Raw genomic sequence first — 109,321 nt, forward strand, 5'->3', positions numbered from 1 at the left:
CACCACCTCATCTGGGCGAGCCGTACGGAGCTTGTCAGAGTACTGCAGTGTTGGTTCAACATGCAGGCCTCGCCACCCCCGCTCGTAGAAGGCAAGGCTGACCGAATGCAAAACGGGGTCCTGCGCGCCGACGTCGATGTAGTAGCCTTGTTGAACCTGCCCGAGGGCTCGCCACAGCATGACGTCCTCGAAGTTCTGGGAATGGGAGACAAAGGTCATTGCTGGCCGATTTCAATAGAGGGGTCGATCCACGCAAGTCCCGCAAAATGGGCTTTGTTGAGGTTGACGACGGTGAACACCAGGGCCAAGTCTTTCCATTCGTAGTTGTTCACCAGGTGGGTGTCGGAACTCGTCAGGGCGGTCTGTATGGAATAGGTTCCGGGTCCGAGGTTGGCAGGGAAACTGACTTCATACCTCAGCTGGGTGCCTGCCCGCACTTGGTTCAGTACCTGGTTTTTGAGGTACGTGTTGGTTCCGTACACCACATGACCCAGTCGGTCCTTGATGCCGTAGCCCATCACCAGCTGATCGAGATCGCGGGTGACGCTGACGTCGATCCGCAGCGTCACCTGTTGACCCACATCGACCACCTCGACGGCATTGCCTTCATCGTCCCGAAGAGAGACGTGTGTGGTCTTGGCTTCGCCTGTTCCGGAGATGGTCTGCTTTTTGCCATCGTCCTTGACCACGGTCTGAACCGTCTGGTTCTGGTTGCTGGCCAGCATCGCGTTGTAATAGTCCATCACCTCTTCGGGTGCGCCTTCCATGACCAGTTTTCCTGCGCTCAGCAGGATGGCCCGGTCGCAGATGGACTGGATGGCGCCCTTGTCGTGGCTGACGATCAGCAGCGTTGTGCCCAGCTCCCGGAACTCGCGGATGCGCGCGAAGCTCTTGTGCACGAAATACGCATCACCGACCGACAGCGCCTCATCCACGATCAGGATGTCCGGCCGGATGGCGGTGGCCACGCTGAACGCCAGGCGCATCTGCATGCCGCTGCTGTAGACCCGCACAGGCTCGTCGATGTACTCGCCGATTTCTGCGAAAGCTTCAATATCGGGCATCAGCCGGTGGATTTCTTCCACTGAGTAGCCCAGCAGCTGCCCGGACATCACAGCGTTCTGCCGTCCGGTGAAGTCTGGGTGAAAACCCATGCCCAACTCCAGCATCGCGGCAACGCGCCCAGTCATCTGTACCGACCCGGTGGTGGGGCGGGTGGTGCCGGTGATCATTTTGAGCAGGGTGCTTTTGCCTGCGCCGTTGATGCCGATGATGCCGACGGCTTCGCCGGGGTTTACCGTGAAGTTGATGTCCTGCAGCACCCACTTGAGGGTGTGCTGCCGGGGATAGAAAGGCAGCAGCCATTCGGCCAGTCGGGCGCGGCGCGACTTGTACTGCTTGTAGGCTTTGCCCAGGTTGTTGACGGTGATCGTGCCCATGATGATGAGTTCTGTGGGCTGTGTCTCAGAGTTCGTCCACCATTTCGCCGGACCGGCGGCGGAACAGGTACAGGCCGTAGGCGCACAGCGCCAGCGACAGCACCACCACCGGCCACAGGCTGTACCAGTTCGGCCAGCGGCCGTACACCAGCACCTCCTGATAGGCGGTGATCAGGCGGAACATGGGGTTCCAGCGCATGTAGGCCTGACCTTCCGCGGGCAGGATAGAGAGAGGGTAGACGACCGGTGTGAGCCAGAACCAGAAGGTCAGGAAGATGCCGAAGAACTGCCCGACGTCGCGGAAGAACACGTTGAGCATGCCCAGCGTGATGCCGAGACCGATGGCGAAGGCCACCTGCAACGCCAGCAACGGGACCATGGCCATGAAGACCAGGCCGGGAAAGTTGCCGCTGACGATCAGAAAGATCAGGAAGAGGCCGAAGACGATTGCGAAGTTCAGCAGTGCGTTGCTGACCACGATCGCTGGCAGGCACAGCCGCGGGAAGCTCAGCTTCTTCAGCAGATTGCCGTTGGCCACGAACATGTTGGTGGCGCTGTTGGTGATCTCTGCAAACAGGCCCCAGGTCAGCAGGCCCGAGCACAGATAGATGCTGAATGCGTACGCTCCCTCCACCTGGGGCAGGCGCGCTTTCATCACCTCGGAAAAGATGACCGTGTAGACCACGATCATGGACAGCGGATTCAAGATGTTCCAGGCTGCGCCGAGCACGGAGTTCCGGTACTTGGACTGGAATTCCCGCTTGACGCTGCCCAGGATGAAACCCCGGTATGCCCAGAGGGCGCGGAACACCTGTGTCATATCCTGCCGTACACGTCGGCCAGGCGAACAATGTCGTCTTCGCCCAGGTAGCTGCCGCACTGCACCTCGATCAGCACCAGTTCCCCTTCGCCGACGTTGGTCAGGCGGTGGCGCTCCTTCAGAGGGATGAACCTGTACTCGCCTGCGCAGGTGGCGAACTCGGCTTCTCCGATCTGGACCAGGGCATTGCCCTGCACGACGACCCAGTGTTCCGCCCGTTTGTGGTGGTACTGGAGACTCAGGCTCTGGCCGGGCCGGACCGTGATGCGCTTGACCTTGTAGCCGTCCTCTTCCTTGAGGGTGGCGTAGGTGCCCCACGGACGCTGCACTGCGGCAGGCAGCATGGTGGTCTGGTGCGCCGCGCTGTCAGGGTGCCGTTCTTTGAGCATCTCGACCACGCGCTTGACGTTCTGTGCCTGTTCCTTGCTGGCCACCAGCAGGGCGTCGGGCGTGTCCACCACCACCAGGTCCTTGACGCCGACGGTGGCGATCACCTTGTGCCCGTGGCTTTCCACATGCACATGGGTGCCGGTGGTGTCGACGGCCGCCCAATGGACGTCTTCGGCAATGCCCATGGTGTTTCCGGCCGCGTCCGCCGAGTGCGCCGAAGCCACCGAGGGCCATGCGCCCACATCGCTCCATCCAAAGCGGGCCGGTACGAGCATGACATTGCGCGCTTTTTCCATCACCGCATAGTCGATGCTGATGTCCGGCTGCAGGCCGAAGGTGTGAGCATCAAAACGGGTGACCTGTGCAGCGCCGACGGCACCCGTGGGAGGCAACGCCGTCGTGTGGCCGCTGTCCATCACCGATTGCGCCGTTGACAGCACGTCAGGGGCATGTTCCGCCAGTGCATCGAGCACACATTTGGCGGTGAAGCAGAACATGCCGCTGTTCCAGTAATAACGGCCGGTGGCCAGGTACTCCTGTGCGGTGGCCAGATCGGGTTTCTCGACAAATTGCAGCACCGGCTGGGCCTGCCTGCCGATCTTGGCGACCTCGATGTAGCCAAAACCCGTTTCAGGGCCTGTGGGCTGAATGCCGAACACCACCAGGTGCCCCTCGCTGGCGTGCCTGGCTGCTTCGAGGGCGTTCGCCACAAAGGACTCTGTGTCGGGAATCAGGTGGTCGGCCGGCAGCACCAGCATCACGGCGTCGTCGCCATGCAGCCTCTGGCAGGCCAGGGCCGCCAAGGCGATGGCCGGTGCCGTATTGCGCCCCTTCGGTTCGAGAAGGTAATGGGGGTTGGGCGGGTCCGACATCTCCGCCAGCAGACCCTGCGTCAGGAACAGGTGGTCCTGGTTGGTTACCACGATCAAGTGATCGGTGCCGCAGGCCTGGCCGCGGCCGATGGCCTGCTCCAGCAGGGTGCGGCCACCCAGCTTCATGAACGGCTTGGGATAGGCTTGGCGGGACGCAGGCCACAGGCGCGTGCCAGCGCCACCGGAAAGGACGACAGAAACGAGCTTCATCGGCAGCGGGCCATTCCGGTTGGATCAATCAAAGACTTCGGCGTTCTTGAGAAGCAGGGCGGCCTGGTCCTTGGCCGACAGATTGGGCGTTCCTTCGAATCCCCAGTCGATGCCCAGATCCGGGTCGTTCCAGAGGATGCTGCGCTCGTGCGCAGGGGCGTAGTAGTCGGTGGTCTTGTAGAGGAACTCTGCGGTGTCGCTGAGCACGACAAAGCCGTGGGCAAAACCCTCGGGCACCCACAGCTGGTGCTTGTTTTCGGCCGTCAGGTGGGCGCCGACCCATTGCCCGAACGTGGGCGAGGACCGGCGGATGTCGACGGCAACGTCGAACACCTCGCCCTGGACCACGCGCACCAGCTTGCCCTGCGGCTGCTGGACCTGGTAATGCAGCCCGCGCAGCACGCCCTTGGTGGACTTGGAGTGGTTGTCCTGCACGAAGCGCACGGGGCGTCCCACCGCTTCTTCAAAGCGGGCGTGATTGAAGCTCTCGAAGAAGAAGCCGCGGTCGTCGCCGAACACCTTGGGCTCGAACAGGATGACCTCTGGAATGGACTGGGGGGTCGCTTTCATGGTGTTAGCGCACGTCGTCTTTGATGATCTGCTGGAGGTACTGGCCATAACCGTTCTTGGCCAGTGGCTTGATCAGGCGTTGCACCTGCTCGACGTCGATCCACTTGCTGCGGTAGGCGATTTCCTCCGGGCAGGCCACCTTCAGGCCCTGGCGCTTCTCCAGGGTGGCAATGAACTGGCCTGCCTCCAGCAGGCTGTCGTGGGTGCCGGTGTCCAGCCATGCGTAGCCACGGCCCATCACCTCCACCTGCAGCGAGCCGGCTTCCAGGTACAGGCGGTTGAGGTCGGTGATCTCCAGCTCGCCGCGGGCCGAGGGCTTGAGGTTCTTGGCCAGCTCCACCACCTGGTTGTCGTAGAAGTACAGGCCGGTGACCGCGTAGTTGCTCTTGGGCTTGGCCGGTTTCTCTTCCAGGCTGAGCACCTTGCCCGAAGGGTCGAACTCGGCCACGCCGTAGCGCTCGGGGTCGTGCACGTGGTAGGCGAAGACGGTGGCGCCATCGGGTCGGCGCGTGGCGTTGCCCAGCAGGGCCGCGAAGTCGTGACCGTAGAAGATGTTGTCGCCCAGCACCAGCGAGGAGGGGGCGTTGCCGATGAACTGCTCACCGATGATGAAGGCCTGGGCCAGGCCGTCGGGGCTGGGCTGCACCGCGTACTGAAGGTTCAGGCCCCACTGGCTGCCATCGCCGAGCAGGTCGGTGAAGCGCGGCGTGTCCTGCGGGGTGGAGATGACCAGGATGTCTCGGATACCGGCGAGCATGAGGGTGCTCAGCGGGTAATAGATCATCGGCTTGTCGTACACGGGCATGAGCTGCTTGCTCACCGCCTGCGTCACGGGGTACAGGCGCGTGCCGGAGCCGCCGGCCAGGATGATGCCTTTTCTGTTCATGGCGTTCACAGGATCTGTTGCAGGATGTGGTTCAGCCCTTCTTGCCAAGGCGGCAGGCGCAGGCCGAAGGTCTCGGTGAAGCGGCGGGTGTCCAGCCGCGAGTTCAAGGGGCGGCGGGCGCGGGTGGGGTAGTCGGCGCTGGCGATGGGGTGGACGTCCGCTGGCGTCAGGCTCAGCGGTCGACCCGCCCGAAGGGCACGCTCGATCACGAAGCGGGCGTAGTCGCACCAGGAGGTCTCTCCGCCGGCGCTCATGTGGTACAGGCCGAACGGAAAGGTCACGTCGTGGCGCATGCGCATGACCATGTGCGCGGTCAGATCGGCGATCAGGGCGGCCGAGGTGGGGGCACCCACCTGGTCGTGAACCACGTTCAGCTCCTTGCGCTCGGCCGCCAGGCGCAGCATGGTTTTGGCGAAATTGTTTCCGTGGGCACCCACCACCCAGCTGGTGCGCAGGACCAGGTGCCTCGGATTGCCGCGCATCAGCGTCAGTTCGCCGTCGCGCTTGCTTCGCCCATAGGCCCCCAGCGGCGCGGTCGGGTCGGTTTCCACGTAAGGCGTGGCCTTCTCCCCATCGAAGACATAGTCGGTGGAGTAATGGATGACGGCCGCCCCCAAGCGGGCCGCTTCCTCACCCATGACCGCTGGCGCGACGGCATTGACCGCCATGGCCAGCCGTCCATCGGCTTCGTCTTCGGCGCGGTCGACGGCGGTGTATGCGGCGGGATTGACGATGAGGTCGGGGCGCGATGCCCTGATCAGGGCGCGCAGCGCTTGTTCGTCGGCCAGGTCGCAGTCGCCCGAATCCACTGCATGAACGGTGCCCAGTGGTGCCAGGGCTCTCTGCAACTCAAACCCGACCTGGCCGTTTCTGCCGGTCAGGAGGATCTTCATGCAAGCGCTCCGTACTGCTGGCCGATCCAGTTGCGGTAGTCGCCGCTCTGCACATGCGCCACCCAGTCGGGATGGTCGAGGTACCACTGCACCGTCTTGCGGATGCCGGTCTCAAAGGTCTCGGCGGGCTTCCAACCCAGTTCGCGGTGGATCTTGGTCGCGTCAATGGCGTAGCGGCGATCATGACCCGGGCGGTCTTTCACGTAGGTGATCTGCGTGGCGTAGGACTGGCCGTCGGCACGGGGGCGCAGGTCGTCCAGCAGTGCGCATACCGTCTTCACGATTTCGATGTTCGGCTTTTCGTTCCAGCCGCCCACGTTGTAGGTTTCGCCGGTGGTACCGGCTTCCAGCACGCGGCGGATGGCGCTGCAGTGGTCCTTGACGAACAGCCAGTCGCGCACCTGCATGCCGTCGCCATAGACTGGCAGCGGCTTGCCGGCCAGGGCATTGACGATCATCAGCGGGATCAGCTTCTCGGGGAAGTGATAGGGACCGTAGTTGTTCGAGCAGTTGGTGGTCAGCACCGGCAGGCCGTAGGTGTGGTGGTAGGCGCGCACCAGGTGGTCGCTGGCCGCCTTGGAGGCCGAGTAGGGGCTGTTGGGGGTGTAGGGCGTGGTTTCGGTGAACGGGGCATCGTTCGGTCCGAGCGTGCCGTAGACCTCGTCGGTCGACACGTGCAGGAACCGGAAGGCCGACTTGGCTTCGCCTTCAAGGGAGCCCCAGTACGCGCGCACGGACTCCAGCAGGTGGAAGGTGCCGACAACATTGGTCTGGATGAAGTCCTCGGGGCCGTGGATGGAGCGGTCGACGTGGCTCTCAGCGGCGAAGTTCACCACCGCACGGGGCCGGTGTTCGGCCAGCAGCCGGTCCACCAGGGCGCGGTCACCGATGTCGCCTTGAACAAAGATGTGTGCGGAGTTGCCCTGCAGGCTGGCCAGGTTCTCGGGGTTGCCGGCGTAGGTCAGCTTGTCCAGATTCACCACGGGTTCCTGGGACTGTGCGACCCAGTCGAGCACGAAGTTCGCGCCGATGAAGCCTGCGGCGCCGGTTACCAGAATCATCTTTTCTCCTGCTTGGTGTGTCGGGCGAATCCGTGAAGACCCATCACGCAACCCAGGGATGCGGTGGATCTTTGGCGGGTATGTCTTGCGGGGATGGCTACACCTGAGGCAGACGACCCAGGTGCTTGCCGAAGTAGCGCGCCATGCTCGCCGCGTGCCAGCGCATGTACCGGAAGTTGTGCCGGCTGGCGCGCTGGGCCTCATGCACCACCGTGACCCCCGGATCGCACATCACTTTCCACCCCGATTTCCACAGGCGGGCGCAGATGTCCACATCCTCGTAATAGAGGTGGAATTTAGCATCAAAGCCTCCCACATCCCGAAACGCCTCGGTGCGGAACAGCAGAAACATGCCCGCCGCCCATTCGACGGGGCGTGCCAAGGACTGGGGTGTCAGGTGGCAGCGCCCGTCGTCCACGCCTGCGAGTTTCAGCGCCAGGTTCCACGGAGTGGGAAAGCGCCGGGCGTTGTCCTCCGGTTGGCCGGTCGGGCCGAGCACGAGCGGCGCCACCAGTCCCACCGAAGGGTCCTGCATGGCGGCCAGCAGCCCCGGGAACGGGTTGGACAACAGGCGGATGTCCGGGTTGGCGACACAGTAGAACGGCTGTGTACAGCCCTCGAAGGCCTGGTTGTGGTTGCCGGCGAACCCCATCGGTGACGGGTTGCGCTGTGTCCGGGCGATCAGGCCGGGGGGCGGGAGCAGGGGGGCGTCCGGGATGTTCTCGGTCACCACCAGCTCATCCACCTCGGGTGTACCGGCCAGGTCCTGGAGGAACTGGTTGGCCAGCCGGGCCTGGCCGTGGCTGACCATGGACAGGCGGATGCTCACAGGCGCCTCAGCACGCGGTAGATCAGGCGCTGCACGGGTGGAAATGGCAACGACAGCTGGGACGCCAGCCACGTCGTCCATCGCTGGCGGGCGGTGAGCTCGCCGCCGAACCGGGCCAGGAATCCGCGCGCCTGGCGGGCGTTGAGGCGAAAGATCTCGCCATGCCGGTCATCGAACAAACGGTGCAGGATGGTCTTGAAGGCCACGGGCTTGTCCTGCGCCTTGGCACCGATGGCGTTGCTGGCGTGCTGGCGGTAGTCGATCAGGGGCTGGTCGAGGTAGCGGCGGCTGCCCAGCGCGCTGGCCACCAGCGACAGCCACCAGTCGTGCATGATGGCCTCGGGTGGGACCGGAAGGGCCTTTTCCAGCAGCGCCCGGTTCATCAGACTGGTGCAACCGGTCAGTGTATTGCTCAGGAGTTGGGCCGAAAGGCCGCTGAGGTCGGGCCGCAGGCCCTGGTAGCGGGCCATGGAAGGCGCGATTTCCCGGCCATCCTCTTCGATGACACGCAGGTCGCTGTGCACCAGCGCGGGGGCCCCAGGACGCGCCTGTTCAAGCGAACGGATGGCGGCCAGTCCGATGGCCAGCTTGTCGTCGTGCCAGACGTCGTCCTGATCGGAAAGTGCAATGTAGGCTGCCCGTCCCCATCCGGCCGGCGCCAGATCCAGGGCCTGCCGCATCAGGCAGGAGAAGTTCCCGCTGGCGCCCAGGTTGCCCAGGTCGTCCTTGAGCACGGTGATGCGATCCGGCCAGCGCAGTCGCAACTCGTGCAACAGAACCGGTGAGCCGTCGTTCGAGCCATCGTCGCGGCACAGAAGGTGGGTGTTCACGCCGCTCTGGTTCAGGATGGATTCGACCTGTTGCGTGAGAAAGCGCTGGCCGTTGTACACAGGCAGCAGCACCAGCACCCCGGGCAATGCGGCGGTGTCGGAAAGAGGGGAGGCAAGAGGCTGGCTCATGGAGAAGAAAAGGGTGTCCGGCAATAGGACCCGGTCAGAGCTGGTTGAGCGCCAGACCCAGCCAGAACGAGGCGCGGCCGGAACGGGTCTGCCGCCAGAGACCGCTGTGGCGTCCGGCCTGCATGCGTCCGATCAGGTCGGGGCGGCGGCGCATGTCCTGGAACTTGCGCAGCACCTCCAGCGCCTTGGGCTGCAACTCGTTGGCGATGTCGTTCATGGCCGCTTCCGTCTGGTCCCCCCAGGCCCGGTACTGCCCTTTGAACAGCATGCCCATGCGCAGCACCTTGTCCCAGGATCGGCCTTGCGATCCGATCAGGTTGTCGGCGTGCTGCCGGTAGAGCAGGCAGGGCTCCGGGTCGAAGTGCATCTGTCCGCCGCAGCCGGTGACGACCTGGTAGGCCGTCCAGTCGTGCAGGACCGAGTGTTCGGGTTTGACCCGGCGCATCAGCCGCAGCAGCGGCTGGTTGAACACCATGGTGTTGCCGCTGGCGACGTTCTGCAGCAGGGCGTTGCCAAACCCCAGGGGGCGTTGCGGCAGGCGGCTCACGCCGATGGGCTCCAGCCGCTCATTGACCAGGCGGGTGCGCCCCGCATACAGCGCCGGCTGGCCCGTGGTCGGCCGCAAGGCCCGCAGCGCATCGACCGCGCGCGCGAGCTTTTCAGGTAGCCAGACGTCGTCCTGGTCGCTGAATGCGATGAGGTCGTGGCTGGAGGTGATCTCGACGGCACGCAGGAGGTGGAAAAAGTTGGCGGTGGAGCGCCGTCCCGGCCCTTTGAGAAGCCGGACGCGGTGGTCGCCGTGTGTGCGAGCGAAGGCCTCGCACATCGCGAGGGTGTCGTCCGTAGATCCGTCGTCGCTGACGGTCAGCGTCCAGTTGGTGTGGGTCTGGCAAGCGATCGATTCCAGCTGCTCGCGGATGTACCGGGCGCCCTGGTAGGACGCCAGCAGCACATGCACACGGGGTTGGGCGCCGGACGGTTCGTTCATTCGGCGGTGCTGCGCGTTCCCAGCACCTCGTGCAGGATCGCCGTGAAGCGCTTTCCGAAGGTCTCCGTGGCGCACTGCTGCTTGAACACGGCGTGGCCGTTGGTCGCGATGCGGTGGCGCAGGGCTTCGTCGTTCTTCAGGCGCAGGATGGCATCGGCCAGTGCCTGCGGGTCGGCCGGATTCACCAGCAGCACGCTCTCGCCGTCCTTGAGCAGTTCCTGCACCGGCTCGTTGCGGCTGGTAATCAGGGGTTTGCCCACACCGATCGCTTCCACCACCTTGTTGGTCAGCACAAGCTTGGCGCGCTCGTTGTCGCCAAAGATGCCCAGGCACACATCGGCCCGGGCCATCAGGGCGGCCAGTTCGGCGTAAGGCACGGGGCCGAGGAAGTTCACATGTGGCAGGCCAAGTTCTCGGGCCAGCTGCATGTCTTCCTCGAAGGTGAGGCCCTTGCCGACAATCTGGAACTTCACACCATGGGGTTCCAGCAGCTTGGCCGCCTTGAGGATGTGGCGCACCCCGTGGAAGGGGATGTACTCGCCATGGAAGTGCACGAGGAACTCGCCATCGGCAGGCCGTGAGGGACCGGGCTTGATCACGCTGTCGTCCACCGCCAGGAAGAGGCGGCGGAACTTGCTGGTTTCGGTGTGGATGGTGCGGCCGAAATGGCCAATGACGTAGTGGCTGTCCAGGATCGACAGCTTGGTCATCTTGTAGGACAGCCAGTCGCTGAGGCCGTAGATGCGGGCCTTGAGGGTGCCGGGTGCCGCCTTTTCGCGGTCGAAGACCATCGTGTCGTAAGTCGTGATGTACATGTCGAACAGGATGGGCTTCCAGGTGAGCAGCCGCACCAGCGGTGCGAGCAGCTGACCGTAGAAGCCCACCACGACCGCATCACAGCGGGGCGCGTTCAGCAGTGTCTTCAGCAGCAGGCCGGGGTAGTGCTTGAACGACTTGTCCTTCGGCAGGCATTCGATGACCTCGAAGCCGTTCCGGCGCATGGCGTTGAGCACGATGCGGGTGCGCGAGTAGGTGGCCTCCCGTCCGGCGACATACAGGATTTTCATCAAAGGCAGGGTCAGAAGCGGAGGTTGGCCTTGAGCACCACACTTTGGGTCTTGCGCACATCCTGCAGCTGGGCGCCGTAGGTGGCACTGAACTGGAGGTGGCGGGCCACCTCCATGGTGGCCTGCAGACCCAGCTGGGTGCGCTCGACCTTCGACAGCGGGAAGATTTCACGCTGCACGACACCGGGCGAGCCCGACTCGCGCATCGACACCGTCACGGTGTCGCGGGACAGGCTGGAGGTGTGGTGCAGGCTGCCGCCGAACCGCAGCTTGCGCTGGCCGCTCAGACTGATGGGGTCCGTTTGCAGGTCCACGCCGATGCCCGAGAGCCACTCGTTGACCCGGTTGGAGCTGAACAGCACGTCGGTGGTGTAGAGGGTGGACGTCAGGGCCGGGTCCAGGCTGTGCGACTGGTTGGTCAGCGACACCCAGGGCGTCACGCTGAAGAAATCGCCACGCATCGGGTAGCGCATCTTGTTCTCGAACGACCAGGTGCTGCCGCTCTGGCGGTTCTCCAGCGTGCGGCGGACCAGACCGTCCTGTGCGTGGCTGGCGAAATTCAGGTCGAGGTGAGAGAACTGGCTGCTCATCACCCAGCCCGACACCGGCTTGTTCCAGTACAGCGACACCGCGTCGGAGGTGTACTGCTTGGAGTTGCGCATTTCGGTCGTGGACAGGTACTTGGCCTGGCCCTGCTGGAACACGGCGACGCCCATGCGGCTGCTCTGCGCGTTGTCGGCCGACCCGACGCGCATGTCGAAGGCCAGGCCGGTCGGCGCCGAGGCCTGCTGCGTATGGGCAAACGGCTGGAACACCCTGGTGTTGCGCGCGTTGAACTGGAAGGCATCGCCCTCCCGCAGGCCCAGGGGCAGCAGCCGGAAGCCGGGCTGCAGCGTCTTCTGCTCGGCCATGGACAGCACCAGCGTGCCGTTGTCGATGTCCTGGTTGATGCGCCCGGCCGAATCGGCGCCGGCGCTCACGCTGTTGGCCCAGTCCCAGCCGCGGGTCAGGTAATGCTGGTAAACGCGGGTGATGATGTCCTGGCCCCGGTTGCCGAAGTGGGTGGCGTCGTGATACAGCGTGTCGGTGGCCGAGCGGGAAGGGTTGGCCGTCGAGACGTTGTTGAAGCCGAACTTGCCCGGCTCGTTGAACACGCGCTGGAACACGGTGTACATGTCCACGGCGATCACGTTGGGGGTGGCGTTGGCCACTGACGCGATGTAGTTGTTCCAGCCGATCACCTGTTTGGACGCCAGAGACGATACGCCCGGTCCGCGGCCCCAGTCGTGCAGCTGGGTGACAAACAGCCTGCGGTTGTCGGCCGCCGCACCGGCCGCGATCAGGCGCGCCACACCATCCGAATAGCCCTTCTTGGCGTTCGTCAGGTTGTTGTCCGGCGAACCGTTGCGACCCATGTCGTTGTGGCCGAGGTAGACCACGGTCAGATCCCGGTCGGCGATGGCGCTGCCCCGGCTCTTCCAGTTGTCGATCTGTTTGTCGAAGGCACGGGCCTCGCCATAGCTGGCGCGGGCACCACCGATCGCATAGATGTCGGACTTGGTGACCGTTCCACGACCCTGCATCTGCGTGGCCCAGTTGATGGTGCCGATGGAGTTGGTGAAGTTCGGGTCGGAGTAGCTGTCACCGAACACCCGCATGGTGTTCACGTGCACCTCGCCGATCGAACTGCCGCCACTGCTGCTGTACGGGTTGGCCACCGAAGGGGTGGAGCCACCGGAACTGGCGCAGCCGGTGATCAGGGCCGTGACCGCCAGGGTCATGGTCGACAGGGCGTGGTGGGACTTCATGAAGGTTCTCCCCGAAAAGTGTCTGGTGGATCAGTCGCTGCCGAACAGGTCGCGCGTGTAGACCTTGTCCTGCACATCGGCCAGTACTGGCGTGAGGCGGTTGGTGATGATCACGTCCGATTCCTTCTTGAAGGTCTCGAGGTCGTTGACCACCGGCGAATGGAAGAACTCGTCTTCCTGAAGGGCTGGTTCGTAGATGATGACGCGGATGCCTTTGGCCTTGATCCGCTTCATGATGCCCTGGATGCTGGAGGAGCGGAAGTTGTCCGAGCCCGCCTTCATGATCAGCCGGAACACGCCGACCGTCTTGGGCTTCTGCTTCAGGATGCTCTCGGCGATGAAGTCCTTGCGCGTGGTGTTGGACTGGACAATCGCCTGGATCAGATTCTGGGGCACATGCTGGTAGTTGGCCAGCATCTGCCTGGTGTCCTTGGGCAGGCAGTAGCCGCCATAACCGAAGGACGGATTGTTGTAGTGGTTGCCGATGCGCGGGTCGAGGCCCACGCCTTCGATGATCTGGCGCGAGTCGAGGTTGTGCGCTGCGGCATAGGTGTCCAGTTCGTTGAAGTAGGCCACCCGCATGGCCAGGTAGGTGTTCGAGAACAGCTTGACCGCCTCGGCCTCGGTCGAGTCGACGAACAGCACCGGGATGTCCTGCTTGCGCGCGCCTTCCTTGAGCAGCCCGGCGAAGGTCTCGGCCCGCTGCGACCGCTCGCCCACGATGATGCGCGACGGGTACAGGTTGTCGTGCAATGCCTTGCCTTCGCGCAGGAACTCGGGCGAGAAGAGCAGGTTCTGGCATCCGGTCTGTTCGCGCACCTGGGCGGTGTAGCCCACGGGCACCGTGGACTTGATCACCATCACGGCCTGCGGATTGATCTGCATCACGTCGCGGATCACCGCCTCGACCGATCGCGTATTGAAATAGTTGGTCTCGGGGTCGTAGTCGGTGGGTGTCGCGATGATGACGAAGCTGGCGCCTTCGTAGGCCTCGTGCTTGTCCAGCGTGGCGCGCAGGTTCAGTGGCTGGTGGGCCAGGAATTCCTCGATGTCCGTGTCGACGATCGGACTCTTGCGCGCATTGATCAGCGCCACTTTCTCGGGAACGATGTCCAGGGCGACGACCTCGTGGTGCTGGGACAGCAGCACGGCGTTGGACAGACCGACGTAGCCGGTGCCAGCAACCGCAATCTTCATGGAGGGCCTTGTGTAAGAGCGAGTAAGAACCAAACCTAAAACCGCGGAATTTTGCCATAGGGCCCCTGAGACCCTTATGGTTTCCTTAGGCCAGCACTCCCAGCGCGAACGGCAGGCTGACCATGCCCAGCAGCGTGGACAGGGTCACCAGGCCGGCCACATAGGGCCCGTCGTAGCCCATGCGGGCCGCCAGCACGTAGCAGCTGGAGGCGGTCGGCACGGCAGAGAACATCAGCAGGATGGTGGTCTGCGCCGTGTCGAGGCGGAAGGCCATGGCCACCCCGAAGGCCAGCAGCGGCATGCCCAGGTGCTTCGCGCACAGCACCATGATGCCCAGCTGTTTGGCCTTGGCCAGGCTGCCCAGCTGCATGCCGGCGCCCGCGGCCATCAGGCCAAGGGCCAGCGAGGCTTGACCGATCCGGTTGACCGTCGGCTCCAGCCAGGGCGGGACCGAGAACCCGAGCAGGTTGGCAGCGAGCCCGCTGGCGGTGGCGATGATCAGCGGGTTGCGCACCAGCTCGCGGGCGAAGCCTTTGTTGGCATGGCGCGCCATGGGCCAGACCGCGCCCACGTTGAACAGCGGCACGCAGACCCCGATGAGCACAGCGATCATCAGCAGCCCCTGCGGACCGGCGATTTTGTCGGCCAGCGCCAGGGCGATGAAGGAGTTGAACCGGAAGCCCACCTGCGCGCTGGCGGCGTGAAGCCGGGTGTCCAGCCGGCGGCCCAGCCAGGGCCAGTGGGGCAGCGAATACGCCAAGGCGATGCCACAGATCCCCAGCGCCAGGCCGGCCGCCATCAGGCTGGAGGCGGCGCCCAGATCCAGCGGGCTCTTGACGATCGAGTGGAAAAGCAGGACCGGGAACAGGAAGAAATACACCAGGCTTTCCAGCGGTTCCCACACCTTGCGGTTCAGGGCGGTGAAGCGGCACACCAGATAGCCGCAAAGGATCAGCGAGAAATCGGGAAAGAGCAGTTGGGCGAAGTTCACCAGGCGAGCATAGCGTCCGGCATGCACCGCTTCCGGGGGTTTGTACTTATGTAGTCTCCCCATGGTCAAGCGGGAGCGGGCTGACTACAGTCCCTGGGGAGTTGGCAGGGGTAATATGCCCGCTGCTATTGTTTTGTGCACAACGAAGGAGATATCGCATGTTTGCTCGCCGTTCCCTGTTGGGGCTGGGTCTGGTGGCCGCGTCGCTGGGCGCGACCGGAGGGGCCTGGGCGCAGGCTTATCCGACCAAGGTCATCCGCCTGCAGGTGCCGTTCGCGCCCGGGGGCACGACCGACATCGTTGCGCGCGTCATGTCCGAGCCACTCGGCAAGTCGCTGGGCCAGAGCGTGGTGGTCGAGAACAAGGCCGGTGGTGGTGGGGTGATCGGTGCCACCGAGCTGGCGCGCGCGGCCGCGGACGGTTACATCATCGGCATGGCGACGGTGTCGACCACGGCGGCCAACCCGGCGATCAACCCCAAGATCCCGTACAACACGCTCACCGATTTCACGCCCATCATCAACATCGCTGCAACGCCCAACGTGATCGCAGTGCATCCCAGCTTCCCGGCCAAGGACTACAAGGGCTTCATCGCGGAACTCAAGAAGAGCCCCGGAAGGTACAGCTATGCCAGCTCCGGCACCGGCGGCATCGGCCACCTGCAGACCGAACTCTTCAAGAGTCTGGCCGGGGTGTTCATGACCCACATCCCGTACCGCGGCGCCGGCCCGGCGCTCAATGACACCGTGGGCGGCCAGGTGCCGATCATCTTCGACAACCTGCCGTCGGCCCTGCCGCACATCAAGGCCGGCCGCCTGGTGCCCATCGTGGTGGCCGCGCCGCAGCGCCTGCCGGTGCTGCCCGATGTGCCGACCTTCAAGGAAGTGGGGCTGGAGCCTGTGAACCGCATGGCCTATTACGGCCTCATTGGTCCCAAGGGCCTGCCCAAGGAAGTGGTGGACAAGCTGTACAACACCACCAAGACGGCACTGAACGATCCGGCGGTGCGCAAGCGCATCGAGGACACCGGTTCGCTGATCGTGGCCAACACGCCCGAGCAGTTCACGGCCCAGATCAAGGCCGAGTACGAGGTGTACAAGGAAGTCGTCACCAAGCAGAAGCTTTCGTTGGACTGATGGACGCCACGGCGCTCGCGCGCAGTGAGGAGAGCGCGGGCGCCTTTGTCGACGCACTCTGGCTGGAGGAAGGCCTCTCGCGCAACACGCTCGACGCCTACCGGCGCGACCTTGTGCTGTTCGGCCAGTGGCTGGCGGCCGAGGGCGCGCGCTCCCTGCCGCAGGCGGGCGAAGCCGACATCCACGCCTACTTCGCCAGCCGACACGCCGAGACCCGCGCCACCACGGCCAACCGGCGTCTCACGGTGTTCAAGCGCTACTTCCGCTGGGCGTTGCGCGAGCGCCTGATCGACGCCGATCCCACGCTGCGCCTGATGGCCGCCCGGCAGCCGCTGCGCGTGCCCAAGACCCTGTCCGAGGCCCAGGTTGAGGCTCTGCTGAATGCGCCGGACACCTCGACCCCGCTCGGCCTGCGCGACCGTACCATGCTGGAGCTGATGTACGCCAGCGGGCTTCGGGTGAGCGAGCTGGTGACGCTGCGCACCTTTCACGTGGGCCACCAGGACCATGTGCTGCGGGTCACGGGCAAGGGCAACAAAGAGCGGCTGGTGCCGTTCGGTCAGATCGCGGGCGAGTGGCTGCAACGCTATCTGAAGGAAGGGCGCCCCGAGATCCTGGGCGGTCAGGCCAGCGAAGACCTGTTCGTCACGGCGCGCGGCAGCAAGGCGGGCGAGGCCATGAGCCGGGTGATGTTCTGGAACCTGGTCAAGCGCTACGCGCTGGCCGCCGGCATCACCGCGCCGCTGTCGCCTCACACGCTGCGCCATGCCTTCGCCACCCACCTGCTCAACCATGGCGCCGACCTGCGCGCGGTGCAGATGCTGCTGGGCCATGCCGACATCTCCACCACCACGATCTACACCCACGTGGCGCGCGAGCGGCTCAAATCCGTCGTGGCGCAGCACCATCCGCGCGGCTGAAGGGATGGTCCTGGGGGTATAACCCGGGCATGGACGGTTTCTTCCAATCTCCGGTGGCGCAGGCTGCCGTGCTGGCCGCGGCCGGCGCGCTGGCGTTCTGGCTGAAAGACGTGCCCGGGCTGGTGGTGTCCTGGGGCCAACGCTTCTTCATCTCCATGCTGACCATCGACTCGCGCGACGAGTTCCTGTTCTCGGCGCTGGTCGAGTACATGGACGCGCATCCCTCGCTGCGCCAGGTCAACCAGTTCACGGCGCGAAGCGTGCGCCAGGGCACGGCCTACCAGAGCCTGGAAGAAGACCTGCGCGCCGGTCAGGCACCGCGGGCCTACCTCTCACCAGGCGAAGGCCTGCACATCCTCCGGATCGATGGCCGGCTGGTCTGGATCCGCCGCGAACTGCAGGTGACGCAGAGCGTGTTCGAACGCATCAGCCTGTCGCACTTCGGGCGCACCGGCGGCTGGCTGGAGGCTTTCCTGCAGCGCGCCATTGACGCGCGCGCCAGCCGAGAGAGTGACACGCTCTCGGTCTACATTCCCAACCCTTTCCACGGCGGCGACTGGATGCGGGCGCGGCTGGGCTCGCGCCGCCCGCTGTCGTCGGTGGTGCTCAAGGCCGGGCAGGCCGAGGCGCTGCTGGCCGACCTGCAATCGTTCTATGCCGCCCACGAGCGCTATGCGGAACTGGGCATTCCCTGGCGGCGCGGCTACCTGCTATATGGGCCGCCGGGCACCGGCAAGACATCGCTGGTCACCGCGCTGGCGTCCGAGCTGCACCTGAACGTCTGCACGCTCAGCCTGGCCTCGCCCATCGTGACCGACGAGAAGATCCACACCCTGCTGGCGGCCGTGCCGCAGCGCTCGCTGCTGCTGATCGAGGACGTGGATGCCTTCTTCCGCCAGCGCGACGCGGCGCACGCCCAGGTGCGGCTGTCCTTCTCCGGCTTCCTCAACGCGCTGGACGGTGTGGCCACGCAGGAAGGCAATGTGCTGTTCATGACCACCAACCACGCCGAGCGGCTGGACCAGGCGCTCATCCGCGCCGGCCGGATCGACGAGCGCGTCGAGCTGGGTGTTTGCGACGAGGAGCAGCTGCAGCGGCTCTACCTCAAGTTCGATCCCGACGAGGTCGCTGCGCTGGCCTTCGCCTCGGAGAACGCACCGCAAGGCCTGTCGCCGGCCCAGGTGCAGGGCATGCTGATGCGCCGCTTCGGCACGGTGGGCCGTCGGGCCTGACGAAGTTCACTGTGGCGGCCGCTGCACCAGCTCCACCAGCAGACCCTGCTCGGTCACCGTGATCTGTCCGGGCCGCAGGCCCAGCAGGTCGGCCATGGCGGCCTCCTTCTGCGGCAGCTGGTAGAGCACCACTTCGCGCAGCGACTGTTCGGCCAGCGCGGGGGCGTAGGTGTTGAGCAGGTCCACCGCCTCGGGCTGCAGGCCGGGGAAACGGAAACGGTAGACCTTGAGCTGGTGCGCGCGCAGCGAGCGGTCGCTGTGTTCGTAGCGCAGCGCGAAATCGACCGTGAAGCTGCCTTGCTGGGTGCGGGCCAGCGCGGCGCCGGCGGCGGTCACCGGCATCTCGGCGCGCAACCGGTTCTGCGCCGGCAGCAGGCCCAGGCGCGGCGCGCCCAGGTCCAGGTTCACCAGGCCGGCCACCGGGTAGCGCACCGGAAAACGCTTGGCCACCTCGGTCTGCAGCAGGTCCTGGGGCACGGTGATGCGCGGCAGGGCGGGGGCGGTCCCTGTTTCAGCGGGGGCGGTCTGCGCACGGGCGGCCAGTCCGGCGCCGAACAGCGGAAGGCACAGGAGCAAAAAGCGGCGCCGCACGGGTTCTCCCGGCCTCAGCGGTAGAACACCTCGACCCGGCCCTTGAGCTGGATCAGCACGGGCTGGCCCCGGCGGTCCACCGTCTTGGCCGATTGCACCTTCACCCAGCCCTCGCTGATGCAGTACTCGGCCACGTCGAAGCGCTCCTTGCCGTTGAAGCGGATGCCGATGTCGTGCTGGAACACGGCCGCCACATGGTGGGGGCTGCGCGGGTCGATGGACAGGTGGTCGGGAAGTTCGGGGCGGGCGGTGTCGGACATGGCGTCGGAGGGGCGGAAATCGGAAAGTGCCGATTGTCCCGCATCGTGCGCCGGCTCAATCTTCCAGCACCCGCACCTTCACGCTCTTGCCCTTGACCTTGGTGGTGGCCAGGCGGCTGGCCGCCTGTTGCGCGATGGCGCGGTCCACCGCCACGTAGGTGGACCATTCGTTGACGTTGATCTTGCCCACCTGCTCGCGGGTGTAACCCAGGTCAGCGGTGAGCGCGCCCAGCACGTCGCCGGGGCGGATCTTTTCCTTGCGCCCGCCCTGGATGTGCAGGGTGGCCATGGGCGGCTGCAGCGGTTCCTGGCTCGCGGGCGTCAACTCGTTCACGGCGTGCCATTCGGACTCGCGCTTTTGCAGCTGTTCGATGCGGCCGACGTAACCCATCTCGTCCATGCTGGCCAGGTTCAGCGCCAGGCCGCTTTCGCCCGCGCGGCCGGTGCGGCCGATGCGGTGCACGTGCACTTCGGGGTCGGGCGTCACGTCCACGTTGATGACGGCTCCCAGGCTGGCGATGTCCAGCCCGCGTGCGGCCACGTCGGTGGCCACCAGCACGCTGCAACTGCGGTTGGCAAAGCGCACCAGCACCTGGTCGCGCTCACGCTGCTCCAGTTCGCCGAACAGGGCCAGCGCGCTGAAGCCCTGGGCCTGCAACACGGCCACCAGGTCGCGGCACTGGGCCTTGGTGTTGCAGAAGGCGATGGCGCTGGCCGGGCGGAAGTGCAGCAGCAGCTGACCGACCACGTGCAGGCGCTCCTTGTCGCTCACCTCGTACCAGCGCTGTTCGATCTGCGCGGGGCTGTGCTGGGCCTGCACGGCAATCGTCTGCGGATCGCGCATGAACTGCTGGGCGAGCTTGGCAATGCCCTCGGGGTAGGTGGCCGAGAACAGCAGGGTCTGGCGTTCCTTCGGGCACTGCTTGGCGACCTTGACGATGTCGTCGAAGAAGCCCATGTCCAGCATGCGGTCGGCTTCGTCCAGCACCAGGGTGTTGAGCGCGTCCAGCTGCAGGCTGCCCCGCTCCAGGTGGTCCATGATGCGGCCGGGCGTACCGACCACGATGTGGGCGCCGTGCTCCAGCGTGGCCAGCTGGCCGCGCAGCGGCACGCCGCCGCAGAGCGTGACCACCTTGGTGTTGTCCTCGGCGCGCGCGAGACGCCGGATCTCGGTGGTGACCTGGTCGGCCAGCTCGCGCGTGGGGCAGAGCACCAGCGTCTGCACCGCGAACCTTCTGGGGTTGAGGTTGGCCAGCAGGGTCAGGGCGAAGGCCGCGGTCTTGCCGCTGCCGGTCTGGGCCTGGGCGATCAGGTCCTTGCCCAGCAGCGCGGGCGGCAGGCAGGCCGCCTGGATGGGCGTCATGCTCAGGTAACCGAGCTGCTGCAGGTTGGCCAGCGTGGCCGGCGACAGGGGGAGGCTGCCGAAATCGGCGGAGGGGGCGGAAGTCATGCCCGATTATCGGGCGGCCACCCCGGTCACTGGCGGGCTCAGCCCGCCAGCGTGAAGTGGAAGGCCGCTCCCAGGCCCGGTTCCGCGTAGGCCCAGATCCGCCCGCCGTGGCGCATGACGATGCGTTGCACGATGGTCAGGCCGATGCCGGTGCCTGCGTACTCGCTGGCGCGGTGCAGGCGCTGGAACGGGCCGAACAGGCGCTCGGCGGCTGCCATGTCGAAACCGCAGCCGTTGTCCCGCACGAAGTACACGGTTTCCCCGTGGGTCTCCCGGGCGCCGATGTCGATGCGGGTGATCTCGCGGCGCGCCGAAAACTTCCACGCGTTGCCGATCAGGTTGTCCAGCAGGCTGCGCACCAGGGTCGGGTCCGCCATGGTTTTCAGGTTGGGAGCCACGTTCAGCTCGATCCGGCGGGCCGGGTCGGACTGCGACAGCGCATGGACGATCTCGCGGGCCATCTGCCCCAGGTCCACCACCCGCCGCTGCATGGGCAGCTGATTCATGCGCGCCATGTTCAGCAGGGCGTCGATGAGCTCGCCCATGCGCCGGGCGGACGTCGTCAGGCCTTGCAGCAGGGCCAGTTCTTCGGCCCCGAGCCGCTCGGGCTGGGCCTGAAGCTCCTGGCTGATGCTGATCACCGCGCGCACTGGCGAGCGCAGGTCATGGGCCACCGAATAGCTGAAGGCCTCCAGCTCCTTGACGCTTTGCTGCAGCTGGGCGGTGCGCTCGACCACCAGTTCCTCCAGGCCGTCCTTGAGCATGCGCAGCCGCTGCTCGCTGAGCTTGCGCTCCGACACATCCTGCATCACGCCCGCGACGTGTTGTACGCTCGTGCCGGCGGCGTCGAGCTTGATCCAGCGCTCTCCGGCCCCGTTGCTCAGCAGGCGGAACTCCTGGCTGAACTGCTGCAACTCCTTCAGGCTGCGCTCCAGGTTCGCGGCCAGCACCTCGCGTTCGTTGTCGTGCACACGTGCGAGCAGTTCCGCCACCGTCAGGGGTTCGCCCTGGGGCGTGCCGATCAGTTCGGCCGATCGCGGCGTGGTGGTGATGACGGAGCGCCTGCCGTCCACTTCCAGGATGCCCAGGCTCGCGGCGTCCAGTGCCTGCTGCAGCAAGCGCCGGTGGTGTTCGAGGGCGCTGCCCAGGCGGTGGCGTTCCAGCGCCATCTGGATGCTGGCGTGCAGCTCGCGCTCGGAAAACGGCTTGAGCAGGTAGCCGTAGGGCTGGGTCTCGCGGGCGCGCTCCAGGGTGGAGTCTTCGGAGTAGGCGGTCAGGTAGATCACCGGCACCGTGTGTTCACGCTGCAGCCGGGACGCCACCTCGATGCCGTCCAGATCGCCCTGGATGTGGATGTCCATGAGCACCAGATCGGGGCTTGTGGCAGCCACCTGCTCCATGCATTCCTGCCCCGACACGGCAATCGACGGCACGTCGTAGCCCAGGTGGGTCAGCCGCTGCTGCAGGTTGAAGGCCACGATGCTTTCGTCTTCGACGACCAGGATGCGGGCTGCCGTGTTCATGATGGGTGCTCCATGGGGAAACGCAGGGTGAAGCACACCGGCGACTCACGCCGGATGTGCAACCCCCCGTTGAGCTGCCGCGCCAGCAGGCGCACCAGTTGCAGGCCCAGCGAACCGGTGCGCTGAAGGTCCTGGTCGGCGGGGATGTCCACACCGTCGTTGCCGATGGACAGCTCCACCTGTCCTTGTCCATCGTGCCGCAGGTCCACGCGGATCACACCCTGGCGCTGTGCCGGAAAGCCGTGCTTGAGCGCGTTGCTCACGAGTTCGTTGACGATGAGCCCGCAGGGAATCGCCTCGTTGATGGGCAGGCGGACCTGATGGGCATCGACTTCCATGGCGACACGACCTGCCTGCGTGCCGTACGAGTCCATCAGGCTGGGCAGCAGATCGCCCAGGAATTGCTGGAAGTCCACCCGCGCAAAATCGTGCGACTGGTACAGCGTCTGGTGGATCATCGACATCGAACGGATGCGGTTCTGGCTGTCACGCAACATCGCCAGAAGCTCCGGATCACGGAGTTTGAGCATCTGCAGATCCAGCAGGCTGTGGATCACCTGCAGGTTGTTCTTGACACGGTGGTGAACCTCTTCCAGCAGCAGTTCCTTCTCACGCAGCGCTTCCTGCATGCGCTGTTCGTGCTGTTTGCGCTCGCTGAGGTCCAGGATCACCGACAGAGTCATCGGTCCTTCGCCGGTTTCCACCGGATTGATCCCGATCTCCACCGGGAACTCGCTGCCGTCCTTGCGCAGACCGCTGAGGTCGCGCCCGGCGCCCATGGGCCGGGCGGTGGCGTTCTTCTGGAACCCCTGGCGGTAGCTCGGGTGGTGGTGGCGGAACCGCTCGGGTACCAGAACCTCCACGGGCTGTCCCAGCAATTCGGCAGTGGCGTATCCGAAGGTGGTATCGGCCAGGCGGTTGGTGCGTGTGATCAGACCTTGCTGGTTGACCACGACCATGGCGACCGGAATGCGGTCGAAAGCCTTTCCAAGGTAGTCGTCCAGTTGCATGCCGCGTGCACCTCCAGTCAGTTCCGGGAAGCCTCCCCCGCGGGGTCCAGGCCCGTGGACAGGATGCAAGGTGCCAGCATAAGCGCGAATCACCGGTCATGCGAGATGTTCCCTGCAGACCTTACGACCCGGGTCGTGCAAAGAGTCTCATCCGGGCCGCGCCGGTGTTCAGGCGCTGAGCAGATCGTCCAGTTCGGCCTGGCTGAAGCCGGCCGCCCTGCGGGCCTCGTCGTTGAAGGGCGGGCGCAGACGGGGCGCGGCGTGCAGGCGCGCCAGGTGGCGGTAGTGCGACACCGGCTCCAGCCCTTGCCGTTCGCACAGCCAGGCGTACCAGCGGTTGCCGATGGCCACATGGCCGACCTCGTCGCGCAGGATGATGTCCAGGATGTCCACGGCGCGCAGAGCGGCGGGCGTGCCGACCTTGCGCAGCCGGGCCTGGATCAGCGGCGTCGCGTCCAGGCCGCGTGCTTCCAGCGTGCGCGGCACCAGGGCCATGCGCGCGGTGATGTCGTGCTGCGTCTTCACGCACATCTCCCACAGACCGTTGTGGGCCGGGAAGTCGCCGTAGTCGTGGCCCAGGCTCTGCAGGTGTTCACGCAGCAGGCCGAAGTGGGTGGCCTCTTCGTCCGCCACCCGCAGCCAGTCGCGGTAGAAGCCGGCGGGCATGCCGGCAAAGCGCCATACCGCATCGAGCGCAAGATCGATGGCGTTGAATTCGATGTGGCAGACCGCGTGCAGCAGCGCCGCCAGGCCCTCGGAGGTGAACGGCGAGCGCTGCGGCACCGCCATGGGAGGCACCAGAACCGGCCGGGGCGGACGGCCGGGCAACACCCTGCCCTCGGACACGGGGATGGACGGGGCTGGCACCAGCGCCCGTTCGCGCGCGTCTTCGTCGCCCAACGCCACCAGCCGCTGCCACAGCGCATGCGCCGCCTGTACCTTGGCCTGCGGATCGGGCAGGCACAGGGCGTCGAGCGCGGCATCGCGCAGGCCGGGTTCGGAGCTGGGAGCGGTGGGCATCCCTACAATTCTAGGTTTGCCCCGCAGACCACTGGAGACTCCCCGCATGGCGATCTATGAACTCGACAGTAAGCGCCCGCAGGTGGCCGAATCGGCCTGGGTGGCCGAGAACGCGCAGGTGATCGGCGAGGTGCATCTCGCCCCCGGCAGCAGCGTGTGGTTCGGCGCCACGCTGCGGGGCGACACCGAGCCCATCGTGGTGGGCGAGGGCAGCAACATCCAGGACGGGTCGGTGCTGCACACCGACAAGAACCTGCCGCTGACCATCGGCCGCCACGTCACCGTGGGTCACCAGGTGATGCTGCACGGCTGCACCATCGGCGACGAATCGCTGATTGGCATCGGCGCCATCGTGCTCAACGGCGCGAAGATCGGTAAAAACTGCCTGGTCGGTGCCGGTGCCCTGGTCACCGAGGGCAAGGAGTTCCCCGACGGCTCCATGATCATCGGCAGCCCGGCCAAGGCCATGCGCCAGCTCACGCCCGAGCAGATCGACGGTCTTCGCCGCAGCGCCTTGCATTACATGGAGAACGCCGAGCGCTACCGCCAGGGCTTGAAAAAGGTCGGCTGATCCCGATCTGCGAGCGTTCTTTTTCTGAAAGCACAGAGTGTCCGAACTCCACAAATTCCTGTTTGAAGGCCTGCCGGTGCGCGGCATGCTGGTGCGCCTGACCGACAGCTGGCAGGAGATCCTGCGCCGCCGCCAGCAGGCCGGTGGCTACCCGGCCGCCGTGACCGAGCTGCTGGGCGAGATGGCCGCGGCGGCCACGCTGATGCAAGCCAACATCAAGTTCAATGGTGCGCTGATCCTGCAGGTCCAGGGCGACGGCCCGGTCAAGCTGGCGGTGGCCGAGGTGCAGCCCGATCTCGCGCTGCGCGCCACAGCCACCGTGACCGGCGAGGTCGCGGCCGACGCCCCGCTCTCGCACATGGTCAACGTCAACAACCAGGGACGCTGCGCCATCACGCTGGATCCCAAGGACCGCCTGCCCGGCCAGCAGCCCTACCAGGGCGTGGTGCCGCTGTTCGGAGACCGGCACGAAAAGCTGGAGAAGCTCAGCGAGGTCATCGAACACTACATGCTGCAGAGCGAGCAGCTCGACACCTGCCTGGTGCTGGCCGCCAGCGACCAGGTGGCCGCCGGTCTGCTGATCCAACGCCTGCCGCTGCAGGGCGAATCGAACCTGTCCGGTGCGGGCGCGGTGGCCCGCGACGAAGACCAGATCGGCCGCAACGAGGACTACAACCGGATCGCCATCCTGGCCGCGAGTCTGAAGCGCGAGGAACTGCTGACGCTGGACGCCGACACCATCCTGCACCGCCTGTTCTGGGAAGAGGATGTGCGCCGTTTCGAACCGCAGACCGGCGCCGACGGCCCACGCTTTGCCTGCACCTGCTCGCGCGAGCGGGTGGCGGGCATGCTCAAGTCGCTGGGGCGTGAGGAGGTCGAGTCCATCATCGCCGAGCAGGGTCAGGTGGAGGTGGGTTGCGATTTCTGTGGCGCGCAGTACCACTTCGATCCGGTCGATGCCGCCCAGGTGTTCCTGCAGGCGGCGGCCCAGCCGCCCGTCGCCGGCGGCACGCACTGAGTCACTTCAGGACATCGAGCACATCGTGGCAGGCTCCCATGGTGTGGTAGTCCACCTTGCCGGCCGGGCTCTTTTCGTCCGAGTACTTGCGGTTGTCGGCCGAAAGGATGCGCCACCAGGCGCCGTGCTCGTGGTCCACGAAATGACGCCATGAGTAGGCCCAGAGGTGCTCGTAGGCCGCCCAGTAGCGCGGCTCGCCCGTGACGGTGGCCAGCCGCGCGGCGGCGGCCAGCGACTCGGCCTGCACCCAGAAGTACTTGTCGCTGTCGCAGATGCTGCCGTCGGGCGCGAAGCCGTAGTACAGGCCGCCGTGCTCGCCGTCCCAGGCCTTGTGCATCGCGGTGTCGAAGAAGTGGCGGGCACGTTCGACCAGGGCTGCATCGGGCCGGCGTTCGTTCAGTTGCAGCAGCAGCTTGGTCCACTCCGTCAGGTGACCAGGCTGGAATCCCCAGGGCCGGAAGATGTTGGTCTTGTCGTCCTTGTTGTAGTCCCAGTCCACCGTCCAGTCGGCCTTGTAGTGCTCCCAGACCAGCCCGTCGGCCAGGGCCGCCTGGCGCACGGTGATGTGCTCGGCCAGCAGGGCGGCGCGGTCCAGGTAGCGAGGCTCCTGTGTGGCGTCGTGGGCGGCCAGCAGGGCTTCGCACAGGTGCATGTTGGCGTTCTGCCCGCGGTAGGGCCGCACCTGCCAGTCGGCCGTGGCCTCGTCGGCGTACAGGCCATGCTGCGGTTCCCAGAAGCGCCGCTCCAGCAGCTCGAAGGTCTGCGCGATGCCGGCGTGCGCGCCGGCCACGCCGGCCATGTGGGCGTGCGCATGGGCCAGCAGCACGAAAGCCAGACCGTAGGCGTGGTTGGTGGCGTCCAGCACGCGGGCCTGACCGTCCCGCCAGTCGATCAGCCAGGCGTAGCCGCCGGTGTCCGGGCGGCGGTGCACGGGCAGGAAGTCGAAGGCCTGCTGCAGCGCCTGCCGTGCGGCCGGGCCACCGAGCCCGCGCCGCACCGCCATGCCCAGCGTGACCACGTAGCGCGTGCTGCTCACCAGGTGCCTGGTATGCGCGTCGTAGACGCTGCCGTCGTCGCGCAGGAAGTGGAACAGCCCGCCGCTGGGATCGATCGCTCGCGGCAGGTAGAACGACAGCGTGTCTTCGATGTGGGCGCGCAGGAAGGCCGGCGAGCGGAAGTCGGGCAGGGGCGTGGCGGGAATCATGGGCGGGTGTCTCCGTGGGTGTTGGGTGCCAGCAGCTTGCTGAACAGCCGGTGCTCGCAATCCGGGTCGCTGCATTGGTCGCAGCTCCAGGCGCGCCGGCCGGTGGTCAGTGTCTGTTCGGTGGTGGTGAGGTCCTGCCCCAGGCGCCGCCCGATGGCGCGCAGGGCCTGCTCGGTGCGGGCCGTTCCGCGGCCGTGGATGGTCTGGAAGGCCAGCCCCGCGGTCTGCAGTTCGCGCCGGATCACGGTGTCCACCGCATCGCGCACGGCGGGGCTGTCGCGAAAAAAGCCGTCGGCGACCCAGGGCAGGTCCAGACCCATCAGCAGGGTGAGGTCCACACGGCACTGCCAGGCCAGGGCTTCGCTCCAGAGCGAACGGTCCTGGAAATAGAGCTCGCTGTAGGCCGCGATCACCAGGGGGGAGGTGTCTGCAATGACGACGCCCTCCGCGAGACGGGAAGCCGCTTCGTCGGTGAGGCGGGCCTGTTCGCGGGCCAGCGCGGCCTGCTCGTGCAGGTGAGGGGCACGGCGGTGTTGCTCGCACCAGTGGCGCAGATGTTCGGCCACCATCGCAGACGCCACCCCCCTTGCTGCAAGTTGCTCGCACAAGGCGCGAGCCAGGGAGGTCTTGCCGGTGGATTCGCCGCCGAGCAGCGTGACCACAAGTGCCACGGCGCGGCTCAGGGCTTCTTGTGGGCGATCTGCACGAAGATCTCGTTGGGCCGGACCATGCCCAGATCGTTGCGGGCCAGCTCCTCGACCATGCCCAGGCCTTCTTCAAGGTCGCGCACCTCGTTGGCGAGCCGCTCGTTGCGCTGTCGCGCTTCCTGGTTGACCGACTCCAGGGCGGCCAGTTCGGCCTTCATGCGCGAGACCTGGGGCACGCTGCCCCGGCCGAACCACAGCTGCGCGTGCAGCACGAGCAGCAGCGTGATCAGCAGGCCGGGGACGATGCGATGTGCCATGGAGCAGTATTGCTTGGTCTGGCGTCCGGAGGAGCCGCCGGTCCAGATTACTTCAGGTTGTAGAAGGCGGCGCGGCCAGGGTACACCGCCACGTCACCCAGGTCTTCCTCGATGCGCAGCAGCTGGTTGTACTTGGCCATGCGGTCCGAGCGCGAGAGCGAACCGGTCTTGATCTGGCCGGCGTTGGTGCCCACTGCAATGTCGGAGATCGTGCTGTCTTCGGTCTCGCCCGAGCGGTGCGAGATCACGGCGGTGTAGCCAGCGCGCTTGGCCATCTCGATGGCGGCGAAGGTCTCGGTCAGGGTGCCGATCTGGTTGATCTTGATCAGGATCGAGTTGGCGATGCCCTTGTCGATGCCTTCCTTGAGGATCTTGGTGTTGGTGACGTACAGGTCGTCGCCCACCAGCTGGACCTGCTTGCCCAGGCGCTCGGTCAGGTGCTTCCAGCCATCCCAGTCGCCTTCGGCCATGCCATCCTCGATGGACACGATGGGGTACTTGTCGCACCAGGTGGCCAGCATGTCGGTCCACTGCTCGGCGGTGAGGGCGATGCCACCTTCTCCTTCGAGCACGTACTTGCCGTCCTTGTAGAACTCGCTGGCGGCGCAGTCCAGGCCCAGGGCGATCTGGTCACCGGCGGTGTAGCCGGCCTTGTCGATGGCCTGCAGGATCAGCTGCAGCGCGGCTTCGTGGTTCTCGACCGAGGGGGCAAAGCCGCCTTCGTCGCCCACGGCGGTGCTGATGTGCTTGTCGTGCAGGATGGCCTTGAGGGCGTGGAACACCTCGGCGCCCCAGCGCAGGGCTTCGCGGAAGCTCGGTGCGCCCACGGGGATGATCATCAGCTCCTGCAGGTCGAGCGAGTTGTTGGCGTGCGCGCCGCCGTTGATGATGTTCATCATCGGCACCGGCATCTGCACCGCGCTCATGCCGCCGAAATAGCGGTAGAGCGGCAGGCCGGCCTCTTCGGCGGCGGCGCGGGCCACGGCCATGGACACGGCAAGCATGGCGTTGGCGCCCAGGCGGCCCTTGTTCTCGGTGCCGTCCAGGTCGATCAGGGTCTTGTCCAGGAAGGCCTGCTCGGAGGCGTCCAGGCCCAGCACGGCTTCGCTGATCTCGGTGTTGATGTTCTCGACCGCCTTGAGCACGCCCTTGCCCAGGTAGCGGCTCTTGTCGCCGTCGCGCAGCTCGATGGCTTCGCGCGAGCCGGTGGACGCGCCGGAGGGCACGGCCGCACGGCCCATCACGCCCGATTCCAGCAGCACGTCGCATTCGACGGTGGGGTTGCCGCGGCTGTCCAGGACTTCGCGGCCGACGATATCAACGATTGCACTCATGGTTTCTACCTTTGGAACAAGTCAAAAAAGAAATCGGGACGGGCGTTCAGACACCCTCAACGGCAAACATGCGGATCGAACCCGCGCCCTCGCGCAGCGAGCGCGCATGGGTGTAGGTTTGTGAGCGGTAGTAAGCCTGCGCGGTGGCGATGTCCTTGAACTTCAGCACCACGACCCGCTGCGGCTGCCAGTCGCCTTCCAGCGGCTCCACCCGGCCACCGCGCACCAGCACCTCGGCGCCGAACTCCTGCATGGCGCGCGTGCTCCACTCGCGGTAGACCTTCATCTGCTCTTCGTTGGTGACGGTCACGTCCGCAATGATGTACGCGCTCATTGGAAATCGTTCTCCAGCAACGGAGTTGTTTTGGTTACGGAATCGAGCGCGACCAGGGTTTCCAGCAGCGCCTTCATGCGGCCCAGCGGCACGGCGTTGGGACCGTCGGACCAGGCCTCGGCCGGCTTAGGGTGGGTTTCCATGAACAGGCCCGACACGCCCGCCGCCACACCCGCACGGGCCAGCACCGGCACCATCTCGCGGGCCCCGCCACTGACCGCGCCCAGCCCGCCGGGTTTCTGGACTGAGTGGGTCACGTCGAACACCACCGGCGCGCCGGACTTGCGCATCTCGGCCAGGCTGGTCATGTCGGCCACCAGGTTGTTGTAGCCGAAGCTCACGCCGCGTTCGCAGGCCAGGAATCGGTCTTCTGACAGGCCGGCTTCCTTCGCGGCGGCGCGGGCCTTGTCGATCACGTTCTTCATGTCCCAGGGCGCCAGGAACTGGCCCTTCTTGATGTTCACCGGCTTGCCCGACTGGGCCACGGCGCGGATGAAATCGGTCTGGCGGCACAGGAAGGCCGGGGTCTGCAGCACGTCGACCACGCTGGCCACTTCGGCCACCTGCGATTCGTCGTGCACGTCGGTCAGGATGGGCAGCTGCAACTGCCTGCGCACCTCGTCCAGGATCTTCAGGCCGGCGTCCAGGCCCACGCCGCGCTGGCTGGTGCCCGACGAGCGGTTGGCCTTGTCGAACGAGCCCTTGTAGATCAGCGGAATGCCGAGCGCCGTGCAGATCTCCTTGAGCTGGCCCGCGACGTCGAGCGACATCTGCAGGCCTTCGATGGAGCAGGTGCCGGCGATCAGGAAGAAGCGCTTGTCCAGTCCGACGTCGAATCCGCAGAGTTGCATGGCTGTGTTCCGATCAGGCCTTGGCGGCCTTCTGGTGCTCGACCGCCGCCTTGACGAAGGCGTTGAACAGCGGGTGGCCGGCCCAGGGGGTGGACTTGAACTCGGGGTGGAACTGCACGCCGATGAACCAGGGGTGCACGGCCTGCGGCAGTTCGACGATCTCGGTCAGCTGCTCGCGCTGGGTCAGCGCGGAGATCACCAGGCCGGCCTGGCGCAGCCGGTCAAGGTAGTTGACGTTGGCTTCGTAACGGTGGCGGTGGCGCTCGGTCACCACATCCCCATAGATGCTGTGCGCCAGCGTGCCCTTGGCCACGTCGGAGCTCTGTGCGCCCAGGCGCATGGTGCCGCCCAGGTCGGAGTTGGCGTCGCGCTTCTGGATGCTGCCGTCGGCGTCCTTCCATTCCTCGATCAGCGCGATCACCGGGTGCGGCGTCGCGGCATCGAACTCGGTGCTGTTGGCGTTCTCCAGGCCAGCCACGTGACGGGCGTACTCGATGGTGGCGACCTGCATGCCCAGGCAGATGCCCAGGTAGGGCACCTTGTGCTCGCGGGCGAAGCGGGCGGTGGCGATCTTGCCCTCCACGCCGCGCTGACCGAAGCCGCCGGGTACCAGGATGGCGTCGTACTGCGCCAGCTTGGCGTTCACGTCCGCGCCCTCCATGGTTTCGGAGTCGACATGGTCGATCTTCACGCGCACATGGTTGCGCATGCCCGCGTGGCGCAGGGCCTCGTTGACCGACTTGTAGCTGTCCGAGAGGTCGACGTACTTGCCGACCATGGCGATCTTCACCTCGCCTTGCGGGTGTTCGGTTTCGTAGACCAGGTCGTCCCAGCGCTTGAGGCTGGTGGGCGGTGTGTTCAGGCGCAGCTTGTCGCAGATCAGGCCGTCCAGGCCCTGCTCGTGCAGCATGCGCGGTACCTTGTAGATTGTGTCCACGTCCCACATGCTGATCACGCCCCACTCGGGCACGTTGGTGAACAGGGAGATCTTGGCGCGTTCGTCCTCGGGAATGCGGCGGTCGGCACGGCAGAGCAGGGCGTCGGCGGAGATGCCGATCTCGCGCAGCTTCTGCACCGTGTGCTGGGTCGGCTTGGTCTTGAGCTCGCCGGCCGCGGCGATCCACGGCAGGTAGGTCAGGTGCACGAAGGCCGAGTTGTTCGGGCCCATGCGCAGGCTCATCTGGCGCACGGCTTCGAGGAAGGGCAGGGACTCGATGTCACCCACCGTGCCGCCGATCTCGACGATGGCCACGTCGACCGCGTCGGGTGTGCCGATGCCGGCGCCGCGCTTGATAAATTCCTGGATTTCGTTGGTGACGTGCGGGATCACCTGCACCGTCTTGCCGAGGTAGTCGCCGCGGCGTTCCTTCTCCAGCACCGACTGGTAGATCTTGCCGGTGGTGAAGTTGTTGGTCTTCTTCATGCGCGTTTCGATGAAACGCTCATAGTGACCGAGGTCCAGGTCGGTTTCGGCGCCGTCGTCGGTGACGAACACTTCGCCGTGCTGGAAGGGCGACATGGTGCCCGGATCCACGTTGATGTACGGGTCGAGCTTGATGAGGGTGACTTTGAGGCCGCGCGATTCAAGGATCGCAGCCAGGGAAGCAGAAGCAATGCCCTTGCCGAGAGAGGACACCACACCGCCGGTGACGAACACGAATTTGGTCATGACTCGGGCGAGCCGGGCGCTCGCAGGAGGTGGAAATGCCGATTATAGGCGCCACCCCCTGTTCGCCCGGCTGTGCGGAGCGGTCGCGGCTCGGCCGGTCCGCGGGCTGTGATGGTCAGCGATTGCCGCGCACCCGCAGCAGGAAATTCCTCTCCAGCTTGCCGCCACCGCTGGCCTGCGCCGTCACGGTCACGAGGAAGTCCTCGTCCTGGCCGGAGCTGTTGTCGTAGCACTCGGGGAAGCCCTTGCAGGTCTGGGTGATGAGGCCGGTGGCGCTGTTGATGCGCAGGTTGGCCAGCAGGGCCGCGACCGCACTGCCCGAGGCGCTGACGCCATCGATCTTGAAGGTGTAGCTCAGGGTCTCGCCGGCCGGGGGCGTGGCCGAGGTGTCGATGGCCCAGCGGGACTGGGTGGCGGTGCTGCCCGCGTAGGCGGGATTGACCGGCCCGAAATCGGCTTCGTTGCCGGAGTAGAAGCTGCCGTCGGGCCGGATCTTGTCCAGCGGGTGGTAGCTGTCGCTGTCGGCAAACCAGACATTGGCCAGGGCCCCTCCCGTGGGCGCTTCGCCTTCCGGTCCGTCGGAACCTCCTCCACAGGCGGCCAGGGAGGCCAGGACAACGCTGGCGCTGAGAAGCATCGGGAGTCGGGTCATGTGCATGGCCAAAGGTGTGCTGGTGAGTGAAAAAACATCAGATGGCCGATTATGGATTCGCCCGGCCCGGGCTTGTTCGGGAACATTTCAAACTGCTACATTGCGGCCATGAGCGAACTCGCCGGCAAACACATTGTTCTGGGTCTTTCGGGCGGAATCGCCTGCTACAAGGCGGCCGAATTCTGCCGAGCCCTGATCAAGGCCGGCGCCACCGTCCAGGTGGTCATGACCGACGCGGCCACGCAGTTCATCACGCCGGTCACGATGCAGGCCCTGTCAGGCCGCACGGTATTCTCGTCGCAGTGGGACGACCGCCACGCGGCGGGTGTGGACAACAACATGCCCCACATCAACCTGAGCCGGGAAGCCGACGCGATCGTGGTGGCCCCCGCCAGCGCCGACTTCATGGCCAAGCTGCTGCACGGCCGTGCCGACGACCTGCTCAGCCTGATGTGCCTGGCGCGCCCGATCGATAAGGTGCCGCTCATCCTGGCGCCGGCCATGAACCGCGAGATGTGGGCCCACCCGGCCACGCAGCGCAACGTGGCCCAACTCAAGGCAGATGGCGCCACGGTGCTGGACGTGGGCGTGGGCGATCAGGCCTGTGGCGAGATTGGCGACGGGCGCATGCTCGAACCGGACGAACTGCTGTACGAGCTCGTCCGCTTCTTCACGCCCAAGCTGCTGGCCGGCCAGCAGGTGCTGGTCAGCGCCGGCCCGACCTTCGAGGCGATCGACCCGGTGCGTGGCCTGACCAACCTCTCCAGCGGCAAGATGGGCTTTGCCATCGCGAGGGCGGCGCACGAAGCGGGTGCGCACGTGACGCTGGTGGCCGGACCGGTGAGCCTGCCGACCCCCCGCGGCGTGGGGCGCATCAACGTCAAGTCCGCGCTGAACATGCAGAAGACGCTCAATGTGCTGAGCCAGAACGCCACCGTGTTCGTCTCGGCAGCGGCCGTGGCCGATTGGCGTCCGGTCGAGATGGCGGTGCAGAAGATCAAGAAAGACGGTTCCGGACAGGTGCCGACCCTGGGATTCGTCGAGAACCCCGACATCCTCGCCGGCATCGCCCAGACCACACGGGCACAGAGCCGGGCGCTGTACTGCGTGGGGTTTGCCGCCGAAAGCGAGGATCTGCTGGCCCATGCGCAGGCCAAGCGTGTTCGCAAGGGCGTGCCGCTGCTGGTGGGCAACATCGGCCCGGACACCTTCGGCCAGGACGACAACGCCCTGCTGCTGGTCGACGAGCAGGGCAGTGCCGAGCTGCCCCGGGCGTCCAAGCTGCAGCTGGCGCGCCAGCTGGTGGCAGAGATCGCACGGCGTCTGCCCAACCCCTCGCCACTGCCTTCGACCACCTGACTCTGTGGCACCGGTTGCCCGGTGCGGGCAAGCTCGTTATCATCGAATAAGCAATTGCTTATTCGATGATTTTTAGGAGACGCCCATGCCATTCCCCCTTCCGACACGACGGCCCTCGCGGCCAGGTGTTCCTTCCGACACTCTCAACGAGTCCCGGCGCCACTGGGTGCGGACCATTGCCGGCCTGGGCGCCGCCGGGGCGGGGCTGGCCCTGGTGCCCGAGGTCCGGCTGTTCGCCCAGCAGGTCCAGGAGTTCATCGAAGGCCTGCCGGTGCCCGACGTCAAACCCGAGCAACTGTCTCCCCACGTGTGGATGGTCTATGCAAAGGAAGGCTTTCCGACGCAGGAGAACCAGGGCCTGATGGCGAGTGTCGTCTTCGTGGTGACACGCAAGGGCGTGGTGGTACTGGACAGCGGTGCTTCGTTGCAGATCGGCCAGATGGCGATCCGCATGATCAGGACCGTCACCCCCAAGCCGGTGATCGCGGTCTTCAACAGCCACTACCACGGCGACCACTGGCTGGGCAACCACGCCTTCGCCGACGCCTATGGCAAGGACCTGCCCATCCATGCGCTGGCCTACACGCGCGAGCAGATCGCCGGTCAGGAAGGCAGCCTCTGGCGCAGCCTCATGGAGCGCTGGACCAATCAGGCGACGCTGGGCACCAAGGTGGTGGCGCCCAACCAGACCGTGGAGCACGGACAGGTGTTCGACTACGGCGACGTGCAGATCCGGTTGCACCACTACGGCCGGGCGCACACGCCGTCGGACCTGTGTTTCGAAGTCGTTCAGGACAAGCTGACCTACGTCGGCGACATCGCGATGGAGAACCGCATCGCCAACATCGACGACGGTTCCTACCCCGGCACCTTCAAGTACTACGACGCGCTCAAGAAGGCCGCGGGCGACCAGCTCTGGCTGCCGGGCCACGGCCGGGGCAGCAAGGGCCTGCTGGACACCTACGGCACCTTCATGAAGGGCATCTGGGAGCCCTGCGTGCAGGCGGTCAAGGAGGGCATTCCGCTGGACGGCGCCAAGGCGCTGGTGCTGAAGGACCCGCGGGTCGCCAGCCGTGCCAAGACCATGGCCGGCTTCGAGAGCAACATCGGCAAGTACACCAGCCTGGCGTATCTCGAAGCCGAGAAAGAAGCGTTCTAGAAAAATCGATCCGCCGCCGGGCCGCCCCAAGGCGGATCAACCCCCTCGGGGGGCAGCGACCCGCGCAGCGGCGGAGCGTGGGGGCGTCAGTTCTTCCACCAGGGGAGCAAGCGCTTCATGGCTGCGACTTCGCCCGGGTGGTCGGGCTGATAACCGGGCAGGGTCTGCAGCCGTTTCTGCCAGTCCGCGCCGCGCAGCAACCTCAGCAGGTTCTGCACCGGCGCTTGCTCCAGCGCCGATTTCAGGCACACCAGCAGGTAGCGCTCGTCGGTCAACGGCACAAAACCGAGTCCCTGGCTGCGCGCCGTGTACTCGGTGCCCAGACCCACGTCGGCGTCGCCGCTGGCCACAGCCTGGGCCACCGCCGCGTGGGAGCTTTCCTCCCGGTCGAAGCCTTTGAGGTCTGCGCTCGTCAGGCCGTCCTGCATCAACAGCTCCTCCAGCAACAGCCGGGTCCCGGTGCCGATGGCGCGGTTGACAAAGCGGGCGCTCTGTCGCGACACGTCCTTCAGGTCCCGCAGGCGCAGCGGGTTGCCGGGCGCCACCATCAACCCCTGCGAGCGGCGCGCAAAACCGACGATCTTGTGCGTGCCGGGCTTGAGCAGCGGGCGGTAGGTGCGGGCGCTGCGGCTGTCGGCGTCGGCAAACGGCTGGGTATGGAAGCCGGCCAGCAGACAGCGGCCTTCGTTGAGCGCGCGGATCGCGTCGACGCTGCCGGTGAAGCGGATGTCCAGGTGCACGCCGGGTTCGCTGCCCCCTTGCAAAGACGAAGCCAGCTCCTGCAATTCGGCCAGCGCGTGGTCGTGGCTGGCGTACAGCGTGAGCACCTCGCTCGGGCGCTGCGCGTCGTCGAAGGCCATGGCAAAGGCCCGCTCCAGCTCGGCGCGCAGGCTCTCCATTTGCGGTCCCAGCCGCGCCTGGGCCAGCCGCTCGGCCATCAGCAAGCGCTGGCCGAAGGGCGAGAGCAGGGCGGACTGACCGCGCTCCCAGACCAGCAGCTCGCGCCCGAGCTGCTGCTCCCACTCCTTGAGCTGGCCCCAGACATGGCGGTACGAGAGGCCCAGCTGCCGGGCTGCGGCGGAGATCGATCCCTGCTCGTGCACGGCGTGCAGCACGTCCATCATCGGGTTGCGCAGCAGCGCCGATCCTTGCCCACGCTCCGGGCGTTCGGCCATCAGCGAGTAGGACATCGCAATCCGTTTCATGGGCGTCGAGTGTGCCTCAGACCTCGCATATGCAAACGAGTGCCTATGTTGGATTGTTCATACCGAGTTGCCACGTACTCCCAAACCCGTAGCACGCGCTTATGCTGCGGCGCGACGTATGAACACCTTTTCCGACAGCGCGGTCACCGCGTTTGAACTCATTCTTTCCGGCGATGCCGGCCTCTGGGCCATCGTCGCCCGCTCGCTCGCCGTCAGCGCCACGGCCTGCCTGCTGGCCTGCGGCCTGGGCCTGCTGCTGGGCGCCTGGCTGGCGGTGGCGCGGTTTCCGGGCCGGCCGGTGGTGCTGACCTTGCTGAACACTTTCCTGGCCATCCCCTCGGTGGTGGTGGGGCTGGTGATCTACCTGCTGCTCTCGCGCTCCGGTCCGCTGGGTTTTCTCGGCTGGCTGTTCAGCTTCCAGGCCATGGTGCTGGCGCAGGCGATCCTGGTGCTGCCGCTGGTCACGGCGCTCACGCGCCAGGTGGTCGAGGACGCCGACCGCAGCCACGGCGAGCAGCTGTCCTCGCTGGGCGCGGGTCTGGGATTGCGCAGCCTGCTGATGGCCTGGGACGAGCGCTATGCGCTGCTGACGGTGCTGATCACCGCGTTCGGTCGCGCGGTGTCCGAGGTCGGCGCAGTCATGATCGTCGGCGGCAACATCGACGGTTTCACACGCGTCATGACCACCGCCATTGCGCTGGAGACCAGCAAGGGCGACCTGCCGCTGGCGCTCGGCCTGGGTATCGTGCTGCTGGCGGTGGTGCTGCTGCTCAATGCCCTGGTGGCGCTGCTGCGGCGCTGGCGCGAGCACCTGGACGGTGGCGACCTGCGGATGGCCACGACATGAGGGTCGATCTTCCCGCCAGCGGGGCCGTGCCCGACCGCGAGGCGGTTCAAGCCACAGTTCTGGACCTGCGCTCCGTGCACGTGAGCCTGGGCCCGGCCGCGCAGGTCGAGGCGCTGCGCGACATCACGCTGGCGATCCGGTCGGGCGAGCGTGTGGCCCTGGTCGGACCCAATGGCTGCGGCAAGAGCACGCTGCTGCGCGCGCTGCACGGCCTGCTGCCGATCGCGCAGGGCCGACGGGAGGTGCCGCAGGCCTCTCGCATCGCCATGCTGTTCCAGCGCCCGCACATGCTGCGCATGACGGTGCAGCGCAACCTGCAGCTGGGTCTGTGGCTCAGCGGTGTGGCCTGGGCGCAGACAAAAGCCCGTGCGCGGCAGGCGCTGGAGCGCGTGCAGCTGGCGGCGCTGTCGGAGCGCAACGGTCGTGCGCTCTCCGGCGGTCAGCAGCAGCGTGTGGCGCTGGCGCGGGCCTGGGCGCTGCAGCCCGATGTGTGGCTGCTGGACGAGCCCACAGCCAGCCTGGACCCGCACGCCAAGCGCGACGTTGAGGCGTTGATCGCCGATTTCTGCAACGAAACACCCGCGCCGGGTCGCCTGCCGCCCACGCTGGTGTTCGCCAGTCACAACCTCGGCCAGGTCAAGCGCCTGGCCAGCCGCGTGGTCTACCTCGAACAGGGTCGTGTGCGGGCCGACCTGCCGGTGCACGACTTTTTCAACCAGGACCTGCTGGAGCGGCTGTCTCCTCAGGCCAGCGCATTTGTCAAAGGAGAAACCACATGAAAAAGCAAATGAATCACCCCTGCCGCGCCCTCGTTCGCGCTGCCTCGTTCGTGGCGGCGATGCTGGTCGGCTCCGCCGCCTTCGCGCAGAGCAGCATCGTCGTCGCCTCCACCACGTCCACCGAGCAGTCGGGCCTGTTCGGCCACATCCTGCCGGCCTTCAGGCAGGCCAGCGGCGTCGACGTGAAGGTGGTGGCGCTGGGCACCGGTCAGGCCATTGACATGGCGCGCCGCGGTGACGCCGACGTGCTGTTCGTGCACGACAAGATCGCCGAAGAGAAGTTCGTGGCCGATGGCTTTTCGGCCAAACGCCTGGAGGTCATGTACAACGACTTCGTGCTGATCGGCCCCAAGGCCGACCCGGCCGGCACGAAGGGCAACGACATCGTGGCGGCGCTCAAGAAGATCGCCACCGCCAACGCCCCCTTCGTCTCGCGCGGCGACAAGAGCGGCACCCACGCGGCCGAACTGCGCTTCTGGAAGATGACGGACACCGATGCCAACAAGGGCAGCGGCTACAAGGAATGCGGCTGCGGCATGGGCCCGGCACTGAACATCGGCGCGAGCAGCGGCGCCTACGTGCTGGCCGACCGCGGCACCTGGCTCAACTTCAAGAACCGCGCCGACCTGGCGGTGCTGGTGGAGGGCGACAGGCGCCTGTTCAACCAGTACGGCGTGATGCTGGTGAGCGCCGCCAAGCACCCGCAGGTCAAGACGGCCGAGGGCCAGAAGTTCGTGGACTGGGTGACCGGTGCCGCCGGCCAGAAAGCGATTGCCGACTACAAGATCGGTGGCGAGCAGCTGTTCTTCCCGAACGCGAGCAAATAAGTCCCCCCCTGCGCCGCTTCGCGTCTTCCCCCCGGGGGGACGGCGCGAGTGGCCCGGCGAAGCCGGTTCCACCGCGCCCACTGGATCAGGCATCTCGCTCCGGAGCCGTGTTTGGCGCCCCTTTCTAGCGCACCATCGCCACGCCCTTGATCTGCGCGTAGACCGGCTGGCCTGGCGCCAGGCCCAGGCGCCGGGCCGACAGGCTGCTGATGCGCGAGAGCAGGGTGGCGCCATGGCCGTCTGCACCCAGGCGCAGGCGGACCACCACCTGGGCCGCGGCGTTCTCCGTCAGGCTGTCCACCACCGCCGGCAGCACGTTGAGCACGCTGGTCTGTGAGGGCATCACCTGCGACAGGCTCACGTCCCGCGCCTGGATGTGCAGCCGAGCGCGTGCGCCGTGGGCGGGCATGCCCCGGCGCGATTGCGGCAACAGCAGCTGCCCGCCGTCGATGTCGTAGACCGCGAGCTGGTCTGCCGGCGAGTAGCCGCTGCAACGACCCTGCAGTACGGAGACTGCAGTGTCGCCGAGCGCCAGCGGCAGGTCGCTGCGCGTGAGCATGTCGGCCAGCCGGCCGTCGGCCTGCACCTGGCCTTGTTCCAGCAGCACCACGTGGTCCGCCAGGCGGGCCACCTCGTCCAGCGAATGGGTCACGTAGACCACCGGCACGTCCAGCGCCTCATGCAGCTGCTCCAGCCAGGGCAGGATCTCGGCCTTGCGCGCCGCGTCCAGCGCGGCCAGCGGCTCGTCCATCAGCAGCAGTTGCGGGCTTGTGGCCAGCGCGCGCGCGATGGCCACGCGCTGGCGCTCGCCGCCCGAAAGCTCGTGCGGCCGGCGCTGCAGCAGGTGGCCGATGCCCAGCAGCTCCAGGCCATGGCGCCAGTCGTGCCGGCGCTGGGCGGCCGGCGTGCGGTCGAATCCGAAGCGCAGGTTGCCTTCGACCGTCAGGTGGTCGAACAGGCTGGCCTCCTGAAACACATAGCCCAGCGCGCGCCGGTGCGTGGGCAGGAACAGGCCGCGCGAGCTGTCCTGCCAGGCCTGGCCGTTCACCACCACCTGCCCGGTCGCCCGCCGTTCCAGCCCGGCGAGCACGCGCAGGCAACTGGTCTTGCCGCTCCCTGAGGGGCCGAACAGCGCGGTGACGCCGTGGCCCGGCAGGGCCAGCTGCACGTCCAGCGCGAAGTCGCCCCGGTCCAGCCGGGCGTTCAGGGTCAGTGTGGCTGGGCTCATGCGCGCACCTTCCGAACCTGCCGCGCGTTGAAGAACTGCAGCACCATCAGCACCGTGAACGCGAACACCAGCATCACCGCCGCCAGCCGGTGCGCATCGGCGTATTCCAGCGCCTCCACGTGGTCGAAGATCTGCACCGACACCACCCGCGTCACGCCCGGGATGTTGCCGCCCACCATCAGCACCACGCCGAACTCGCCCACCGTGTGCGCGAAGCTCATGATGCAACCCGTCACCAGACCCGGCCGGCACAGCGGCAGCACCACATGGAAGAAGCGGTCCAGCGGCGAAGCGCGCAGCGTGGCCGCCGCCTCCAGCGGCCGCTCGCCCAGCGCCTGCATGCTGTTCAGGATGGGCTGCACCATGAACGGCAGCGAATAGAACACCGAAGCCACCACCAGTCCTGCGAAGGTGAAGGGCAGGGTGGGCAGTCCCATGGACACCATCCAGGCGCCGACGGGCCCATTCGGCCCCAGCCCCACCAGCAGGTAGAAGCCCAGCACCGACGGCGGCAGCACCAGGGGCAGCGAGACCAGCGCCCCCACCGGCCGGGCCACCCAGGACCGCGACCGCGCCAGCCACCACGCCAGCGGCGTGCCCAGCAGCAACAGGATCAGCGTGGTCAGCGCCGCGACCTGGAAGGTCAGCCAGAGCGCCTGAAGATTGTCCGGAGTGAGGAACATGTCAGAGCTCGTAGCCGTAGCTGCGGATCAGGTCCTTGATGTTCGGGCTCTGCAGCAATTTGAGAAGGGCTTTGGCCGCCTCGTTGTTCGCTCCCCGCTTGAGCAGCACCGCGTCCTGCCGGATGGCTTCGTATTGGGATTGCGGAATCACCCACATCGACCCTTCCTTGAGTTGGCCGCCTTCGAGCACCTGCGACATTGCCACGAAGCCCACATCGGCGTTGCCGGTCTTCACGAAGTTGAAGGTCTGGCCGATGCTCTCGCCCTGCACCAGCCTGGACGCGATCGCATCCTTCATGGCCAGCTTGTCCAGCACCTGCAACGCGGCGGCGCCGTAGGGCGCGGTCTTGGGGTTGGCGTAGGCCACCTTGCCCAGGTCGGCCGCCTTGAGCACCGCGCCCTGGCCGTCCACGCGACCGGCCCTGGCCGACCACAGCACCAGCTTGCCGGTGGCATAGGTGAAGCGCGTGCCCGGCTGCGCCAGACCCTCCTTCTCCAGCAGCTCGGGCCGCTCGTTGTCGGCCGAGAGGAAGGCGTCGAACGGCGCGCCGTTCCTGATCTGCGTGTAGAACGCGCCCGACGCGCCGGTGGAGATCTTCAGCGTATGGCCGGTGGTCTTCTGCAGCACCGCGGCGATCGCCTTGATCGGATCGGCGAAGTTGGCGGCGACCGCCACCTGGGCTTCTGCGGCAACGGCAGCGGTGTGTGCGAACGCGACGCACAGCAGGACGGAGAGGGAAGAAAACAGCAGACGCATGGGGCACCTCGTGACACAGGGCAGCCGGCAAGGGAGGGGGTGGCCGTTATCCCAAAATGGAATAGCGAGTGTAGCGGGACATGGGCATGGTCCATCGAGCCCCAGGTGACGACGTGGCATGAAACAATCCTGCGATGCCCGCGACCGCTCCTCATGCTGCCCTCTCCGAAGCCCTTGGCCACGCCCCCGCCGACAAGCGCCTGGAAGTGCTGCGCCGCGTGGCGGAGACCGGCTCGATCTCGCAGGCCGCGCGTGACGCGGGCATCAGCTACAAGGCGGCCTGGCAGGCCATCGACACGCTGAGCAACCTCAGCGGCCAGACGCTGGTGGAGCGCACGGTGGGCGGCTCGGGCGGCGGCGGTGCGCGCATCACGCCGCAGGGTCTGCAGCTGCTGGCGCTGGCGGACGAGCTGATGCGCGCGCGCGAGGCGGTGCTCTCGCGGTTTTCAGGCGGCGCAGCCTTGCCGATGGGCCTGGGCCTGCGCACCAGCATGCGCAACCAGCTGCCGTGCCGCGTGGAAGCGGTGGAGCCGCTGGGGCCGCAGGACCCGGCGGTGCGGGTGCGGCTGCGTACGCCGGGGCGGGCGCTGCTGACCTCGAACATCACCCGCGAGAGCGCCGACCTGCTGGCGCTCGCCGCTGGACTGGAGGTGCTGGTGCTGTGCAAGGCCACGGCGGTGCGCGTCGTCCGCGGTGCCGTGGGCACAGGGCCCGGCCAGTGCGTGCTGCACGGGCGCATCGAGCGCCTGGCGCGCGGACAGGACCGCGACGAGGTGGTGCTGGCGCTGGAGGGGGGCGGCCAGTGGGTCGGCTTTGCCGACCACCCGTTTGCGGCGCGCAGGGGCCAGCGTGCGACGGCCGCCATGTCTTCGAGTGCACTGGTGGTGGGGCTCGCGGGCTGACGCGCCCGCCGCCTTTGGCAGCGGCGTTCATATGAACAGGCGTGCCGTGGCAGCCTGGCGCAGTGTTCACGGGCCTGGACCCGAATGGCGCAACCCTGCGTTTTGTGTTGTCAAAAAAAAGAGCATTCGTCTCAGATTGAGTCGCTCCACGGTGGTGGCACGGATGTTGTGGACAGAAGCGTCAGCCGCAACGGCTTCTTTCCCTTTCCACCCTTTCAGAGGACGACACATGATCTACGCAGCTCCCGGCGCCGCAGGCGCCAAGATCACCTACAAATCCCAGTACGACAACTTCATCGGTGGCAAGTGGACGCCTCCGGTCAAGGGCGAGTACTTCGAGGTCATCACGCCCACCACGGGCAAGCCTTACACCATGGTGGCGCGCTCCACGGCGGAAGACATCGAGCTGGCGCTGGACGCCGCCCACGCCGCCGCCGACAAGTGGGGCAAGACCGACGCCGCCACGCGCAGCAACATCCTGCTGAAGATTGCCGACCGCCTGGAAGCCAACCTCGAGCTGCTCGCCTACGCCGAGACCATTGACAACGGCAAGCCGATCCGCGAAACGCTGAACGCCGACATCCCGCTGTCCATCGACCACTTCCGCTATTTCGCCGGTGCCCTGCGTGCGCAGGAAGGTGGCATCAGCGAGATCGACGAGAACACCATGGCGTACCACATCCACGAGCCGCTGGGTGTGGTGGGCCAGATCATTCCCTGGAACTTCCCGATCCTGATGGCCGCCTGGAAGCTGGCCCCTGCCCTGGGCGCCGGCAACTGCGTGGTGCTCAAGCCCGCCGAGAACACGCCCATCTCCATCCTGATCCTGGCCGAGCTGATCGCCGACCTGCTGCCCCCGGGCGTGCTCAACATCGTCAACGGCTACGGCCGTGAAGCCGGCATGCCGCTGGCCACCAGCAAGCGCATCGCCAAGATCGCCTTCACCGGCTCCACCACCACCGGCCGCGTGATCGCGCAGGCCGCCGCCAACAACCTGATCCCCGCGACGCTGGAACTGGGCGGCAAGTCGCCCAACATCTTCTTCGCCGACGTGATGGACAAGGACGACTCGTTCCTGGACAAGGCGATCGAAGGCCTGGTGCTGTTCGCGTTCAACCAGGGCGAGGTCTGCACCTGCCCGAGCCGCGCGCTGATCCAGGAAAGCATCTACGACAAGTTCATGGAGCGCGTGCTCAAGCGCGTGGCCGCCATCAAGCAGGGCGACCCGCTGGACACCGACACCATGATGGGTGCGCAGGCGTCCAAGGAACAGCTGACCAAGATCCTGTCCTACCTGGACCTGGGCAAGCAGGAAGGTGCCGAGGTGCTGTGCGGCGGTTCGCAGGCGCAACTCTCCGGTGACCTCGGCGGCGGCTACTACGTGCAGCCCACGCTGTTCAAAGGCCACAACAAGATGCGCATCTTCCAGGAGGAGATCTTCGGCCCCGTGCTGGCCGTGACCACCTTCAAGGACGAAGCCGAGGCCCTGGCCATCGCCAACGACACGCTGTACGGCCTGGGCGCCGGCGTGTGGAGCCGCAACGGCAACGTGGCCTACCGCATGGGCCGAGCCATCAAGGCCGGCCGCGTGTGGACCAACTGCTACCACGCCTACCCGGCGCACGCTGCTTTCGGCGGCTACAAGGAGTCGGGCATCGGCCGCGAGACCCACAAGATGATGCTGGACCACTACCAGCAGACCAAGAACCTGCTGGTGTCCTACTCGGAAAACAAGCTCGGCTTCTTCTGATGGTCGACAAAGTGGTGGCCACCCCGGCCGCCCTGGAACTCATAGCGTTCCTCAAGGGCAAGCACGGGGATGGCCTCATGTTCCACCAGAGCGGCGGCTGCTGTGACAACAGTGCCGCCAACTGCTACCTGCTGGGCGAGATCACCATGGGCCAGGGCGACGTGTTCCTGGGCACCATCGGCGGCTGCGAGTTCTACATGAGCAAGTCGCAGTACGCCACCTGGCGCCACACCCAGCTCATCATCGACGTGATCGAAGGTCACGGCGGCACCTTCTCGCTGGAGGGGCCGGAGGGCAAGGCCTTCCACACCCGTTCGCGGGTGTTCACGCCTGAAGAAATGGCCGAGATCGAGGCCGAAGAGGCGCGCCAGGCCAGGTGAGTGTTCTCCGGCGGCATCCGCCCTGTCAGGGGTTTTCCTGAACGAAGCGCATGCCGCTGTGCATGAGCACCTCCCGGTGGTTCTCCTGCACCGCCTGCACCGTGTCGCCTCGACCGCGTCCCAGGCCCCGGACGATGGCCTGGCGGTCGTCCACCGGCGCCAGCGCCACGCGGGTGCTGTCCGTACCGGCGTCGACCTCGACCAGCAGCAGGCCAGCCTCCTCGAACAGGCGAACCGACTTGAACTGCCCGGCGATAAAGGGGTCGTCGCCCGCGTAACGGTAGAGGCCCATGCGTTGGCGCCAGCTGTCCGCGATGGGCACCGGGTCCAGCCGGGTGCCCAGCAGCGTGAAGCGGCCCTTGCGGCGCACCAGCAGCCAGGTCTGCCGGTCCGGGGTGTCGTGCCGCGTGAAGGCGATCTCCCCCAGCCGGCCGAGGTTCACCGGAAACAGACCCAGCAGCCGGTACCGCAGGCGGGCGTAGCCGTCCTGGTCGCTCACGAGGTCCAGCCGCTTGTCTTTGGATGAGGCGCTGGTCTTGGCACCGTCTGCCTGAATGTGGACCAGGCCCAGCGGTGTGTCGTAGCGACCGGCGAGGCGGCTCAGCGCCACCGGCGGATGGTGCTCGTCCCGGCCCTGCATGAGCGGGCGCACCGGGTCAATGCCGGTCTTGGCCATGGCCATCAAGGCCATGGCCTTGAGGGCGGTTTCCTGGGCGAGTTCGCCCGCTACGACCGCGCTGGACATCACCGCAACGGCCAGCTTCAGCTGGGGCAGCAGCATCAGCTGGGCATGGTGGTGGGGTGTGCCGCCGGCGTGCCACAGCAGGGGGCCGACACCGTCCAGTTCTTCGGTCAGCACATGCCAGCCCAGTCCCACGCTGGCCTGGTCGCCCAGCAGCGGGTGGGAGGGGGCGCTCTGCATGGCAGCGACCGAGGTGGGGGTGAGGATCTGGTGGCCGGTGAGGCGCCCGTCGGAAAACCACAGGCGCGCGAGTTGCAGCAGATCGGTCACGGTAGTGTTCAGCCCTCCGGCCGGTGTGTCGCGCAGCCCGGGTTCGGTCTCGGCCTTGCCTTTGATGTCGAGTGCTGCCGCGGCGTGCGTGCCCGTGGGCGGCGCGACGGAAAAGCTGGAGTCCGCCATGCCCATGGGCTCCAGCAGCTGGGCCTGCATCCAGCGGGCGAAAGGTTCGCCGGTGAGGTGTTCGATGGCGGCGCCCAGCAGCGAAAAACCCAGGTTGCAGTAGGACTGGACTTCGCCGGGCGGAAACGCCAGATGCTCCTCGTGCAGCGCCAGCACCAGGTCCGACAGCGACTCGGGTGCGTCGGTCCACATGCCCTCCACGCGGTCCGACGGCAGGCCCGAGCGGTGCTGCAGGATCTGGCGCACGGTCACCTGGCGGGCGCCTGTGAAACGGCTGCGGATGCGGAACGCCGGCAGCGCGTCGCTCAAGGGGGCGTCCAGATTCAGGCGTCCCTGTTCGGCCAGCTGCATGACGGCCATGGTGGTGAACACCTTGGAGATCGAGCCGGCGCGGTAGCGGGTGCGTGCGGTTGCGGGCAGTGGACTGGACGGGTCGGCCAGACCGTAGCCGGCCGACCAGGCCAGTTGCTGGCCGTCGAGCACGGCCACGCTCAGGTTGGCCGATGCGTGGCGGCGCAACTGCTGCTGCACCCAGGCGTCGAGCTGGCCCAGCGCTGCGGCGGTGTCGCCCTGGCGGATGGGCGGTACGGGCGCCCTGCGCGAGGCGCAGCCGGGCAGGGCGGCGGCGCCCAGGGCGATGGCCAGGCCCTTGAGGGCGGTGCGGCGTGGTGGAACGGTCATGGTGTGCGGGCTCCCTGAGTTGGCAATGCGCGCAGCCTAGCGGCCCAGCCTTTAGCGAAGCCAAAGCTTGGCTCGCTAGACTGCCGCCATGCATGTGCTGCTGTTGGAAGACGATCTGGACCTGGGGCAGGCCATCCTGAACGCCCTGCGGCAGGAAGGACTGTCGGTGCTCTGGCACCGCACGGCCGAAGGGGCTCAAGGGCTGGAGACCACGGGCATCGACGCCGTGCTGCTGGACCTGGGCTTGCCGCAGGCGGACGGCATGGACTTGTTGCGCGGCTGGCGCAGGGCCGGCTGGCTGGTGCCCGTCATGGTCATCTCGGCCCGTGCGGAGTTGCCGCAGCGCCTGGCGGGTCTGGACGGGGGGGCCGACGACTACCTGCCCAAGCCCTTCGCCATGGCCGAGCTGATTTCACGCCTGCGTGCGCTGCACCGCCGGCAGGCACGCCAGGCCAGCGAGCGCTGGCGCATCGGAGCGCTGGAGATCGCGCCCAGGGACAACCGCGTCTGGGTCGATGGTGTGTCGGTGGAGCTGTCCGGCCGGGAGTTCCAGTTGCTCGAAGCCCTGGCGCGCAGCCCGGACGCGGTGGTGTCCAAGAGCGCCCTGGGCCGGCGTCTGCAGCCGCTGGGTGAGCCCCTGGAGGGCAGCGTGATCGAGGTCCACATGTCCAACCTGCGCCGGAAAATCGGCGCGCACCGCATCCGCACCTTGCGGGGTGTGGGCTACCAGCTGATCGCATGAAGCCGTGGTTGAGGCCTTCCCTGTTGCGGCGCACTGTGCTCGCGCTGCTGGCGGCGCTGTTGCTGGTCTGGGTGGTGCTGTCGCTCAAGGACTTCTGGACCTTCAAGCAGGATGTGCGGGACCGCGAGTCGTTCGGGAAGATTGCCCGGGCGACGCTCAACGCCTTGCAGGGTCTGGACGAGCCGCAGGCCCGCGTGGCCCTGCTGGCGGCCGACCGGCAGTACAACGAGCTGAGGCGAAATGCCGAGAACGCGGCGCCTGGTGCGTTGCTGTTCCAGCTGCGCTCTGCCCAGGGGCGGGTGGTCTACGAGTCCGAAGGGGGCATGCCACCGGATGCGGCCGGTGACAGCCGTTCGGGAGAGACCGAACACCGGGGAATCCGCTACTGGGTGATGGAGCAGGAGGACGCGCGCTGGCGGCTGGTGGTGTGGGTGCCGGTGATGAGCGACGCCACCGCCATGGCCCTGATCGGTCGGGACATCCTGGGCTATCTGCTGCTGGCCCTGCCTTTCGTGGTGCTGCCGATGGCCCTGGCGGTGTGGCTCGGGCTGCGGCCCCTGCGCTCGCTGACGCGCCAGATCGCGCGCCGGCCACCGGACGATCTGACGCCCTTGCAGGAGCCGACCGGATATGTGGAACTGGCGCCGCTGGTCGAGGCTGCCAATGTGCTGCTGGAACGCTCGCGCCACCAGCGAGAGCTGGAACAGTCCTTCGTGCAGGACGCCGCGCACGAGCTCAAGACACCGCTGGCGGTGGTGGCGGCGCAGGCCCACGTGCTGGCCCATGCGCGCGACGAAGCCCAGCGCCAGGTGGCGCAGCAGGCGCTGGAGCAGGGCGTGCAGCGCGCCTCGCACCAGGTCAACCAGTTGCTCATGCTGGCGGCGCTGGAACATGCGACGCTCAAGCCACCGCAGGCGGTCGATCTGGTCGAGATGGCGCGCGAGACGCTGATCGAGCTCGAGCCGCTCGCCTCGGGTCGGGGGAGCACCCTGGCCCTGCAGTCACCTGACCAGATGGTGGAATCTGTGGACACGGAAGCCCTGCGGCTGGCGCTGGTGAACCTGGTGCGCAACGCCATCCAGCACGGGGCCGACGCTGGGTCGGTCGAGGTGTCGCTGAAGCGGCAAGGTGGCCGGGTGAACCTGGAGGTGGCCGACGACGGCCCCGGCATTCCGGCCCACGAACGCCTCCTGGTGTTTGATCGCTTCTACCGCTCCGGTTCGTCCGGATCAAAAGGCAGTGGCCTGGGGCTTGCGATCGTGCAGCGGGCCGCGCAGAGGCTGAACGCCCAGGTGTCCATTGCCGACCGGCCCGGCGGGCAGGGAACTGTGTTCATGGTGACGTGGCCTGCGGCGGCCTGAACCTCGTCCGGTGTTCCATTCCTGAACATTCGCGGTCCCACCGCGCGTGGCATGGAACTTGTTGGAGGATGGATCCTTCCCGGAGACAAGACATGACCCCACGCCCCACCCTCACCCTGCGGCGCCTGAACGCCGCGCTGCTCATGGCCCTGGCCGGCACGGCCGGCGCCCAGACCCTGCAGGAGGTCGTCGTCAGTGCCTCGCGGCAGGAACAGCAGAGCTTCGACGCACCGGCCTCGGTGCAGGCCGTCGGCCGGGTAGCCATCGAGGCCGCGGGCCCGCGCGTCAACCTCTCCGAGGTGATGACCCGGGTGCCCGGCATCACGGTGCTGAATCGCCAGAACTACGCGCAGGACCTGCAGCTGTCGATCCGCGGCTCGGGCTCGCGCTCGCCGTTCGGCATCCGCGGCGCCAGGCTCATCGTCGACGGCATTCCGGCCACCATGCCCGACGGCCAGGGCCAGGCCTCGACGATCAGCCTGCCCTCGGCCCAGCGCATCGAGGTGCTGCGTGGCCCGCTGGCCCAGCTCTATGGCAACTCGGCCGGCGGTGTGCTGCAGGTGTTCACCGCCGACGGCCCGGCGAAGCCCGAGGTCCGGTTCAGCGTGGACGCGGGCTCCGACCAACTGCGCCGCTACGGCCTGCAGGCCGCGGGGCAGAGCGGTTCGTTGAACTACGTGATCGACCACAGCGACTTTTCCACCGACGGCTGGCGCACCAACAGCGCAGCGAAACGAAAGCACACCAACGCCAAGCTGCGCTGGTCGGCCAGCGAGCAGACGAAAGTCACCCTGGTGGCCAATGCGTTTGACCAGCCCGAATCGGGCGACCCGCTGGGCCTGACGCGCGAACAGTTCGAGGCCAACCCACGCCAGGCGGTGCCGAACTCCACGCTGTACAAGGCCGGCAAGGACGTGTCGCAGAACCAGGTCGGACTGGTGGCCGAACACCAGCTGGATGCGAAGAGCGAGCTCTCGGCACGGGTGTACGCGGGCGAACGCGACCTGGACAACCGGCTCTCGATCCCGCTGGTGGCGCAGACCTCGCCGACTGCGGCGGGCGGCGTGGTGCAGCTGGACCGCAGTTACAGCGGCACCGGCCTGCGCTACGCGCGGCGCATCGCAGCCGGCGAAGGCGAGGTTCGGTTGAGCGCGGGGCTGGATGTGGAGCGCATGAGCGAGCGCCGCCGCGGCTTCATCAACAACTTCGGCGAGCAAGGCGAGCTCAAGCGCGACGAGGACGACAGCGTCGACAGCACGGGCGTCTACACCCAGGCCGACTGGGCGATCAACGAAGGCTGGAGCGCGGTGGCCGGCCTGCGCGCCAACCGGGTGAGCTTCCGGGTGCAGGACTTCTTCGTGCGCCCCGGCAACCCGGACGACAGCGGCCGTGCGGAGTTCAGCGCCACCAACCCGGTGATCGGCCTCACCCGCCACCTCAGCGCCGACACCAACGTCTACGCCAACGTGGGCCGCGGCTTCGAGACGCCGACGCTGACCGAGATCGCCTACACCGCCGACGGCAGCGGGCCGAACCTGGCCCTCAAGTCCGCACGCAGCACGCACGTGGAACTGGGCCTGAAGACGAAGCTGGGCGAAGGCCAGCGGCTGGACGCGGCGCTGTTCCACATCGGCACCAGCGACGAGATCGTGGTGGCGTCCAGCAGCGGCGGGCGCACGGTCTACACCAACGCGGGCAAGACCAGCCGCTCAGGCATCGAGCTGGCGCACAGCGCGCAGTGGAGCCCCGAGTGGCGCACGCACCTGGCGTTTTCCACGCTGAACGCGCGCTTCGACCAGGCCTTCACCAGCAGCAGCGGGGCCACCGTGGCCAAGGGCAACCGCATCCCCGGCACGATGAACCGCACGCTGTTCGGCGAAGTCGCGTGGCAGCCGCGCGCCTGGCCCGGCTTCACCGCCGCGCTGGAGGCGGTGCACCGCGGCTCGATGGTGGTGGACGATGTGAACAGCGACCGCACCGACGCGGCCACGCTGTTCAACCTGCGCCTGGGCTGGGAGCAGAAGCTCGGCGCCTGGACGCTCAAGGAGTACCTGCGCGTCGACAACCTGGCCGACAAGGCCACCGTCGGTTCGGTGATCGCCAACGACGGCAACCGCCGCTTCTTCGAGCCGGCACCGGGCCGGCAGTGGGGCCTGGGAGTGACCGTCGGTTACGCCTTCTGAAGCGAGCGAGCCCCCACGCTCCGCCGCTTCGCGGGTCGCTGCCCCCCAAGGGGGCGGATCCGGCTTGGGGCGGCCCGGCGCCGGATCGCCTGGCTTACAGCCCCGGCTTCTGCAAGGCCTTGAGCACTTCCGTCTGGAAGTCCGGGCCCTCGGCGGCGGCCATGAAGGTGTCGATGCTGCCGTCGAAGCGCACCGTGCCCTGGTGCAGCAGCAGCAGGCGGTCGGCGGTCTTCACTTCTTCGATCAGGTGCGTGGCCCAGAGCACAGCCAGTCCCTGCGCGCTGCACAGGCCGCGCACCGTGTCCAGCAGCTGCTGGCGCGAGGCCGGGTCCAGGCCCACCGTGGCCTCGTCCATCAGCAGCACGCGCGGCCGGTGCAGCAGCGCGCGCACCAGCTCCACCTTGCGCCGCGTGCCGCCCGAGAGGCTGCGCACCACGGCCTTCGCCTGGTCCTGCAGGCCAATGGCAGTCAGCTGCGCGGCTATGCGCTCACGCGCCGTCTGGCGCGGCAGCCCGTGCAGGTCGGTGTGGAACAGCAGGTTGGCCATCACCGTCAGGTCCAGATCGAGCGCGCTCTGCTGGAACACCACGCCCAGGCCCGCGAGCGCGCGCGCCGGGTGCTGGCGCATGTCCTGACCGAGCACCGTGATGGCGCCCTGGTCGGGTGTGAACAGCCCGGTGAGCAACTGCAGCAGCGTGGACTTGCCGGCCCCGTTGGGGCCGAGCAGCGCCACCATCTCGCCGGGCCGCAGCGACAGGCTCACGCCCTTGAGTGCGGCTTTGCCGCTGTAGGCCTTGTGCAGACCTTCGGCCTGGAGCACGGTGTCGGAGGCGGGCGGTGTGGGTTCGGTCATGAGGCGGTTTTGGCCAGCAGGTTCATGCGCGCGAGCAGCTTTTTCTCGCGCTCGACCGTGGCGAGCACGGCCTGGCGGTAGTCGCGCGTGCCCAGGTAGTCGAGCGACTGATCGTAGCGGGCGAGGGCGCCCGCATGGCGTTCGCTGAACATGGCCTTGTGGAACACGTCGTGCAGCTTCTGGATGACCGCGGGCGGCGTGGTGGCCGGCGCGGCCAGGCCCCAGGGCGAGGTGTAGACCGCCTGCGGGTAACCCAGCTCGCGCATGGTGGGCGCGTCGGGCCAGCGCGGGTTTCGCGTGGCATTGAAGGTGGCGAGCAGGCGCATCTGGCCTTTCTCCACCCAGGGCGCGAAGCCGGTGGAGTTGACGCCCGCCATGATCTGCGCGCCAGCGATGGCCAGCATCTGGTCGGCCGTGCCCTTGTAGGGCACGTGCACGTACTTCACGTTGTGCTGCAGCAGGATCTCTTCCATCGCCAGGTGGGCGGTGGTGCCGATGCCGGTGGAGCCCATGATCAACTCGCCGGGGTGCTTGATGGCCCAGTCGATCAGCTCGGTGACTGTTTTGAACGGGCTGCTGGCCGGCACCAGCAGGCCGAAGCTCACGCCCGACACCTGCAGGATGGGCGCGAGGTCGGTGAGCGGGTCCCAGGGCACGTGGTTCATCAGGGCGTGCCTGTAGACGGTGATGGGCACCTGGCCGATGGTGTGGCCATCGGGCTCGGCGGCCTTCAGGGCGGGTGCCACCAGCGTGCCGGCCGCACCGGGCTTGTTGACCACCACCACCGGCTGGCCCAGCAGCGGTTCGGCCTCTTCGCAGAGGATGCGGATCGTCAGGTCGGTCTGACCGCCCGCGGGCCAGGGCACCATGAGCTGCAGCGGCTTGCTGGGGAAGGGCGCCTGTGCCCTCGCCAGCGGCGCCGCCGACGCCAGGGCCATCGCGCCGGCCTGCCACAGGAAGCCGCGGCGCGAGGGGTGGGCGGCGGGTTGTGTGTCACGGCTCAGGGTTATCCCTGTGTCATTTTTGAACGCTGGGAACAGCGGTGTGTGTCTCATGGCGGGGCCTGATAGTCTCCTGTCCCTCGGAGCTCCCTCGGGACAGGGGATGTTGAGGCAAATTCTGTTCCAGTGACAGCCACCGCTGCACTGGCACCGAATTTGCACATTGCTCGCGCGCCCGAGGTGCCGAGCCACCCGGTCGCGACCCGACACAACATCAAGGAGACAAACCCATGGCCCTTTGTGCCACCGCGTTCCGCCGTTCCCTGCGCCCCCTCACCACGGCCCTGTGCGCCGCGGGCGCCACACTCGCCTTCGGCCTCCCGGCCCACGCCCAGAGCAAGGTCTACGTGTCCAGCGAGAAGGACAACAAGCTCTATGTGTTCAACACCGCAGGAGAGCGGCAAGGCGCCATCGACGTCTGCAAGCGCCCGCGCGACATGAAGTTCAATGGCGACGGTTCGCAGATCTACGTGATCTGCGGTGACAGCAACGCCATGGGCGTGGTGGACGTGGCCGGCGGCAAGCTGGCCGGCACGGTGCCGCTGGGCGAAAGCCCCGAGATGTTTGCCCTCAGTCCCGACGGCAAGACGGCCTACGTCTCGGTGGAGGACGACAGCGTGCTGGGCGCCTACGATGTTGTGGGCAAGAAGCCGCTGTTCGAGGTCAAAACCGGGGGCGAACCCGAGGGGGTGCTGGTCACGCCCGACGGCAAGACGGCCTACGTGACTTCCGAAGTGGCCAACGTGGTCCACGTGATCGACCTGGGCACGAAGAAAGTGACCAAGAACATCAAGGTCGGCAAGCGCCCGCGCCGCTTCGTGATGTCGCCCGACGGCGGCGAACTGTGGGTCACCAACGAACTGGATGCGACCGTGAGCGTGGTCGACACCAAGACCCACACCGAAAAGCAGAAGATCAAGTTCGAGGTCAAGGGCATGCGGGCGGCCGACATCACGCCGGTCGGCATGGCCATCAGTCCCGACGGCAAGAGCATGTGGGTGGGCCTGGGCCGTGCCAACCACGTGGCCGAGGTGGACGTGGCGAGCAAGGCGGTGAAGAACCAGATCCTGGTGGGCAAGCGCGCCTGGGGCCTGGGCTTCACGCCGGACGGCAAGACGCTGTTCGTGGCCAACGGGCTGTCGGACGACATGACGCTGGTGGACACGGCGTCGGGCAAAGCACTGAAGACAGTGCCTGCAGGCCGAGTTCCACACACCGTTCTCGTGAGCAAATGACGTTGCATCCGAGCAGACCTCTGCGTGCCCTGCTGGGCGCACTCGCGCTGGCAGCGGCGTTGCCGTCGCTGGCGGCCACGAAGCTCACCATCGCGGTGGTGTCGCTCGACGGCGATCCGCGCCACGCGCCGCGGCGCCTGGAGAAGGCCTACCCCGGTCATCCGACCGGGCGCGCCATCGACGGCGTGCGGCTGGCGGCCGAGGATTCGGCGTTTGAACTGGACGCCGCCGGCATCGCGCTGGAGGTGAGGGATGTGGTGCTGCCGAACGCGGCGGGCCTGGGCAAGGCGCTGGCCGAACTGAAGGCGGCCAAGGTGCAGCACGTGGTGGCCGACCTGCCGGCGGCCGAGCTGCGCGCGCTGGTGCAGGCGGCGCCGGCCGCGCTCGGTGGCGCCATCGTGTTCAACGCCGCGGCCGACGACGACGCGCTGCGCGGCGCGCAGTGCGCGGCCCATCTGCTGCACACCGTGCCGAGCCGCGCCATGCTCAGCGACGCGCTGGCGCAGTACCTGGCCGCGCGCAACTGGCGCAAGGCCCTGGTGCTGCAGGGCCCGCTGCCGGGCGACGCGCTGCTGGTGGACGCCTTCAACCGCTCGGCCAAGCGCTTCGGTGTCAAGGCCACCTCCACCAAACCCTTCAAGCTCACCGGCGACCCGCGCGAGCGCGACCTGGGCAATGTGCGCCTGCTCACCGGCAGCGACCGCGAGCACGAGGTGGTGGCCGTGCTCGACAGCGACGGCGAGTTCGCGCGCACCGTGCCCTATGCCACGCAGTTGCCACGGCCGGTGGTGGGCGCCAGCGGCCTGGTGGCCGTGCCCTGGCACCCGCTGTGGGAGCGCAACGGCGGCCCGCAGCTCTCGCGCCGTTTCGCCAAGGAGCACAAGCGCCCGATGACCGGCCACGACTGGGCCGCCTGGATCGCGGGCCGTGCGGTGGCCACCGTGCTGGTCGACCTGCCGAAGGCGCCGGTGGCCCAGCAGCTCAAGGCCCTGCGCGGCGGGCCGGTGGCGGTGGACGGCTTCAAGGGGCCGCGTCTGTCATTCCGCGCCTGGGACGGTCAGCTGCGCCAGCCGATCTTCCTCAGCCATGTGGACGGCGTGATCGGCACCGCGCCGCTGGACGGCGTGCTGCATCCCAAGGAAGTGATGGACACGCTGGGCGTGGACGAAGCGGAAAGCGCATGCAAGCAGCGACCCTGAACACCCCCGACCCGGCGCCCGCCCTGCTGCCGCACCTGCTGCGCGCCCTGCGTGCGGTGGTGGGCCGCGAGATCGGCCGCTTCCTGCGCCAGCCCTCGCGCCTGGGCTCGGCCCTGGTGCGGCCGCTGCTGTGGTTCGTGGTGTTTTCTGCCGGTTTCCACAACGTGTTCGGCGTGGCGATCGCGCCGCCCTACGAGACCTACGTCGAATACAAGGAATACATGGTGCCCGGCCTGCTGGGCATGGTGGCGCTGTTCAACGGCATGCAGAGTTCGCTGTCCATGGTCTACGACCGCGAGATGGGTGTGATGCGCCTGCTGCTGACCGCGCCGCTGGCGCGCGGCTGGCTGCTGGCCTTCAAGCTGCTGGCGGGTACCGCGCTGTCGGTGCTGCAGATGGTGGTGTTCCTCGCCATCGCCTGGGCCTTCGGCGTCGAGCTGCCGCTGCTGCACCTGCCGGCCGCGCTGCTGGCCATGGTGTGTGGCGCGGTGATGTTGGCTTCGGTGGGGCTGGTGCTGTCGGTCTACGTGAAGCAGCTGGAGAACTTCGCCGGCACCATGAACTTCGTGATCTTCCCGATGTTCTTCATCAGCCCCGCGTTGTACCCGCTGTGGAAGCTCGAGGAGTCGGGTGCCTGGTGGCTGCTCAAGCTGGCCCAGGCCAACCCCTTCACGCACGCGGTGGAGGCGATCCGCTTTGCGATGTACGGGCAGTTCAACAGCACCGCCTGGGCGGTGGTGCTGGGCTGCACGGTGGTGTTTTTTGTCGCCGCGCTGTGGGGCTACGACCCTCAGCGCGGATCGATCAGCAAGAAACCTGGCGGTTGAGCCAGGACCGGAGATCCAGTGATGCGCCTTGCCTCCAACCGCCGTCAATGGCTGCTGTCGACCGCCGCGCTGATCGGTGGATCTGCACTGGCGCAGGACGACCAGACCGGCGGCGATCCGCTGGGCTCCATGCAGTACCCCAGCCTGCGCGAGCAGACCATCGGCAAGGCCACGGCGAAGTTCAGCGACGCGGTGATCGTCAAGGGACCGGCCTTTGCAGACGACGCGATGAACGTGCCGCTGCTGGTGGACGCGCGGGGCCTGTCCGCTGTCGGTGGCGGGGTGGTGCGCATCAAGGTGTCGGTGGACCGCAACCCGGTGCGCCAGGTGCTGGACTTCGAGCCCCTGCAGGCACTGCCCATGCTGGCCTTCCGCATCCGCATGGAACAGGCCTCTCCGGTGCGTGCCTTCGTGCAGACGCGCGATGGCCGGTGGCATGTGGGCAGCACCTGGGTGCAGGCGGCCGGCGGCGGCTGCACGGTGCCGGGCATCACGCGCGCCGACGGGTCGTGGAGCAAGACGCTGGGCCAGGTGCAGGCGCGCTTCTTCAACAACGTGATCGAGGGCAGCCGCCGCCTGCGGCTGCGCGTGATGCACCCGATGGACACCGGCCTGGTGGCCGGCATCCCCGCCTTCTACATCGAGCAGATGGAACTGCAGGACCCGGGCGGCCAACCCTGGTGGCGGCTCGCGCTGCACGAGCCGGTGTCGGAGAACCCGCTCATCACCTTCGAGCTGCCGCCGCAGTCGCCGCCGGCCTTCCGCCTGATCGGCCGCGACAACAACGGCAACCGCATCGACGCGGAGGTGAGGGCATGAGACGCCTGGGCGTGGCCACGCTGTGGACGCTGGCGGCATCCGCGGCATTGGCGCAGCCGGTGACCGTGCCTCCGTTCGCCTCCAAGCCCGACATGGCGCGGCTGGACTACGACCTGAAGCCACGCCCCATCGCGCCCGGCACCTGGGTGATCGAGGGCGAGGTGGCCGACTTCTCGCGCGCCAACGGCTGCAACATCATCAACACCGCCTTCATCGACACCGGCGACGGCGTGGTGGTGATCAACACGGGCCCCTCGCGCCTGTACGGCGAGCAGCAGCGCCGCGCCATCGAACGGGTCACGAAGGCGCCCGTGCGCAAGGTGCTGCAGCTGAACCTGCACCCCGACTATTTCTTCGGCCACCAGGCCTGGGCCGACCGGCCGACCGAGGCGCTGGCGGGCACCATCGCCGGGGCGCGCGCCGAGGGCGGTGCCTACGCCGACAACCTCTATCGGCTCTGCGGCGACTGGATGCGGGGCACCGAGTCCTCGCCGTCGCGCGAAGCCATCGACCCGAAGGCGCTGCCCCAGACGCTGCAACTGGGCAGCCACCAGCTGGCGCTGATGCGCCTGCACGGCCACACGGCCGACGACCTGGTGGTGCTGGACACCAGCACCGGCGTGCTGTTCGCGGGCGGCCTGGTGTTCACCGAGCGTGTGCCGACCACGCCGCACGCCGACTTCGCCGCCTGGCTGGCCAGCCTGGACACGCTGGAACAGCTGCTCGCCAGCGGCCAGGCGAAAACCGTGATGCCCAGCCATGGTCCGGTGCACGAGGGGCTGGCCGGCCTGCGGCAGACGCGCGACTGGCTGCAGTGGCTCACGGCGCTGATGCAGACCTCCGCCGAGCGTGGACTGGACCTGGGCGAGGTGCTGCGCACGCCGGTGCCCGAGCGCTTCGCGAAGTGGGCCGCGCAGCCAGCGGAACTGCAGCGCTCGCTGACCCAGTGGTACCCGCGCTACGAGCAGCGGGTGCTGGTTGCGCCCGCCAGGTGACCCATTTTTGAACAGTGTCACAAAGGTGTCCCGGTCACCGTCGCTTCATTGGCGCAGTTGAGACGCGCAGGGACCACTTCCAGGGTGTCCGAGCCGTCCAAAAGTCGGTGTAAACCCTAGGCATTTCGGGGCCCTGCCGCTGGCACGGATGTTGCCAATTCCTTTGCGTGATGTGTACGCCAGGCACCGGAGGGTCGGAGCCACGAGCGGTCCGGCGGCACCCACCACAGAAAAGCCATCAACCCTCGAACGAGCAGGAGACCCACAGTGAAACGCACCCTACTGAGCCTTTTGGTCATGGCCGCCACGGCCCACGTCAGCGCCCAGGGCGTGACCGACGCCATGATCGCCAACGACGCCGCGACGCCCGACAACGTTCTGAGCTGGGGCCTGGGCACGCAAGGCCAGCGCCACTCCACCCTGACGGGCATCAACGCCAAGAACATCAACAAGCTGGTCCCGGTGTGGTCCATGTCCTTCGGCGGCGAGAAGCAGCGCGGCCAGCAGAGCCAGCCGCTGGTGCACAAGGGCAAGATGTTCGTGACCGCGTCCTACTCGCGCATCTACGCGGTGGACAGCAAGACCGGCAAGAAACTCTGGAAGTACGAACACCGTCTGCCCGAGGGCATCATGCCCTGCTGCGACGTGATCAACCGCGGCGCCGCGCTGTACGACAACCTGGTCATCTTCGGCACGCTGGACGCCCAGCTGGTGGCCCTGGACCAGGACACCGGCAAGGTGGTCTGGCGCGAGAAGATCGACGACTACTCTGCGGGCTACAGCTACACCGCAGCCCCGCTGATCGCTGAAGGCCTGCTGCTGACCGGCGTGTCCGGCGGTGAGTTCGGCGTGGTCGGCCGCGTGGAAGCGCGCGATCCCAAGACCGGCAAGATGGTCTGGACGCGTCCGGTGGTCGAAGGCCACATGGGCTACAAGGACGGCAAGGAAAACGGCATCACCGGTACCACCAACGCCTCCTGGCCGGGCGAAACCTGGAAGACCGGCGGCGCGGCCACCTGGCTGGGCGGCACCTACGACCCCAAGACCGGCCTGGCCTACTTCGGCACCGGCAACCCCGGCCCCTGGAACAGCCACGTGCGCAAGGGCGACAACCTCTACTCCGCCTCCACCGTCGCCATCGACGTGAAGTCGGGCCAGATCAAGTGGCACTACCAGTCCACGCCGAACGACGGCTGGGACTACGACGGCGTGAACGAGTTCGTGACCTTCGACATGGACGGCAAGCGCGTCGGTGCCAAGGCCGACCGCAACGGCTTCTTCTATGTGAACGACGCCGAGACCGGCAAGCTGCTCAACGCCTTCCCCTTCGTGAAGAAGGTGACCTGGGCCACCGGCATCGACCTCAAGACCGGCCGTCCGAACTACGTGGCCGACAACCGTCCGGGCGACCCGACGGCCGCTGGCGGCGATGGTTCCAAGGGCAAGGCGGTGTTCTCTGCGCCGGGCTTCCTGGGCGGCAAGAACCAGATGCCCATGGCCTACAGCCCCAAGACCGGCCTGTTCTACGTGCCCACCAACGAATGGGGCATGGAGATCTGGAACGAGCCCATCACCTACAAGAAGGGCGCGGCCTACCTGGGCGCCGGCTTCACCATCAAGCCGCTGTTCGACGACCACATCGGCTCGCTGCGCGCGATCGACCCGAAGACCGGCAAGGTGGCCTGGGAAGTCAAGAACGAGGCCCCGCTCTGGGGTGGCGTGCTGACGGCCGGCGACCTGGTGTTCTGGGGCACGCCCGAGGGCTACCTGAAGGCCGCCGACGCCAAGACCGGCAAGGTCGTGTGGCAGTTCCAGACCGGCTCCGGCGTGGTCGCGCCTCCGATCACCTGGACCGAAGGCGGCGAGCAGTATGTCTCGGTCGTCTCCGGCTGGGGTGGCGCGGTGCCGCTGTGGGGTGGTGAAGTGGCCAAGAAGGTCAACTTCCTGGAACAGGGCGGCTCCGTCTGGACCTTCAAGCTGACGAAGTGATTTCCCTCTGCGCCGCTGAGCGGCTTCCCCCTTGAGGGGGGACCACACCTGAGGCCCGGCCAGGCCGGTTCCTCGGTGTGTGCTGGATGGGGCTCCAGACGTCCTTTGTCACGCTGGGCTCCCGTCCATTTTTTCGTCTGTGTTTTTCTGGTTTCTGATCATGCGCACCCTTCTTCTCCTCTCCAGTCTTGTTCTCGCCACCGGCGCTGCCCACGCAGTCGATGAAGCCGCTGCCATCGAAATCGCCAAGAACAACGGCTGCCTCTCCTGCCATTCGGCCAAGGAAAAGATCGTCGGCCCCGCCTACAGCGATGTGGCCGACAAGTACCGCAACGACAAGGACGCCGTGGCCAACCTGGTCCAGTCGATCCAGTACGGCAGCAAGGGCAAGTGGGGCCGCATCCCCATGCCCGCCCACCCGAACATGAGCGCGGCCGACATCAAGACCCTGGCGCAATGGGTCATGACCGCCAAACACTGACCGCGCTGGCCGCGGTGCTCTGCATGGGCGCTGCGGTGGCACAGCCGGCCCTGCCCGAGGGCGAGAAGTCCCTCGTGGCGGTCACGCGCGACGGCCAGCGCACCCGCATCGGCACCGTGACCTTCGGTGCGCCCAGCGGTGGCCGGACCCGCTTCCAGGTGAAGATGGACCATGCGGTGATGCGCGACCACTTCCTCTCGATGCGCGAATTCAAGTGCCTGCCGGCGGCACCGGAAATCACCTGCTTCGTACCCTATCCGTATCCGCACCCGGGCTCTGTTGGCGCCGGCGACCTCGCCTGGCTCGAGCACAACCTGCTGTTCTTCTTCAAGCAGCCGGCCGACTTCGGCGCCAAGCTTTGGAACGGCATCATCTTCAAGTTCGCACCGACGCCGACCGGACTGGTGGGCACACCGCAGGCGGTGGACCTCAACCGCATCGGCGTGCCGCCCGAGAAACCCGACGAGCCACCTTACGGCCGGTTGGACCGGGACGACTTTGCACCCGGTGCGCGCTGGGTGCAGGAACTCCGGATCGAGTGAGCTGCGTGCGGACGGACGGTCCGCACGCCTGCCTCAATCCTTGTCGCAGTCCGACTTGCCTGCCTCGGCACAGTCGTCGTCGCTGTCGTCCGAATCGTCGTCGTGGTCGTCTCCGTCGTCATGCTCGTCGCCATCGTCATCATGGCAATCGGACTTGCCGGTGGCGGTGCAGTTGTCGTCGTCCGCGTCGTCATCGGAGTCGTCGTCGCCGTCCTCGATCTTGACGCGGCTGGCCACCAGGACGCCGTTGGCCATGGTTCCGTAGACCTCGACGCGCATGCCCACCGCCAGCGTGCTGGGTGCTCCGCTGGCGTCCACGGGGATGCCGTCCACACTGAAGCTGGTGGGGCTGGTGTAGGCCGTGACGCGCCCTTCGAGTTCGTTCGGATTGGCGTTGTCGTCGTCGCGGTCGTCGCTGTCGTCGAATTCGACCTTGCTCGCCTGCAGCGTGCCGTTCACCATCTGGCCATGGACTTCCACCCGGCTGCCGGTGGTCATGCCCTGGGGCGTGGCGCTGGAGCCGCTGGCATCCACCGGAATGCCGTCGACGCTGAAGCGTTGCGGGCTCTCGAAACTCGTCACGGTACCTGTCAGCGAGCGGTCACTGGCGGTGCTGCTGTCGTTTCCTCCCCCGCCCCCACAGGCGGCCAGACCGGCGATGAGCATGGAGGCGGTCATCAGCCGCAGGGCGGCCATGGGGAAGCGGATCAGCGTGGTGGTGGCTGGCGTCATGGTGGAGGGTCCTCGGTGTAGTTGTGAACGACGGTCGGGCGACACATGCCGGCACGGTGGGGAGGGGCCGCCCGCGTCGGTGCAGAAGATCGCGGGCTCGCCTTAAGGCAGGCTGAAATGGGGAGCAGTTTTTCAATGCTTACCTTCGGTTGCGGACCGTCTGGCCAGGGACTCCGTTCGTAACAAACGGACACGGTGGGTGGTACCCGGGCGGGTAGCATCGCCGCACCGTCAACCACACAGGAGAACCATCATGAAGACCCCGCACCACCTTTCTTTCGCCCGTGGCCTGCTCGCTGTTGCCGCAGTGGCCTGCATGGGCACCGCCTCGGCGGCCGATGTGGTCGTGACCGTCGGGACCACCCCCCCGACCGCGCCGACCACTTCGCCATCGGCCCGCCAGCAGGAACTCGTCATGCAGCTGGCCAAGGCGGACCTCAGCAAGCAGGGCATCACCGAGCCGACCACCGAGCAGATGGCCCTGGCGGCGAGCAATGTGCAGGCGCTGCGCGACAAGGGCATGGGCTGGGGCGCGATCGCCAACAGCCTGGGCCTGCGCCTGGGGGCGGTGGTCAGTGCCGCCAAGCGCGCCGACCAGGCCGAGAAGGACGCCCTGCGCAAGACCAAAACCCCACGTGACACTGTGACCACCGAGACGCCGGACCAGACCACCGTGGGTGTGGCGCTGGGCCGGCCAGCCGATGCGGGCAAGGGCCGCAGCGACGGCGCCGGTAATTCGGGCGGCGGCAAGGGCGGTGGCAGCGCCAGCGGCGGCGGCAACAACGGCGGCGGCCAGGGTGGCGGCAATGCCGGCAACGGTGGCGGCGGCAAGGGTGGCAGCAACGCCGGTGGCAACGGTGGCGGCAATGGTGGCGGCAACGGCGGCGGCAACGGCGGCGGCAACGGCGGCGGCAACGGCGGCCGCGGCAAGAACTGACCCCCTCGGCGGGCCGGCTGCTCAGCGCAGCAGTTCGGCCTGCAGCACGCCGCCGGTCATGAAGCCCTGCGGCACCTTCTCCTCGCGCTCGAACTTCACCAGGCCCTGGCCTCTGCAATACCACTCGCGGCTGATCAGCGGCACGTCGGTGAAGCCGTTCACCGGGTCGGTGTAGAGGTTCAGCCGGGCCTGGCCCACCACCCGCAGGCAGGGCCGGTGCTCGCTGCCGTCGGCCAGGGTCACCACGTCGTCCACCGCCTCGATGCGCCAGGTCATCTGGGCCTTGTGCGTGTGCTTCAGGTCGCGCGGGTGTTCGTTCCTGCGTTGCAAAAGGTAAGGCACGGTGACCGTGGTCCACTCCGTGCCCACCTGGTAGGGCGCCTTGAGCACCCAGACCGGTTCCGCGTCGGGGGTCGGTTCGCTGTCGATGTCCGTGCGGATGGCGACGCGGCGCACCCCTTGGTCATCGGCCTTCAGGTAGTAGCTCACGCCGGCCGAGTGGTGTCGCACAGCGACCGGCTGCTCCTCGAACACCGCAGGTTCGTCGACGCGCATCAACCATTCTTCGGCCTCGCGCGGCTCGTCCATCCGGTAGATCACGGCCAGCGTCTGCTCGGCGCCGACACGCAGCGGAAACCACTCGTTGCCCAGATCACGACCCGAGCAGCCCGACAACATCAGCAGCGCCGCGACGGTAGGCGCCAGCCACCAGTCGTCCCGTGGAACCGGCTTTGCCGGGCCACAGGGACGGTCCCCCTCCCGCCGAAGGCGAGAGAGGGGGAAGACGCGAAGCGGCGCAGGGGGTGTCATCATTTCTCAGGCAGCTGCGCGCGTGGCAAATCTCTGAGCTTGATCTCGACCTTGTCGTTGGCGGCGGGGCGCAACCACGCCAGACCACCCTGGCCGCGCCGCGGCTCGGTCTCGCCGAGCTGCGTGTTGCCGTCGCGCGCTTTCTTGATGCCGTCACCCAGGATGCGGTGCAGGTCCTTTTCGTAGGGCAGTTTGAATTGGCGCGGCATCGCCAGCGGTGCGTCGTCCTTCATGGGGTGTACCCAGAGAAAGATCGCCCCTTCGTGGCCGCGCCCCGGGCTGGGTTCGTCGAACACGGCCGACAGCAGCACGAACTGGCGTGGCAGCTCGTCCTCGGCCGGCCAGCCGGCCAGGCCGCGGAAGGTCTGGAACGAGAACACATAGAAGCCGCTGACCAGCACGACCAGCGAGGCCTTGAGGCCCCAGTGCCAGCGCGTGCCCAGGCACAGGACCAGCAGCAGGAAGGCCAGCAGCGCGTAGACGATGGCCAGCAGCAGCAACTGGGAAGAGACGGCAGGAATCATGGTTCTTGTTGTGTGTGGGAGGTCAGAGCCCGGCGCGCTGCACGATGGTCTTGGGCGAAGTCGAGAGCGCCAGCACCTGTCCCGTCTCGTCCAGCGTGAAGCGCACCAGGGTGCGCTCGTCGCCCTTGCGGGGAATCTGCTGGGTGCCGGTGTAGACGATCTCCGCCTGCGGGTTGACCTTCACCACGGCCACTGTCACGTCCACCGGCTGCTGGTCGCCGCTGTCGTAGTAGTGGGCGTTCACCACGTACTCGCCCGGCACGATGCCACGCAGGGTCACGATCTCCTGGCGGATCGCGCTGGTGATCAGCTTGCCGTTGACCAGCACGCTGTTGTTCTTGGCGCCCCTGTCGTCGCGGTCCAGGTGCAGCATGCCTGCGTCGCGCTGGCGGAACCACAGCGTCTTGCCGCCGGGTTCGAGCACCCAGGTGTCCACGTCGTTGGGGTTGTTGTCGGGCCACGAAACCGTGACCATGAATTCGGCCTTGGCGGGCACGTCGCCCGCCTTGCGCGCCTGCGGGTTGAAGGCCAGGATGGCGATCACGAAACAGAAGACGAAGGCGATCAGCATGTTGAACAACATGTCGTAGAACGGATCGGCCTCGGTGTCACGGACCGGCCGGCCGATCGCCATCGTGTCCTCCAGGAGCGGCCTTCAGCGACAGGGCCAGCGCGTCGGCCACCAGCGCGTCGGCAAAGCGGTCCAGCCGCATCAGCTGCAGGCCCAGCAGGATGTTGCCGGTCAGGCCGGTGACGGTGGTCAGCAGCGCGATGCCCAGTCCTCCGGTCAGGCTCTTGAGCAGCTGCGCGCTCTGGCTGGGGTCGAAGCTGTCCATCCGGCCCAGCTGCAGCGCGAGGATGGAAAAGCCGATCACCTTGCCCAGCAGGCCCAGCTTCAGCTGGATGCCGTTGAGCCACCAGGCCATCTCGTGCGGGCCGTGCGCGCGCTCGCCCAGCACCTGCAGCCAGGACGCCCGGTCGGCACCGGGCTGTCCGGTGCCCTGCAGGAACTCGCTGCTCCAGCCCTGCGCCCGACCCGCGTCGAGCGCGCTGCGCTGGCGGCCCAGCTCCCAGGCGCGCTGTCCGGTCCAGAGCGAGCAGCCGATGAACAGCACCACGATCACCAGCGTGAGGTGCGTCGGGTCGGCCTCCACCAGCCGGTGCCAGGCACCCGCCTGCCACAGCAGCCAGCCCGCGAACACGAGCAGGCCCATGTAGGCCAGCCAGAGCAGGAACAGACCCTGGTCGGCGCGCTCGATGTTCAGCGACGGCCGCGCCGCGCCGGGCAGGCGCCGCACCAGCAGCGCTCCGAACATGCGGTGGGTGGATGTGGTGCTCATGCGCCCGGATGCAGCGCTCTGGACTCCGCATCGCTGCGGAACACGATGGGGATGTTGCGGCGTTTGGGCGCGTCGCGCACCACCGCCACCACTTTCTCGTGGTGGGCGGACTTGCTGCACACCGGGTCGGTTTCGGCCGCGTCGCCGGTGAGCAGGAAGGCCTGGCAGCGGCAGCCGCCGAAGTCCTTGTGGCGCTCGTCGCAGCTGCGGCAGGTGGGCTTCATCCAGGCGTCGCCGCGGTAGGTGTTGAATGCGTTGCTGCGCTGCCAGATGTCGGCAACCGAAACGTCCTTCACGTTCGGCAGCTGCAGGCCGGGCAGGTCGCGCGCGTTGTGGCATGGCATGGCCAGGCCGTCGGGCGCAATGGACAGGAACACCGCGCCCCAGCCGTTCATGCAGGCCTTGGGTCGTTCCTCGAAATAGTCGGGCACCACAAAGAGCACGCGGCACTTGTGGCCCGAGGTCCTGGCGTCCTGCTCGGCACGGAAGGCGTTGACCTCGGCCTCGGCGATCTGCAGCTCCTCGCGCGTGGGCATGAGGTGGTCGCGGTTGATCCAGGCCCAGCCGTAGTACTGGGTGTTGGCCAGCTCCAGGTACTCGGCCTCCAGCGCCACGGCCATGTCGATGATCTTGCGCACGTGCGGCAGGTTGTGCCGGTGCAGCACGCAGTTCATGACCATCGGCCAGTCGTGCTGCTTGATCAGCTTGGCCACCCGCTGCTTGAGGTCGAAGGTCTTGGTGTGGCTCAGGAAGTCGTTCAGCTCCTTGGTGGAGTCCTGGAACGACAGCTGCACGTGGTCGAGCCCGGCGTCCTTGAGCTTCTGCGCACGCGCGGGCGTCAGGCCCACGCCGGAGGTGATGAGGTTGGTGTAGTAGCCCAGGCGGTGGGCTTCCTGCACCAGCTCTTCGAGGTCGTCGCGCAGCAGCGGCTCACCACCGGAGAAACCCAGCTGCGCCGCGCCGAGCTTGCGCGCCTGCGTCATCACGTCGACCCACTGCGCGGTGCTGAGCTCGTCGCGCACCTGCGCATGGCTCGTCGGGTTGTAGCAAAACACGCAGTGCAGCGGGCACTGGTAGGTCAGCTCCGCCAGCAACCACAGAGGCGGGCCGGCGGGGATGGGCGTTGCGCTCAGAAGATCAGTCGATCCAGCCACGGCGTTGGCCCTCTTCGAGCAGGTTGCGGACTTCCGGGCCGATGCCCTGCGCGTTGAACGCGGCCTCCAGCTCGTTCACGATGGCGTCCACGGAGCGCTCGCCGTCGCAGCGCTTGAGGATCTCGGCCGCGCTCGGATTGAGCTGCACCATGCCTTCCGGGTAGAGCAGCACCCAGCGCGACTGCGCTTCTTCGTACTGCAGCCGGAAACGGCGCGAGAGCTTGGGGTGTTCGGGCAGGGAGGGTGTCATTGACACGCCTTTTCAATCGCGTCGAGCATGGTCCACAGAATGTCCAGCTTGAACTGCAGGATGTCCAGCGCGTGGTACTGCTGCTCGCGGCTCTGGAAGTGCGCCAGCGTCACGCGCAGGCCGTGTTCCACGTCGCGGCTGGCCAGCGGGATGCGGCTGCGGAAGTAGGCCAGGCCATTGGATTCGATCCAGGGATAGTGGGTCGGCCAGGTGGCCAGGCGGTCCTTGTGGATCTGCGGTGCGAACATCTCGGTGAGCGACGAACACACCGCTTCCTGCCAGGGCGCGGTGGCGGCGAAATGCACATAGGCATCGCAGGCGAAGCGCACCGCGGGCACCACGTGCTGCAGCGACCACAGTTCCTCGCGCGAGATGCCCACAGCCTCGCCCAGGCGTGTCCAGGCCTCGATGCCGCCGGCGGCCGAGCCCTGGTGGTCGCCGTGTCCGTCGTGGTCGAGGATGCGCTCCACCCACAGGCGGCGGTGCTCGCGGTCGGGCATGTTGGCCAGGATGGCGGCGTCCTTGCGCGGGATGCAGATCTGGTAGTAGAAGCGGTTGGCCACCCAGCAGCGGATTTCATCGGGCGTGCAGCCGCCCGAGTTCATGCGCACGTTGAACGGGTGGTGGATGTGGTAGCTGCGGCCCTTGTCGCGCAGCTGGGCCTCGAACTCTTCGGCGCTCCAGGCCGGCAGGCCTGCGTGGGGTCGGGGGTGGCGGGCGATCTCCATGGCGTGCTCAGAAAGAAATGTCCATGCCGTCGTGGGACACCTCGATGCCGTGCTGCGTCAGCAGCGCGCGTTCGGGCGAGTCTTCCACCAGCATGGGGTTGGTGTTGTTGATGTGGATGAGAACCTTGCGCACGCCCGCAGGCAGGCGGTCCAGCTGTTCGATCATGCCGCCCGGGCCGCTTTGCGGCAGGTGCCCCATGTCGAGCGCGGCCTTGGGCGAGAGGCCCAGGCGCTGCATTTCGTCGTGGGTCCAGAAGGTGCCGTCGACCAGCACCACCGCGCAGCCGCTCATGAGGTCGATCAGCTCGTCGGTGACCTCGGCCAGGCCAGGCGCGTAGAAAGCCTTGGCATCGGTGGCGGGGTTGGTGATCAGCAGGCCGATGTTGTCGCCCGGGCGGGGGTTGCCACGGAAAGGCGAGTACGGCGGCGGCTTGGACGAGAGCGAGACGGTGTGCAGCCGCAGGCCGGGCAGGGCGGCGATGTGCACCGCACTGCCGTCGATGGGCAGTTCCTGGCGCGCCGTGTCGCAGTAGTGCGAGAGGATGCCGGTGATCGGGAAGCCGCTGCCGATGTCGGAGAAGACCTCGGGCGTGGCCAGCAGCGGCAGCGGCGTCTTGCGCTCGCGCAGCATCAGCAGGCCGGTGACGTGGTCGATCTGCGCGTCCATCAGCAGCACGGCGGCGATGCCGCTGTCGCGGATGGCTCGGCCCGGTTGCAGCTCGGGGTTGTCGCGGATCTGGGTGAGGATGTCGGGCGAGGCGTTGACCAGCAGCCAGTCCTGGCCGTTGTCACTCACCGCGATCGACGACTGGGTGCGTGCGCGGGCCTTGAGCGTGCCGCTGCGCAGGCCGCTGCAGTTGGGGCAGTTGCAGTTCCACTGCGGGAAGCCGCCACCGGCGGAGGAACCAAGAACGCGGATGCGCATAGACTGGATTGGGAAAAAAAAGGCGCACGTGTGCGAACACCCGTGCGCCTGAGTTCGCTCGTCGCCGGTGGTCAGCGGTTGGCGATGTACATCGTGATTTCAAAACCGAAACGCAGGTCGGTGAAGGCGGGAGTGGTCCACTGCATGTCTTGTCTCCAGAAAAAGGTTGGCATGAATCGTGACTGCTGACCTGCCTGCACTGTTGCAGTCCAAGCCGCACCCGATGATCAGCAAAAACGATGCCACCGCACAAGCTCCCTGGCGACGCCAGTGCGACCTCGGGCTGGCGGCGCCACATCGCATGGCCTGGCACCTTGGGGGAAACCCTGAGGGCGACCCCTGGCTGCTGCTGCACGGCGGGCCGGGCAGTGGCGCGAACGCAGGCCTGCTGGCGCCACTGGATCTGTCGAGGCACCGCGCCATCGCGCCCGACCAGCGCGGCAGCGGCGCCAGCCGCCCGCGTGGCAGCACCCTGCGCAACCACACGGCGGCGCTGGTGTCCGACCTCGAATCCCTGCGGCGGCACCTGGGGCTGGAGCGCTGGTCGCTGTTGGCCGGCTCTTGGGGGACGGTGCTCGCGCTGGCCTATGCACAGGCGCATCCCCAACGGGTGCAGCGGCTCGTGCTGCGCGGGGCCTTCGCGCTGTCGCGGCGGGAGATCGGGGATCTGTTGCAGGGGCGCGCATCAGGGAAGACCCTGAGTGCGCCGCGGGCCTTCTGGCCGGTGTCGCGCGGCGTGGCACTGTCCGCCTTGCTGGCCCGTCTGCGTCAGTTGCTCCAAACCGGTACACCCGCTGTTGCAGCCCTGCGCGCAGCGCGGCGCTGGGCGTTGCTCGAGTCGCGCGCCGCGGCCCGGGGCCAGTGGCGCGCGTTGCTGGGGGTCGAGGGGGCAGAGGCGGCCGGACTCCGTGCGGTCTGGGCGGGACAGCGGCGCCGCGAGCGGCGGCTGAGCGCCGGGTTCCGGCACAGGGGCGACCGCATCGACCCCACGGACAGGGCGCTGCTGCGCAAGTTCCGCATCCAGTCGCACTACCTGCTGCGGCGCGGCTTTGTGCGGCCGGGCGGGCTGGACTGTGCGGTGCGGGCGGTGGCGCTGGCGGGCGTGCCGGTGGACTGGGTGCATGGTGCGTTCGACGCCGTGTGTCCGCCGCAGAACAGCCGGCGCTGGCAGGCGCAGATGGCGCGCCTGGCGCCCGGACGTTCGTCGCTCACGCTGACCCGCGCCGGGCATCTGGGCCACGAGCCGCGGACGCTGGCCGCGCTGCGTGAGAAGGTGCGGCGGTCATGAGGCTGGGTGTAAAGACCTGGTGTCGCCGGGCGCTGACCGCGCTGCTGCTCGGGCAGGCGGGGTTGGTGCTGGCGGCCACGGACTGCGATGGTCTGGAGCCGGTGCCCTGGCGCGCCGTGGCGCCGGGCGCCTGGGTCTGGCTGCCGCCGGACGGGGGCGACGTGTCGGCCGACAACGCCGGTCATGTGGTGACCACCAGCGCGCTGGTGTCGGGTCGGCAGGCACTGGTGATCGACCCTGGTCCCAGCCACCTTCACGGCGAGCGTGTGCGGCGTTCGCTGGCCTGCCGCTTTGGCGCGCAGGTGCGCTGGATCGTCAACACCCACGCGCACTCCGAGAACGTGCTGGCGAACTCGGCCTTTGCGGCCGACGTGGCCGCCGGGCGAACACAGATCCTGGCCACCGCAGCCACCCGCGAAGGCATGGCGCTGCGCTGCCCGGACTGCCTGGCCAGCCTGACCCGGCGCGTGGGCGAGGCCCGCATGACCGGCACGCGGATCGTGCTGCCCACGCGCACGCTGTCCGAGGGCGAGGTGCTGCGGCTGGGCCGCTGGCGGCTGCGGGTGATGCGGGTGGAGCACGCCCACACCGAGGGCGATCTGGTGTTGTGGGACGCGCAGCATCGCGTGGTGTGGGCCGGCGGGCTGGTCTACCAGAACCGCGTACCCGAACTCGCGCAGGGTCAGCTGGACAGCTGGATCGCGGCGCTGGACCGCCTGCAGGCCCTGGCGCCCAGGCAGGTGATCGCCACCACGTGGTCGGTCGCCTCGGCCTCGGAACCACCACCCGCGCTGCAGGACACGCGCGCCTACCTGGGGGCGCTGCGCGAGAAAACCTTGCAGGCCATGGAGGAGGGCGCGCAGCCGCAGGAGACCGACCGCGTCGCCTTGCCGGCCTTCCGCGACTGGGCGGGCTACAGCGCGCGGCACGGCTTCAACGTGCTGCGCGCCTGGCGCGAATTGGAGCCGGTGTGGATGGACCGCCAGCCCTCAGCTCAGGAGGTCGGGCGGTAGCAGGTGTTTCTTGCGGTAGATGGTGTTGCGCGAGACGCCCAGCGCCTTGGCCGCGGCCGACACATTGCCGCCGTGCAGGCGCAGCATCTGCGCCATCGCGCTCAGCGCCACGTCCTGCAGCTTCTGTCCGTCCACCGTGGGCTCGGGCATGGGCGGGGCGCTCGGGACTTCGGGCAGCGCGGCGTCGGCCGTGGGCACCGGCGTGCTCAGGCGCTGTGCCACCGGGTGCGGCAGGCCGTGCTCCAGCTCTTCGAGGAAGTCGTCGGGCAGATGCTCCATGTCGATCACGCCGGCGCAGCCAACCATGACCACCGCCGTGCGCAGCAGGTTGTGCAACTGGCGGAAGTTGCCCGGCCAGTGGTAGCGCTTGAAGATGTCCATCACCCGCGGCGCGATGCCAATGTGCTGGCCGTTCTCGCACAGCGACTTGACGATCTTCTGCACCACCAGGTCGAAGTCGGTGCGCTCGCGCAGCGCCGGCAGCCGCACCACCAGGCCGTTGAGGCGGTAGTAGAGGTCCTCGCGGAAGTCGCCGCGCGCGATCATGTCCTTGAGGTTCTTGTGCGTGGCGCTGACGATGGCCACGTCCACGTCGACCTCCTTGCCAGCGCCCAGCGGGCTCACCCGCCGCTCCTGCAGCACCCGCAGCAGCCGCGCCTGCAGGTGCTTGGGCATGTCGCCGATCTCGTCGAGGAAGAGCGTGCCGCCGTTGGCCTGCAGGATCTTGCCGATCGAGCCCTTCTTGCGCGCGCCGGTGAAGGCGCCTTCCTCGTAGCCGAACAGCTCCGATTCGATCAGCGTGTCCGGGATCGAGGCGCAGTTGACCGAGACGAAGGGCTGGCCCGAGCGGTTGGAGTCGCCGTGAATGGCCTGGGCCAGCAGGTCCTTGCCGGTGCCGGTCTCGCCCAGGATCATCACCGGGATGTCCTTGCCCGAGACCATGCGCAGTTTGTGGATCACGGCCGACACCTGCGGGTCGCCGGTGTCCAGGTACTGCAACGTGGACAGGTGCGGCTTGCGCGGCACGACTTTGGCCACCGGCTGGGCCGGTGCGCTCGCGGCCTGTTCCTCGGCCTGCTGCGGCGTGACCGGCGCAGGGCGGCCCGCGTTCCATGGATTGGCCGCCTTGATCTTGACGCGGCACCAGACGGCCACGCCGTTGTGCAGAACCAGCTGCTTGGGCGTGGGCAGGGTGCCGCTGAACAGGTCGATCAGCGAGGAGATCGGGATACCGAACAGCGAAGAGAAGGTGTGGGCCTTGAGGGCCGCGAAAGGCAGGCCGATCTGGAACTGCGCGCTGCGGTTGGCCGAGATGAAACGGCCCTCGGGCGAGAACACCGCGATGCCTTCGACCAGTGTGCCCAGGAACTCCGAGCGGGTGTGGAAGTGCACCCGGATCGCCTTCGGGAAGATGTCGGCGAACATGTGGTTCTCGATCATCTGCGCCGACATGCGCACCAGTGCCAGCGTGTGCTGGTGGAAGCTGCGCTGGTCGCCTGTCACGTCCAGCGCGCCGATCACCTGGCCGTAGGGGTCGAAGATCGGCGAGCAGGAACAGGTCAGGAACTTGTTGGCGTTCAGGTAGTGCTGGTTGCCGTGAACGGTCAGCGCTTCCTCTTCGGTCAGTGCGGTGCCGATGGCGTTGGTGCCCTTGGTGCTTTCCGACCAGTCCATGCCGGGCATCAGTGCCACACGCGAGGCCTTCTCCAGAAAGTCGGAGTCGCCCAGCGAGTGCAGCACCATGCCCTTGGCCGAGGTCAGCAGCACCATGCTGTGGGTGTTGGCGATCTGGTCGTAGAGCGTCTCCATCACCGGTGCTGCGTGCTGGAACAGGAAACGGTTCTCGTCCAGGGCGCTGGTCAGGTCGCCGCGCAGCGGGCTGGAGAAGTCGGGCTCGCTGTGTTCGGCGATGCCGAAGGCGCGCGAACGCTGGTGCGACTGGCCGATCGGATCGTGACCGGCCTCGTGGGGGGCGGAAGGCATGCTGACACGCTCTCGGCCGGGTGGCGTGTACATGGCGGCACTCATGTTGTCTCCAGGGTCCGGGGGAAGGCCTCCCCAGTAATCCATCGCCCAGATCGGCTCGATGGGTCCGAACTGTAGGGGGTCGTTGTCGTCGCTGTCCTGACTCATGTGATTTTCTTCATATCTGTGCCACGAATCAACAGTGGGAAATCCCTGAATGAAACAAGGCGTGGCGGGTGCCTCCTTCTGCTACATAGCAAAACCCCGGCCAGCCCTCTGTACCCCGAGCGGGTCACGGTGTGAGACAGGGCAGCCGTCGTGGGACAAAGAGGTGGTTCAATTTGGAACACTTGGGCGTTGCCGTGGGTGTCCGGTGGTGGCCAGGCGCTTGTGATGCGGGGGGTGGCTTTTTGTGGCCCGCATATTGCTTTTCAGGTCCCAGAAGCCCTTTCTTGAACCTGGAGACAAGTCCCATGAACGTCCGTCTTTCCCTCGCCATCCAACGCGCCGCTGCCCTGCTGGCCGCCGGCCTGACCGCCACGGCGGTGTACGCCCACGGCGACGTGGTCCCTCAGGCCGTAGACACCAGCACCCTGCCGCAGCTGGGCGCCAAGTGGCTCGATGCCAACCCCTACAACGAGCAGAGCCCGGCCCGCAAGGAAGCGCTGCGCATCGGTACCTCGGCCTACAACCAGAACTGCGCGCGCTGCCATGGCCTGGAGGCCATCTCCGGCGGCATCTCGCCCGACCTGCGCAAGATCGACAGCGACTGCACCGGCCTGGCCGATGCGGCCAAGAAGGCCGCCTGCTTCAAGGAGATGGACGACTACTTCATCTCCACCGTGCGCCGGGGCCGTGTGCGCGACGGGCGCGTGTACATGCCGCCGTTTGAAGGTACGCTGACGCAGGAAGCGATCTGGACCATCCGCACCTATATCGAGACGCGCCGCGAACCCTGAGCCCGCGCCATCGGCCGGGCCGCCGGCCGCAACAACCACCGAAGAGGCAAGACCCATGACCGATTCCACCCTCAAGCCTTCCACGGGTCTGCGCCGACGCGACGCCCTGGCGCTGCTGCCGGCCGCGCTGGCCATGCCGTGGGCGGTGCGGGCGCAGACCGACCTGAGCGACCTGGCGCGCATCCGCGCCAACGGGGCGCTCAAGGTCGCGGTGTACAAGGACAATGCGCCGTTCTCCAGCGGCCCGGCCACCGACATGAAGGGCCTGGACGTTTCGCTGGCCGAGGCGCTGGCCCGGCAGATGAACCTCAAGCTCTCGCTGTTGCCGTTCGACGCGGGCGAGAACATGAACGACGACCTGCGCAACATGGTCTGGCGCGGCCACTACCTGGGCTACGGCCCGGCCGACGTGATGCTGCAGGTGCCGGCCGACCGCTTCCTGGCCAACGGCAATCCGCAGGTCACGATCATGGCGCCCTACATGCGCCAGTCCAATGTTCTGCTGCTCGACAGCCGGCGCCAGGCGTCCGCTGCCACTCCCGAAGACCTCAAGGGCCTGCCGCTGGCGGCCGAACGGGGCGCGGGCGCGGCCAGCGTGCTCATGGGCTATGGTGGCGGCCTGTTGCGCAACCAGGTGTCCATCTACCCGTCCGGTGTCGAAGCCGCGCAGGCGGTGATCGACGGCAAGGCCGCGGGGGCTTTTGTGCTGCGGGCGCAGGCCGAGGCCGCGCTGTTCGAGCGCAAGGCGTCGGTGGAGCAGTTCCCGCTCTCCAAGCTCAACTTCAACAATGGCATCGCCGACACCGGCTGGCCGGTGGGCATGGCCATCAAGGCGGCCCACAAGGACCTGGGCGCTGCGCTGGATGCGGCGCTGAAATCGCTGCGCGAGAGCGGCGAGCTGCTGGCCATGTTCAAGCAACACGGGCTCACCCTGACCGCGCCTTGACCGGCGCGCCCCGCGCCGGTCAGACCTTCTTTTTGGTCAACTTCCGATAGACCGTCGCGCGGCTGATGCCCAGCGCGCGAGCGGCTTCCATGACGTTGCCGCGCGCGTCTTCCACCGCCCGGCGGATGAGGGCGGCCTCGACGTCCTTGAGCGGCACGCTGTGGCTGGCCGGCCGCGGCGAACCGGAGACGCGGCCGGGGCCCTGCGACAGCAGCTGCAGCCGCAGCCCGGACCACAGCGGCACCTCGAAGGCCGGGCGCTGCGCGCGGGCGGCGTCGAACAGGCTGTCGGTGGGCACGGCAAACACTTCGCTGCAGTGCATCGCGCCCTGCTGCGGCATGAGGCCCAGCATGTCGGACGCGGCCCGGTTGGCGCCGATGATGCGACCGTCGTCGTCCACGCAGACCAGGCCGTCGTTGTCGTCACCCAGCACGCGGCCTGGCCAGTTCAGGCGCAGCAACATGCGGTGCGGACGCGAGGTGGTCAGTGCGTTTTCGATGCTGCGCGCCGACTGCGTCACCAGGTGCTTGAGCGCCGGCTGCTCGGCCACGTCGATGCCGGTGAGGTCCAGCATGCCGACGCAGTGACCGTCCGGCCCCCAGATGGGCGCGCCGGCGCAGCTGAAGGCGCCGTTGTCATGGAAGAAGTGCTCGCCGCGGTGCAGCCACACCGACTCCAGGTCCGTCAGCGTGGCACCGATGGCGGTGGTGCCCACAGCCCGCTCGGAGAGGTCCACACCGACGCGCGCGATGGCCGCGGCCTTCGGGTTGTTGCGGTCGACCGGACCGTCCACGTCGATGACGGTGCCGCGCGCATCGGTCAGGATGGCGAAGTAGCGGGTGTGCACCATCGCCCGGGAAAGCGAACGGATCACCGGTGTGGCGGCCTGGATCAGGGGCTGGCTTGCCTCGAGGGCCTGGCGCACGGCGCCGGCCGAGACCGGCTCGAAGGCCACCCGCTGGTGCGGGTCCTGCCCCATGGCCAGACAACGCCGCCAGGAGCGCTCGATGGGCGCGGCCAGCCATGGCGAGGGGGCGCTGTCGCGCGCCTCCAGCACCGACAGGCGCGCCCGTTCGATGAGGGCCAGTCGCTGTTCAGGGAGCAGGGGGGAATGGACAGTGGTGGTCACATCGGCCTCGGCGTTCGTGGGGCGGAACAGTAGTGTTGCAGATTGAGACAGTGGCAGGGGCCGGGCCCCGGACAAAGCGTCTCTTCGGCCGTCAACCGCAATTCACATGCCACGCGCCGCGCTGAAGCAGACCGCGCCGCTCTCGTCGGCACGGCGGGGATGGAGCTGGTCCTTGGCCGGACCGACCTGCGCGTCGCGCGGCAGCGCCACGCCGTTCTTCACCGCCAGCACCTCGGCGCATCGCAGCCAGGCTCTGTTCGGTCTGGTCGAAGTGTTCGATCATGCGGGCGCGCCGGGCCTCGTTGTTGCGGCGGTCGACACTGAGGGCCTCCGGCCGCTCCCAGGGTGTGACCGCGACCTGGCCGGTGACGAGGTCGGTGCTGCGCTGCATCAGCCGCCCGGCGCCCAGTGCCGACACCAGCGTCGCCAGCGCATCAGCGTCGGGGTTGAACTCAAGCATCAGCTCCAGCGTGCCACCCAGGGCAGGCCGAAGCGGTGGGCCTAGTCGGCGCTGACGCCGTAAGTCACCCGCTCCGGCGGGCCGTCGTGGGTGTCGTGGGTGTCGGCGCCCACCGGCCCGCCCGCGTGGCGGTAGCGGTGGATCAGGTCGTCCTCGATGCGACCGCCGGAGACCGAGCCGGTCTCGCACAGCGCCATGATCGAGTCGACCGGGCGGGGCGAGAAACCCCATGTGCGGATCACCGGGGCCAGCAGCGCGCGCTGCCCTTGCTGGCGCCACTGGTGCAGTTGACGAAGGACGTTGAGATCGATGCTTTCCACGTGCGGGTCTCCTGAAGCCGCGCATTGTGCGGTGTGCGGCCGATCCGGTTGGCCTGGCGGGTTTTCTGTACCGGGCTGCTTGGTCCTGCTGCGTTGCAACAATCACGTCTCAAACTGAGACTTTCTGATGCGGACAAACCGGTGCCGGGGTAAACCCTGAGGAAACACCACTGCATCACATCAACAATCGTATGAACACATGGTCATAGGCCTGCCAACGGTCCATGTGTGCCCCACCACCGGAGAAACTACATGCAGAAAACACTCCACATCAACGCCGACAAGTGCACCGGCTGCCTGCAGTGCGAAATGGCCTGCTCCTTCGAGAACTACGGCACCTACGCCACCTCGAAGTCGCGCATCAAGGTGTTCGACTTCCACCACACCGGCAAGAAAGTGCCCTACACCTGCACCCAGTGCGACGAGGCCTGGTGCCTGCACGCCTGCCCGGTGGAGGCCATCACGGTGGACAAGGCGACCGGCGCCAAGGTGGTGAACGAGACCACCTGCGTGGGTTGCAAGGTCTGCACGATCAGCTGCCCCTTCGGCACGATCAACTACGTGCAGGAAACCGGCAAGGTCCAGAAGTGCGACCTCTGCGGCGGTGACCCGGCCTGCGCCGACGCCTGCCCGACCGGTGCCATCACCTTTGTCGACGCCAACTGGACCGGCATGGACAAGATGAAGCAGTGGGCCGACAAGCTGGGCAACCAGGCGGCCGCCTGATCCCCCAACACATACAAGGAGCATCAACATGTCTTGGGCTGGAAAAATCCTCCGCGTCAACCTGACCGCGGGCACCGTCACCTCCGAACCGCTGAACATGGAGTGGGCCAAGGCCTACCTGGGTTCGCGCGGACTCGCCACCAAGTACCTGACCAGCGAGATCGACCCCAAGGTCGACCCGCTGTCGCCGGAGAACAAGATCATCTGGGCCACCGGCCCGCTGACCGGCACCATGGCCTCCACCGGCGGCCGCTACACCGTGGTCACCAAGGGGCCGCTGACCGGCGCCATCGCCTGCTCCAACTCGGGCGGCTACTGGGGCGCCGAGCTGAAGATGGCCGGCTGGGACATGGTCATCTTCGAAGGCAAGTCGGCCAAGCCGGTCTACCTCTACATCAACGACGACGTGGCCGAGCTGCGCGACGCCGGTCACCTGTGGGGCCAGAGCGTCTGGAAGACCGAAGAGATGCTCAAGTCCAGCCTGCAGGATCCGCTGCTGCGCGTTTCCAGCATCGGCAAGTCGGGCGAGAACGGCGTGCTCTACGCCGCCGTGGTGAACGACCTGCACCGCGCGGCCGGCCGCTCGGGCGTGGGCACCGTCATGGGCAGCAAGAACCTCAAGGCGATCGCCGTGCGCGGCACCAAGGGTGTCGGCAATGTGCGCGATCCCAAGGCCTTCATGGCCGCCGCCAAGGCCGCCAAGAAGGTGCTGGCCGACAACGCCGTCACCGGCCAGGGCCTGCCCACCTACGGCACCCAGGTGCTGATGAACGTGATCAACGAAATCGGCGGCCTGCCCACGCGCAACCACCGCGACGTGCAGTTCGAAGGCGCCAAGGACATCTCGGCCGAAGCCATGGCCACGCCGCGCGCCACCGACGGCAAGAAGCACCTGGTGACCAACCAGGCCTGCTTCGGCTGCACCATCGCCTGCGGCCGCATCAGCAAGATCGACGAAGGTCACTTCTCGGTGCAGAACAAGCCCGAGTACTGGGGTGCGTCCGGCGGTCTGGAATACGAAGCCGCCTGGGCCCTGGGCGCCGCCAACGGCGTGAACGACCTCGAAGCCCTGCAGTTCGCCAACCTGATCTGCAACGAAGAGGGCATGGACCCGATCAGCTTCGGCGCCACCATCGGTGCGGTGATGGAGCTGTACGAAATGGGCGTGCTGACCAAGGAGCAGATCGGCATCGAGGCGCCGTTCGGTTCGGCCAAGGCCCTGTGCGAACTCGCGGTGATGACCGCCCGCGGCGAAGGCTTCGGCAAGGAGATCGGCATGGGCTCCAAGCGCCTGACCGCCAAGTACGGCCACCCGGACCTGTCCATGAGCGTCAAGGGCCAGGAGTTCCCGGCCTACGACGGCCGTGTGATCCAGGGCATCGGCCTGGCCTACGCCACGTCCAACCGCGGCGCCTGCCACCTGCGCGGCTACACCATCGCCTCCGAAGTGCTGGGCATCCCGGTCAAGACCGAGCCGTCCGAGAGCGCGGGCAAGCCCGAACTGGTCAAGGCCTTCCAGGACGCGACCGCGGCCTTTGACTCCGCCGGCATCTGCATCTTCACCAGCTTCGCCTGGACCCTGGCCGACGTGGCACCGCAGGTGCAGGCCGCCTGCGGCGAGGAGTTCACGATGGAACACCTCAACCACATCGGCGAGCGCATCTGGAACATGGAGCGCGAGTTCAACAACGCCGCCGGTTTCACCAAGGCCGACGACAACCTGCCCAAGCGCCTGCTGACCGAAGCCGCCAAGACCGGCCCGGGCAAGGGCACGGTCAGCAAGCTCGGCGAGATGCTGCCCAAGTACTACGAGGTGCGCGGCTGGGACAGCGAAGGCCGTCCGACGGCGGACACCAAGGCGCGCCTGGGTCTCTGATCCTGCGCATCGGGACTGAGCAGAAGGAGAAGCGGTCCCTGTGACCGCTTCTTTTATTTCCGGAGAACACAAAAATGACCCACCACGTCATCCTCGGCGCCGGCCCGGCCGGCGTCATCGCGGCCGAAACCATCCGCAAGCACGCACCGAAGGACCAGATCACGGTCATCGGTGACGAGAACGAAGCGCCGTACTCGCGCATGGCGATCCCCTACCTGCTGATCGGCAAGGTCGGTGAGGACGGCACCCACCTGCGCCACACGGCCGGGCACTTCGAGAAGCTCAATGTCACGGTCAAGCGTGGTGTGCGCGCCAAGGTGCTGGACTCGGCCAAGCGGACCATCGAACTGAGCGACGGCCACACCATCACCTTCGACAAGCTGCTGATCGCCACCGGTTCCTCGCCCGCGACCCCGCCGATTCCCGGCATCAACGGCCCCGGCGTGCACAGCTGCTGGACCCTGGCCGACGCACGCGCGATCGCGAATCTCGCCAAGCCCGGTGCCAAGGTGCTGCAGATGGGCGCAGGCTTCATCGGCTGCATCATCATGGAAGCGCTGCAGCAGCGCGGCGTCGAACTCTCCGTGGTGGAGATGGGCGACCGCATGGTGCCGCGCATGATGGGCCCCACGGCCGGCGGCATGATCAAGGACTGGTGTGAGACCAAGGGCGTGAAGGTCTACACCGGCGCGCGGGTCGAGGCCATCGAACGCGTCACCGGTGCCGAAAAAGGCCTGCTCGGCAAGATCGCCGAGGTGGTCGGCATCGGGCAGAGCAGCGCACCCAGCGGCAAGATGACCGTGCGCCTGTCCACCGGCCAGCAGCTCGAAGCGGATCTGGTCATCAGCGCCACCGGCGTGCGACCCAACATCGGCTTTTTGGAGAACTCCGGCGTGCGCTGCCTGGTGGGCGTGCTGACCGACGAACACCTGCAGACCAACGTCCCGGGCATCTACGCCGCGGGCGACTGCGCCGAGGCCTTCGACAAGGTCAGCGGCAAGACCATCGTCAGCGCGATCCAGCCCAACGCGGCCGAGCAGGCGCGGGTGGCCGCGCTCAACATGGTGGGACAGAAGGCCGAACTGATGGGCGTGACCCAGATCAACGTGCTCGACACCCTGGGCCTGATCTCCAGCAGCTTCGGCAACTGGGAAGGTCTGCCGGGCGGCCAGCACGTGGAGCTGACCGACAAGGCCAACCACCGGCACCTGAGCCTGCAGTTCAAGGGCGACCAGATGGTGGGCTGCAACAGCGTGGGCTGGACCGAGCATGTGGGTGTGATGCGCGGCCTGGTCGAAGGGCAGGTGAAGCTGGGCGAGTGGAAGGACCGTCTGCTGGCCGACCCCACGAAGCTGATGGACGCTTACCTGTCGGCGGCGCAGGGCCAAGGCCACTGGAGTGGCGCCGCAGACCAGCGGCGCAGGGCATGATCCGGGCATGAAGATCACCTTCAAGCTCTTTGCCACGCTCACCGACCACCTGCCGCCCGACGCCCGGCGCAGCAACCAGATCGAACTGGATGTTGCGCCGGACGCGTCCATCAGCCAGATCATCGAGCCCTTCGGTCTGCCGCCGAAGCTGGTGCATCTGGTGCTGGTCAACGGCAAATACGTCGCACCCGAGCAGCGCCTGAGTTCGACGCTGAGCGAGGGCGACGTGCTCGCCATCTGGCCGCCGATCGCCGGTGGCTGAGCGCTGACCCACGTCCATGCAGTCGGACTACCCCGAGCGTTTCGAACGCGACGTCGGTTGCAGCGAGGCCGAGTGGCTGGGCTGGATGCCACGCGCGCTCGGCGGGCATGTCTGGCTTCACGAGGGCCGGCGCATCACCGTGGACATTGCCCCAGGTGCGCTCGACATCGCCTGGGAACCCCTGCCCGAGCGCCGCATCGCGCTGCTGCGCATGCAACGGCTGAAGGTGGTGTTCGCCTTCCGCGGACTGGATGCCGAACAGCGACGACGTTTCATGAAGCCCTTCGACCTGAGCCTCCAGCGTGGGGGAGGTTGAACTTTCGTGTCGCTGCCGCCGGGACCCTGAACACTTTGGGTTCTGTTGTAAAGCTTTGTTTGGAGCGTGAATTTTTTCTCTTCTGCGCCGATGTACTTCACAGATCCGAGCCTCTGACCGGGGCTGGTACCGAAGTCCAACGCTCGAAAGGGATTGACATGAAGCTCTCGACCGCGCTGCTGTCCGCCAGCGCCTTCCTGGCGCTGACCGCCTGTTCCACCGCACCGGTGGCCACCACCTCGGCGGCGCCAGCCCAACCGGTGTTCCAGGCACAGATCACGCAGTTCCAGCACCCCGAGGTCAACGAGGCCGCGAGTGCCTACGTGTCCCATTACAAGCAGACCGTCGAGCAAAGCCTGCGGGCGGGCAAGTACCAGAGCGAACTGGCCGCAAGGTATCTCAATGCGGAGTCCTGCTTCGAGAGCCGCGCCAGCCGCCTGCTGGACAAGTCGCTGACCGCGGAGGAAAAGGCCGGCCTGCTCAAGGCCCATGTGCCGGCCGAGAAGCGCAAGGCTTACGAGAGCCTGGCCCGCGGACACGTGGTGCGCGCCAACGGGCTGGAGACCTTCTCCTGCGAAATCGCTGGCCTGGCGATCGACCGCAGCAACGTCCGGTACTGAGACACCGCGCGGCGGGGCGCGTCCTGCTAGGCTGCAGGGCCATGAACCTGCTGACCTCGATGCGCTACCTGGTGGCGCTGCACGACCACCGCCACTTTGACCGGGCCGCCAAGGCCTGTCACATCACCCAGCCGGCGCTGTCGAACGCGCTGCGCGCCCTGGAGCGGGAGCTGGGCGCGCCCATCGTGCGCCGCGGGCGCACCTACTCCGGCCTGACCCCCGAAGGCGAACAGGTGCTTGCCACGGCTCGCCGCATGCTGCGCGAACACGAGGCCCTTCAGCAGACCCTGGCCAGCCAGCAGGACCAGCCCGTGGGCCGCCTGCGGCTGGGGGTGGTGCCATCGGCCGTGCCGGTGGCCACCCGCTTCTGCACGCTGCTGCAGGCGCGCCATCCGGGCATCGCACCGGTGCTCCTGTCCCTGCCCTCGGGCGAGATCGAAGCCGGCCTGAAGGCTTTGACGCTGGACCTGGGCCTGGGCTTCCTGGAGCGGGTCAGTGCCCGGGGCAGTGGCTTCCAGGTCGTGCCCCAGTACCAGGAGCGGCTGTATCTGGTCACGCAGGCGCCCCGGTCGGCGCGCGCCAAGTCGCCGCCTGCCAGCCGCGTGGGCGAGCCGCTGGCCTGGACCGAGACGGCCGGACGGGGCCTCTGCCTGCTGACGCCCGACATGCACAACCGCAGCATCGTGGATGCCGCGTTCGCCCGCGCCGGCGTGGCGGTCCAGCCGGTGATGGAGACCAATTCCGTGCTCTCGCTGGCGCTGGCGGTGCGGGCGGGCTCCCTGGCCAGCGTGATGCCCGGTGCCCTGGTGTCCAGCCTGCGCGATCAGCCCGGCCTGCTGTTCCGGCCACTGGTGAAACCCGAGGTGCAGACACCGGTCGGTTTTCTGGTGCGCCGCGAGGTGGCGCTCACGCGGGTGCAGGAAGCTGCGCTGGCGCTGGCCCGCGACGCGGACTGGCGCAGCGAGCTGGCGGCGAGCAGCGGTTCATTCAAGACTTGAATGAAACCATGTCGCAAAGCAATTTGACGGCGCGAGGCACAGCGGACACAGTGCGGCGATGCACTCGTCCGTCACTCGCACCATCCCGATCACACCAGTCGGCACTGCCGCTGCCGGGGCCCGCCCACACCAGCGCGCCCGCGACCGGCTCAAGGGCCGCCAGGCCACGCCCGAGGCCCTGCAGGCGCTGCGCGTCCTGATCGGGGTGCGGCCCGCCGAGGGCCATCGCCGCGATCTGCTGATCGAGCACCTGCACACCGTCAACGACGCCCACCACGGCCTGCCCGAGGCGCTGCTGGTGGCGCTCGCGCAGGAGATGAACCTGCCCGTGGCCGAGGTGTACGAGGTGGCGAGCTTCTACCACCACTTCGAGGTCCTGCGCGGCGGCGAGCCGGGGTCTGCGGTCACGGTGCGGGTCTGCGATTCGCTCAGTTGCAGCCTGGCCGGCAGCGCCGATCTGCTGCAGCGCCTGCGCGCGCGGCTGGGCGAGGGTGTGCGGGTGCAGGCCGCGCCCTGCCTGGGCCGCTGCGCCCAGGCGCCGGTGGCCCAGGTGGCGCAGGCGGCGGTGCCGCACGCCGATGAGGCGGTGGTCGAAGCGCTCGCGCACCGCGTGCTCGCGGGCGAGTCCCTGCCGCGCGAACGTGTGCCGGGCTTCACCGATCTCGCTGCCTACCGCGCCGGCGGCGGCTACCGGCTCGCGACGGCGGTTGCGCAGGGCGCGCACGACCCCGAGGCCCTGATCCAGACGCTGGAACACGCCGGCCTGCGCGGCCTGGGCGGCGCCGGTTTCCCGGCCGGGCGCAAGTGGCGCATCGTGCGTGGTTTCGCGGCGCCGCGCCTGATGGCCGTGAACATCGACGAGGGCGAGCCTGGCACCTTCAAGGACCGCCACTACCTCGAGCGCGACCCGCACCGCTTCCTGGAAGGCGTGCTGGTGGCCGCTGCTGTGGTGGGCATTGACAAGGTCTACATCTACCTGCGCGACGAGTACCACGACTGCCGCGCGCTGCTGCAGGAGCAGATCGCCGCGCTGCAGGCCGACCCGCCGTGCCCGCTGCCGGCCATCGAGCTGCGGCGCGGCGCGGGGGCCTACATCTGCGGCGAGGAGTCCGCGATGATCGAAAGCATCGAGGGCAAGCGCGGCGAACCGCGCCTGCGCCCGCCCTACATCGCCGAGGTGGGCCTGTTCGGCCGGCCCACCCTGGAACACAACTTCGAGACGCTCTACTGGGTGCGCGAGATCATTGAGCGCGGCGCCGACTGGTTCGCCTCGCACGGCCGCCATGGCCGCAAGGGCCTGCGCAGTTTCAGCGTCAGTGGCCGGGTGCGCGAGCCTGGCGTGAAGCTGGCGCCCGCGGGCATCACGCTGCGCGAGCTCATCGACGAGTTCTGTGGCGGCATGGCCGAGGGCCACACGCTTTACGCCTACCTGCCTGGCGGCGCCAGCGGGGGCATCCTGCCCGCGCACATGGCCGACATCCCGCTGGACTTCGACACCCTGCAGCCGCATGGCTGCTTCATCGGCTCGGCCGCGGTGATGGTGCTGAGCCAGCACGACCGCGCGCGCGACGCCGCGCTCAATGTGATGCGCTTCTTCAAGCACGAAAGCTGCGGCCAGTGCACACCCTGCCGCGTCGGCACCGACAAGGCCGCGAGCCTGATGGAGGCCGACGTGTGGGACCAGGGCACGCTGCGCGACCTCGGCGACGTCATGGGCGACGCCTCGATCTGTGGCCTGGGCCAGGCCGCGCCCAACCCGATCCGCTCGGTGCTGAAGCACTTTGCGCACGAAGTCGGAGGTGCGGCATGAACCGCCCGCTGAGCCCCGAACAGCTCATGCCGGCCCGTGTGGCCTTCGAACTCGATGGTCGGGCCGTTGAGGCCTATGAGGGCGAATCGGTTTTCGACGCCGCGAAGCGCCACGGCACCGAACTGCCCCACCTCTGCCACAGCGACCCGCTGCGGCCCGACGGCAACTGCCGCGCCTGTGTGGTCGAGGTCGCGGGCGAGCGCGCACTGGCCGCCAGCTGCTGCCGCAGCGTGACGCCGGGCCTGAAGGTGCTGACCGACAGCCTGCGCGCGAAGAAGTCGCGCCAGATGGTGCTGGAGCTGCTGCTGTCCGACATGCCCGACCAGGGCCACCAGTGGGTCGACGACAAAGGCCATCAGCCGCATGGCGAGCTGAGCGACTGGGCGCAGCGCGAGGCGGTCTCGGTGCGTCCTGCGCTGCAGGCGTTGCGGCGCGAGCAGCCCGCGCCCGACCTGTCGCACCCGGCGATGGCGGTGAACCTCGACGCCTGCATCCAGTGCCGGCGCTGCGTGCGCGCCTGCCGCGAGGAGCAGGTCAACGGTGTGATCGGTTTTTCCGGCCGGGGTGGCCACGCCGAGATCGTGTTCGACATGGCCGACCCCATGGGCGACAGCAGCTGTGTGGCTTGCGGCGAATGCGTGCAGGCCTGCCCGACCGGCGCGCTCTCGCCCAAGAGCCTGGTGGGCTCGCAGGCCGTGGACCGCTCGGTGGACTCGGTCTGCCCGTTCTGTGGTGTGGGCTGCCAGCTGAGCTACAAGGTGCGAGACAACCAGATCGTGGCGGTCGAGGGCCGCGACGGACCGGCCAACCACGGGCGCCTGTGCGTCAAGGGCCGTTTCGGTTTCGACTTCGTGCACCACGCGGGGCGCCTGACGGTGCCGCTGATCCGCCGCGAGGGCGTGCCCAAACACGGCGACGCCATTCCGCCGCGCGACGCCGACTGGCGCGAGACCTTCCGCGAAGCGAGCTGGGAGGAGGCCCTTGAGCTGGCCGCGGGCCCGCTCAAGGCATTGCGCGACACCCACGGTCCCAGGAGCCTGGCCGGCTTCGGATCGGCCAAGGGCACGAACGAAGAGGCCTACCTGTTCCAGAAGCTGGTGCGAACCGGCTTCGGCTCCAACAACGTCGACCACTGCACCCGCCTGTGCCACGCCTCCAGCGTGGCGGCGCTGCTCGAAGGCGTGGGCTCGGGCGCGGTGAGCAACCCGGTGAACGACGTGGCGCACGCCGAGCTGATCCTGGTGATCGGCTCCAACCCCACGGTGAACCACCCGGTGGCTGCGACCTGGATGAAGAACGCGGCGCAGAACGGCACGCGCATCGTGCTGGCCGACCCGCGCATCACCGACATCGGAAAACACGCCTGGCGCACGCTGCCGTTCCGGCCCGACACCGACGTGGCCCTGCTCAACGCCATGATCCACACCGTGATCGACGAGGGCTTGGTGAACCAGGACTTCGTTGCCCAGCGCACCAGCCACTACGAGGAGCTGGCGCAGAGCGTGGCACGCTTCAGTCCCGAGGCGATGGCGCCGGTCTGCGGCATTCCCGCGCTGACCATCCGCGAGGTGGCGCGTGCGTTCGCGACCGCGAAGGCCGCGATGATTCTCTGGGGCATGGGCGTGAGCCAGCACGTGCACGGCACCGACAACGTGCGCTGCCTCATCGCGCTGTGCGCCATCACCGGCCAGATCGGCAAACCCGGCAGCGGACTGCACCCGCTGCGCGGGCAGAACAACGTGCAGGGCGCCAGCGACGCGGGCCTGATCCCGATGATGTTCCCCAACTACCAGCGGGTCGACAACGCGATGGCCCACGCCTGGTTCGAGGACTTCTGGGGCACACCGCTGGACCGCGCGCCGGGCTACACCGTGGTCGAGCTGATGGACAAGGCGCTGGCCGACGACAGCGACCCGCACAAGCTGCGCGGCCTCTACATCATGGGTGAGAACCCGGCCATGAGCGACCCCGACCTGAACCACACGCGTCACGCGCTGGCCTCGCTGGAACACCTGGTGGTGCAGGACATCTTCATGACCGAGACCGCCTGGCTGGCCGACGTGATCCTGCCTGCCAGCGCCTGGCAAGAGAAGACCGGCACCGTGAGCAACACCGACCGCATGGTGCAGCTGGGCCGCCAGGCCATCGACCCGCCGGGCGAGGCGCGCGCCGACCTCTGGATCATCCAGCAGATGGCGCAGCGCATGGGCCTGCAATGGCGCTACGAAGGCGATCACCACGGTGTGGCCGCGGTCTACGAGGAGATGCGCCAGGCCATGCACGCCGCCATCGGCGGCATCCGCTGGGAGCGGCTGGAGCGCGAGGGCAGCGTGACCTACCCCTGCCTCAGCGACGACGACGCGGGCCACCCCATCGTCTTCATCGACCGCTTCCCGACCACCGACGGTCGGTTGCGCCTGGTGCCCACCGAGCTGCTGCCAGCCGACGAAACGCCCGATGCGGACTACCCGATGGTGCTGATCACCGGCCGCCAGCTCGAACACTGGCACACCGGCAGCATGACGCGCCGCGCGACGGTGCTGGATGCGCTGGAGCCCGAGGCCACCGCCAGCGTCGGCAGCGCCGACCTGGCGCGGCTGGGCGTGAATCCCGGTGAGCGCATCACCGTGCGCTCGCGCCGGGGCGAGGTGACGCTGCGCGTGCGCCAGGACAACGGCACGGCCGCCGGCTGCGTGTTCATTCCCTTCGCTTACTCGGAGGCCGCTGCGAACCTGCTGACCAACGCGGCGCTCGACCCTTTCGGCAAGATCCCGGAGTTCAAGTACTGCGCGGTCGCGGTGCAGAAAGCAGGGTGATTTCAAATACCCCGGGGAGAATGGATAAGATGAAGCGATCTGCCCCACTTCATCGGAACCAGCCATGAGCGACAACGCCAGTGTCACCATCACCCGCCAGTCCGGTTACCAGTTCCTCGTCGACTTCGGCGAGGCCCTGCCGCACCTGCTGGTCGACGAGCCCGCGCCGCTGGGGCAGGGCAGCGGTCCCGCGCCCGACCACCTGCTGCTGGCCGCGGTGGCCAACTGCCTGAGCGCCAGCTTGCTGTTCGCGCTCCAGAAGTTCAGGCAGGACCCGGGCGCGCTGACCGCCACCGCCACACCGGAAATGGGCCGCAACGAGAACAAGCGCCTGCGCATCCAGCGCATCCATGTGCAGCTGGAACTGGGCAAGACCGCCGCCGAACTGGAGCACCTGGACCGCGTGCTGGCGCAGTTCGAGGAGTTCTGCACCGTGTCCATGAGCGTGCGCCAAGGCATCGCCATCGACTTGCAGGTGCGCGACGGCGCGGGCGCCGTGCTCAAGGGCTGACCGGGCGACGGTGCACGGCAGGTGCGCTGCATCAAATGATCGGCCGCCAGTCGCGCGGACAATCGGGGTAGAGTGATGCCCCACAGGCTACCCTGGCCTGTATCCGAGCGAGACGGCGAACCGATGCGACTGACCCAGTGGACCGATTACAGCCTGCGTGTGCTGATGTATTGCGCGGCCTGCGAAGGCCGTGCCTTGCCGCCCACCGTCAGCGAGATCGCCGAGGCGCACGGCATCTCGCGCAGCCACCTGACCAAGATCGTGATGATCCTCGCGGGCCATGGCTGGCTCGCCACCACGCGGGGGCGTGGGGGCGGCCTGCGGCTGATGGCCGACCCGCGCCGGCTGACCCTGGGCCAGGTGATCCGCGAGACCGAACCCGACCTCAATCTGGTGGAGTGTTTCGACGGCCACAGCAACACCTGCCGGCTCGATGGCTACTGCCGGCTCAAGGGCGCGCTGGGCCGGGCCATGCAGGCCTTTCTGGTGGCGCTCGACGGCGTGACCCTGTCCGACCTGCTCGCGCCCACGGCCCAGTCGGCCTCGGTGGCCGGGCAGCTGCCGCACCTGATCCCGATCCAGATGGTGGCGCTCAAGCGGACTGCGGGTAAGGCGCCTGCTCGCAAGACAGCCAGGCGACCCGCCTGATCCCGGTCGTTCGGCAGCCCTTTGGTGCCAGTGCCCAGGAGCGCCGACTAAGCCGATCCCCACCAGGCGCCGGCCATCTTCATGCCCAGCAGCGTGAGTGCCAGGGAGCCCAGCAGGTGCAGGCTGGCGGTGCCGACCGCCAGCAGGTAACGCCCGTGCTGCAGCATGGACACGACCTCGGCCGAGAAGGTGGAGAAGGTGGTCAGCGCGCCGAGGAAGCCGGTCACCGCGGCGAGCCGCCAGGCCGGGTCAAGCTGGGTCTGGCTCTGGAAGAACACCACCGCCACGCCCACCAGCCAGGCCCCGATCCAGTTGGCCGCCAGCGTGCCCCAGGGCAGCACGGCGTGGCCCTGGTTGAGCCACAGGCTCAGCTGCCAGCGCGAGAGCGCGCCGATGCTCGCGCCGAGGCTGATGGCGAGGACTTGCAGCATGGTTCAGGCGCGGGTGGCGTGGTCAGAACGGCGCGTCGCCGTCGCCCACGGCGGTGACGGCTTCCTGCTTGGGCTTGGCCGGCTTCGCTGCGGGTTCCGCACCGGGCAGCGCGGCGCCTGGCTCGATCTCGCCGCCGAGGGCTTCGATCAGCGCCGGGATGAGCTGGCTCAGCTCGCCGGTGGCCAGGGCCACATCGGTGTCGAAGCCGCTCTCGTCGTTGTTGGGCCGGTCGTCGAACACGCCTTCGAGGAAGGCCAGTTTCTTCAGCTGCATGGATTCGGTCAGCGTGAAGCCGATGCGGCCTTGCCAGCTGAGCGCCAGCCGCGTGGGCAGCTTGCCTTCGGTGAGGTGTTTGCGCACCTCGTCGGTCAGCAGATGGTGGCGCGTGAACTTCACGGCCGACTTTTCTTCGTCGGCCGATTTCAGTTCGCATTCGCGCTCGACGTTGAAGCCCTCGGGCCAGTCGTTCTCGGGCTCGGTGGTGGCCAGCCACTGCGTCATCGCGGTTTGCGGCGTCATCGCGGTCTGCAGCAGGGTGAGGGCCAGACCGTCGAAGGCGCGCACGAGGGCGGTCACGACCTCGTCGTTCTTGCCCTGGCTGCCTGCGTCGGTGACCAGCAGGCCGTTCTTCAGGTCGAACCACACCCAGACGCTGCCGCGGCGCGGAAAGGCCTGCGGCAGCAGGGCCTGCAGCGCGTCCTCGCGCAGTTCCTTGGTTTCCTTCTTGCCGGGCTTGCGGCCGGTGGTGGCCTCGATGTGGTCGGCCGCTTCCTGGGCCTTTTCCTTCACCACGCTGCCGGGCACGGCCTTGGTCTCGATGAGCAGCTTGAGGATGCGCTGGCCATTGACCGACTCCACCAGCGGCCCATGCTCTTCACCGCGCGGTTCGGTCCAGCCGACCGACTTGTCCTGCGAGGCGCTGCAGGGCACGAAACGCGCCGCGTCCAGCGCGGCTTCCATCGACTCCAGCGTCGCGTCCCAGCCGGGCGCGATGCGGTAGATCGTCACATTCTTGAACACGGATTTCCTTGGGTTGCGGCCATCAATGGCCGACCTCCCTGCCATCGGCGGGAGAGGGTTGGGATCTGGGCGTTCGATGATACCGAGCCGGTCGAGTGGCCTGGGCGTTTGCCTATACTTCTTGCGGATCAGATCGGGCAGGGCGGCGACAGATGTGCACCAGCGACCCTGTCAACAAAACATCAAGGAGGTGTGTGTGCATGAGTTGCCTTTCAACCGCGGCGCCCGTCTGGCCTGCGTCACCGTCTTGTGGGGGGCGCTGATGGCCTGCCAGCCCACGGCCCCCGCCGCGCCTGCGCCGGGCGCATCCGCTGCGACCGGCCAGCCCACCGGCTTGCAGAAGAACGACCGGTCGGAGCAGGCCCACCTCTTCAAGCTCAATCCCTCGCCCCGCAAGGTGTTCGAGGTCACGTTCGAGATCCACGATGCCCCCGGGCCGCTGATGGCTGTGCGGGGCAGCGCCGGTTACAGCGCGCCGCAGGCACCCAACTGCACCTTTGTCACCAATGCCTGGGCGGGCACCTGGGGCACGCCGTTTTATGGCATGACGCTGCCACTCACACCCGCTGGTCCGAATCGTTTCGTGATGACAGTGGCGCTGGATGCCATGCTGGACGAGGACTACTACGGCAAGGGGGTGTGTCGATGGGAGATGGGGGGAGCGGGGGCGGGTTTTGCTGCCGGCACGTCAGAGGAAGACACCCGATATGGCGTGTCGCTGGATGCCAAGGAGTTTGTGGATGGAGCAAGCTACCGGCAGTATTTCTGGAAGGGGGACTATCCGCGCCTTCCTGGGCCCGGGGGAAACAGCGCTGCAGGTGATAGGAGCCCCGAAGGCTTCGGCCCGACGCACCGTAACAACCTGTTTTCCATCACTGCCACTGTGAAGGCCAAGCCATGAGCATCACGTCGCAGCAATACGCCGACCTGTCGTTTCATGTGTACAAGGGAACAGCAGCTCGAGCCTATGCGAGCAACGACAAAGAAGCGCCCTACGTTGATTCGGGGGGCGTTCGGTTCTTTGTGCGAGCACATGTGGACAATCCGAACACCGGGTACCAGGGCACGATTTACCAGCGCCGCGACACAGGTGAGTTGGTGGTGGCTCATCGAGGAACAGAGTTCGACCGAGAGGCACTCAAAGACGGCGCTTTGGCGGACGGCGGAATGGTGCTCGCGCGGTCCAACCTGCAAGCGGGGGACGCGATATCTTTGACGCGTGACGCACTCGATATGGCATCCAAGGACGCGTCCAGGACGGGGTTGCCGCCGTCGCCCGTCACCACCACCGGCCACTCTCTGGGCGGCACGCTGGCCCAGGTCAGCGCCCACCACTTTGGCCTCCAGGGCGAAACCTTCAACGCCTATGGGGCGGTCAGCCTGAGCCGGCGCATTCCCGAAGGAGGGCACTCGGTGATCAACCACATGATGGCGGGCGATGCGGTGAGCGCGGCCAGCCCTCATTTCGGCGAAACCCGGATCTATGCCCGGCCCGAGGAGGTGAACACGCTGCTGTCCAAGGGCTACGACAACCGGACCCACTGGAGCGACGCGCTGCGTTCCTACTCTCCGGCGATGTGGGCGGCCGGGATGACCCCGCCCAGCACCCTCGGCGCGGCGGTGGCGCTGGGGGGCAGCCACAGCATGCACCACTTCGTGGGGGTGGACGGCAGTGGCCAGCCCGACCGCTCCATCCTGACCGATCCGCAGGCGCGCAGCCTGGCGCAGCAGCAGTCGGTGCAGATCGGCGAGTACCGCCGGGACGTGCGCCAGATGCGTGGTGTGCTGACGGCGGTGTCTCGCGGGATCGATGGCAACGCGCGCGATGCCATCGACACGATCCGCGGGCCGCTCGAACCGGGCGAGCCTGCCCAGCGCGAGCCGCGCAAAGGCGCTGCACTGGATCCTGGAAGCATGAGCGAACCCGTCCGGCAGTTGCTCGACGACAGCCGGGGTCATGTGCAGCGGCTGGCCGATCGGCACGGTCTTCCCTGGGACCAGGGGATGGAGAACACGGTGCACGCGGTGGCGCTCGGGGCTCGGGACGCCGGCCTGTCGCGCATCACCCATCTGCGGGTGGATGCGGGTCAGGTTCGCATGGCGGAGTTCGATGGTGTGGGGCTCAAGGAGAGCGCCATGGATGCACGTCAGGCGGCCAACACGCCTGCCGTTGAATCGCTGCAGCGTCTGGGGGCAGCAGCGGAGCCGGTCGCTGCAATGGCGCTTGCCCAGCCCCAGGACAGACTTGCTCCCGTGAGGGCCTGAGCCGCTCCACGGCGGCCCCGGTTCTCGAAGGCCTCTCTCAGACCAGTTCGGGCAGGCCCGCCAGACGGTGGCCGGCCGCTTCCAGCGCCGCGCGGATCGCCCGCGCAGCGGCCACCGCCCCGGGGCCGTCGCCATGCACGCAGATGCTGTGGATGGCGGTCGGCAGGCGCTGGCCGTCGGCGGTGACGATGCCGCCTGCGTCCAGCATGCGCTGCACATGCTGCACGCAGTCGGCCGCGTCGTGCAGCACCGCGCCTGGCTGCGAGCGCGGCGTGAGCTGGCCGTCGGCCTGGTAGCTGCGGTCGGCGAACACCTCGCGCGCCACGCGCAGGCCGGCCGCCTCGCCCGCGCGCTCCAGCGCAGAGAGGGCAGGTGCGAGCAGGATCAGATCGCGGTCCAGCGCCTTCACGGCCTGCACCACCGTGGCGGCCATCGCCTCGTCGGCGCAGGCCATGTTGTTGAGCGCGCCGTGCGGCTTGACGTGGGTGACGCGGCCGCCCTCGGCGGCGGCCATGGCCTGCAGCGCGCCGACCTGGTAGAGGATGGTCGCTTCCAGCTCCTTGGCCGAGAGCTGCATCACGCGCCGCCCGAAGCCCTGCAGGTCGGGAAAGGCCGGGTGCGCACCCAGGCTCACGCCGTTGGCGACGGCCCGTCGCGCGGTCTCGCGCATCACCACCGGGTCACCCGCATGAAACCCGCAGGCGATGTTGGCGCTGTTGATGACCTGCAGCAGTTCGGCGTCGCTGCCCATGGTCCAGGCGCCGAAGCTTTCGCCGAGGTCGGCGTTGAGGTTGATGGGGCTCATGGGGTGTCCTCTCCGGGGTGGGCGGCGAGCATGCCGCTGATCAGGTTGCTGCCGTACAGCGCGGACTCGTCGATCGATCCTGGTGGCAGGAAGGCTTCGCGGCCGCTCAGCCACTGTTGCCAGCGCATGCGCTGGGCGACCAAGGCCTCGTGCGCCTGTGCCCCGGTCACCGCCGCAAAGCGCACACGGGTGCCGGGCCGCAGATGCGCCAGCCTCGGCAGGTCGGCGGTGATGACGGTGGCGATCTTGGGGTAGCCGCCCACGGTCTGTCCGTCGGCCAGCAGCACGATGGGCTGGCCGTTGGCCGGTACTTGGATCACGCCGGGCGTCACACCATCGGACACGATGTCGGCGGCTTCGGCGCTGGCGTGGACCAGCGCCTCGCCCTGCAGGCGCAGGCCCATGCGGTCCTGCGCGGGCGTGGCCTGCCAGTCCTGTGCGAAGAAGCTCACCAGTGCGTCGGCGGTGAAGTGGTCGTCCTGCGGGCCGACCATCACGCGGACCGGGCCGGTGTCGGGTTCCCAGGGCGCGCGGCAGCGCCACTCGCGCGGGTCGCATGCGCCGGCCTCGCCGCAGGGCAAATGGTCCCCCGGCTGAAATGCGCGGCCCAGCACACCGGACAGGCCGGCGCGCCAGTAGCTGGCGCGGCTGCCGAAGGCCGGGGGCAGGGCGATGCCGCCGGCCACCGCGAGGTAGGCGCAGCCGCTCTCCGCCGAGCCCAGTTGCAGCGTCTCGCCCTCGTGCAGCGTGGCGGTCTGCCAGGCGGTCAGCGGCGTACGCCCGCCGTCCTCGCGCGCGCGTTGGGCGCCGATGTCGCCGGCGAGCGCGACGCGCACCGGACCGCCGTGCACGCGCAGCACCGTGCCGACGCCGCGCAACTCCAGCACGGCGGCGTTCAAGTCGTTGCCCAGCAGCGCATTGGCGGCCTGGGCCAGCGGCGCGTCCAGCCAGCCCGACAGCGGCAGGCCGTGGTGGCGGTGGCCGGGGCGGCCGCGGTCCTGCACGGTGGTGCCGATACCCGGCTGGAGGACTTCGAGCAGGCCGCTCATGCCCGCTCCTTGATGAAGGTCTCGCGCGGCAGACCTTGTGCGATGTCACGCGCGAGCCGGTCGTGGGTGTTGCGGTCGACAGCGGTCCAGCGCACCTCGTCGCCCGCAGCCAGCATGGCGGGCTGTGCGGTCTGCGTGGGGTCGAACAGCACCACCGGTGTGCGCCCCATCAGGTTCCAGCCGCCCGGGCTCTCCCAGGGGTAGACAGAGCACATGTCCAGCGCGATGGCCACCGATTTCGCGGGCACCTTCTGTCTCGGCGAAGGCAGGCGAGGGGTGACCAGCGGAGGTGGCAGCCCGCCCATGTAGGGGAAGCCGGGCTGGAAGCCCAGCATGTAGACGCGGAAGGTGGCGCCCAGCAGCTGGTCGATGGCCTCGGTGCGGGTCAGTTGCTTGAGTTCGCACACGCGTGGCAGATCGGGTGCAAAGTCCTCGTCGAAGCACACGGGCAGCCGCCACTGGCGGCCCTGCAGCGCGGCTTCCTGGCCTTCCCGCGCCATGGACAGCAGTTGCCGGCCCAGCGCTGCGGCCTCGCCCGCCCAGGGATCGAAATGCACCGTGAGCGAGCGGAAGGTCGGCACCACGTCGGTGACCGAGGCCAGCAGCGGCTCGTGCGGTTGGACCGCTGCGACCCGATCGGCCAGGCCCACGACGCGCGCATGGGTGGCGTCGTCGATGGCGTGGCCGAACTCCACCGTCCAGGCGCTGTCGCCGACAGCCAGCAGACGAGGGGGCGTACCGCTCACAGCGATGCCGCAGACCGGGCGGCCTGGTCGTACATGCCCGAGAGCACACGCAGCAACCGCGCCAGTTCGCCGATGTCCCTGTTCAACGCGTCGTCGGCGTGCAGTGCCTGGATCAGGCACTGCTCGCGGATTTCGCGGTAGCGCTGCACGAAGGCGCCGCCGGACTCGGTGGCCGCGTAGGTCACTTCCTTGCCTGATTTGCTGGACGCCACCACGCCCAGGCTCACCAGCTTCTTGAGCGAGTAGTTCACCAGGTGCGTGTCCTCGATGTTCATGATGAAACAGATGTCGGAGAGGCGCTTGTCCCTGGCCCGGTGCGTCACGTGGTGCAGCACCAGCACGTCCAGCGGCATCAGGTCCTTCAGACCCGCGGCGGCCATGCAGTGCACCACCCAGCGGTGGAAGGCGTTGCTGGCCACGATCAGGCCAAACTCGAACTCGCTCATCTCCGCGCTCTGGGGCGAGACCAGGTGCGCGGACGACACGATGGGCGATCGTGGTGCGGTGGTGACTGGCGTGCTGCTTGCTTTGGGTGTCTTGGCCATGGGCTGGATTGGGGGGTGTGTGGGTTGTATTTGACGACAAATTGCCAACGATTTGTTGACGATGAGGGAAAACACTGGTCACAATCTGTTGCCCCGCCCCCTACAGTGCGTGCACCCGTCCGCTGCGGTCAACGCCGTGGCCCGTTCAACCAGCAACCGGAGCTTTCATGAAACGTCGCGCCTTCCAACTCTCCGTGGCGGCTGCCGCCATTGCGCTCTCCTCCCTCGCTGCGACCCCGGCGTTCGCCCAGGCCAAGTGGGATCTGGCCACCGCCTACCCCGCCGCCAACTTCCATACGGTCAACATCAGCCAGTTCGCGGCCGAAGTGGACAAGGCCAGCGGCGGCAAGCTCAAGATCACGGTGCACCCCAACGCCGCGCTGTTCAAGGCGCCTGAGATCAAGCGGGCGGTGCAGGGTGGCCAGGCGCAGGCCGGTGAGATCCTGCTGGTGAACTACCAGAACGAGTGGCAGCTGTTCGGCGCCGATGGTCTGCCCTTCGTGGCCGACAGTTACGAGGAGGCCGCCAAGCTGTGGAAGGTGCAGCGCCCGATGCTGGAGAAGAAGCTGGCCGAGCAGGGCATGATGGTGCTGTTCGCCGTGCCATGGCCGCCGCAGGGCGTCTACAGCAAGAAGCCGCTGAACAGCGCTGCGGACCTCAAGGGCATCAAGTGGCGCGCCTACAGCCCCGCCACTGCCCGCATCGCCGAGCTGGTGGGTGCGCAGCCAGTGACGGTGCAGGCCGCCGAAGTCAGCCAGGCCTTCGCCACCGGCGTGACCGAAAGCATGATGTCCAGCGGTTCCACCGGCGCCGACGCCAAGCTGTACGAGCATGTGAAGTACTGGTACGACACCCAGGCCTGGCTGCCCAAGAACGCGCTGCTGGTGAACAAAAAGGCCTTCGATGCGCTGGACAAACCCACGCAGGACGCGGTGATCAAGGCCGCGGCCGACGCCGAGGCACGTGGCTGGGAGGCCAGCAAGAAGGCCAACACCGAAAGCCTGGACAAACTCAAGGCCGGCGGCATGCAGATCCTGCCCGCGCCCGCGGCGCTCAAGGCCGACATGAAGAAGGTCGGAGACACCATGCTCAAGGAGTGGCTGGACAAGGCCGGTCCCGAGGGCCAGGCCCTGGTCGACGCGTTCCGCAAGTGAGCGACGGCAGCAGCATGCGGCGCGCGCTGAACGCCCTGTACGACGGCTGCGCCTGGCTCGCGGCGGTGTTCATGATCGGCGTGCTGGTCATGGTGCTGCTGTCGGTGCTGGGACGCCAGCTCAACTTCCATGTACCGGGCACCGACGCCTACGCGGGTTACACCATGGCGGCGGCCGGTTTCCTGGCGCTGGCGCACACGCTCAAGCGCAACGAGCACATCCGCGTCACGCTGGTGCTCGGCAAGCTCACGGGCGGCGCACGCCGGGGGTTGGAGCTGTGGTCGCTGAGCGCGGCGGTGCTGCTCTCCGGGCTGTTCGCCTGGTTCTCGCTGCGCCTGGTGCTGCAGTCGCACGAGTTCAACGACATCTCCACCGGCAACGACGCCACGCCGCTGTGGATTCCGCAACTGGCGATGGCGCTGGGCACGCTGGTGCTGTTCATTGCGTTTGTGGACGAGTGGGTGCTGGAACTGCGTGGCCAGCGCGAGCACATTGGTGGATCGGAGACGCACCATGAATGAGATGCTCGTCACCGGGCTGCTGATCGTGTCCCTGTTCCTGCTGCTCGGCAGCGGGGTCTGGATCGGGCTCACCCTGGCCGGCGTGGCCTGGATCGGCATGGAGCTGTTTTCCTCGCGCAGCGCGGGCGACGCCATGGCCGTCACTGTCTGGGGCTCGGCCAGCAGCTGGACGCTCACGGCGCTGCCGCTGTTCGTCTGGATGGGCGAGATCCTGTTCCGCACCCGGCTGTCCGAAAACATGTTCCGGGGCCTGGCGCCCTGGGTGAACGCGCTGCCGGGCCGGCTGCTGCACACCAACATCCTGGGCAGCACCATCTTCGCGGCGGTGTCCGGTTCGTCCGCCGCCACCTGCGCGACCATCGGAAAGATGACGATCCCCGAGCTGACCGAGCGCGGCTACCCGCCCGAGCGTGTGATCGGTTCGCTGGGCGGCGCCAGCACCCTGGGCCTGCTGATCCCGCCTTCGATCGTCATGATCGTGTATGGCGTCGCGGCCGAGGTGTCCATCGCCAAGCTGTTCGTCGCCGGCGTCATACCCGGGCTGATGCTGGCGGGCCTGTTCAGCGGCTACCTGATGGTCTGGGCGCTGATGAACCCCGACAAGATCCCCCAGGCCGATGCGGGCATGAGCTTCTCCGAGAAGCTGCGCGCCTCCAGCGAACTGATTCCGGTGATCCTGCTGATCGGTGGCGTGATCGGCTCGATCTATGTCGGTGTCGCCACCGCCACCGAGGCGGCGGCCATTGGCGTGGTCGGTGCCTTGCTGCTGTCGGCCTACCAGCGGTCGCTCTCGTGGCGGAGTTTCCGCGATGCGCTGCTGGGTGCCACGCGGCTGTACTGCATGATGGCCCTGATCCTCGCCGGTGCGGCCTTCCTGACGCTGTCGATGGGCTACATCGGTCTGCCGCGGCACCTGGCCGAATGGGTGGGTTCGCTGGGTCTGTCGCCGGGCCTGCTGCTGGTGGCGCTGGCACTGTTCTACATCGTGCTCGGCTGCTTCCTCGACGGTATCTCGATGATCGTGCTCACCATGGGCGTGATCATCCCGACGGTGCAGGCCGCGGGCATCGACCTGATCTGGTTCGGCATCTTCATCGTGATCGTGGTCGAGATGGCGCAGATCACGCCACCCGTGGGCTTCAACCTGTTCGTGCTGCAGGGCATGACGCGGCGCGAGATCAACTGGATCGCGCGGGTCTGCATGCCGTACTTCTTCCTCATGGTGCTGGCGGTGTGCCTGCTGTACTGGTTCCCGCAGATCGTGATGTGGTTGCCTGGGAGCATGTGAACGGGCCGATCAGGCGCGCAGGAAGCGCTGTGGCCTGAACGGGTGCGGGTCGATGGCGTGCGGCTCGCCCAGCATCTGCTGCGCCAGCAGCTCGCCGGTGCCTGGGCCGGTGGAAAAACCGATGTGCTGGTGCCCCAGCGCCAGCCACAACGCTTTCTGCGCCGGGCACTCGCCGATCATCGGCCGGCAGTCGGGCAGGGTGGGGCGGCTGCCCAGCCAGTCGGGGTCGGCTGTTCGGTCGCCCAGCGGCATCGCCTCCCGAGCCGCGCGCTCCGCGGCCTCCATCTGACCCTGGTGGGCCGGCGCGTGCTGGGCATTGAGTTCCACGCCGGTCGTGAGGCGCAGACCTTGTGCCATCGGCGCCAGCACGTAGCCGCCGGTGGTGTCGTACACCGGCCGGTTCAGCGTCGTGCCTTGCGCGGGCTGGAAATGCCTGTGCTGACCTCGCTCAAAACACATGGGCAGGCGCAGTCCGAAGTGCTCGTGCAGGAAGTCGCGCGACCAAGGGCCGAGTGCCAGCACGACGTGGTCCGCTTCGTGCGGGATGCCGCTGCCGGTGTGCACCGACCAGCCGCTGCTGTGGCGACTCAGCCCTGTGGCCCTGGCCATGACCAGGGTACCGCCGAGCGCCTGCAGCCAGGCTGCGTAGCCACGCACCACCTCGCCGGGGCTGTCGACCGAGCTGGCGTCCTGCACCCACAGCGCACGCCGGAACACCGGCTTGAGGTGCGGCTCCAGGTCGTGCAGTTCCGTGGCATCCAGAGCGCGCGTGGCCACGCCAAAGCGCGCCAGGGTCTCGCGGCCGAAGGCGCCACCCTCGAATCCAGCCTCGCTGCGGTAGAGAAAGAGCCAGCCGTCGTCCTGGCGGCGATGGGCGATGCCGGCCCCGGCCATCCAGCGCCGGTGCACCTCGCCGGAACAGCGGATCAGCGCATCGAGGGCCGTGGTGGTTTCGTGAAAAGCGGAGGCCCGCGCATGGCTGAGGAACGAGAGCCCCCAGCGCCACTGGCCCAGCAACCAGGGCAGGTGGTAACGGAAGCCCGGGTTCTTCCCGCGCAGCAATGCCGGCAGCTGGGCCCAGAGCCCAGGGTGGTTGAACGGCATGAGCGAGCTGCGCGCCAGCACGCCCGCGTTGCCGTGCGAAGTCGCGGCGCCCGGCCCCAGCGGATCGAGCACTGTGACCGCCAGTCCCCGCTGGCGCAGCGAGAGCGCGCAGGCGATGCCCACCATGCCTGCGCCCAGCACCACCACACGTTGTCCGGGTCGGGCCTGCGTCATGCTTCAATCACCTTCTCGTTGCTTCGATGTGGACCCACAGCTTATCGCCATGCATGCTTCGGACACCGGTGCCCAGGGCTTTCTGGGCGTGATCGTGCTGGACACGCACTTTCCGCGCCCGCCCGGCGACGTCGGCTCCCGCAGACGTGGGCGCGCGCCGGCATCCCGGCACGGCTGCGCGTCGTGCCAGGGGCCTCGGCACAGCGCGTGGTCCAGGAACAGGACCCGGCACTGCTCGTCCCCTTTGTGGATGCCGCCCGTACGCTGGAGGCGGAAGGGGCGCGCCTGATCACCACCAGCTGCGGCTTTCTGGCCGCATGGCAGGCCGAGCTGCAGGCGGCCGTTTCGGTGTCCTTGATCACCTCCAGCCTGCTGCAGTGTGCCGAGCTGCCTGCACCGGGCATCGTCACCTTTGATGCGGCTTCCCTGCACCCGGGGCTGCTGCGAAAAGCGGGTGTGCCCGACGGAACACCGGTGACAGGGCTCGCCCCTGGTTGCGAGCTGCAGTCGCGCATTCTGGCGGACGACACGGTGCTCGACCTGGCTCAGGCGCAGCGGGATGTGGTGGCGGCGGCCGTGCAGCTGATGTCACGGCACCCGCAGGTGCAGACCGTGGTGCTGGAGTGCACCAACATGCCGCCGTACCGCGCAGCGGTCGAAGTGGCGACTGGCCGGCCGGTTCACGACCTGGAGACCTTGCTGCTGGCTGCGTACCGTGACTTGAGGCTGTGAGACGTTCTGCCGCCGGGTCGTCCCAGGGCAGAACAGCCCACCCGGCGGACAGCGACCCGCTTCAGCGGTGGAGCGTGGGGCTCACAACTCTTCGACGCGCCGCGCCGGGTAGCTGTCCCAGCTCTGGCACCCGGGGCAATGCCAGAAGTGCTGGCGCGCTTCGAACCCGCAGGCGGCGCAGCGGTAGCGTTTGAGCGGCGCGGCCGCGTGCTCGAGCGCCGCCTGTACCCGCTTCTGCGCTGAGGGGTCCGACAGGGTTTCACCAGCCAGCCACTGCGTGGCCACCACCAGCGACGGCTCGCGCTCCAGGTGGCTCAGGTAATGGCTCCGGGCCGCAGGTGCGCTTCCGCTCAACGTGGCCAGCGCTTCGGTGATGTCCAGCGAAGGACCGTGGGCCTGCGCCTCGCTGAGCAGGGCGATGGCTTCCTGCTGGCGACCGGTGGTGATGGAAAGATCGGCGATGGGGCGCGCGGCCAGCGGGAAACCCTGCGGCGCATGGCGCACCAGCTGCAGCAGTGTGTCGAATGCGCCCCTGGCATCTCCCTGCTGGGCTTTCAGCGCCGACAGCGCCATCCAGCCGCGGACCATCTGGGGCGCGCGCTCCACCGCCTTGTTGAGCAGGCGTTGCGCCTCGGCAGCGTCGCCCTGGCGCATGGCCAGTTCGGCTTCTTCACAGAGGTAATGCGCCAGACGAGGCGTGAAGCTGCCCTGGTGGGTGTCTTCCAGGCGCTGGGCGAGGACCTGGGCCTGCGGCCAGTCTCGCGAGCGCTCGGCGATCAACAGCAGTGCCATCAGGGCTTCGCCCTCGTAGGCGGACCCTTCCAGCTTGTGCAGCGCGGATTCGGCACGGTCCAGCAGACCCGCCTTCAGAAAGTCCTGCGCCAGCGCGTGCTGGGCCCGGTCGCGGTCCTTGCGGCTGATGTCGGCACGGGCCAGCAGGTGCTCGTGCACCCTCACGGCGCGGTCGTAGTCGCCCCGGCGGCGGAACAGGTTGCCCAGCGCGAAATGCAACTCCGCGGTGTCCGGATCGCCCTGGACGGCCTCGATGAATGCGTCGATGGCCTGATCCTGCTGCTCGTTGAGCAGGTGGTTCAGGCCACGGAAATAAGCCTTGGGCGTCTGGCGGCTTTCCATCCGCCATTGGCGCAGATCCAGCCGAGAGGCCAGCCAGCCGAGTGCGAAGGCCAGGGGAAGGCCCCACAGGAGCCAGGTGAGATCAAGTTCCATTCGGGGGGCGCGACGCGGTGGACACCGCGTCGGGGACAGCCGGTGAAGGTGGTACGGGCACAGGTGCCGGCGTGACGGGCAGGCGTCGGCGGGCCCGCAACCACAGCGGCAACATCACCACCACACCCAGCATCACCCCCAGCAGCAGGGCACACAGAAGAATCAGCACCAGTGGGGCCTGCCAGCGGGCTCCGAAGAACAGGTGCATGGTGACCGTGTCCTGATTGTTCAGCGCGAAGGCGAACAGAACAAAAAAAATGGCTGCGTTGAGCAGCCACGTCAGGTATTTCAAATCATCCCCTCTGTGGTGAGGATGATTGTAGCGATCAGGCCGTATTTTTCGGCTCGCGACCCAGGATCTCCGCGGTCTTGGCATCCACCTGCTCGCGCAGGGCTTTGCCAGGCTTGAAGTGGGGCACCCGCTTCTCGGGAATCATCACGCTCTCGCCCGAGCGCGGATTGCGTCCGATGCGCGGCGAGCGGCGATTGACAGAGAAGCTGCCGAACCCCCGGATCTCGATCCGGTGGCCTTTCACCAAGGCATCACCCATGGCGTCGAGGATCGCCTTGACGGCGAACTCTGCATCGCGGTGGGTGAGCTGGCTGAAGCGGCTGGCCAGTGCTTCGACAAGGTCGCTGCGGGTCATGTCTGATCTCGGGCGTTGGGGAGTCCGGAGCAGCGCCGGGCCCTGCCGGTGCACAGGGCACCGGCAGAAGCCTCAGGCGGGATCTCAGTTGTTGCTGTCCAGCTTGGCCTTGAGCAGGGCGCCCAGGTTGGTCGTGCCGGCGTTGCCAGTGTTCTGGTTCAGGCTGGCCATGGCTTCGTTCTGGTCGGCCATGTCTTTGGCCTTGATCGACAGCTGGATGTTGCGGGTCTTGCGATCCACGTTCACCACCACGGCCGTGACTTCGTCGCCTTCCTTGAGCACGTTGCGGGCGTCTTCCACGCGGTCGCGGGAGATTTCCGAAGCGCGCAGGTAGCCGATGACGTCCTCGCCCAGGTCGATTTCAGCGCCCTTGGCGTCCACGGTCTTTACCTTGCCGGTCACCACGGAACCCTTGTCGTTGACCGACACGAAGGTGGTGAACGGGTCGCCGTCGAGCTGCTTGATGCCCAGGGAGATGCGCTCGCGCTCGACGTCGATGGCCAGCACGATGGCTTCGACTTCCTGGCCCTTCTTGAAGTTGCGCACGGCGGCTTCGCCCGGCTCGTTCCAGGACAGGTCGGACAGGTGCACCAGGCCGTCGATGCCGGCAGCGAGACCCACGAACACGCCGAAGTCGGTGATCGACTTGATCGGGCCCTTGACGCGGTCGCCGCGCTTGGTCTGCTCGGCGAACTCGTGCCAGGGGTTGGCACGGCATTGCTTCATGCCCAGGGAGATGCGACGCTTGTCTTCGTCGATGTCCAGCACCATGACTTCGACTTCGTCACCCAGCGACACCAGCTTGGACGGGGCCACGTTCTTGTTGGTCCAGTCCATTTCGGAGACGTGCACCAGGCCTTCGATGCCAGGTTCGAGTTCCACGAACGCGCCGTAGTCGGCGATGTTGGTGATCTTGCCGAACATGCGGGTGCCTTGCGGGTAGCGGCGTGCCACGCCCATCCAGGGGTCGTCGCCCATCTGCTTCAGGCCCAGCGAGACGCGGTGCTTCTCGGTGTCGAACTTCAGGATCTTGGCGGTGATTTCCTGGCCAGCCGTCACCACTTCGCTCGGGTGACGGACACGGCGCCACGCCATGTCGGTGATGTGCAGCAGGCCGTCGATGCCACCCAGGTCCACGAACGCACCGTATTCGGTGATGTTCTTGACCACGCCGTTGACGATGGCGCCTTCCTTGAGGGTGTCCATCAGCTTGGCGCGCTCTTCGCCCATGGAGGCTTCCACCACGGCGCGGCGGCTCAGCACCACGTTGTTGCGCTTGCGGTCGAGCTTGATGACCTTGAACTCCAGGGTCTTGTTCTCGTAGGGAGTCAGGTCCTTGGTCGGACGGCTGTCGACCAGCGAGCCCGGCAGGAAGGCGCTGATGCCGTTGACCATGACCTTGAGGCCGCCCTTGACCTTGCTGGAGGTCGTGCCGGTGACGAACTCGCCGGATTCCAGGGCCTTTTCCAGGGCCATCCAGGAGGCCAGGCGCTTGGCCTTGTCGCGCGAGAGCAGGGTGTCGCCGAAACCGTTTTCCACGGAGTCGATCGCCACGGACACGAAATCACCGACCTGGACTTCGAGTTCGCCCTGGTCGTTCTTGAATTCGTTCAGAGGCACGTAGGCTTCCGACTTCAGACCGGCGTTGACCACCACGTGGTTGTGCTCGATGCGCACGACCTCGGCGGTGATGACTTCGCCCGAGCGCATTTCGGCGCGCTTGAGGGACTCTTCGAAGAGGGCGGCAAAAGATTCAGACATTGAATTTCCTATGGCCACCTGGCGTCGACGGATTGCGGCATCTCATTGCATGGATGCGCGGTGTTTCGACGGTCGGGCGGCGTTGACGTGCGGTGCGTGACACCGCGGGTTGGGTGAAAGAACCATCGGGCCTGCGGGTTGTGAGCACCCGGCGGGGCCGTCTGGGCCATCGGAAAAGGCAGGTCAGCGAACCGGGCCTGCCTGTGTGCCTTGCCACCAGTCCAGAACCAGTTGCACCGAGGCTTCGATGCTCAGATCCGAGTTGTCCAGCAGCTGGGCGTCTTCGGCGGGCTTCAAAGGGGCGTGTGCCCGGGACATGTCCCGGTGATCGCGCGCCTTGAGGTCTGCCAAAAGGTCGTCGATGCTAGCAGAAATTCCCTTGGAAATCAATTGTTTATGGCGTCTTTGAGCCCGCTGTTCGGCGCTGGCGGTGAGAAACACCTTCAGGCCCGCGTCCGGGAAGATGACGGTGCCCATGTCCCGGCCGTCCGCCACCAGCCCAGGCAGGCGCCGGAAGCTCTGCTGCAGTGCGTGCAGTGCTTCCCTCACCGCAGGGTGCTGGGACACCCGCGAGGCCATGCCGCCGGTGGATTCCAGTCGCAAGGGGTCGGTGATGTCCCTGCCGGCGAGAAAGACGCGGTGGTCCCGGAAAGCCAGCGGCAGCTGGGCAGCCAGGCGGGCGAGGGCCGCCTCATCGTCAAGGTCCAGGCCTGCGTCCTGGGCGGCCAGTGCCGTGGCGCGGTAGAGCGCGCCGGAGTCCAGCAGCTGGAAGCCCAGTCGTCGCGCGACTTCCGAGGCCAGCGTGCCCTTGCCCGAGGCGGTGGGGCCATCGATGCAGATCACCGGGATGCGAGCTGCCGGTGTGGCACACAGCTCGAACAGGGTTTCGAAGTAGTCCGGAAAGGTCTTGGCGACGCATTTCGGATCCTCGATGCGGACGGTGACACCGTCCGGATTGAAGGCTGCGAGAGAGAAGCACATCGCGACCCGGTGGTCGTCGTAGGTGTGGATGCTCGCACCCGTCCAGCGGGACGGCGGCGTGATGCGGATGAAGTCGGCACCTTCCTCGACCGTTGCGCCGAGCTTGCGGCACTCGGTCGCCATCGCCGCGATCCGGTCGGTTTCCTTGACGCGCCAACTCGCGATGTTGCGCAACGTGGTCGTGCCGTCGGCGTAGAGCGCCATCACCGCGAGCGTCATGGCGGCGTCGGGAATGTGGTTGCAGTCAAGGTCGATGGCCTTGAGGGGCCACAGGCCGCGCCGGATGTGCAGGCGGTTGGCCTCCCCCGTCACTTCGGCGCCCATCATCCGGGCCGCCTCGACGAACCGGATGTCACCCTGTATCGACGACAGGCCGACGCCCTCGATGGTCACGCCCGAGCAGCCGTCCCGGGCAGGCGCCAGCGCACCCAGGGCAATGAAATAGCTCGCAGACGAGGCGTCTCCCTCCACATGCACCAACCCGGGCGACACATAGCGGCTGCCCGCGGGGATGGTGAAGCGGGACCAGTCGTCGCGCTTCACGCTCACGCCGAACCGCTCCAGGAGGTTGAGCGTGATCTCGATGTAGGGCTTGGAAATCAGTTCGCCGACCACGTCGATCACCACCGGACGCTCCCGCGCCACCAGCGGCAGGGCCAGCAGCAGGGCCGTGAGGAACTGGCTGGAGACATCGCCCCGCACCCGAATGGGCTGGTCCAGCCGGAGCTCGGACGGTGTGCCATTGCCCAGACGCAGGGGCGGGTAACCCTCCTGACCCAGGCAATCGACCGGGCAGCCGAGCTGGCGCAGCGCATCGACGAGGTCGCCGATCGGCCGTTCGTGCATGCGGGGAATACCGCTCAGCTCAAAGCGCCCGCCCTGTTCGGCGGCCAGCAGTGCGAGCGCCGCAGTGAGCGGACGCATGGCGGTGCCGGCATTGCCCAGGAACAGCGCGGCCTCACGCATCGGCAACTGCCCACCCAGGCCATGCACGCGGAGCACCTGGTCGGGGCGTTGTTCGATGCGGCAACCCAAGTGGCCGAGCGCGGCCAGCATGACCCGGGTGTCGTCCGAATCCAGCAGGTCGGCAATGTCGGTGTGCCCGGCGCTCAGCGCCGAAAGCAGCAGCACACGGTTGGAGATGCTCTTGGACCCAGGCAGGCGGACCGTTCCGCCCGCACCGGTCAATGGCGGGATGTCGAGATGGGCAATGGCGTACATGCGCGGAGAAGGGTCAGCTCTGGGGCTTGTGGGCGCTCATGCGCCACCGCGAGCGGGTGTGGCTGGCTTTTTCGATCAGGGCTTCAAGCGCGTCCGGATTGCCCGCAGCAATGGCGGACTCAAAGGCATGCAAGGCGCGCTGGAACTGGCGGGACTGGGCGATCAACTCCTCGCGGTTGGACAAAAGGATGTCGCGCCAGACGCTGGGGTCGCTGGCGGCGATCCGCGTGAAATCGCGGAAGCCGGGACCGGCCAGGGACAGGAACTGCTTGCCATGTTCATGGCCGGCGATGGCGTTCATGAGTGCGAAGGCAATCATGTGAGGCAGGTGACTGACCGCGGCATAGGCGGCGTCGTGTGCCTCGGGCGACATGCGCTGCACATGGCATCCCATGGCGGCCCACAGCTGCGCCGCCTTCTCCAGCTGGGCCGTCTGGGTGCGTTCGATGGGGGTGAGGATGACCTGGCGGCCCTGGTACAGCTCGGGGTCGGCGTTCTCGACCCCTGCCAGTTCCTTGCCTGCGATGGGGTGTGCAGGGACAAACACGCCCACCTGGTCCTTGAGTACGCGCCGCGCTGCGTCGATGACCTCCCGCTTGGTCGAGCCGACGTCCATCACCAGCGTGTCTTTGGTCAGCAGATGGCGTATGGCCTTGAAGGTGGCTTCGGTGGCCGACACCGGCACGGCGAGCAGCACCAGGTCGGCACCCGACACGGCCAGCAGCGCCGACGGCGCCTCGATGTCGATGACCCCCATCTGGCGGGCCCGCTCGGTGGTCGACGGCGACTTGCTGTACCCGACCACGCGCTTGACCAGCCCGGCCTTCTTCATGGCCAGCGCAAACGATCCGCCCATCAGGCCGCAGCCGATCAGACCCAGTTGTTCAAATTTGAGGGGAGCTGCGTTCATGTCATTCGCTGACTGGATAGGCACCCAGCACCTTGTAGAACGCGCACAGGCCCTGCAGTTCCTTCAGGGCGGCCGCCACGTTGGGCTGCGAGGGGTGACCTGCGAGGTCGATGTAGAAGTAGTACTCCCACTGGCCGGACTTGGCCGGCCGGGACTCGAACCGCGTCATCGAGACGCCGTTGTTCTTCAGCGGCACAAGCAGGTCGTGCACCGCACCCGGGCGGTTGGGCACCGACACCACGAGGCTGGTGCAGTCGCGTCCGGACGCTGGAGGCGTGGCCAGGGTCTGCGGCAGGCAGATCACCAGGAAACGTGTGCGGTTGTAGGCCTCGTCCTGGATGGCATGCGAGACGATGTGCAGGCCGAACTGGGCGGCGGCGCGTTCGCTCGCGATGGCCGCCCAGGCCGGGTTGGTGGCAGCAAGTCGCGCGCCTTCGGCGTTGCTGGACACGGCGCGGCGTTCGGCCCGCGGCAGGTGCTGGGTAAGCCAGCCCTGGCACTGGGCCAGCGCCTGTGGATGGGCCAGCACCACCTCGACCGCATCCAGGCTGTTCACCTGGCGCAGCAGGTTGTGACGCACCAGCAGGCTGACCTCGCCCACCACGTGCACGGGCGAGCGCAGGAACAGGTCCAGCGAGCGAGCCACCACACCTTCCGTGGAGTTCTCGACACCGACCACACCGAACTGGGCCGTGCCCGCGGCGGTCGCGTGGAACACCTCGTCGAAGCTGGCGCAATAGATCAGGTTGGCGGCGCTGCCGAAAAACTCGATGGCAGCCTGTTCGGTGAAGGTGCCTTCGGGGCCGAGGACGGCCACGCGCTGCGGGGCTTCCAGTGCCAGACAAGCCGACATGATTTCCCGCCAGATGGACGCCACGTGCTGGTTCAGCAGCGGGCCCTGATTGGCGTTCTGGATCTTGTCGATCACCTGGGCCACGCGGTCGGGGCGAAAGAAGGGCGAGCCTTCGGCCCGTTTGATCTCGCCCACCTGTTCTGCGACACGAGCGCGCTGGTTCAGCAGTGACAGCAGTTGCTGGTCGATGCTGTCGATCTGCACGCGCAGGCCGGCGAGCGCTTCGGACTGGACGGGTTGCTGGCTCATGCGCTGGTCTTCTCAAAATCTCGCATGTAGTCCACCAGGGCCTGCACGCCTGCCAGCGGCATGGCGTTGTAGAGGCTGGCGCGCATGCCGCCGACCGACTTGTGTCCCTTGAGCTGCAGCAGACCGCGCTCTTTGGCGCCCGCGAGGAAGGCCTCATTGCGCGATTCGTCGCGCAGGAAGAAGGGCACGTTCATGCGCGAGCGGCAGTCCTTGGCGACCTTGTTCACGTAGAACTCGGAGCGGTCGATGAAGTTGTAAAGCAGCGTGGCCTTGGCGATGTTGCGCTCTTCCATGGCGGCGATACCGGTGAAACCCCCTTCGGTCTGGCGCTTGAGCCACTGGAACACCAATCCGGCCATGTAGATGCTGTACGTGGGCGGGGTGTTGTACATGGAGGCGTTGTCGGCCACGGTCTTGTAGTCGAATGCGCTGGGGCAGATCGACAGGGCTCGGCCAAGCAGATCCTCCCGCACCACCACCAGCGTCACGCCGGCCGGGCCGAGGTTCTTCTGCGCGCCACCGAAGGCGAGACCGACGCGGCCCCAGTCGACCGGGCGGGACGCGACGTGCGAGGAAAAGTCGATCACCAGCGGAGCCTGGCTGCCCAGCGCTTTCAGATCAGGCAGCTCGTGGAATTCAACGCCGTGGATGGTCTCGTTGCTGCAGACATGCACATACTGTGCGTCCTTGCTGAGCCGCCAGGTGGCAGGCGCAGGCAGGGTGGTGTGACCATCGGCCTCGTTGCTGGCCACCACCGCCGGCGCCGCGTACTTGCGCGCTTCCTTGGCCGACTTCTGGCTCCAGCCACCGGTGACCACGAAGTCCACCGCGCCGCCGCGGGAGAGGTTCAGCGGCACGATGGCGTTCTCTGCCAGACCGCCGCCCTGCATGAAGAGAATGCGGAAGTGCGTCGGCACCGCCAGCAGCTCGCGCAGGTCGGCCTCCGCCTGCGCGGCGATGGCCATGAACTCCTTGCCACGGTGGCTCATCTCCATCACGCCCATGCCGCAGCCGTGCCAGTCCAGCATCTCGGCGGCCGCCTGCTGCAGCACCTCTTCGGGCATCGCGGCCGGACCGGCCGAGAAGTTGTACGGGCGCTGTGTCATTGGGTGTCACCCGACGAATCGTCGCTGCCTTCGACCGCTTCGGGCGCATTCGCATCGTTCTCGACGATGCGCTGCAGACCCGACAGCTCGGCCCCTTCGTCCAGCGCAATGAGGGTCACACCCTGCGTGGCGCGGCCCATCTCGCGTATCTCGCTCACCCGGGTGCGCACGAGCACACCCTTGTCGGTGATCAGCATGATCTCGTCGTCGCTGTGCACCAGCGTGGCCGCCACCACCTTGCCGTTGCGCTCGCTCTGCTGGATCGCGATCATGCCCTTGGTGCCGCGGCCGTGGCGGGTGTATTCACCGATCGGCGTGCGCTTGCCGTAGCCATTGACCGTGGCGGTGAGCACGCTCTGCTGCTCGTCCTCGGCCACCAGCATGGCGATCACGC

110 protein-coding genes and 1 pseudogene (2 of these 111 only partly in view) are annotated in these 109,321 nt (G+C 67.5%); 46 read left to right on the plus strand and 65 right to left on the minus strand.

Annotated features, from left to right (window positions below; all coding sequences use genetic code 11):
* The 15 genes from RCO38_RS14390 to RCO38_RS14460 form a co-directional block, all read right to left on the minus strand.
* Window positions 1-219, minus strand: the beginning of a protein-coding gene (locus RCO38_RS14390; RefSeq protein ID WP_308329030.1) for an FkbM family methyltransferase. 966 nt of this gene lie to the left of the window's left edge; 219 of the gene's 1,185 nt are visible here — the first part of the coding sequence; it begins with the start codon at window positions 217-219; its stop codon lies off the left edge, out of view.
* Window positions 216-1,439 (minus strand): ABC transporter ATP-binding protein, encoded by a 1,224-nt coding sequence (locus tag RCO38_RS14395; protein ID WP_308329031.1) that lies wholly within the window; start codon window positions 1,437-1,439, stop codon window positions 216-218. The genes RCO38_RS14390 and RCO38_RS14395 overlap by 4 nt, the downstream gene beginning before the upstream one ends.
* Before the next feature lie 25 nt (window positions 1,440-1,464).
* On the minus strand, window positions 1,465-2,259 hold the full coding sequence (locus RCO38_RS14400) for an ABC transporter permease (RefSeq protein WP_308329032.1): 795 nt from the start codon (window positions 2,257-2,259) through the stop codon (window positions 1,465-1,467).
* Window positions 2,256-3,731: a mannose-1-phosphate guanylyltransferase/mannose-6-phosphate isomerase gene (locus RCO38_RS14405; protein WP_308329033.1), complete on the minus strand. Its 1,476-nt coding sequence runs from the start codon at window positions 3,729-3,731 to the stop codon at window positions 2,256-2,258. The genes RCO38_RS14400 and RCO38_RS14405 overlap by 4 nt, the downstream gene beginning before the upstream one ends.
* A gap of 24 nt (window positions 3,732-3,755) precedes the next feature.
* Window positions 3,756-4,301 carry a dTDP-4-dehydrorhamnose 3,5-epimerase gene (gene rfbC, locus RCO38_RS14410; protein ID WP_308329034.1) on the minus strand — a complete coding sequence of 182 codons (546 nt, stop codon included), beginning with the start codon at window positions 4,299-4,301 and terminating at the stop codon, window positions 3,756-3,758.
* Window positions 4,302-4,305: 4 nt separating this feature from the next.
* On the minus strand, window positions 4,306-5,187 hold the full coding sequence (gene rfbA / locus RCO38_RS14415; protein WP_308329035.1) for a glucose-1-phosphate thymidylyltransferase RfbA: 882 nt from the start codon (window positions 5,185-5,187) through the stop codon (window positions 4,306-4,308).
* 5 nt (window positions 5,188-5,192) lie between these two features.
* Window positions 5,193-6,080 (minus strand): dTDP-4-dehydrorhamnose reductase, encoded by an 888-nt coding sequence (gene rfbD / locus RCO38_RS14420; protein ID WP_308329036.1) that lies wholly within the window; start codon window positions 6,078-6,080, stop codon window positions 5,193-5,195.
* On the minus strand, window positions 6,077-7,141 hold the full coding sequence (gene rfbB, locus RCO38_RS14425; RefSeq protein WP_308329037.1) for a dTDP-glucose 4,6-dehydratase: 1,065 nt from the start codon (window positions 7,139-7,141) through the stop codon (window positions 6,077-6,079). Before rfbB ends, rfbD begins: the two co-directional genes overlap by 4 nt.
* Window positions 7,142-7,238: 97 nt before the next feature.
* On the minus strand, window positions 7,239-7,970 hold the full coding sequence (locus RCO38_RS14430) for a glycosyltransferase (RefSeq protein ID WP_308329038.1): 732 nt from the start codon (window positions 7,968-7,970) through the stop codon (window positions 7,239-7,241).
* Window positions 7,967-8,929 carry a glycosyltransferase family 2 protein gene (locus RCO38_RS14435; RefSeq protein ID WP_308329039.1) on the minus strand — a complete coding sequence of 321 codons (963 nt, stop codon included), beginning with the start codon at window positions 8,927-8,929 and terminating at the stop codon, window positions 7,967-7,969. The genes RCO38_RS14430 and RCO38_RS14435 overlap by 4 nt, the downstream gene beginning before the upstream one ends.
* A gap of 34 nt (window positions 8,930-8,963) precedes the next feature.
* Window positions 8,964-9,917, minus strand: coding sequence for a glycosyltransferase family 2 protein (locus RCO38_RS14440; RefSeq protein ID WP_308329040.1), 954 nt, complete (start codon window positions 9,915-9,917; stop codon window positions 8,964-8,966).
* Window positions 9,914-10,984: a glycosyltransferase gene (locus tag RCO38_RS14445; RefSeq protein WP_308329041.1), complete on the minus strand. Its 1,071-nt coding sequence runs from the start codon at window positions 10,982-10,984 to the stop codon at window positions 9,914-9,916. Before RCO38_RS14445 ends, RCO38_RS14440 begins: the two co-directional genes overlap by 4 nt.
* Before the next feature lie 11 nt (window positions 10,985-10,995).
* Window positions 10,996-12,792, minus strand: coding sequence for an SGNH/GDSL hydrolase family protein (locus RCO38_RS14450; RefSeq protein ID WP_308329042.1), 1,797 nt, complete (start codon window positions 12,790-12,792; stop codon window positions 10,996-10,998).
* A gap of 30 nt (window positions 12,793-12,822) precedes the next feature.
* Window positions 12,823-13,989 carry a nucleotide sugar dehydrogenase gene (locus RCO38_RS14455; RefSeq protein WP_308329043.1) on the minus strand — a complete coding sequence of 389 codons (1,167 nt, stop codon included), beginning with the start codon at window positions 13,987-13,989 and terminating at the stop codon, window positions 12,823-12,825.
* A gap of 85 nt (window positions 13,990-14,074) precedes the next feature.
* The gene (locus RCO38_RS14460) at window positions 14,075-14,980 is read right to left on the minus strand and encodes an AEC family transporter (RefSeq protein ID WP_308329044.1); all 906 of its coding nucleotides are present in this window, start codon (window positions 14,978-14,980) and stop codon (window positions 14,075-14,077) included.
* A 158-nt stretch (window positions 14,981-15,138) separates the two neighbouring features.
* Here RCO38_RS14460 and RCO38_RS14465 point away from each other — a divergent pair, with 158 nt between their 5' ends.
* From RCO38_RS14465 to RCO38_RS14475, 3 genes are read left to right on the plus strand one after another with little or no spacing between them, the layout of a single operon-like run.
* On the plus strand, window positions 15,139-16,116 hold the full coding sequence (locus RCO38_RS14465; RefSeq protein ID WP_308329045.1) for a tripartite tricarboxylate transporter substrate binding protein BugE: 978 nt from the start codon (window positions 15,139-15,141) through the stop codon (window positions 16,114-16,116).
* The gene (gene xerD / locus RCO38_RS14470) at window positions 16,116-17,036 is read left to right on the plus strand and encodes a site-specific tyrosine recombinase XerD (RefSeq protein WP_308329046.1); all 921 of its coding nucleotides are present in this window, start codon (window positions 16,116-16,118) and stop codon (window positions 17,034-17,036) included. The genes RCO38_RS14465 and xerD overlap by 1 nt, the downstream gene beginning before the upstream one ends.
* 29 nt (window positions 17,037-17,065) lie before the next feature.
* A complete protein-coding gene (locus RCO38_RS14475) occupies window positions 17,066-18,268 on the plus strand; it encodes an AAA family ATPase (RefSeq protein ID WP_308329047.1) in 1,203 nt (400 codons plus the stop codon).
* A 6-nt stretch (window positions 18,269-18,274) separates the two neighbouring features.
* On the opposite strand, the gene RCO38_RS14480 is transcribed toward RCO38_RS14475, so the two are convergent.
* From RCO38_RS14480 to RCO38_RS14505, 6 genes are all read right to left on the minus strand, one after another.
* Window positions 18,275-18,859, minus strand: coding sequence for a DUF1439 domain-containing protein (locus RCO38_RS14480; RefSeq protein WP_308329048.1), 585 nt, complete (start codon window positions 18,857-18,859; stop codon window positions 18,275-18,277).
* A 14-nt stretch (window positions 18,860-18,873) separates the two neighbouring features.
* Entirely contained in the window at window positions 18,874-19,119 is a 246-nt protein-coding gene (locus tag RCO38_RS14485; protein WP_308329049.1) for a DUF3297 family protein, read from the minus strand.
* A gap of 55 nt (window positions 19,120-19,174) precedes the next feature.
* On the minus strand, window positions 19,175-20,569 hold the full coding sequence (gene dbpA / locus RCO38_RS14490; protein WP_308329050.1) for an ATP-dependent RNA helicase DbpA: 1,395 nt from the start codon (window positions 20,567-20,569) through the stop codon (window positions 19,175-19,177).
* A 38-nt stretch (window positions 20,570-20,607) separates the two neighbouring features.
* Window positions 20,608-22,092 (minus strand): response regulator, encoded by a 1,485-nt coding sequence (locus tag RCO38_RS14495; RefSeq protein WP_308329051.1) that lies wholly within the window; start codon window positions 22,090-22,092, stop codon window positions 20,608-20,610.
* The gene (locus RCO38_RS14500) at window positions 22,089-23,102 is read right to left on the minus strand and encodes a sensor histidine kinase (RefSeq protein ID WP_308329052.1); all 1,014 of its coding nucleotides are present in this window, start codon (window positions 23,100-23,102) and stop codon (window positions 22,089-22,091) included. Before RCO38_RS14500 ends, RCO38_RS14495 begins: the two co-directional genes overlap by 4 nt.
* Before the next feature lie 168 nt (window positions 23,103-23,270).
* The gene (locus RCO38_RS14505) at window positions 23,271-24,122 is read right to left on the minus strand and encodes a ferritin-like domain-containing protein (protein WP_308329053.1); all 852 of its coding nucleotides are present in this window, start codon (window positions 24,120-24,122) and stop codon (window positions 23,271-23,273) included.
* Window positions 24,123-24,168: 46 nt separating this feature from the next.
* Between RCO38_RS14505 and RCO38_RS14510 the strand changes: the two genes are divergently transcribed.
* Window positions 24,169-24,693, plus strand: a complete 525-nt coding sequence (locus RCO38_RS14510; protein WP_308329054.1) for a gamma carbonic anhydrase family protein — start codon at window positions 24,169-24,171, stop codon at window positions 24,691-24,693.
* A 37-nt stretch (window positions 24,694-24,730) separates the two neighbouring features.
* The gene (gene hslO / locus RCO38_RS14515; RefSeq protein WP_308329055.1) at window positions 24,731-25,711 is read left to right on the plus strand and encodes an Hsp33 family molecular chaperone HslO; all 981 of its coding nucleotides are present in this window, start codon (window positions 24,731-24,733) and stop codon (window positions 25,709-25,711) included.
* 1 nt (window position 25,712) lies between these two features.
* Here the strand turns inward: hslO and RCO38_RS14520 are convergent, their stop codons facing one another.
* The 8 genes from RCO38_RS14520 to RCO38_RS14555 all read right to left on the minus strand — a co-directional run bounded on the left by RCO38_RS14520 (window position 25,713) and on the right by RCO38_RS14555 (window position 32,719).
* On the minus strand, window positions 25,713-26,975 hold the full coding sequence (locus RCO38_RS14520; protein WP_374694545.1) for an AGE family epimerase/isomerase: 1,263 nt from the start codon (window positions 26,973-26,975) through the stop codon (window positions 25,713-25,715).
* Window positions 26,912-27,586, minus strand: a complete 675-nt coding sequence (locus RCO38_RS14525; RefSeq protein ID WP_308329057.1) for an ATP-binding protein — start codon at window positions 27,584-27,586, stop codon at window positions 26,912-26,914. Before RCO38_RS14525 ends, RCO38_RS14520 begins: the two co-directional genes overlap by 64 nt.
* An 8-nt stretch (window positions 27,587-27,594) precedes the next feature.
* Window positions 27,595-27,879, minus strand: coding sequence for a septum formation initiator family protein (locus RCO38_RS14530; RefSeq protein WP_308329058.1), 285 nt, complete (start codon window positions 27,877-27,879; stop codon window positions 27,595-27,597).
* 47 nt (window positions 27,880-27,926) lie between these two features.
* Window positions 27,927-29,213, minus strand: coding sequence for a phosphopyruvate hydratase (gene eno, locus RCO38_RS14535; protein WP_308329059.1), 1,287 nt, complete (start codon window positions 29,211-29,213; stop codon window positions 27,927-27,929).
* A 46-nt stretch (window positions 29,214-29,259) separates the two neighbouring features.
* The gene (locus RCO38_RS14540; RefSeq protein ID WP_308329060.1) at window positions 29,260-29,547 is read right to left on the minus strand and encodes a DUF1330 domain-containing protein; all 288 of its coding nucleotides are present in this window, start codon (window positions 29,545-29,547) and stop codon (window positions 29,260-29,262) included.
* The gene (kdsA, locus tag RCO38_RS14545; RefSeq protein ID WP_308329061.1) at window positions 29,544-30,398 is read right to left on the minus strand and encodes a 3-deoxy-8-phosphooctulonate synthase; all 855 of its coding nucleotides are present in this window, start codon (window positions 30,396-30,398) and stop codon (window positions 29,544-29,546) included. The genes RCO38_RS14540 and kdsA overlap by 4 nt, the downstream gene beginning before the upstream one ends.
* A gap of 13 nt (window positions 30,399-30,411) precedes the next feature.
* On the minus strand, window positions 30,412-32,067 hold the full coding sequence (locus RCO38_RS14550) for a CTP synthase (protein ID WP_308329062.1): 1,656 nt from the start codon (window positions 32,065-32,067) through the stop codon (window positions 30,412-30,414).
* Between the two features lie 115 nt (window positions 32,068-32,182).
* On the minus strand, window positions 32,183-32,719 hold the full coding sequence (locus tag RCO38_RS14555; protein WP_308329063.1) for a hypothetical protein: 537 nt from the start codon (window positions 32,717-32,719) through the stop codon (window positions 32,183-32,185).
* A 108-nt stretch (window positions 32,720-32,827) separates the two neighbouring features.
* On the opposite strand from RCO38_RS14555, the gene coaBC reads away from it, so the two are divergent.
* Complete coding sequence (gene coaBC, locus RCO38_RS14560; RefSeq protein WP_308329064.1) at window positions 32,828-34,078, plus strand: bifunctional phosphopantothenoylcysteine decarboxylase/phosphopantothenate--cysteine ligase CoaBC; 1,251 nt, start codon at window positions 32,828-32,830, stop codon at window positions 34,076-34,078.
* A gap of 85 nt (window positions 34,079-34,163) precedes the next feature.
* Entirely contained in the window at window positions 34,164-35,237 is a 1,074-nt protein-coding gene (locus RCO38_RS14565) for an MBL fold metallo-hydrolase (protein ID WP_308329065.1), read from the plus strand.
* A gap of 86 nt (window positions 35,238-35,323) precedes the next feature.
* Here RCO38_RS14565 and RCO38_RS14570 read toward each other — a convergent pair whose 3' ends face one another.
* Window positions 35,324-36,442: a substrate-binding domain-containing protein gene (locus RCO38_RS14570; RefSeq protein ID WP_308329066.1), complete on the minus strand. Its 1,119-nt coding sequence runs from the start codon at window positions 36,440-36,442 to the stop codon at window positions 35,324-35,326.
* A gap of 118 nt (window positions 36,443-36,560) precedes the next feature.
* Between RCO38_RS14570 and RCO38_RS14575 the strand changes: the two genes are divergently transcribed.
* From RCO38_RS14575 to RCO38_RS14585, 3 genes are read left to right on the plus strand one after another with little or no spacing between them, the layout of a single operon-like run.
* A complete protein-coding gene (locus RCO38_RS14575) occupies window positions 36,561-37,289 on the plus strand; it encodes an ABC transporter permease (RefSeq protein WP_308329067.1) in 729 nt (242 codons plus the stop codon).
* A complete protein-coding gene (locus tag RCO38_RS14580; RefSeq protein WP_308329068.1) occupies window positions 37,286-38,068 on the plus strand; it encodes an ABC transporter ATP-binding protein in 783 nt (260 codons plus the stop codon). The genes RCO38_RS14575 and RCO38_RS14580 overlap by 4 nt, the downstream gene beginning before the upstream one ends.
* A 59-nt stretch (window positions 38,069-38,127) precedes the next feature.
* Complete coding sequence (locus RCO38_RS14585; protein ID WP_308329384.1) at window positions 38,128-38,895, plus strand: extracellular solute-binding protein; 768 nt, start codon at window positions 38,128-38,130, stop codon at window positions 38,893-38,895.
* Between the two features lie 124 nt (window positions 38,896-39,019).
* On the opposite strand, the gene modC is transcribed toward RCO38_RS14585, so the two are convergent.
* The 3 genes from modC to modA are packed head-to-tail and all read right to left on the minus strand — an operon-like array spanning window position 39,020 to window position 41,563.
* The gene (modC, locus tag RCO38_RS14590) at window positions 39,020-40,123 is read right to left on the minus strand and encodes a molybdenum ABC transporter ATP-binding protein (protein ID WP_308329069.1); all 1,104 of its coding nucleotides are present in this window, start codon (window positions 40,121-40,123) and stop codon (window positions 39,020-39,022) included.
* The gene (gene modB / locus RCO38_RS14595) at window positions 40,120-40,806 is read right to left on the minus strand and encodes a molybdate ABC transporter permease subunit (RefSeq protein WP_308329070.1); all 687 of its coding nucleotides are present in this window, start codon (window positions 40,804-40,806) and stop codon (window positions 40,120-40,122) included. The genes modC and modB overlap by 4 nt, the downstream gene beginning before the upstream one ends.
* A gap of 1 nt (window position 40,807) precedes the next feature.
* Window positions 40,808-41,563, minus strand: a complete 756-nt coding sequence (gene modA, locus RCO38_RS14600) for a molybdate ABC transporter substrate-binding protein (protein ID WP_308329071.1) — start codon at window positions 41,561-41,563, stop codon at window positions 40,808-40,810.
* A 134-nt stretch (window positions 41,564-41,697) separates the two neighbouring features.
* On the opposite strand from modA, the gene RCO38_RS14605 reads away from it, so the two are divergent.
* The 3 genes from RCO38_RS14605 (at window position 41,698) to RCO38_RS14615 (ending at window position 44,595) form a co-directional block, all read left to right on the plus strand.
* The gene (locus RCO38_RS14605) at window positions 41,698-42,465 is read left to right on the plus strand and encodes a TOBE domain-containing protein (protein WP_308329072.1); all 768 of its coding nucleotides are present in this window, start codon (window positions 41,698-41,700) and stop codon (window positions 42,463-42,465) included.
* 229 nt (window positions 42,466-42,694) lie between these two features.
* Window positions 42,695-44,215 (plus strand): aldehyde dehydrogenase, encoded by a 1,521-nt coding sequence (adh, locus tag RCO38_RS14610; protein WP_308329073.1) that lies wholly within the window; start codon window positions 42,695-42,697, stop codon window positions 44,213-44,215.
* Window positions 44,215-44,595, plus strand: coding sequence for a DUF779 domain-containing protein (locus RCO38_RS14615; RefSeq protein WP_308329074.1), 381 nt, complete (start codon window positions 44,215-44,217; stop codon window positions 44,593-44,595). Before adh ends, RCO38_RS14615 begins: the two co-directional genes overlap by 1 nt.
* Before the next feature lie 25 nt (window positions 44,596-44,620).
* Here RCO38_RS14615 and RCO38_RS14620 read toward each other — a convergent pair whose 3' ends face one another.
* Window positions 44,621-46,417, minus strand: a complete 1,797-nt coding sequence (locus RCO38_RS14620) for a serine hydrolase domain-containing protein (protein ID WP_308329075.1) — start codon at window positions 46,415-46,417, stop codon at window positions 44,621-44,623.
* Window positions 46,418-46,505: 88 nt separating this feature from the next.
* Here RCO38_RS14620 and RCO38_RS14625 point away from each other — a divergent pair, with 88 nt between their 5' ends.
* From RCO38_RS14625 to RCO38_RS14635, 3 genes are all read left to right on the plus strand, one after another.
* Complete coding sequence (locus tag RCO38_RS14625) at window positions 46,506-47,159, plus strand: response regulator transcription factor (RefSeq protein WP_308329076.1); 654 nt, start codon at window positions 46,506-46,508, stop codon at window positions 47,157-47,159.
* Window positions 47,156-48,520, plus strand: a complete 1,365-nt coding sequence (locus RCO38_RS14630; RefSeq protein ID WP_308329077.1) for a sensor histidine kinase — start codon at window positions 47,156-47,158, stop codon at window positions 48,518-48,520. Before RCO38_RS14625 ends, RCO38_RS14630 begins: the two co-directional genes overlap by 4 nt.
* A gap of 92 nt (window positions 48,521-48,612) precedes the next feature.
* Window positions 48,613-50,703: a TonB-dependent receptor family protein gene (locus tag RCO38_RS14635; RefSeq protein ID WP_308329078.1), complete on the plus strand. Its 2,091-nt coding sequence runs from the start codon at window positions 48,613-48,615 to the stop codon at window positions 50,701-50,703.
* 94 nt (window positions 50,704-50,797) lie between these two features.
* Here RCO38_RS14635 and RCO38_RS14640 read toward each other — a convergent pair whose 3' ends face one another.
* Together RCO38_RS14640 and RCO38_RS14645 are read right to left on the minus strand one after the other, a co-directional pair.
* Window positions 50,798-51,556, minus strand: coding sequence for an ABC transporter ATP-binding protein (locus RCO38_RS14640; RefSeq protein ID WP_308329079.1), 759 nt, complete (start codon window positions 51,554-51,556; stop codon window positions 50,798-50,800).
* Window positions 51,553-52,494 carry a Bug family tripartite tricarboxylate transporter substrate binding protein gene (locus tag RCO38_RS14645; protein WP_308329080.1) on the minus strand — a complete coding sequence of 314 codons (942 nt, stop codon included), beginning with the start codon at window positions 52,492-52,494 and terminating at the stop codon, window positions 51,553-51,555. Before RCO38_RS14645 ends, RCO38_RS14640 begins: the two co-directional genes overlap by 4 nt.
* Window positions 52,495-52,787: 293 nt before the next feature.
* Here RCO38_RS14645 and RCO38_RS14650 point away from each other — a divergent pair, with 293 nt between their 5' ends.
* The 8 genes from RCO38_RS14650 (at window position 52,788) to RCO38_RS14685 (ending at window position 60,644) form a co-directional block, all read left to right on the plus strand.
* On the plus strand, window positions 52,788-53,792 hold the full coding sequence (locus RCO38_RS14650; RefSeq protein ID WP_308329081.1) for a PQQ-dependent catabolism-associated beta-propeller protein: 1,005 nt from the start codon (window positions 52,788-52,790) through the stop codon (window positions 53,790-53,792).
* A complete protein-coding gene (locus RCO38_RS14655) occupies window positions 53,789-54,991 on the plus strand; it encodes an ABC transporter substrate-binding protein (protein ID WP_308329082.1) in 1,203 nt (400 codons plus the stop codon). Before RCO38_RS14650 ends, RCO38_RS14655 begins: the two co-directional genes overlap by 4 nt.
* Window positions 54,973-55,818, plus strand: coding sequence for an ABC transporter permease (locus RCO38_RS14660; protein ID WP_308329083.1), 846 nt, complete (start codon window positions 54,973-54,975; stop codon window positions 55,816-55,818). Before RCO38_RS14655 ends, RCO38_RS14660 begins: the two co-directional genes overlap by 19 nt.
* Window positions 55,819-55,839: 21 nt before the next feature.
* Window positions 55,840-56,637: a quinoprotein dehydrogenase-associated SoxYZ-like carrier gene (locus RCO38_RS14665; RefSeq protein WP_308329084.1), complete on the plus strand. Its 798-nt coding sequence runs from the start codon at window positions 55,840-55,842 to the stop codon at window positions 56,635-56,637.
* The gene (locus RCO38_RS14670) at window positions 56,634-57,632 is read left to right on the plus strand and encodes a quinoprotein relay system zinc metallohydrolase 1 (protein ID WP_308329085.1); all 999 of its coding nucleotides are present in this window, start codon (window positions 56,634-56,636) and stop codon (window positions 57,630-57,632) included. The genes RCO38_RS14665 and RCO38_RS14670 overlap by 4 nt, the downstream gene beginning before the upstream one ends.
* A 297-nt stretch (window positions 57,633-57,929) precedes the next feature.
* Window positions 57,930-59,621, plus strand: a complete 1,692-nt coding sequence (locus tag RCO38_RS14675) for a PQQ-dependent methanol/ethanol family dehydrogenase (RefSeq protein WP_308329385.1) — start codon at window positions 57,930-57,932, stop codon at window positions 59,619-59,621.
* Between the two features lie 160 nt (window positions 59,622-59,781).
* Window positions 59,782-60,102, plus strand: a complete 321-nt coding sequence (locus RCO38_RS14680; protein ID WP_308329086.1) for a c-type cytochrome — start codon at window positions 59,782-59,784, stop codon at window positions 60,100-60,102.
* A complete protein-coding gene (locus tag RCO38_RS14685; protein WP_308329087.1) occupies window positions 60,078-60,644 on the plus strand; it encodes a hypothetical protein in 567 nt (188 codons plus the stop codon). The genes RCO38_RS14680 and RCO38_RS14685 overlap by 25 nt, the downstream gene beginning before the upstream one ends.
* A gap of 33 nt (window positions 60,645-60,677) precedes the next feature.
* Here the strand turns inward: RCO38_RS14685 and RCO38_RS14690 are convergent, their stop codons facing one another.
* Window positions 60,678-61,376, minus strand: coding sequence for a DUF5666 domain-containing protein (locus RCO38_RS14690; RefSeq protein WP_308329088.1), 699 nt, complete (start codon window positions 61,374-61,376; stop codon window positions 60,678-60,680).
* 253 nt (window positions 61,377-61,629) lie between these two features.
* On the opposite strand from RCO38_RS14690, the gene RCO38_RS14695 reads away from it, so the two are divergent.
* A complete protein-coding gene (locus RCO38_RS14695; RefSeq protein ID WP_308329089.1) occupies window positions 61,630-62,313 on the plus strand; it encodes a hypothetical protein in 684 nt (227 codons plus the stop codon).
* A 21-nt stretch (window positions 62,314-62,334) separates the two neighbouring features.
* On the opposite strand, the gene RCO38_RS14700 is transcribed toward RCO38_RS14695, so the two are convergent.
* The 9 genes from RCO38_RS14700 to pqqA form a co-directional block, all read right to left on the minus strand.
* Window positions 62,335-62,991 (minus strand): hypothetical protein, encoded by a 657-nt coding sequence (locus RCO38_RS14700; protein WP_308329090.1) that lies wholly within the window; start codon window positions 62,989-62,991, stop codon window positions 62,335-62,337.
* 131 nt (window positions 62,992-63,122) lie between these two features.
* The gene (locus RCO38_RS14705; RefSeq protein ID WP_308329091.1) at window positions 63,123-63,647 is read right to left on the minus strand and encodes a hypothetical protein; all 525 of its coding nucleotides are present in this window, start codon (window positions 63,645-63,647) and stop codon (window positions 63,123-63,125) included.
* Window positions 63,648-63,669: 22 nt separating this feature from the next.
* Window positions 63,670-64,281 carry a hypothetical protein gene (locus tag RCO38_RS14710; protein WP_308329092.1) on the minus strand — a complete coding sequence of 204 codons (612 nt, stop codon included), beginning with the start codon at window positions 64,279-64,281 and terminating at the stop codon, window positions 63,670-63,672.
* Window positions 64,256-64,987 carry a hypothetical protein gene (locus RCO38_RS14715; protein ID WP_308329093.1) on the minus strand — a complete coding sequence of 244 codons (732 nt, stop codon included), beginning with the start codon at window positions 64,985-64,987 and terminating at the stop codon, window positions 64,256-64,258. The genes RCO38_RS14710 and RCO38_RS14715 overlap by 26 nt, the downstream gene beginning before the upstream one ends.
* Window positions 64,984-66,141 carry a pyrroloquinoline quinone biosynthesis protein PqqE gene (gene pqqE, locus RCO38_RS14720; RefSeq protein WP_308329094.1) on the minus strand — a complete coding sequence of 386 codons (1,158 nt, stop codon included), beginning with the start codon at window positions 66,139-66,141 and terminating at the stop codon, window positions 64,984-64,986. The genes RCO38_RS14715 and pqqE overlap by 4 nt, the downstream gene beginning before the upstream one ends.
* On the minus strand, window positions 66,125-66,391 hold the full coding sequence (gene pqqD, locus RCO38_RS14725) for a pyrroloquinoline quinone biosynthesis peptide chaperone PqqD (RefSeq protein WP_308329095.1): 267 nt from the start codon (window positions 66,389-66,391) through the stop codon (window positions 66,125-66,127). The genes pqqE and pqqD overlap by 17 nt, the downstream gene beginning before the upstream one ends.
* Window positions 66,388-67,119: a pyrroloquinoline-quinone synthase PqqC gene (pqqC, locus tag RCO38_RS14730; RefSeq protein ID WP_308329096.1), complete on the minus strand. Its 732-nt coding sequence runs from the start codon at window positions 67,117-67,119 to the stop codon at window positions 66,388-66,390. Before pqqC ends, pqqD begins: the two co-directional genes overlap by 4 nt.
* A 7-nt stretch (window positions 67,120-67,126) precedes the next feature.
* Entirely contained in the window at window positions 67,127-68,044 is a 918-nt protein-coding gene (gene pqqB / locus RCO38_RS14735; protein ID WP_308329097.1) for a pyrroloquinoline quinone biosynthesis protein PqqB, read from the minus strand.
* Window positions 68,045-68,115: 71 nt separating this feature from the next.
* Window positions 68,116-68,190, minus strand: coding sequence for a pyrroloquinoline quinone precursor peptide PqqA (gene pqqA, locus RCO38_RS14740; RefSeq protein ID WP_068167214.1), 75 nt, complete (start codon window positions 68,188-68,190; stop codon window positions 68,116-68,118).
* 32 nt (window positions 68,191-68,222) lie between these two features.
* On the opposite strand from pqqA, the gene RCO38_RS14745 reads away from it, so the two are divergent.
* Both RCO38_RS14745 and RCO38_RS14750 read left to right on the plus strand, forming a co-directional pair.
* Window positions 68,223-69,332 carry an alpha/beta fold hydrolase gene (locus tag RCO38_RS14745; RefSeq protein WP_308329098.1) on the plus strand — a complete coding sequence of 370 codons (1,110 nt, stop codon included), beginning with the start codon at window positions 68,223-68,225 and terminating at the stop codon, window positions 69,330-69,332.
* A complete protein-coding gene (locus RCO38_RS14750) occupies window positions 69,329-70,345 on the plus strand; it encodes an MBL fold metallo-hydrolase (RefSeq protein ID WP_308329099.1) in 1,017 nt (338 codons plus the stop codon). The genes RCO38_RS14745 and RCO38_RS14750 overlap by 4 nt, the downstream gene beginning before the upstream one ends.
* Here the strand turns inward: RCO38_RS14750 and RCO38_RS14755 are convergent.
* Entirely contained in the window at window positions 70,322-72,373 is a 2,052-nt protein-coding gene (locus RCO38_RS14755; RefSeq protein WP_308329100.1) for a sigma-54-dependent Fis family transcriptional regulator, read from the minus strand. The genes RCO38_RS14750 and RCO38_RS14755 overlap by 24 nt on opposite strands.
* A 410-nt stretch (window positions 72,374-72,783) precedes the next feature.
* On the opposite strand from RCO38_RS14755, the gene pedF reads away from it, so the two are divergent.
* Complete coding sequence (pedF, locus tag RCO38_RS14760) at window positions 72,784-73,269, plus strand: cytochrome c-550 PedF (protein ID WP_308329101.1); 486 nt, start codon at window positions 72,784-72,786, stop codon at window positions 73,267-73,269.
* A 55-nt stretch (window positions 73,270-73,324) separates the two neighbouring features.
* Window positions 73,325-74,215: a substrate-binding periplasmic protein gene (locus RCO38_RS14765; protein WP_308329102.1), complete on the plus strand. Its 891-nt coding sequence runs from the start codon at window positions 73,325-73,327 to the stop codon at window positions 74,213-74,215.
* 19 nt (window positions 74,216-74,234) lie between these two features.
* Here the strand turns inward: RCO38_RS14765 and RCO38_RS14770 are convergent, their stop codons facing one another.
* Entirely contained in the window at window positions 74,235-75,344 is a 1,110-nt protein-coding gene (locus tag RCO38_RS14770; RefSeq protein ID WP_308329103.1) for a helix-turn-helix domain-containing protein, read from the minus strand.
* Window positions 75,345-75,657: 313 nt separating this feature from the next.
* Window positions 75,658-76,124 (minus strand): annotated as a pseudogene (locus RCO38_RS14775) (XdhC family protein); the annotation flags it as partial.
* A 252-nt stretch (window positions 76,125-76,376) separates the two neighbouring features.
* Here RCO38_RS14775 and RCO38_RS14780 point away from each other — a divergent pair.
* The 11 genes from RCO38_RS14780 to RCO38_RS14830 all read left to right on the plus strand — a co-directional run bounded on the left by RCO38_RS14780 (window position 76,377) and on the right by RCO38_RS14830 (window position 88,137).
* Window positions 76,377-76,850 carry a 4Fe-4S dicluster domain-containing protein gene (locus RCO38_RS14780; RefSeq protein ID WP_308329104.1) on the plus strand — a complete coding sequence of 158 codons (474 nt, stop codon included), beginning with the start codon at window positions 76,377-76,379 and terminating at the stop codon, window positions 76,848-76,850.
* 28 nt (window positions 76,851-76,878) lie between these two features.
* Window positions 76,879-78,726: an aldehyde ferredoxin oxidoreductase family protein gene (locus tag RCO38_RS14785; RefSeq protein WP_308329105.1), complete on the plus strand. Its 1,848-nt coding sequence runs from the start codon at window positions 76,879-76,881 to the stop codon at window positions 78,724-78,726.
* A 74-nt stretch (window positions 78,727-78,800) separates the two neighbouring features.
* On the plus strand, window positions 78,801-80,156 hold the full coding sequence (locus RCO38_RS14790) for an NAD(P)/FAD-dependent oxidoreductase (RefSeq protein ID WP_308329106.1): 1,356 nt from the start codon (window positions 78,801-78,803) through the stop codon (window positions 80,154-80,156).
* A 7-nt stretch (window positions 80,157-80,163) separates the two neighbouring features.
* Window positions 80,164-80,418: a sulfur carrier protein ThiS gene (gene thiS, locus RCO38_RS14795; protein ID WP_308329107.1), complete on the plus strand. Its 255-nt coding sequence runs from the start codon at window positions 80,164-80,166 to the stop codon at window positions 80,416-80,418.
* 16 nt (window positions 80,419-80,434) lie between these two features.
* Entirely contained in the window at window positions 80,435-80,734 is a 300-nt protein-coding gene (locus tag RCO38_RS14800) for a hypothetical protein (RefSeq protein WP_308329108.1), read from the plus strand.
* A 158-nt stretch (window positions 80,735-80,892) separates the two neighbouring features.
* Window positions 80,893-81,354: a hypothetical protein gene (locus RCO38_RS14805; RefSeq protein ID WP_308329109.1), complete on the plus strand. Its 462-nt coding sequence runs from the start codon at window positions 80,893-80,895 to the stop codon at window positions 81,352-81,354.
* 41 nt (window positions 81,355-81,395) lie between these two features.
* Window positions 81,396-82,352: a LysR substrate-binding domain-containing protein gene (locus RCO38_RS14810; protein WP_308329110.1), complete on the plus strand. Its 957-nt coding sequence runs from the start codon at window positions 81,396-81,398 to the stop codon at window positions 82,350-82,352.
* A gap of 58 nt (window positions 82,353-82,410) precedes the next feature.
* The gene (locus RCO38_RS14815) at window positions 82,411-84,162 is read left to right on the plus strand and encodes an NADH-ubiquinone oxidoreductase-F iron-sulfur binding region domain-containing protein (RefSeq protein ID WP_308329111.1); all 1,752 of its coding nucleotides are present in this window, start codon (window positions 82,411-82,413) and stop codon (window positions 84,160-84,162) included.
* On the plus strand, window positions 84,159-86,978 hold the full coding sequence (gene fdhF, locus RCO38_RS14820) for a formate dehydrogenase subunit alpha (RefSeq protein WP_308329112.1): 2,820 nt from the start codon (window positions 84,159-84,161) through the stop codon (window positions 86,976-86,978). Before RCO38_RS14815 ends, fdhF begins: the two co-directional genes overlap by 4 nt.
* A 64-nt stretch (window positions 86,979-87,042) precedes the next feature.
* Window positions 87,043-87,489: an OsmC family protein gene (locus RCO38_RS14825; RefSeq protein WP_308329113.1), complete on the plus strand. Its 447-nt coding sequence runs from the start codon at window positions 87,043-87,045 to the stop codon at window positions 87,487-87,489.
* Between the two features lie 123 nt (window positions 87,490-87,612).
* Window positions 87,613-88,137, plus strand: a complete 525-nt coding sequence (locus RCO38_RS14830; RefSeq protein ID WP_308329114.1) for an RrF2 family transcriptional regulator — start codon at window positions 87,613-87,615, stop codon at window positions 88,135-88,137.
* A 47-nt stretch (window positions 88,138-88,184) separates the two neighbouring features.
* On the opposite strand, the gene crcB is transcribed toward RCO38_RS14830, so the two are convergent.
* Together crcB and RCO38_RS14840 are read right to left on the minus strand one after the other, a co-directional pair.
* The gene (gene crcB, locus RCO38_RS14835) at window positions 88,185-88,568 is read right to left on the minus strand and encodes a fluoride efflux transporter CrcB (RefSeq protein ID WP_308329115.1); all 384 of its coding nucleotides are present in this window, start codon (window positions 88,566-88,568) and stop codon (window positions 88,185-88,187) included.
* Between the two features lie 22 nt (window positions 88,569-88,590).
* Window positions 88,591-89,589, minus strand: a complete 999-nt coding sequence (locus tag RCO38_RS14840; RefSeq protein ID WP_308329116.1) for a recombination-associated protein RdgC — start codon at window positions 89,587-89,589, stop codon at window positions 88,591-88,593.
* A 196-nt stretch (window positions 89,590-89,785) separates the two neighbouring features.
* On the opposite strand from RCO38_RS14840, the gene RCO38_RS14845 reads away from it, so the two are divergent.
* On the plus strand, window positions 89,786-90,490 hold the full coding sequence (locus RCO38_RS14845; RefSeq protein WP_308329117.1) for a hypothetical protein: 705 nt from the start codon (window positions 89,786-89,788) through the stop codon (window positions 90,488-90,490).
* A complete protein-coding gene (locus RCO38_RS14850) occupies window positions 90,487-91,854 on the plus strand; it encodes a hypothetical protein (protein ID WP_308329118.1) in 1,368 nt (455 codons plus the stop codon). The genes RCO38_RS14845 and RCO38_RS14850 overlap by 4 nt, the downstream gene beginning before the upstream one ends.
* A gap of 37 nt (window positions 91,855-91,891) precedes the next feature.
* On the opposite strand, the gene RCO38_RS14855 is transcribed toward RCO38_RS14850, so the two are convergent.
* Genes RCO38_RS14855 through RCO38_RS14870 form a run of 4 tightly spaced genes read right to left on the minus strand, consistent with a single transcriptional unit; the run spans window position 91,892 to window position 94,999 of the window.
* Window positions 91,892-92,659: a LamB/YcsF family protein gene (locus tag RCO38_RS14855; RefSeq protein WP_308329119.1), complete on the minus strand. Its 768-nt coding sequence runs from the start codon at window positions 92,657-92,659 to the stop codon at window positions 91,892-91,894.
* Window positions 92,656-93,708 carry a 5-oxoprolinase subunit C family protein gene (locus RCO38_RS14860; RefSeq protein ID WP_308329120.1) on the minus strand — a complete coding sequence of 351 codons (1,053 nt, stop codon included), beginning with the start codon at window positions 93,706-93,708 and terminating at the stop codon, window positions 92,656-92,658. The genes RCO38_RS14855 and RCO38_RS14860 overlap by 4 nt, the downstream gene beginning before the upstream one ends.
* Complete coding sequence (pxpB, locus tag RCO38_RS14865) at window positions 93,705-94,454, minus strand: 5-oxoprolinase subunit PxpB (RefSeq protein ID WP_308329121.1); 750 nt, start codon at window positions 94,452-94,454, stop codon at window positions 93,705-93,707. The genes RCO38_RS14860 and pxpB overlap by 4 nt, the downstream gene beginning before the upstream one ends.
* Complete coding sequence (locus RCO38_RS14870) at window positions 94,451-94,999, minus strand: winged helix DNA-binding protein (RefSeq protein WP_308329122.1); 549 nt, start codon at window positions 94,997-94,999, stop codon at window positions 94,451-94,453. The genes pxpB and RCO38_RS14870 overlap by 4 nt, the downstream gene beginning before the upstream one ends.
* Before the next feature lie 167 nt (window positions 95,000-95,166).
* Here RCO38_RS14870 and RCO38_RS14875 point away from each other — a divergent pair, with 167 nt between their 5' ends.
* From RCO38_RS14875 to RCO38_RS14885, 3 genes are read left to right on the plus strand one after another with little or no spacing between them, the layout of a single operon-like run.
* Complete coding sequence (locus RCO38_RS14875; RefSeq protein WP_308329123.1) at window positions 95,167-96,153, plus strand: TRAP transporter substrate-binding protein; 987 nt, start codon at window positions 95,167-95,169, stop codon at window positions 96,151-96,153.
* Window positions 96,154-96,167: 14 nt separating this feature from the next.
* Window positions 96,168-96,674, plus strand: coding sequence for a TRAP transporter small permease (locus RCO38_RS14880; RefSeq protein ID WP_308329387.1), 507 nt, complete (start codon window positions 96,168-96,170; stop codon window positions 96,672-96,674).
* Window positions 96,667-97,962, plus strand: a complete 1,296-nt coding sequence (locus RCO38_RS14885; RefSeq protein ID WP_308329124.1) for a TRAP transporter large permease — start codon at window positions 96,667-96,669, stop codon at window positions 97,960-97,962. The genes RCO38_RS14880 and RCO38_RS14885 overlap by 8 nt, the downstream gene beginning before the upstream one ends.
* A gap of 9 nt (window positions 97,963-97,971) precedes the next feature.
* On the opposite strand, the gene RCO38_RS14890 is transcribed toward RCO38_RS14885, so the two are convergent.
* Complete coding sequence (locus RCO38_RS14890; RefSeq protein WP_308329125.1) at window positions 97,972-99,240, minus strand: NAD(P)/FAD-dependent oxidoreductase; 1,269 nt, start codon at window positions 99,238-99,240, stop codon at window positions 97,972-97,974.
* A gap of 207 nt (window positions 99,241-99,447) precedes the next feature.
* On the opposite strand from RCO38_RS14890, the gene RCO38_RS14895 reads away from it, so the two are divergent.
* Window positions 99,448-99,972: an aspartate/glutamate racemase family protein gene (locus tag RCO38_RS14895; protein ID WP_308329126.1), complete on the plus strand. Its 525-nt coding sequence runs from the start codon at window positions 99,448-99,450 to the stop codon at window positions 99,970-99,972.
* An 81-nt stretch (window positions 99,973-100,053) separates the two neighbouring features.
* Here RCO38_RS14895 and lapB read toward each other — a convergent pair whose 3' ends face one another.
* The 9 genes from lapB to gyrA all read right to left on the minus strand — a co-directional run.
* Window positions 100,054-101,199: a lipopolysaccharide assembly protein LapB gene (lapB, locus tag RCO38_RS14900; protein ID WP_308329127.1), complete on the minus strand. Its 1,146-nt coding sequence runs from the start codon at window positions 101,197-101,199 to the stop codon at window positions 100,054-100,056.
* Complete coding sequence (locus RCO38_RS14905; protein ID WP_308329128.1) at window positions 101,189-101,491, minus strand: LapA family protein; 303 nt, start codon at window positions 101,489-101,491, stop codon at window positions 101,189-101,191. The genes lapB and RCO38_RS14905 overlap by 11 nt, the downstream gene beginning before the upstream one ends.
* 34 nt (window positions 101,492-101,525) lie before the next feature.
* Entirely contained in the window at window positions 101,526-101,846 is a 321-nt protein-coding gene (locus RCO38_RS14910) for an integration host factor subunit beta (protein WP_066254364.1), read from the minus strand.
* A gap of 84 nt (window positions 101,847-101,930) precedes the next feature.
* On the minus strand, window positions 101,931-103,607 hold the full coding sequence (gene rpsA, locus RCO38_RS14915) for a 30S ribosomal protein S1 (RefSeq protein ID WP_308329129.1): 1,677 nt from the start codon (window positions 103,605-103,607) through the stop codon (window positions 101,931-101,933).
* Window positions 103,608-103,790: 183 nt separating this feature from the next.
* Window positions 103,791-105,809 (minus strand): bifunctional 3-phosphoshikimate 1-carboxyvinyltransferase/cytidylate kinase, encoded by a 2,019-nt coding sequence (locus RCO38_RS14920; protein WP_308329130.1) that lies wholly within the window; start codon window positions 105,807-105,809, stop codon window positions 103,791-103,793.
* A 13-nt stretch (window positions 105,810-105,822) separates the two neighbouring features.
* A complete protein-coding gene (locus RCO38_RS14925) occupies window positions 105,823-106,719 on the minus strand; it encodes a prephenate dehydrogenase (RefSeq protein WP_308329131.1) in 897 nt (298 codons plus the stop codon).
* Window position 106,720: 1 nt separating this feature from the next.
* Entirely contained in the window at window positions 106,721-107,821 is a 1,101-nt protein-coding gene (pheA, locus tag RCO38_RS14930) for a prephenate dehydratase (RefSeq protein ID WP_308329132.1), read from the minus strand.
* Entirely contained in the window at window positions 107,818-108,927 is a 1,110-nt protein-coding gene (serC, locus tag RCO38_RS14935) for a 3-phosphoserine/phosphohydroxythreonine transaminase (protein WP_308329133.1), read from the minus strand. Before serC ends, pheA begins: the two co-directional genes overlap by 4 nt.
* Window positions 108,924-109,321, minus strand: the final stretch of a protein-coding gene (gene gyrA / locus RCO38_RS14940) for a DNA gyrase subunit A (protein ID WP_308329134.1). Its footprint extends 2,239 nt past the window's final position; the window shows 398 of its 2,637 coding nt (coding positions 2,240-2,637); its start codon lies off the right edge, out of view; it ends in the stop codon at window positions 108,924-108,926. Before gyrA ends, serC begins: the two co-directional genes overlap by 4 nt.

It is taken from the genome of Hydrogenophaga pseudoflava, from assembly GCF_031020795.1.
Classification (GTDB): Bacteria; Pseudomonadota; Gammaproteobacteria; order Burkholderiales; family Burkholderiaceae_C; genus Hydrogenophaga; species Hydrogenophaga pseudoflava_A.

What these genes read in the sequence shown, in the direction of transcription:
- RCO38_RS14395 (WP_308329031.1), bottom strand. Translation starts at nt 1,439, where the DNA reads ATGGGCACGATCACCGTCAACAACCTGGGCAAAGCCTACAAGCAGTAC.
- RCO38_RS14400 (WP_308329032.1), bottom strand. Translation starts at nt 2,259, where the DNA reads ATGACACAGGTGTTCCGCGCCCTCTGGGCATACCGGGGTTTCATCCTG.
- RCO38_RS14405 (WP_308329033.1), bottom strand. Translation starts at nt 3,731, where the DNA reads ATGAAGCTCGTTTCTGTCGTCCTTTCCGGTGGCGCTGGCACGCGCCTG.
- rfbC (WP_308329034.1), bottom strand. Translation starts at nt 4,301, where the DNA reads ATGAAAGCGACCCCCCAGTCCATTCCAGAGGTCATCCTGTTCGAGCCC.
- rfbA (WP_308329035.1), bottom strand. Translation starts at nt 5,187, where the DNA reads ATGAACAGAAAAGGCATCATCCTGGCCGGCGGCTCCGGCACGCGCCTG.
- rfbD (WP_308329036.1), bottom strand. Translation starts at nt 6,080, where the DNA reads ATGAAGATCCTCCTGACCGGCAGAAACGGCCAGGTCGGGTTTGAGTTG.
- rfbB (WP_308329037.1), bottom strand. Translation starts at nt 7,141, where the DNA reads ATGATTCTGGTAACCGGCGCCGCAGGCTTCATCGGCGCGAACTTCGTG.
- RCO38_RS14435 (WP_308329039.1), bottom strand. Translation starts at nt 8,929, where the DNA reads ATGAGCCAGCCTCTTGCCTCCCCTCTTTCCGACACCGCCGCATTGCCC.
- RCO38_RS14440 (WP_308329040.1), bottom strand. Translation starts at nt 9,917, where the DNA reads ATGAACGAACCGTCCGGCGCCCAACCCCGTGTGCATGTGCTGCTGGCG.
- RCO38_RS14445 (WP_308329041.1), bottom strand. Translation starts at nt 10,984, where the DNA reads ATGAAAATCCTGTATGTCGCCGGACGGGAGGCCACCTACTCGCGCACC.
- RCO38_RS14450 (WP_308329042.1), bottom strand. Translation starts at nt 12,792, where the DNA reads ATGAAGTCCCACCACGCCCTGTCGACCATGACCCTGGCGGTCACGGCC.
- RCO38_RS14455 (WP_308329043.1), bottom strand. Translation starts at nt 13,989, where the DNA reads ATGAAGATTGCGGTTGCTGGCACCGGCTACGTCGGTCTGTCCAACGCC.
- RCO38_RS14465 (WP_308329045.1), top strand. Translation starts at nt 15,139, where the DNA reads ATGTTTGCTCGCCGTTCCCTGTTGGGGCTGGGTCTGGTGGCCGCGTCG.
- xerD (WP_308329046.1), top strand. Translation starts at nt 16,116, where the DNA reads ATGGACGCCACGGCGCTCGCGCGCAGTGAGGAGAGCGCGGGCGCCTTT.
- RCO38_RS14475 (WP_308329047.1), top strand. Translation starts at nt 17,066, where the DNA reads ATGGACGGTTTCTTCCAATCTCCGGTGGCGCAGGCTGCCGTGCTGGCC.
- RCO38_RS14485 (WP_308329049.1), bottom strand. Translation starts at nt 19,119, where the DNA reads ATGTCCGACACCGCCCGCCCCGAACTTCCCGACCACCTGTCCATCGAC.
- dbpA (WP_308329050.1), bottom strand. Translation starts at nt 20,569, where the DNA reads ATGACTTCCGCCCCCTCCGCCGATTTCGGCAGCCTCCCCCTGTCGCCG.
- RCO38_RS14495 (WP_308329051.1), bottom strand. Translation starts at nt 22,092, where the DNA reads ATGAACACGGCAGCCCGCATCCTGGTCGTCGAAGACGAAAGCATCGTG.
- RCO38_RS14500 (WP_308329052.1), bottom strand. Translation starts at nt 23,102, where the DNA reads ATGCAACTGGACGACTACCTTGGAAAGGCTTTCGACCGCATTCCGGTC.
- RCO38_RS14505 (WP_308329053.1), bottom strand. Translation starts at nt 24,122, where the DNA reads ATGCCCACCGCTCCCAGCTCCGAACCCGGCCTGCGCGATGCCGCGCTC.
- RCO38_RS14510 (WP_308329054.1), top strand. Translation starts at nt 24,169, where the DNA reads ATGGCGATCTATGAACTCGACAGTAAGCGCCCGCAGGTGGCCGAATCG.
- RCO38_RS14530 (WP_308329058.1), bottom strand. Translation starts at nt 27,879, where the DNA reads ATGGCACATCGCATCGTCCCCGGCCTGCTGATCACGCTGCTGCTCGTG.
- eno (WP_308329059.1), bottom strand. Translation starts at nt 29,213, where the DNA reads ATGAGTGCAATCGTTGATATCGTCGGCCGCGAAGTCCTGGACAGCCGC.
- RCO38_RS14540 (WP_308329060.1), bottom strand. Translation starts at nt 29,547, where the DNA reads ATGAGCGCGTACATCATTGCGGACGTGACCGTCACCAACGAAGAGCAG.
- kdsA (WP_308329061.1), bottom strand. Translation starts at nt 30,398, where the DNA reads ATGCAACTCTGCGGATTCGACGTCGGACTGGACAAGCGCTTCTTCCTG.
- RCO38_RS14550 (WP_308329062.1), bottom strand. Translation starts at nt 32,067, where the DNA reads ATGACCAAATTCGTGTTCGTCACCGGCGGTGTGGTGTCCTCTCTCGGC.
- RCO38_RS14555 (WP_308329063.1), bottom strand. Translation starts at nt 32,719, where the DNA reads ATGACCCGACTCCCGATGCTTCTCAGCGCCAGCGTTGTCCTGGCCTCC.
- coaBC (WP_308329064.1), top strand. Translation starts at nt 32,828, where the DNA reads ATGAGCGAACTCGCCGGCAAACACATTGTTCTGGGTCTTTCGGGCGGA.
- RCO38_RS14565 (WP_308329065.1), top strand. Translation starts at nt 34,164, where the DNA reads ATGCCATTCCCCCTTCCGACACGACGGCCCTCGCGGCCAGGTGTTCCT.
- RCO38_RS14570 (WP_308329066.1), bottom strand. Translation starts at nt 36,442, where the DNA reads ATGAAACGGATTGCGATGTCCTACTCGCTGATGGCCGAACGCCCGGAG.
- RCO38_RS14575 (WP_308329067.1), top strand. Translation starts at nt 36,561, where the DNA reads ATGAACACCTTTTCCGACAGCGCGGTCACCGCGTTTGAACTCATTCTT.
- RCO38_RS14580 (WP_308329068.1), top strand. Translation starts at nt 37,286, where the DNA reads ATGAGGGTCGATCTTCCCGCCAGCGGGGCCGTGCCCGACCGCGAGGCG.
- RCO38_RS14585 (WP_308329384.1), top strand. Translation starts at nt 38,128, where the DNA reads ATGCTGGTCGGCTCCGCCGCCTTCGCGCAGAGCAGCATCGTCGTCGCC.
- modC (WP_308329069.1), bottom strand. Translation starts at nt 40,123, where the DNA reads ATGAGCCCAGCCACACTGACCCTGAACGCCCGGCTGGACCGGGGCGAC.
- modB (WP_308329070.1), bottom strand. Translation starts at nt 40,806, where the DNA reads ATGTTCCTCACTCCGGACAATCTTCAGGCGCTCTGGCTGACCTTCCAG.
- modA (WP_308329071.1), bottom strand. Translation starts at nt 41,563, where the DNA reads ATGCGTCTGCTGTTTTCTTCCCTCTCCGTCCTGCTGTGCGTCGCGTTC.
- RCO38_RS14605 (WP_308329072.1), top strand. Translation starts at nt 41,698, where the DNA reads ATGCCCGCGACCGCTCCTCATGCTGCCCTCTCCGAAGCCCTTGGCCAC.
- adh (WP_308329073.1), top strand. Translation starts at nt 42,695, where the DNA reads ATGATCTACGCAGCTCCCGGCGCCGCAGGCGCCAAGATCACCTACAAA.
- RCO38_RS14615 (WP_308329074.1), top strand. Translation starts at nt 44,215, where the DNA reads ATGGTCGACAAAGTGGTGGCCACCCCGGCCGCCCTGGAACTCATAGCG.
- RCO38_RS14620 (WP_308329075.1), bottom strand. Translation starts at nt 46,417, where the DNA reads ATGACCGTTCCACCACGCCGCACCGCCCTCAAGGGCCTGGCCATCGCC.
- RCO38_RS14625 (WP_308329076.1), top strand. Translation starts at nt 46,506, where the DNA reads ATGCATGTGCTGCTGTTGGAAGACGATCTGGACCTGGGGCAGGCCATC.
- RCO38_RS14630 (WP_308329077.1), top strand. Translation starts at nt 47,156, where the DNA reads ATGAAGCCGTGGTTGAGGCCTTCCCTGTTGCGGCGCACTGTGCTCGCG.
- RCO38_RS14635 (WP_308329078.1), top strand. Translation starts at nt 48,613, where the DNA reads ATGACCCCACGCCCCACCCTCACCCTGCGGCGCCTGAACGCCGCGCTG.
- RCO38_RS14640 (WP_308329079.1), bottom strand. Translation starts at nt 51,556, where the DNA reads ATGACCGAACCCACACCGCCCGCCTCCGACACCGTGCTCCAGGCCGAA.
- RCO38_RS14645 (WP_308329080.1), bottom strand. Translation starts at nt 52,494, where the DNA reads ATGGCCCTGGCGTCGGCGGCGCCGCTGGCGAGGGCACAGGCGCCCTTC.
- RCO38_RS14650 (WP_308329081.1), top strand. Translation starts at nt 52,788, where the DNA reads ATGGCCCTTTGTGCCACCGCGTTCCGCCGTTCCCTGCGCCCCCTCACC.
- RCO38_RS14655 (WP_308329082.1), top strand. Translation starts at nt 53,789, where the DNA reads ATGACGTTGCATCCGAGCAGACCTCTGCGTGCCCTGCTGGGCGCACTC.
- RCO38_RS14660 (WP_308329083.1), top strand. Translation starts at nt 54,973, where the DNA reads ATGCAAGCAGCGACCCTGAACACCCCCGACCCGGCGCCCGCCCTGCTG.
- RCO38_RS14665 (WP_308329084.1), top strand. Translation starts at nt 55,840, where the DNA reads ATGCGCCTTGCCTCCAACCGCCGTCAATGGCTGCTGTCGACCGCCGCG.
- RCO38_RS14670 (WP_308329085.1), top strand. Translation starts at nt 56,634, where the DNA reads ATGAGACGCCTGGGCGTGGCCACGCTGTGGACGCTGGCGGCATCCGCG.
- RCO38_RS14675 (WP_308329385.1), top strand. Translation starts at nt 57,930, where the DNA reads ATGGCCGCCACGGCCCACGTCAGCGCCCAGGGCGTGACCGACGCCATG.
- RCO38_RS14680 (WP_308329086.1), top strand. Translation starts at nt 59,782, where the DNA reads ATGCGCACCCTTCTTCTCCTCTCCAGTCTTGTTCTCGCCACCGGCGCT.
- RCO38_RS14685 (WP_308329087.1), top strand. Translation starts at nt 60,078, where the DNA reads ATGGGTCATGACCGCCAAACACTGACCGCGCTGGCCGCGGTGCTCTGC.
- RCO38_RS14690 (WP_308329088.1), bottom strand. Translation starts at nt 61,376, where the DNA reads ATGACGCCAGCCACCACCACGCTGATCCGCTTCCCCATGGCCGCCCTG.
- RCO38_RS14695 (WP_308329089.1), top strand. Translation starts at nt 61,630, where the DNA reads ATGAAGACCCCGCACCACCTTTCTTTCGCCCGTGGCCTGCTCGCTGTT.
- RCO38_RS14700 (WP_308329090.1), bottom strand. Translation starts at nt 62,991, where the DNA reads ATGTTGTCGGGCTGCTCGGGTCGTGATCTGGGCAACGAGTGGTTTCCG.
- RCO38_RS14705 (WP_308329091.1), bottom strand. Translation starts at nt 63,647, where the DNA reads ATGATTCCTGCCGTCTCTTCCCAGTTGCTGCTGCTGGCCATCGTCTAC.
- RCO38_RS14710 (WP_308329092.1), bottom strand. Translation starts at nt 64,281, where the DNA reads ATGGCGATCGGCCGGCCGGTCCGTGACACCGAGGCCGATCCGTTCTAC.
- RCO38_RS14715 (WP_308329093.1), bottom strand. Translation starts at nt 64,987, where the DNA reads ATGAGCACCACATCCACCCACCGCATGTTCGGAGCGCTGCTGGTGCGG.
- pqqD (WP_308329095.1), bottom strand. Translation starts at nt 66,391, where the DNA reads ATGACACCCTCCCTGCCCGAACACCCCAAGCTCTCGCGCCGTTTCCGG.
- pqqC (WP_308329096.1), bottom strand. Translation starts at nt 67,119, where the DNA reads ATGGAGATCGCCCGCCACCCCCGACCCCACGCAGGCCTGCCGGCCTGG.
- pqqB (WP_308329097.1), bottom strand. Translation starts at nt 68,044, where the DNA reads ATGCGCATCCGCGTTCTTGGTTCCTCCGCCGGTGGCGGCTTCCCGCAG.
- RCO38_RS14750 (WP_308329099.1), top strand. Translation starts at nt 69,329, where the DNA reads ATGAGGCTGGGTGTAAAGACCTGGTGTCGCCGGGCGCTGACCGCGCTG.
- RCO38_RS14755 (WP_308329100.1), bottom strand. Translation starts at nt 72,373, where the DNA reads ATGAGTGCCGCCATGTACACGCCACCCGGCCGAGAGCGTGTCAGCATG.
- pedF (WP_308329101.1), top strand. Translation starts at nt 72,784, where the DNA reads ATGAACGTCCGTCTTTCCCTCGCCATCCAACGCGCCGCTGCCCTGCTG.
- RCO38_RS14765 (WP_308329102.1), top strand. Translation starts at nt 73,325, where the DNA reads ATGACCGATTCCACCCTCAAGCCTTCCACGGGTCTGCGCCGACGCGAC.
- RCO38_RS14780 (WP_308329104.1), top strand. Translation starts at nt 76,377, where the DNA reads ATGCAGAAAACACTCCACATCAACGCCGACAAGTGCACCGGCTGCCTG.
- RCO38_RS14785 (WP_308329105.1), top strand. Translation starts at nt 76,879, where the DNA reads ATGTCTTGGGCTGGAAAAATCCTCCGCGTCAACCTGACCGCGGGCACC.
- RCO38_RS14790 (WP_308329106.1), top strand. Translation starts at nt 78,801, where the DNA reads ATGACCCACCACGTCATCCTCGGCGCCGGCCCGGCCGGCGTCATCGCG.
- thiS (WP_308329107.1), top strand. Translation starts at nt 80,164, where the DNA reads ATGAAGATCACCTTCAAGCTCTTTGCCACGCTCACCGACCACCTGCCG.
- RCO38_RS14800 (WP_308329108.1), top strand. Translation starts at nt 80,435, where the DNA reads ATGCAGTCGGACTACCCCGAGCGTTTCGAACGCGACGTCGGTTGCAGC.
- RCO38_RS14805 (WP_308329109.1), top strand. Translation starts at nt 80,893, where the DNA reads ATGAAGCTCTCGACCGCGCTGCTGTCCGCCAGCGCCTTCCTGGCGCTG.
- RCO38_RS14810 (WP_308329110.1), top strand. Translation starts at nt 81,396, where the DNA reads ATGAACCTGCTGACCTCGATGCGCTACCTGGTGGCGCTGCACGACCAC.
- RCO38_RS14815 (WP_308329111.1), top strand. Translation starts at nt 82,411, where the DNA reads ATGCACTCGTCCGTCACTCGCACCATCCCGATCACACCAGTCGGCACT.
- fdhF (WP_308329112.1), top strand. Translation starts at nt 84,159, where the DNA reads ATGAACCGCCCGCTGAGCCCCGAACAGCTCATGCCGGCCCGTGTGGCC.
- RCO38_RS14825 (WP_308329113.1), top strand. Translation starts at nt 87,043, where the DNA reads ATGAGCGACAACGCCAGTGTCACCATCACCCGCCAGTCCGGTTACCAG.
- RCO38_RS14830 (WP_308329114.1), top strand. Translation starts at nt 87,613, where the DNA reads ATGCGACTGACCCAGTGGACCGATTACAGCCTGCGTGTGCTGATGTAT.
- crcB (WP_308329115.1), bottom strand. Translation starts at nt 88,568, where the DNA reads ATGCTGCAAGTCCTCGCCATCAGCCTCGGCGCGAGCATCGGCGCGCTC.
- RCO38_RS14850 (WP_308329118.1), top strand. Translation starts at nt 90,487, where the DNA reads ATGAGCATCACGTCGCAGCAATACGCCGACCTGTCGTTTCATGTGTAC.
- RCO38_RS14855 (WP_308329119.1), bottom strand. Translation starts at nt 92,659, where the DNA reads ATGAGCCCCATCAACCTCAACGCCGACCTCGGCGAAAGCTTCGGCGCC.
- RCO38_RS14860 (WP_308329120.1), bottom strand. Translation starts at nt 93,708, where the DNA reads ATGAGCGGCCTGCTCGAAGTCCTCCAGCCGGGTATCGGCACCACCGTG.
- RCO38_RS14870 (WP_308329122.1), bottom strand. Translation starts at nt 94,999, where the DNA reads ATGGCCAAGACACCCAAAGCAAGCAGCACGCCAGTCACCACCGCACCA.
- RCO38_RS14875 (WP_308329123.1), top strand. Translation starts at nt 95,167, where the DNA reads ATGAAACGTCGCGCCTTCCAACTCTCCGTGGCGGCTGCCGCCATTGCG.
- RCO38_RS14880 (WP_308329387.1), top strand. Translation starts at nt 96,168, where the DNA reads ATGCGGCGCGCGCTGAACGCCCTGTACGACGGCTGCGCCTGGCTCGCG.
- RCO38_RS14885 (WP_308329124.1), top strand. Translation starts at nt 96,667, where the DNA reads ATGAATGAGATGCTCGTCACCGGGCTGCTGATCGTGTCCCTGTTCCTG.
- RCO38_RS14890 (WP_308329125.1), bottom strand. Translation starts at nt 99,240, where the DNA reads ATGACGCAGGCCCGACCCGGACAACGTGTGGTGGTGCTGGGCGCAGGC.
- lapB (WP_308329127.1), bottom strand. Translation starts at nt 101,199, where the DNA reads ATGGAACTTGATCTCACCTGGCTCCTGTGGGGCCTTCCCCTGGCCTTC.
- RCO38_RS14910 (WP_066254364.1), bottom strand. Translation starts at nt 101,846, where the DNA reads ATGACCCGCAGCGACCTTGTCGAAGCACTGGCCAGCCGCTTCAGCCAG.
- rpsA (WP_308329129.1), bottom strand. Translation starts at nt 103,607, where the DNA reads ATGTCTGAATCTTTTGCCGCCCTCTTCGAAGAGTCCCTCAAGCGCGCC.
- RCO38_RS14920 (WP_308329130.1), bottom strand. Translation starts at nt 105,809, where the DNA reads ATGTACGCCATTGCCCATCTCGACATCCCGCCATTGACCGGTGCGGGC.
- RCO38_RS14925 (WP_308329131.1), bottom strand. Translation starts at nt 106,719, where the DNA reads ATGAACGCAGCTCCCCTCAAATTTGAACAACTGGGTCTGATCGGCTGC.
- pheA (WP_308329132.1), bottom strand. Translation starts at nt 107,821, where the DNA reads ATGAGCCAGCAACCCGTCCAGTCCGAAGCGCTCGCCGGCCTGCGCGTG.
- serC (WP_308329133.1), bottom strand. Translation starts at nt 108,927, where the DNA reads ATGACACAGCGCCCGTACAACTTCTCGGCCGGTCCGGCCGCGATGCCC.